Annotated in this window: 116 protein-coding genes, 1 tRNA gene and 1 pseudogene (2 of these 118 cut by a window edge); 63 read left to right on the top strand and 55 right to left on the bottom strand. The window is 71.5% G+C overall.

The genetic code is table 11. From position 1 onward, the window contains the following. The 3 genes in view from E5083_RS09460 to E5083_RS09450 are tightly spaced (at most 37 nt apart) and all read left to right on the top strand, a layout consistent with a single transcriptional unit that may run on beyond the window. On the top strand, window positions 1-15 hold the final stretch of the coding sequence (locus tag E5083_RS09460) for a carbohydrate ABC transporter permease (RefSeq protein WP_135785133.1). 870 nt of this gene lie to the left of the window's left edge; only the last 15 of its 885 coding nucleotides appear in the window; the start codon falls outside the window, past its left edge; its stop codon occupies window positions 13-15. Between the two features lie 27 nt (window positions 16-42). Further along, window positions 43-1242: an ROK family transcriptional regulator gene (locus E5083_RS09455; RefSeq protein ID WP_135785296.1), complete on the top strand. Its 1200-nt coding sequence runs from the start codon at window positions 43-45 to the stop codon at window positions 1240-1242. Between the two features lie 37 nt (window positions 1243-1279). Next, window positions 1280-2170, top strand: coding sequence for a Gfo/Idh/MocA family protein (locus E5083_RS09450; RefSeq protein WP_135785132.1), 891 nt, complete (start codon window positions 1280-1282; stop codon window positions 2168-2170). 14 nt (window positions 2171-2184) lie between these two features. Here the strand turns inward: E5083_RS09450 and E5083_RS09445 are convergent, their stop codons facing one another. From E5083_RS09445 to E5083_RS09435, 3 genes are all read right to left on the bottom strand, one after another. Continuing rightward, entirely contained in the window at window positions 2185-2559 is a 375-nt protein-coding gene (locus E5083_RS09445) for a VOC family protein (protein ID WP_135785131.1), read from the bottom strand. A 55-nt stretch (window positions 2560-2614) separates the two neighbouring features. Next, window positions 2615-2902 (bottom strand): DUF4190 domain-containing protein, encoded by a 288-nt coding sequence (locus tag E5083_RS09440; protein ID WP_135785130.1) that lies wholly within the window; start codon window positions 2900-2902, stop codon window positions 2615-2617. A gap of 116 nt (window positions 2903-3018) precedes the next feature. Beyond that, entirely contained in the window at window positions 3019-3924 is a 906-nt protein-coding gene (locus tag E5083_RS09435; protein WP_135785129.1) for an EamA family transporter, read from the bottom strand. Between the two features lie 103 nt (window positions 3925-4027). Between E5083_RS09435 and E5083_RS09430 the strand changes: the two genes are divergently transcribed. From E5083_RS09430 to E5083_RS09420, 3 genes are all read left to right on the top strand, one after another. Continuing rightward, a complete protein-coding gene (locus tag E5083_RS09430) occupies window positions 4028-4945 on the top strand; it encodes a LysR family transcriptional regulator (protein WP_135785128.1) in 918 nt (305 codons plus the stop codon). A gap of 31 nt (window positions 4946-4976) precedes the next feature. After that, window positions 4977-5840, top strand: a complete 864-nt coding sequence (locus E5083_RS09425) for an alpha/beta fold hydrolase (protein ID WP_135785127.1) — start codon at window positions 4977-4979, stop codon at window positions 5838-5840. A gap of 126 nt (window positions 5841-5966) precedes the next feature. Next, window positions 5967-7676: a RecQ family ATP-dependent DNA helicase gene (locus E5083_RS09420; protein ID WP_135785295.1), complete on the top strand. Its 1710-nt coding sequence runs from the start codon at window positions 5967-5969 to the stop codon at window positions 7674-7676. An 85-nt stretch (window positions 7677-7761) separates the two neighbouring features. Here the strand turns inward: E5083_RS09420 and E5083_RS09415 are convergent, their stop codons facing one another. Both E5083_RS09415 and E5083_RS09410 read right to left on the bottom strand, forming a co-directional pair. Further along, on the bottom strand, window positions 7762-8334 hold the full coding sequence (locus tag E5083_RS09415; RefSeq protein ID WP_135785126.1) for a phosphatase PAP2 family protein: 573 nt from the start codon (window positions 8332-8334) through the stop codon (window positions 7762-7764). Beyond that, complete coding sequence (locus E5083_RS09410) at window positions 8327-9703, bottom strand: diacylglycerol/lipid kinase family protein (protein ID WP_135785294.1); 1377 nt, start codon at window positions 9701-9703, stop codon at window positions 8327-8329. The genes E5083_RS09415 and E5083_RS09410 overlap by 8 nt, the downstream gene beginning before the upstream one ends. Window positions 9704-10345: 642 nt before the next feature. Between E5083_RS09410 and E5083_RS09400 the strand changes: the two genes are divergently transcribed. The 3 genes from E5083_RS09400 to E5083_RS09390 are packed head-to-tail and all read left to right on the top strand — an operon-like array spanning window position 10346 to window position 12358. After that, window positions 10346-11128 (top strand): hypothetical protein, encoded by a 783-nt coding sequence (locus E5083_RS09400; protein WP_244317466.1) that lies wholly within the window; start codon window positions 10346-10348, stop codon window positions 11126-11128. Further along, on the top strand, window positions 11115-11816 hold the full coding sequence (locus tag E5083_RS09395) for a Fic family protein (RefSeq protein WP_135785125.1): 702 nt from the start codon (window positions 11115-11117) through the stop codon (window positions 11814-11816). Before E5083_RS09400 ends, E5083_RS09395 begins: the two co-directional genes overlap by 14 nt. Continuing rightward, complete coding sequence (locus E5083_RS09390) at window positions 11804-12358, top strand: DUF3291 domain-containing protein (protein ID WP_135785124.1); 555 nt, start codon at window positions 11804-11806, stop codon at window positions 12356-12358. The genes E5083_RS09395 and E5083_RS09390 overlap by 13 nt, the downstream gene beginning before the upstream one ends. On the opposite strand, the gene E5083_RS09385 is transcribed toward E5083_RS09390, so the two are convergent. Further along, entirely contained in the window at window positions 12318-14207 is a 1890-nt protein-coding gene (locus E5083_RS09385; RefSeq protein WP_135785123.1) for an alkyl/aryl-sulfatase, read from the bottom strand. The two genes, E5083_RS09390 and E5083_RS09385, sit on opposite strands and share 41 nt — an antisense overlap. Before the next feature lie 178 nt (window positions 14208-14385). On the opposite strand from E5083_RS09385, the gene E5083_RS09380 reads away from it, so the two are divergent. The 4 genes from E5083_RS09380 to E5083_RS09365 all read left to right on the top strand — a co-directional run bounded on the left by E5083_RS09380 (window position 14386) and on the right by E5083_RS09365 (window position 18769). Further along, window positions 14386-14811 carry a GntR family transcriptional regulator gene (locus E5083_RS09380; RefSeq protein WP_135785122.1) on the top strand — a complete coding sequence of 142 codons (426 nt, stop codon included), beginning with the start codon at window positions 14386-14388 and terminating at the stop codon, window positions 14809-14811. Beyond that, entirely contained in the window at window positions 14786-15691 is a 906-nt protein-coding gene (locus E5083_RS09375; protein ID WP_135785121.1) for an ABC transporter ATP-binding protein, read from the top strand. Before E5083_RS09380 ends, E5083_RS09375 begins: the two co-directional genes overlap by 26 nt. Beyond that, window positions 15688-16593 (top strand): hypothetical protein, encoded by a 906-nt coding sequence (locus E5083_RS09370; RefSeq protein WP_135785120.1) that lies wholly within the window; start codon window positions 15688-15690, stop codon window positions 16591-16593. Before E5083_RS09375 ends, E5083_RS09370 begins: the two co-directional genes overlap by 4 nt. Before the next feature lie 103 nt (window positions 16594-16696). After that, window positions 16697-18769, top strand: a complete 2073-nt coding sequence (locus tag E5083_RS09365; RefSeq protein WP_135785119.1) for an ATP-binding SpoIIE family protein phosphatase — start codon at window positions 16697-16699, stop codon at window positions 18767-18769. Window positions 18770-18807: 38 nt separating this feature from the next. On the opposite strand, the gene E5083_RS09360 is transcribed toward E5083_RS09365, so the two are convergent. Next, window positions 18808-19515, bottom strand: a complete 708-nt coding sequence (locus tag E5083_RS09360) for a TIGR03943 family putative permease subunit (protein ID WP_135785118.1) — start codon at window positions 19513-19515, stop codon at window positions 18808-18810. Then, window positions 19512-20513, bottom strand: a complete 1002-nt coding sequence (locus E5083_RS09355; RefSeq protein ID WP_135785117.1) for a permease — start codon at window positions 20511-20513, stop codon at window positions 19512-19514. Before E5083_RS09355 ends, E5083_RS09360 begins: the two co-directional genes overlap by 4 nt. A 110-nt stretch (window positions 20514-20623) precedes the next feature. Here E5083_RS09355 and E5083_RS09350 point away from each other — a divergent pair, with 110 nt between their 5' ends. The 7 genes from E5083_RS09350 (at window position 20624) to E5083_RS09320 (ending at window position 24812) form a co-directional block, all read left to right on the top strand. Continuing rightward, the gene (locus tag E5083_RS09350) at window positions 20624-21826 is read left to right on the top strand and encodes a helix-turn-helix domain-containing protein (RefSeq protein ID WP_135785116.1); all 1203 of its coding nucleotides are present in this window, start codon (window positions 20624-20626) and stop codon (window positions 21824-21826) included. Between the two features lie 124 nt (window positions 21827-21950). Further along, window positions 21951-22367 (top strand): ATP-binding protein, encoded by a 417-nt coding sequence (locus E5083_RS09345; protein ID WP_135785292.1) that lies wholly within the window; start codon window positions 21951-21953, stop codon window positions 22365-22367. Next, entirely contained in the window at window positions 22364-22564 is a 201-nt protein-coding gene (locus E5083_RS09340; RefSeq protein ID WP_135785115.1) for a hypothetical protein, read from the top strand. The genes E5083_RS09345 and E5083_RS09340 overlap by 4 nt, the downstream gene beginning before the upstream one ends. A 133-nt stretch (window positions 22565-22697) precedes the next feature. Continuing rightward, window positions 22698-23057: a PRC-barrel domain containing protein gene (locus E5083_RS09335; RefSeq protein ID WP_135785114.1), complete on the top strand. Its 360-nt coding sequence runs from the start codon at window positions 22698-22700 to the stop codon at window positions 23055-23057. Between the two features lie 173 nt (window positions 23058-23230). Next, on the top strand, window positions 23231-23437 hold the full coding sequence (locus tag E5083_RS09330) for a twin-arginine translocase TatA/TatE family subunit (protein ID WP_135785113.1): 207 nt from the start codon (window positions 23231-23233) through the stop codon (window positions 23435-23437). A 54-nt stretch (window positions 23438-23491) separates the two neighbouring features. Continuing rightward, a complete protein-coding gene (locus E5083_RS09325) occupies window positions 23492-23878 on the top strand; it encodes a BlaI/MecI/CopY family transcriptional regulator (protein WP_135785112.1) in 387 nt (128 codons plus the stop codon). A gap of 7 nt (window positions 23879-23885) precedes the next feature. Then, window positions 23886-24812, top strand: coding sequence for a M56 family metallopeptidase (locus tag E5083_RS09320; RefSeq protein WP_135785111.1), 927 nt, complete (start codon window positions 23886-23888; stop codon window positions 24810-24812). A 29-nt stretch (window positions 24813-24841) separates the two neighbouring features. Here E5083_RS09320 and E5083_RS09315 read toward each other — a convergent pair whose 3' ends face one another. Next, window positions 24842-25297 carry a tellurite resistance TerB family protein gene (locus tag E5083_RS09315; protein WP_031181433.1) on the bottom strand — a complete coding sequence of 152 codons (456 nt, stop codon included), beginning with the start codon at window positions 25295-25297 and terminating at the stop codon, window positions 24842-24844. A gap of 71 nt (window positions 25298-25368) precedes the next feature. After that, window positions 25369-26310: a sporulation protein gene (locus E5083_RS09310; protein WP_135785110.1), complete on the bottom strand. Its 942-nt coding sequence runs from the start codon at window positions 26308-26310 to the stop codon at window positions 25369-25371. A gap of 124 nt (window positions 26311-26434) precedes the next feature. On the opposite strand from E5083_RS09310, the gene E5083_RS09305 reads away from it, so the two are divergent. The 8 genes from E5083_RS09305 (at window position 26435) to E5083_RS09270 (ending at window position 34922) form a co-directional block, all read left to right on the top strand. After that, the gene (locus E5083_RS09305; protein ID WP_135785109.1) at window positions 26435-26785 is read left to right on the top strand and encodes a (2Fe-2S) ferredoxin domain-containing protein; all 351 of its coding nucleotides are present in this window, start codon (window positions 26435-26437) and stop codon (window positions 26783-26785) included. 173 nt (window positions 26786-26958) lie between these two features. Further along, the gene (locus E5083_RS09300) at window positions 26959-28746 is read left to right on the top strand and encodes an FAD-binding dehydrogenase (protein WP_135785108.1); all 1788 of its coding nucleotides are present in this window, start codon (window positions 26959-26961) and stop codon (window positions 28744-28746) included. A 261-nt stretch (window positions 28747-29007) separates the two neighbouring features. Beyond that, window positions 29008-30405: an amino acid permease gene (locus tag E5083_RS09295; protein ID WP_135785107.1), complete on the top strand. Its 1398-nt coding sequence runs from the start codon at window positions 29008-29010 to the stop codon at window positions 30403-30405. A 123-nt stretch (window positions 30406-30528) separates the two neighbouring features. Further along, window positions 30529-31413 carry an alpha/beta hydrolase gene (locus E5083_RS09290; protein WP_135785106.1) on the top strand — a complete coding sequence of 295 codons (885 nt, stop codon included), beginning with the start codon at window positions 30529-30531 and terminating at the stop codon, window positions 31411-31413. Between the two features lie 162 nt (window positions 31414-31575). Next, window positions 31576-32595, top strand: coding sequence for a sugar ABC transporter substrate-binding protein (locus E5083_RS09285; RefSeq protein WP_135785105.1), 1020 nt, complete (start codon window positions 31576-31578; stop codon window positions 32593-32595). Continuing rightward, window positions 32595-33653, top strand: coding sequence for an ABC transporter permease (locus E5083_RS09280; RefSeq protein ID WP_135785104.1), 1059 nt, complete (start codon window positions 32595-32597; stop codon window positions 33651-33653). The genes E5083_RS09285 and E5083_RS09280 overlap by 1 nt, the downstream gene beginning before the upstream one ends. A gap of 5 nt (window positions 33654-33658) precedes the next feature. Continuing rightward, window positions 33659-34474: an ATP-binding cassette domain-containing protein gene (locus tag E5083_RS09275; RefSeq protein ID WP_244317442.1), complete on the top strand. Its 816-nt coding sequence runs from the start codon at window positions 33659-33661 to the stop codon at window positions 34472-34474. A gap of 55 nt (window positions 34475-34529) precedes the next feature. After that, on the top strand, window positions 34530-34922 hold the full coding sequence (locus E5083_RS09270; protein ID WP_135785102.1) for a P-loop NTPase family protein: 393 nt from the start codon (window positions 34530-34532) through the stop codon (window positions 34920-34922). A gap of 4 nt (window positions 34923-34926) precedes the next feature. Here the strand turns inward: E5083_RS09270 and E5083_RS09265 are convergent, their stop codons facing one another. Further along, window positions 34927-35952 (bottom strand): NAD-dependent epimerase/dehydratase family protein, encoded by a 1026-nt coding sequence (locus tag E5083_RS09265; RefSeq protein ID WP_135785101.1) that lies wholly within the window; start codon window positions 35950-35952, stop codon window positions 34927-34929. A 122-nt stretch (window positions 35953-36074) separates the two neighbouring features. On the opposite strand from E5083_RS09265, the gene E5083_RS09260 reads away from it, so the two are divergent. After that, complete coding sequence (locus tag E5083_RS09260) at window positions 36075-36623, top strand: TetR/AcrR family transcriptional regulator (RefSeq protein ID WP_244317441.1); 549 nt, start codon at window positions 36075-36077, stop codon at window positions 36621-36623. Window positions 36624-36627: 4 nt separating this feature from the next. Here E5083_RS09260 and E5083_RS09255 read toward each other — a convergent pair whose 3' ends face one another. Together E5083_RS09255 and E5083_RS09250 are read right to left on the bottom strand one after the other, a co-directional pair. Further along, the gene (locus E5083_RS09255; protein WP_135785099.1) at window positions 36628-37632 is read right to left on the bottom strand and encodes a Gfo/Idh/MocA family protein; all 1005 of its coding nucleotides are present in this window, start codon (window positions 37630-37632) and stop codon (window positions 36628-36630) included. A 43-nt stretch (window positions 37633-37675) separates the two neighbouring features. Next, the gene (locus E5083_RS09250; RefSeq protein WP_135785291.1) at window positions 37676-38836 is read right to left on the bottom strand and encodes a Gfo/Idh/MocA family protein; all 1161 of its coding nucleotides are present in this window, start codon (window positions 38834-38836) and stop codon (window positions 37676-37678) included. Window positions 38837-38976: 140 nt separating this feature from the next. Between E5083_RS09250 and E5083_RS09245 the strand changes: the two genes are divergently transcribed. The 5 genes from E5083_RS09245 to E5083_RS09225 all read left to right on the top strand — a co-directional run bounded on the left by E5083_RS09245 (window position 38977) and on the right by E5083_RS09225 (window position 42486). Further along, the gene (locus E5083_RS09245; RefSeq protein ID WP_135785098.1) at window positions 38977-39495 is read left to right on the top strand and encodes a hypothetical protein; all 519 of its coding nucleotides are present in this window, start codon (window positions 38977-38979) and stop codon (window positions 39493-39495) included. A gap of 68 nt (window positions 39496-39563) precedes the next feature. Next, a tRNA-Pro gene (locus tag E5083_RS09240) sits at window positions 39564-39637 on the top strand. A 372-nt stretch (window positions 39638-40009) separates the two neighbouring features. After that, window positions 40010-40729, top strand: a complete 720-nt coding sequence (locus tag E5083_RS09235; RefSeq protein ID WP_244317440.1) for a Shedu anti-phage system protein SduA domain-containing protein — start codon at window positions 40010-40012, stop codon at window positions 40727-40729. 30 nt (window positions 40730-40759) lie between these two features. Continuing rightward, the gene (locus E5083_RS09230) at window positions 40760-41443 is read left to right on the top strand and encodes a HEAT repeat domain-containing protein (protein WP_425276704.1); all 684 of its coding nucleotides are present in this window, start codon (window positions 40760-40762) and stop codon (window positions 41441-41443) included. 11 nt (window positions 41444-41454) lie between these two features. Beyond that, the gene (locus tag E5083_RS09225; RefSeq protein ID WP_135785097.1) at window positions 41455-42486 is read left to right on the top strand and encodes a MerR family transcriptional regulator; all 1032 of its coding nucleotides are present in this window, start codon (window positions 41455-41457) and stop codon (window positions 42484-42486) included. 21 nt (window positions 42487-42507) lie between these two features. Here E5083_RS09225 and E5083_RS09220 read toward each other — a convergent pair whose 3' ends face one another. From E5083_RS09220 to E5083_RS09210, 3 genes are all read right to left on the bottom strand, one after another. Next, window positions 42508-43428, bottom strand: coding sequence for a CDP-diacylglycerol diphosphatase (locus E5083_RS09220; protein WP_244317439.1), 921 nt, complete (start codon window positions 43426-43428; stop codon window positions 42508-42510). Between the two features lie 122 nt (window positions 43429-43550). Further along, the gene (locus E5083_RS09215) at window positions 43551-45011 is read right to left on the bottom strand and encodes an AMP-binding protein (RefSeq protein WP_135785096.1); all 1461 of its coding nucleotides are present in this window, start codon (window positions 45009-45011) and stop codon (window positions 43551-43553) included. A 43-nt stretch (window positions 45012-45054) separates the two neighbouring features. Further along, window positions 45055-46440 (bottom strand): MFS transporter, encoded by a 1386-nt coding sequence (locus tag E5083_RS09210; RefSeq protein ID WP_135785095.1) that lies wholly within the window; start codon window positions 46438-46440, stop codon window positions 45055-45057. 191 nt (window positions 46441-46631) lie between these two features. Between E5083_RS09210 and E5083_RS09205 the strand changes: the two genes are divergently transcribed. Beyond that, complete coding sequence (locus tag E5083_RS09205; RefSeq protein ID WP_135785094.1) at window positions 46632-48440, top strand: helix-turn-helix domain-containing protein; 1809 nt, start codon at window positions 46632-46634, stop codon at window positions 48438-48440. On the opposite strand, the gene E5083_RS09200 is transcribed toward E5083_RS09205, so the two are convergent. Continuing rightward, window positions 48437-49237, bottom strand: a complete 801-nt coding sequence (locus E5083_RS09200; protein ID WP_135785093.1) for a hypothetical protein — start codon at window positions 49235-49237, stop codon at window positions 48437-48439. The genes E5083_RS09205 and E5083_RS09200 overlap by 4 nt on opposite strands. A gap of 225 nt (window positions 49238-49462) precedes the next feature. Between E5083_RS09200 and E5083_RS09195 the strand changes: the two genes are divergently transcribed. Then, window positions 49463-50680, top strand: a complete 1218-nt coding sequence (locus E5083_RS09195; protein ID WP_244317438.1) for an MFS transporter — start codon at window positions 49463-49465, stop codon at window positions 50678-50680. A 35-nt stretch (window positions 50681-50715) separates the two neighbouring features. Here E5083_RS09195 and E5083_RS09190 read toward each other — a convergent pair whose 3' ends face one another. The 10 genes from E5083_RS09190 to ltnD all read right to left on the bottom strand — a co-directional run bounded on the left by E5083_RS09190 (window position 50716) and on the right by ltnD (window position 61474). Beyond that, a complete protein-coding gene (locus tag E5083_RS09190) occupies window positions 50716-51471 on the bottom strand; it encodes a class I SAM-dependent methyltransferase (protein WP_135785091.1) in 756 nt (251 codons plus the stop codon). Window positions 51472-51593: 122 nt separating this feature from the next. Continuing rightward, entirely contained in the window at window positions 51594-52919 is a 1326-nt protein-coding gene (locus tag E5083_RS09185; protein ID WP_135785090.1) for an aldehyde dehydrogenase family protein, read from the bottom strand. A 147-nt stretch (window positions 52920-53066) separates the two neighbouring features. Next, a complete protein-coding gene (locus E5083_RS09180) occupies window positions 53067-54524 on the bottom strand; it encodes a fascin domain-containing protein (RefSeq protein WP_135785089.1) in 1458 nt (485 codons plus the stop codon). Between the two features lie 130 nt (window positions 54525-54654). Then, complete coding sequence (locus tag E5083_RS09175; RefSeq protein WP_135785088.1) at window positions 54655-55407, bottom strand: FadR/GntR family transcriptional regulator; 753 nt, start codon at window positions 55405-55407, stop codon at window positions 54655-54657. A gap of 10 nt (window positions 55408-55417) precedes the next feature. Further along, window positions 55418-56464 (bottom strand): D-erythronate dehydrogenase, encoded by a 1047-nt coding sequence (denD, locus tag E5083_RS09170; protein ID WP_135785087.1) that lies wholly within the window; start codon window positions 56462-56464, stop codon window positions 55418-55420. Then, window positions 56461-57243 carry a 2-oxo-tetronate isomerase gene (gene otnI, locus E5083_RS09165; protein WP_135785086.1) on the bottom strand — a complete coding sequence of 261 codons (783 nt, stop codon included), beginning with the start codon at window positions 57241-57243 and terminating at the stop codon, window positions 56461-56463. The genes denD and otnI overlap by 4 nt, the downstream gene beginning before the upstream one ends. Before the next feature lie 31 nt (window positions 57244-57274). Beyond that, entirely contained in the window at window positions 57275-58579 is a 1305-nt protein-coding gene (locus tag E5083_RS09160; protein ID WP_135785085.1) for an MFS transporter, read from the bottom strand. Window positions 58580-58630: 51 nt separating this feature from the next. After that, window positions 58631-59293: a class II aldolase/adducin family protein gene (locus tag E5083_RS09155; protein ID WP_135785084.1), complete on the bottom strand. Its 663-nt coding sequence runs from the start codon at window positions 59291-59293 to the stop codon at window positions 58631-58633. Continuing rightward, window positions 59290-60567: a 3-oxo-tetronate kinase gene (gene otnK / locus E5083_RS09150; protein ID WP_135785288.1), complete on the bottom strand. Its 1278-nt coding sequence runs from the start codon at window positions 60565-60567 to the stop codon at window positions 59290-59292. Before otnK ends, E5083_RS09155 begins: the two co-directional genes overlap by 4 nt. A 1-nt stretch (window position 60568) precedes the next feature. Then, window positions 60569-61474: an L-threonate dehydrogenase gene (gene ltnD / locus E5083_RS09145; protein WP_135785083.1), complete on the bottom strand. Its 906-nt coding sequence runs from the start codon at window positions 61472-61474 to the stop codon at window positions 60569-60571. A gap of 225 nt (window positions 61475-61699) precedes the next feature. On the opposite strand from ltnD, the gene E5083_RS09140 reads away from it, so the two are divergent. From E5083_RS09140 to E5083_RS09130, 3 genes are read left to right on the top strand one after another with little or no spacing between them, the layout of a single operon-like run. Next, the gene (locus E5083_RS09140; RefSeq protein WP_167513499.1) at window positions 61700-62908 is read left to right on the top strand and encodes a phospholipase D-like domain-containing protein; all 1209 of its coding nucleotides are present in this window, start codon (window positions 61700-61702) and stop codon (window positions 62906-62908) included. 49 nt (window positions 62909-62957) lie between these two features. After that, a complete protein-coding gene (locus tag E5083_RS09135) occupies window positions 62958-63344 on the top strand; it encodes an STAS domain-containing protein (RefSeq protein ID WP_167513498.1) in 387 nt (128 codons plus the stop codon). Beyond that, complete coding sequence (locus E5083_RS09130; RefSeq protein WP_135785081.1) at window positions 63341-65539, top strand: SpoIIE family protein phosphatase; 2199 nt, start codon at window positions 63341-63343, stop codon at window positions 65537-65539. The genes E5083_RS09135 and E5083_RS09130 overlap by 4 nt, the downstream gene beginning before the upstream one ends. A 113-nt stretch (window positions 65540-65652) precedes the next feature. Here the strand turns inward: E5083_RS09130 and E5083_RS09125 are convergent, their stop codons facing one another. From E5083_RS09125 to rpmB, 6 genes are all read right to left on the bottom strand, one after another. Then, a complete protein-coding gene (locus tag E5083_RS09125) occupies window positions 65653-67020 on the bottom strand; it encodes an MFS transporter (RefSeq protein WP_135785286.1) in 1368 nt (455 codons plus the stop codon). Window positions 67021-67088: 68 nt separating this feature from the next. Further along, complete coding sequence (locus tag E5083_RS09120) at window positions 67089-67544, bottom strand: MarR family winged helix-turn-helix transcriptional regulator (protein ID WP_135785080.1); 456 nt, start codon at window positions 67542-67544, stop codon at window positions 67089-67091. A gap of 72 nt (window positions 67545-67616) precedes the next feature. Continuing rightward, entirely contained in the window at window positions 67617-69155 is a 1539-nt protein-coding gene (locus E5083_RS09115) for an AMP-binding protein (RefSeq protein WP_135785079.1), read from the bottom strand. Window positions 69156-69403: 248 nt separating this feature from the next. After that, window positions 69404-70081 (bottom strand): DUF1345 domain-containing protein, encoded by a 678-nt coding sequence (locus tag E5083_RS09110; protein WP_135785078.1) that lies wholly within the window; start codon window positions 70079-70081, stop codon window positions 69404-69406. 107 nt (window positions 70082-70188) lie between these two features. Beyond that, window positions 70189-70494, bottom strand: coding sequence for a 30S ribosomal protein S14 (rpsN, locus tag E5083_RS09105; RefSeq protein ID WP_135785077.1), 306 nt, complete (start codon window positions 70492-70494; stop codon window positions 70189-70191). After that, complete coding sequence (gene rpmB, locus E5083_RS09100; protein WP_135785076.1) at window positions 70494-70730, bottom strand: 50S ribosomal protein L28; 237 nt, start codon at window positions 70728-70730, stop codon at window positions 70494-70496. Before rpmB ends, rpsN begins: the two co-directional genes overlap by 1 nt. A gap of 76 nt (window positions 70731-70806) precedes the next feature. Here rpmB and rpmG point away from each other — a divergent pair, with 76 nt between their 5' ends. The 5 genes from rpmG to rpmF are packed head-to-tail and all read left to right on the top strand — an operon-like array spanning window position 70807 to window position 72827. Next, complete coding sequence (gene rpmG, locus E5083_RS09095) at window positions 70807-70971, top strand: 50S ribosomal protein L33 (protein WP_135785075.1); 165 nt, start codon at window positions 70807-70809, stop codon at window positions 70969-70971. A 28-nt stretch (window positions 70972-70999) separates the two neighbouring features. Then, on the top strand, window positions 71000-71248 hold the full coding sequence (locus tag E5083_RS09090) for a type B 50S ribosomal protein L31 (RefSeq protein ID WP_135785074.1): 249 nt from the start codon (window positions 71000-71002) through the stop codon (window positions 71246-71248). Then, window positions 71245-72393: a CobW family GTP-binding protein gene (locus tag E5083_RS09085; RefSeq protein ID WP_135785073.1), complete on the top strand. Its 1149-nt coding sequence runs from the start codon at window positions 71245-71247 to the stop codon at window positions 72391-72393. The genes E5083_RS09090 and E5083_RS09085 overlap by 4 nt, the downstream gene beginning before the upstream one ends. Before the next feature lie 20 nt (window positions 72394-72413). Further along, window positions 72414-72635: a 30S ribosomal protein S18 gene (gene rpsR, locus E5083_RS09080; protein ID WP_135785072.1), complete on the top strand. Its 222-nt coding sequence runs from the start codon at window positions 72414-72416 to the stop codon at window positions 72633-72635. Between the two features lie 21 nt (window positions 72636-72656). After that, window positions 72657-72827: a 50S ribosomal protein L32 gene (gene rpmF / locus E5083_RS09075; RefSeq protein WP_135785071.1), complete on the top strand. Its 171-nt coding sequence runs from the start codon at window positions 72657-72659 to the stop codon at window positions 72825-72827. Between the two features lie 36 nt (window positions 72828-72863). Here the strand turns inward: rpmF and E5083_RS09070 are convergent, their stop codons facing one another. Then, window positions 72864-73379, bottom strand: a complete 516-nt coding sequence (locus E5083_RS09070) for a DinB family protein (RefSeq protein ID WP_135785070.1) — start codon at window positions 73377-73379, stop codon at window positions 72864-72866. Between the two features lie 172 nt (window positions 73380-73551). Between E5083_RS09070 and E5083_RS09065 the strand changes: the two genes are divergently transcribed. Continuing rightward, the gene (locus E5083_RS09065) at window positions 73552-74232 is read left to right on the top strand and encodes a Clp protease N-terminal domain-containing protein (RefSeq protein ID WP_135785069.1); all 681 of its coding nucleotides are present in this window, start codon (window positions 73552-73554) and stop codon (window positions 74230-74232) included. A 3-nt stretch (window positions 74233-74235) separates the two neighbouring features. On the opposite strand, the gene E5083_RS09060 is transcribed toward E5083_RS09065, so the two are convergent. Then, a complete protein-coding gene (locus E5083_RS09060) occupies window positions 74236-75069 on the bottom strand; it encodes an alpha/beta fold hydrolase (RefSeq protein ID WP_135785068.1) in 834 nt (277 codons plus the stop codon). 111 nt (window positions 75070-75180) lie between these two features. Here E5083_RS09060 and E5083_RS31170 point away from each other — a divergent pair, with 111 nt between their 5' ends. Both E5083_RS31170 and E5083_RS09055 read left to right on the top strand, forming a co-directional pair. Next, the gene (locus E5083_RS31170) at window positions 75181-75318 is read left to right on the top strand and encodes a putative leader peptide (RefSeq protein ID WP_167513497.1); all 138 of its coding nucleotides are present in this window, start codon (window positions 75181-75183) and stop codon (window positions 75316-75318) included. A 111-nt stretch (window positions 75319-75429) separates the two neighbouring features. Next, complete coding sequence (locus E5083_RS09055; RefSeq protein ID WP_135785067.1) at window positions 75430-76299, top strand: glutathione S-transferase C-terminal domain-containing protein; 870 nt, start codon at window positions 75430-75432, stop codon at window positions 76297-76299. Here E5083_RS09055 and E5083_RS09050 read toward each other — a convergent pair. The 5 genes from E5083_RS09050 to E5083_RS09030 all read right to left on the bottom strand — a co-directional run bounded on the left by E5083_RS09050 (window position 76296) and on the right by E5083_RS09030 (window position 82540). After that, complete coding sequence (locus E5083_RS09050) at window positions 76296-77090, bottom strand: N-formylglutamate amidohydrolase (RefSeq protein ID WP_135785066.1); 795 nt, start codon at window positions 77088-77090, stop codon at window positions 76296-76298. The genes E5083_RS09055 and E5083_RS09050 overlap by 4 nt on opposite strands. 3 nt (window positions 77091-77093) lie before the next feature. Continuing rightward, window positions 77094-78242, bottom strand: a complete 1149-nt coding sequence (gene metX / locus E5083_RS09045) for a homoserine O-acetyltransferase MetX (protein ID WP_135785065.1) — start codon at window positions 78240-78242, stop codon at window positions 77094-77096. Beyond that, window positions 78239-79603 (bottom strand): bifunctional o-acetylhomoserine/o-acetylserine sulfhydrylase, encoded by a 1365-nt coding sequence (locus E5083_RS09040; RefSeq protein WP_135785064.1) that lies wholly within the window; start codon window positions 79601-79603, stop codon window positions 78239-78241. Before E5083_RS09040 ends, metX begins: the two co-directional genes overlap by 4 nt. Window positions 79604-79805: 202 nt before the next feature. Next, window positions 79806-82025, bottom strand: a complete 2220-nt coding sequence (locus E5083_RS09035; RefSeq protein ID WP_135785063.1) for an NADP-dependent isocitrate dehydrogenase — start codon at window positions 82023-82025, stop codon at window positions 79806-79808. 89 nt (window positions 82026-82114) lie between these two features. Next, window positions 82115-82540 (bottom strand): DUF4186 domain-containing protein, encoded by a 426-nt coding sequence (locus E5083_RS09030; RefSeq protein ID WP_135785062.1) that lies wholly within the window; start codon window positions 82538-82540, stop codon window positions 82115-82117. 25 nt (window positions 82541-82565) lie between these two features. Here E5083_RS09030 and E5083_RS32000 point away from each other — a divergent pair. Continuing rightward, window positions 82566-82691, top strand: a pseudogene (locus E5083_RS32000) (HD domain-containing protein); the annotation flags it as partial. Between the two features lie 46 nt (window positions 82692-82737). Here E5083_RS32000 and E5083_RS09020 read toward each other — a convergent pair. Together E5083_RS09020 and E5083_RS09015 are read right to left on the bottom strand one after the other, a co-directional pair. Continuing rightward, window positions 82738-83823 carry a mechanosensitive ion channel family protein gene (locus E5083_RS09020; protein WP_135785061.1) on the bottom strand — a complete coding sequence of 362 codons (1086 nt, stop codon included), beginning with the start codon at window positions 83821-83823 and terminating at the stop codon, window positions 82738-82740. A 231-nt stretch (window positions 83824-84054) separates the two neighbouring features. Beyond that, window positions 84055-84819 carry a crotonase/enoyl-CoA hydratase family protein gene (locus E5083_RS09015; protein WP_135785060.1) on the bottom strand — a complete coding sequence of 255 codons (765 nt, stop codon included), beginning with the start codon at window positions 84817-84819 and terminating at the stop codon, window positions 84055-84057. Window positions 84820-84927: 108 nt separating this feature from the next. Between E5083_RS09015 and E5083_RS09010 the strand changes: the two genes are divergently transcribed. From E5083_RS09010 to E5083_RS08990, 5 genes are all read left to right on the top strand, one after another. After that, window positions 84928-86808: an ABC transporter ATP-binding protein gene (locus E5083_RS09010; protein ID WP_208754017.1), complete on the top strand. Its 1881-nt coding sequence runs from the start codon at window positions 84928-84930 to the stop codon at window positions 86806-86808. A gap of 98 nt (window positions 86809-86906) precedes the next feature. Further along, window positions 86907-87728 (top strand): LytR/AlgR family response regulator transcription factor, encoded by an 822-nt coding sequence (locus tag E5083_RS09005; protein WP_244317436.1) that lies wholly within the window; start codon window positions 86907-86909, stop codon window positions 87726-87728. Window positions 87729-88040: 312 nt separating this feature from the next. Then, the gene (locus E5083_RS31995; RefSeq protein WP_279632448.1) at window positions 88041-88166 is read left to right on the top strand and encodes a hypothetical protein; all 126 of its coding nucleotides are present in this window, start codon (window positions 88041-88043) and stop codon (window positions 88164-88166) included. Then, entirely contained in the window at window positions 88163-89851 is a 1689-nt protein-coding gene (locus E5083_RS08995; RefSeq protein ID WP_135785057.1) for a sodium/solute symporter, read from the top strand. Before E5083_RS31995 ends, E5083_RS08995 begins: the two co-directional genes overlap by 4 nt. Before the next feature lie 288 nt (window positions 89852-90139). Further along, complete coding sequence (locus E5083_RS08990) at window positions 90140-91336, top strand: sensor histidine kinase (protein WP_208754016.1); 1197 nt, start codon at window positions 90140-90142, stop codon at window positions 91334-91336. Window positions 91337-91354: 18 nt separating this feature from the next. Here E5083_RS08990 and E5083_RS31165 read toward each other — a convergent pair whose 3' ends face one another. Continuing rightward, entirely contained in the window at window positions 91355-91528 is a 174-nt protein-coding gene (locus E5083_RS31165) for a hypothetical protein (protein ID WP_167513496.1), read from the bottom strand. 200 nt (window positions 91529-91728) lie between these two features. Between E5083_RS31165 and E5083_RS08985 the strand changes: the two genes are divergently transcribed. Further along, the gene (locus tag E5083_RS08985) at window positions 91729-92913 is read left to right on the top strand and encodes a baeRF3 domain-containing protein (RefSeq protein WP_135785056.1); all 1185 of its coding nucleotides are present in this window, start codon (window positions 91729-91731) and stop codon (window positions 92911-92913) included. Here E5083_RS08985 and E5083_RS08980 read toward each other — a convergent pair. Beyond that, the gene (locus E5083_RS08980; RefSeq protein WP_135785055.1) at window positions 92903-93814 is read right to left on the bottom strand and encodes a LysR substrate-binding domain-containing protein; all 912 of its coding nucleotides are present in this window, start codon (window positions 93812-93814) and stop codon (window positions 92903-92905) included. The two genes, E5083_RS08985 and E5083_RS08980, sit on opposite strands and share 11 nt — an antisense overlap. A gap of 136 nt (window positions 93815-93950) precedes the next feature. Between E5083_RS08980 and E5083_RS08975 the strand changes: the two genes are divergently transcribed. The 3 genes from E5083_RS08975 to E5083_RS08965 are packed head-to-tail and all read left to right on the top strand — an operon-like array spanning window position 93951 to window position 96028. Beyond that, entirely contained in the window at window positions 93951-94961 is a 1011-nt protein-coding gene (locus tag E5083_RS08975; RefSeq protein WP_135785054.1) for an aldo/keto reductase, read from the top strand. A gap of 19 nt (window positions 94962-94980) precedes the next feature. After that, entirely contained in the window at window positions 94981-95403 is a 423-nt protein-coding gene (locus E5083_RS08970; protein WP_135785053.1) for an SRPBCC family protein, read from the top strand. Window positions 95404-95416: 13 nt separating this feature from the next. Further along, window positions 95417-96028, top strand: a complete 612-nt coding sequence (locus tag E5083_RS08965) for a class I SAM-dependent methyltransferase (RefSeq protein WP_135785052.1) — start codon at window positions 95417-95419, stop codon at window positions 96026-96028. Here E5083_RS08965 and E5083_RS08960 read toward each other — a convergent pair. Further along, complete coding sequence (locus E5083_RS08960) at window positions 96018-97019, bottom strand: SDR family NAD(P)-dependent oxidoreductase (RefSeq protein WP_135785051.1); 1002 nt, start codon at window positions 97017-97019, stop codon at window positions 96018-96020. The two genes, E5083_RS08965 and E5083_RS08960, sit on opposite strands and share 11 nt — an antisense overlap. Window positions 97020-97138: 119 nt before the next feature. Here E5083_RS08960 and E5083_RS08955 point away from each other — a divergent pair, with 119 nt between their 5' ends. Then, the gene (locus tag E5083_RS08955) at window positions 97139-97657 is read left to right on the top strand and encodes an SRPBCC family protein (protein ID WP_135785050.1); all 519 of its coding nucleotides are present in this window, start codon (window positions 97139-97141) and stop codon (window positions 97655-97657) included. Window positions 97658-97732: 75 nt separating this feature from the next. Next, a complete protein-coding gene (locus E5083_RS08950) occupies window positions 97733-100057 on the top strand; it encodes an FdhF/YdeP family oxidoreductase (RefSeq protein WP_135785049.1) in 2325 nt (774 codons plus the stop codon). A 21-nt stretch (window positions 100058-100078) separates the two neighbouring features. Here E5083_RS08950 and E5083_RS08945 read toward each other — a convergent pair whose 3' ends face one another. Genes E5083_RS08945 through E5083_RS08910 form a run of 8 tightly spaced genes read right to left on the bottom strand, consistent with a single transcriptional unit; the run spans window position 100079 to window position 103935 of the window. Continuing rightward, on the bottom strand, window positions 100079-100492 hold the full coding sequence (locus tag E5083_RS08945; protein ID WP_135785048.1) for a gas vesicle protein K: 414 nt from the start codon (window positions 100490-100492) through the stop codon (window positions 100079-100081). Next, complete coding sequence (locus E5083_RS08940; protein ID WP_135785047.1) at window positions 100482-100736, bottom strand: gas vesicle protein; 255 nt, start codon at window positions 100734-100736, stop codon at window positions 100482-100484. Before E5083_RS08940 ends, E5083_RS08945 begins: the two co-directional genes overlap by 11 nt. Beyond that, window positions 100733-101539 carry a GvpL/GvpF family gas vesicle protein gene (locus E5083_RS08935; protein ID WP_135785046.1) on the bottom strand — a complete coding sequence of 269 codons (807 nt, stop codon included), beginning with the start codon at window positions 101537-101539 and terminating at the stop codon, window positions 100733-100735. Before E5083_RS08935 ends, E5083_RS08940 begins: the two co-directional genes overlap by 4 nt. Next, complete coding sequence (locus E5083_RS08930) at window positions 101532-102068, bottom strand: gas vesicle protein (protein WP_135785045.1); 537 nt, start codon at window positions 102066-102068, stop codon at window positions 101532-101534. Before E5083_RS08930 ends, E5083_RS08935 begins: the two co-directional genes overlap by 8 nt. Before the next feature lie 46 nt (window positions 102069-102114). Next, a complete protein-coding gene (locus E5083_RS08925; RefSeq protein ID WP_135785044.1) occupies window positions 102115-102363 on the bottom strand; it encodes a gas vesicle protein GvpG in 249 nt (82 codons plus the stop codon). 15 nt (window positions 102364-102378) lie between these two features. Then, window positions 102379-103092 carry a GvpL/GvpF family gas vesicle protein gene (locus E5083_RS08920; protein ID WP_135785043.1) on the bottom strand — a complete coding sequence of 238 codons (714 nt, stop codon included), beginning with the start codon at window positions 103090-103092 and terminating at the stop codon, window positions 102379-102381. A gap of 3 nt (window positions 103093-103095) precedes the next feature. Further along, entirely contained in the window at window positions 103096-103560 is a 465-nt protein-coding gene (locus tag E5083_RS08915) for a gas vesicle structural protein GvpA (protein WP_208754003.1), read from the bottom strand. A 24-nt stretch (window positions 103561-103584) separates the two neighbouring features. Then, window positions 103585-103935 (bottom strand): gas vesicle protein GvpO, encoded by a 351-nt coding sequence (locus tag E5083_RS08910; protein ID WP_135785042.1) that lies wholly within the window; start codon window positions 103933-103935, stop codon window positions 103585-103587. Window positions 103936-104209: 274 nt separating this feature from the next. Between E5083_RS08910 and E5083_RS31160 the strand changes: the two genes are divergently transcribed. Together E5083_RS31160 and E5083_RS08900 are read left to right on the top strand one after the other, a co-directional pair. Further along, window positions 104210-105058: a histone protein gene (locus E5083_RS31160; RefSeq protein ID WP_167513495.1), complete on the top strand. Its 849-nt coding sequence runs from the start codon at window positions 104210-104212 to the stop codon at window positions 105056-105058. A 3-nt stretch (window positions 105059-105061) separates the two neighbouring features. Next, window positions 105062-106072, top strand: a complete 1011-nt coding sequence (locus tag E5083_RS08900) for an SRPBCC family protein (protein WP_135785041.1) — start codon at window positions 105062-105064, stop codon at window positions 106070-106072. 62 nt (window positions 106073-106134) lie between these two features. Here E5083_RS08900 and E5083_RS08895 read toward each other — a convergent pair whose 3' ends face one another. Both E5083_RS08895 and E5083_RS08890 read right to left on the bottom strand, forming a co-directional pair. Further along, window positions 106135-107328: an epoxide hydrolase family protein gene (locus tag E5083_RS08895; protein WP_135785040.1), complete on the bottom strand. Its 1194-nt coding sequence runs from the start codon at window positions 107326-107328 to the stop codon at window positions 106135-106137. Between the two features lie 55 nt (window positions 107329-107383). Continuing rightward, entirely contained in the window at window positions 107384-107578 is a 195-nt protein-coding gene (locus tag E5083_RS08890) for a DUF6480 family protein (protein ID WP_135785039.1), read from the bottom strand. A gap of 116 nt (window positions 107579-107694) precedes the next feature. Here E5083_RS08890 and E5083_RS08885 point away from each other — a divergent pair, with 116 nt between their 5' ends. Together E5083_RS08885 and E5083_RS08880 are read left to right on the top strand one after the other, a co-directional pair. After that, the gene (locus E5083_RS08885; protein ID WP_135785038.1) at window positions 107695-108993 is read left to right on the top strand and encodes a PP2C family protein-serine/threonine phosphatase; all 1299 of its coding nucleotides are present in this window, start codon (window positions 107695-107697) and stop codon (window positions 108991-108993) included. 167 nt (window positions 108994-109160) lie between these two features. Beyond that, window positions 109161-109915: the 5' portion of an aromatic acid exporter family protein gene (locus E5083_RS08880; protein WP_244317435.1), read on the top strand. The gene runs 283 nt beyond the window's last position; 755 of the gene's 1038 nt are visible here — the first part of the coding sequence; the start codon lies at window positions 109161-109163; its stop codon lies off the right edge, out of view.

Raw genomic sequence — 109915 nt, 5'->3', positions numbered from 1 at the left:
GCCGACAAGAGCTGAAGTCCAGTGGTCCAAGGGGAAACCATGATGACGCCCAGTCAGGTCAGTGCGGGAGGGCTGCTCCAGCTCATCCGCGACGGACGCGCCAACACCCGCGCCGATCTCCAGCGCGTCACCGGCCTCTCCCGCTCCACCGTGGGCCAGCGGCTCGACATGCTCAACCGGGCCGGCTGGGTACGGCACACCACCGGCGCCTCGACCGGGGGCCGCCCCTCCGGCCGGATCGTCTTCGACCCGGCGCACGCGGCCGTCCTCGCCGTCGACCTGGAGACCCGGCACGCGCGGGCCGCCGTCCTGGACCTCGGCGGCACCATCCTCGCCGAGCACACCGGGCCGATGGAGATCGCGGACGGCCCCGAGCCGGTGCTCGACCGGCTCGTCGGCTGGTTCCCGGACCTGCTGGCCGCGGCGGGCGTCTCCCCGGACCGGATCTGCGGAATCGGGGTGTCCGTCCCCGGCCCGGTCGACTTCGCGACCGGCCGGGTGGTGGAGCCGCCCATCATGCCCGGCTGGGACCAGTACCCGATCCGGGAACGCCTCCAGGAGACCTACGCCCGGCTCATCGGCGGCTCCATGGAGAACGGACCCGTCCCGGTGTTCGTCGACAACGACGCCAACCTGATGGCACTGGCCGAGCAGCGCGCCGACCACGCCGACTGCGACTCCTTCGTCCTGGTGAAGGCGTCCACCGGGATCGGCGCGGGCGTCGTCATCGGCGACTCCGTGTACCGGGGCATCGACGGCGGTGCCGGCGACATCGGGCACATCCGGCTGCACGACCGCCCCGACGCGCTGTGCATGTGCGGTGCGCACGGCTGCCTCGCCGCCGTGGCCAGCGGCGGGGCGCTCGCCCGGGAACTGGGCGCCCTCGGCCTGGACACCGCCTCCGGCCGCGACGTCCGGCGCCTGCTCGCCGAGGGCCACCCCGAGGCCGTACGGCTCGCGCGGGAAGCGGGACGGCGTACGGGCGAGGTGCTGGTCACCGTCGTCACCCTGCTCAACCCCGGTGTGCTGATGCTCGCGGGCGAGCTGTCCGGGGTGCCGTACCTCACCGGGGTGCGGGAGCTGATCTACCAGCGTGCCATGCCGCGCACCACCGCCCACCTCCAGATCGTCACCTCCCGGCTCGGCGACCACGCCGGGCTGATCGGCGCCGCCGCCATGGTCGTGCAGTTCCTCTACTCGGCCGACCGCGCGGACGCCCGGCTGGAGCGGCTCGCCCGCTGAACCCGCCTTCCCCTCAACCTCGTTCGGACAGGAAGTCATGACCACACCCGCTCCTTGGCCGCACCGTCCCGTGGAGGTCGGACTGGTCGGCGCCGGGCCGTGGGCCCGCGCCATGCACGCCCGTGTGCTGGCCGCCGGGCCCGAGACCCGGCTGTCCGCCGTCTGGGCCCGCCGCCCCGAGGCCGCCGCCGAGACCGCAGCGCCCTACGGCGCCCATGTCGCCGCCGACTTCGAGGAGTTGCTCGACCGCTGCGAGGCGGTCGCCTTCGCCGTACCGCCCGCCGTGCAGGCCGAACTGGCCCCGCTCGCCGCGAAGCGGGGGAAGGCGCTGCTGCTGGAGAAGCCGCTCGGCCCGGACCTGGCCGCGGCTCAGCGGGTGGCCGACGCGGTCGCCGAGGCCGGTGTCGTCTCCCAGCTCGTCCTCACCAAGCGCTATCACCCCGTCACTCGCGATTTCCTGCGGGCCGCGAGCACCCTCGACGTCGTCGGCGCCCGCTCCTGCTACCTCCACGGAGCCTTCCTGGGCGGCGACTTCGCCACGGGCTGGCGGCTGGAACACGGCGCCCTGCTCGACCTGGGCCCGCATCTGCTCGACCTCCTCGACACGGCGATAGCCCCGATCACCGCTATCCGCCGCACCGGAGACCCGCGCCGCTGGACCGAGTTGACCTGTGAGCACGCCAACGGTGCCGTCAGCCAGGCCACCCTCTCCGGCAGCGTGGCCGTGCCCCGGGCGGTCACCACGGTCGAACTCTTCGGCGCCGCCGAGCCGTTGCGGTACGACACGGCCGGGATCGACCACGAGGAGTGCTGGCCCCCGCTGCGCCGGGAGTTCGCCACCGCCGTACGCACGAACACCCCGGCCGAGCTGGACGCCGGCCGGGGGCTGAGGTTGCAGGAGCTGTTGGAGCTGGCGGCACAGGGCTGAGCCGTGCGTGTCGCTCAGGCGCCGGGGAGGAAGAGGCAGAACAGGTGGCCGTGGGGGTCGCGCAGTACGCGGACGTCGTCCTGCGGCTGGTGCTCCTCCACCGTCGCGCCCAGGGCGCGTGCGCGCTCGGTCTCGGCGGCGAGGTCGTCCACCTGGATGTCGAGATGGGCCTGCATCTGCTGCTCGCCGGGGCCGGACGGCCAGGCCGGCGGGCGGTGGTCCTTCTCCAACTGGAAGCTGAGGCCGGGGCGTTCGCGCTCCGGTGCCTTGATCCGGACCCAGTCGGGCTCCCGGTCCACCTCGTCCCAGCCCAGGAGGGCGCGATAGAAATCGGCCAGCGCGGGCGGGTCGGGGGTACCGAGCACAAAGGCTGCGAGCAGTGTCGTCATGGTCCATCACTGCCCGCAGCCCATTTTCGTACGCGTCCGGAAATCAATTCCGGGGTCAGCTTCCGACGTACCAGTGGAATCCGCCGTTGTTCGCCGCCGCGATCATGAGAATGGCGAAGACCACAAGGTCGACGATGCCGAGAATGACGGCCGCCTTCGCCATTCCGCGACCGCCCTTGGCGCCGGCCTGGCGGTTGGCGACCATACCGAAGATGATCGCCAGGGGGCCGAGAATGACATTGAGGAAGAAGAAGCCGACAATGCCGCACACCAGGCCCGCGATGGCGAGACCATTGGTCCGCGAACCGGATCGAGCGGCCGGCTGGCCACCGTAGCTGGTCATGAGAACTCCCGTTCCATGAAATGAGGAATGCCGGTACTTTTTGTCTCTGGGCTCCGTGTGCCCAGGGGGAGTTGCGGCATTCCCCAGGAAACCGGGGATTAAGCGGAACCTCTAATTCACGACTCCTGTATCGAGGTGGGGACCTTGATCGGCTCCAACGCCGGCTGCCGCCGAGGGGCGAAGGACGCCAGGGCCACTCCGCCGATCAGCAGCGCCGCCGCGCACCAGCGCAGGCCGCTCACCGGTTCGCCGAGGAACAGCGCGGCGGAGGACATGCCGAAGAACGGGACGAGCAGGGAGAACGGCGCCACCGTGGACGCCGGGTGGCGGCGCAGCAGCCAGCCCCAGGCGCCGAAGCCGAAGACGGTCGTGATCCAGGCGACGTAGAGGATCGTGCCCGCGCCCGGCCAGTCGAGGGCGGCGAGCGCGTCGAGGTCGCGGGCCGGGCCCTCGGTGAGCAGGGAGAGGGCGAGCAGCGGCAGGACCGGGACCGTACTGACCCACACCATGAAGTTCAGCGGGTCCGGCGGGGCGGCCTTGCGGGTCAGTACGTTGGACGCGCCCCAGCAGGCGGCGGCCAGGACGCACAGCGCGAACGCCCCGAGCGGCCCGGACGCACCCTCGTCCACGGCGGCCACGCCGATCCCGGCCAGCGCGACGGCCATACCGGCGACACCCAGCCGCGACGGGCGTTCCTTGAGTACGGCGAAGGCGAACACGGCCGTGAACACCGCCTGGATCTGCAGCACCAGCGAGGACAGCCCGGCCGGCATGCCCCGGTCCATCGAGACGAACAGCAGCCCGAACTTGGCCACACCCAGCACCAGTCCCACGGCCACGATCCACTTCCACGCCACCTTGGGACGGCCGACCAGGAACACCGCGGGCAGCGCGGCCGCCAGGAAGCGCAGGGCGGAGAAGAGCAGCGGCGGGAAGTGCGCGAGGCCGATCTCGATGACGGTGAAGTTGACACCCCAGACGGCGGCGACGAGAACGGCGAGAGCGAGGTGGGACGGACGCATGGGCCGAGGATCACATCCCGGCTCGATGAAGCACCAGCGACGAGTTCTGCATGATTGGATTAAGCGGCGCTAATGAGTTGAGTGCTCCGAGAGGTGGTTCCGCATGCTCGATCTCCAGCGGCTGCGCGCGCTGCACGCCGTGTCCGTGCACGGCAGTGTGGGCGCCGCCGCCTCCGCGCTGGGCTACACCCCGTCCGCGGTGTCCCAGCAGATCACCAAGCTGGAGCGCGAGACCAGGTCCGTCCTGCTGGAACGGGACGGGCGGGGCGTCCGCCTCACCGCCGAGGCGCGTCAACTGGCATCTGCCGCCCAGGTGATGCTCGCCGTCATGGAACGGGCCGAGACGGAGCTGGAGCAACGGCGTGGGGTGCCCGCCGGGTTGCTCACTCTGGTTGCCTTCGCCTCAGCGGCTCGTGGGCTGTTGCCGGGTGTGCTGGCCGAACTGGCCGTACAGCACCCCGCGTTGGACGTCCGGCTCAGCGAGGTCGACCCGCATCTGTCCGTCGACATGGTCGCCAAGGGGGCCGTCGATCTGGCGGTGGTGCATGACTGGGACATCGCGCCGCTGCCGCTTCCGCCGGGGGTTGAGCAGGCGGTGATCGGGGACGATCCGTGCACTTTGCTGGTGCCCCGGACGCATCCGTTCGCGGGGCGTCCTTCGGTGCGGCGTACGGCACTTGGGGGCCAGCGGTGGGTGTGCCAGCCGCCGGGGCGGGTGTGCCACGACTGGCTGGTCCGTACCCTTCGCGAGGCCGGGCATACGCCGGAGATCGTCCATCAGGCCGATGAGAACCCGACGTTGGTCGCCCTCATCGCGGCGGGGCTCGGCATCGGGCTCGTGCCTCGGCTGGGGCGTGGGCCGCTGCCACCCGGTGCGGTGGAGGTGCCGCTCGATCCGGCTCCGGTGCGCCGGCTGTACGCGCTGTGGCGCACCGGGGCGAGCGGGCGGCCGGCGATCGTGGAGACGGTGCGGGTGCTGCGGGAGGGGTGGGTGGAGTTGCCCGGCGGGCCTGTGGGGTAGGCGGGGAGACACCGCGAGGGAGGGCCACGTCGTGTTCGAGGGCTTTGAGACCAGCCGGGTTCAGGCCGGTGAGGCGTCGATTCTCGTCCGGCACGGAGGGGAGGGACCGCCCGTCGTACTGTTGCACGGCCACCCCAGGACCTCCGCGACCTGGCACCGCGTGGCCCCGCTGCTCGTCCGGCGTGGGTTCACCGTGGTCTGTCCCGACCTCCGGGGATACGGCCGGTCCACCGGGCCGGCGCCCACCGCCGACCACTCCGGGCACTCCAAGCGTGCCGTCGCCGGGGACGTGGTCGAGGTGATGCGCGCCCTCGGGCACGACCGGTTCGCCCTCGCGGGGCATGACCGGGGAGGCGCCGTCGCGCTGCGTCTCGCCCTCGATCATCCCGACGTGGTCACGCGGGTGGCGCTGCTCGACTGCCTGCCCATCACCGAGCATCTGTCGCGCATCAGCACGGAGTTCGCCACGCAGTGGTGGCACTGGTTCTTCTTCGCCCAGCCCGAGATTCCCGAGCGGATCATCAACGCGGACCCGGACGGCTGGTACCACGGCGACCCCGAGCGTATGGGCCAGGAGAACTACGACGAGTGGCGTTCGGCCACGCGGAACCCCGCCGTGGTGCGCGCCATGCTGGAGGACTACCGGGCCGGTCTCACCGTCGACCGGCGGCACGAGGAGGACGACCGTGCCGCTGGGGTGCGTATCCAGTGCCCCGCCTTGGTCCTCTGGTCCCTCAAGGACGACCTCGCGGACCTGCATGGGGACCCGGTGCGGATCTGGCGCGAGTGGGCGCCGGACGTACGGGGTCACGGCATCGACGCGGGGCACCATGTGGCCGAGGGGGCCCCGGAGGCGCTCGCGTCGTCCCTCGGGGACTTCTTCGGGGCTGCGTAAAGCCCGGGCGCGAGGCCGATTCTCCGGCCGCCAGGGCGCTACTTGGGCCTCGCCGGGGTACCGGGTGCTCACCCAGGCGCCGCTTTTCGGTGATCTGAGCAAGGCCCGGAATACAGGGAGAGCATGATGAGTAGCGCGTCGGCGAAGCGGCTGCGGAAGAGCGCGTGGGACGTGTTCGGGTGGGAGGAGCTGCGGCCGGAGCAGTTGGTGGCGATGGAAGCGGTGATGGAGCGGCGGGACACGCTGGTCGTGATGCCCACCGGGGCCGGGAAGTCGGCCGTCTATCAGGTGCCGGGGCTGCTGCTGCCGGGGCCGACCGTCGTGGTGTCGCCGCTCGTCGCCCTCCAACGGGACCAGGTGCGGGGGCTGTTGAGCCGGGAGGGCGCGGAGGCCGCGGCCGTGAACTCGTCCCAGAGCGGCAGCGAGAACGCGGCGGTGTGGGACCGGATCAGCGAGGGTGACGTCGACTTCCTCTTCCTGGCGCCCGAGCAGCTTGCCAAGGACGAGGTGGTCGAGCAGCTCGCCGCCGCCGAGCCGGCGCTGTTCGTCGTGGACGAGGCCCAGTGCGTGTCGTCGTGGGGGCACGACTTCCGCCCCGACTATCTGCGGCTCGGCCAGGTCATCGACCGGCTCGGCCGTCCTCCCGTACTGGCCCTGACCGCGAGCGCAGCCGCACCCGTACGGGCCGACATCGTCAACCAGCTCGGCATGCGGGACGTGCACGAGGTGGTCACCGGCTTCGACCGGCCCAACATCCACCTGGAGGTCGTCCCCTTCCAGGACGCCGCCGTGAAGAAGCGCGCCGTCGTCGAGCGCGCCGCCGCGGAGGCCAAGCCCGGCCTCGTGTACGCGGGCACGCGCCGGGAGGCCGAGGAGTACGCCGAGGAGCTGAGTCTGCTCGGGCTGGACGCGGCCGCGTACCACGCGGGGCTGCCCGCACGCGAGCGGGGCGATGTGCACGACCGGTTCATGGCGGGCGAGCTGGACGTGGTGGTGGCTACCTCCGCCTTCGGGATGGGCATCGACAAGCCGGACGTCCGCTTCGTGCTGCACGCCTCCGTGCCCGGCTCCCTGGACGCCTACTACCAGGAGATCGGCCGCGCCGGACGCGACGGCGAGGAGGCCCGCGCGGTACTCGCCTACCGGCCCCAGGACCTCGGCATGCAGCGCTTCTTCGCGGCGGGGCGGCCGGACCCGGACACCGTCACCCAGGTGGTGAGCGCGCTGGAGGAGCACGACGGGCCCGTTCCGCCGACCGAGCTGCGCGACGAGACCCACCTGACGGCGAGCCGCCTGACGGCCGTCGTGAATCTCCTGGAGCAGGTCGACGCCGTCCACACCACTGAGGACGGTGAACTGGAGGCGACCGGTACGGTCGGCCCGGCCGACGCGGCGCGGCAGGCGATCGAACTGGGCGATGCCCACCAGCAGTTGGAGCGCTCGCGCGTCGACATGATGCGGGGCTACGCGGAGGCCACGGGCTGCCGGCGGCGGTTCCTGCTGGGCTACTTCGGTCAGGGTGGTGATCCGGACGAGTCCTGCGGCGCGTGTGACCGGTGCGAGGCGGCGGAACTGGCGGAGGAGGGCGGCGCGGAGGGCGGGCCCGCTGTGCTGGCCGGTACGGGTGGGCCGATACCCGAGCCGGGCTCTTCCTCGGCTCCGGTGGGGGACGAGCATCCCTTCCCGCCCGGCACTCTCGTCCGGCACGAGCAGTGGGGGCAGGGGTCGGTCATGAGTGAGGAGAATGAGCGGTTGACGGTGCTGTTCGAGACGGTGGGGTATCGCACGCTGTCTCTTGAGGTCATCAACAAGAATCATTTGCTGACTGTGTGTTGAGGGTGTGCGGCGGCCATATGTGGCGTCCCCACATGTGACCTCCCCACACGTGCGCCCCCCACCCATGGCCTCCCCACATGTGGGCTCAAGCCGTCCCCCAGCCCAGCCCCCGCACCACAGCCAGCGACACCGCCGCCGCCGCGAACCCCAGCACCGCGCCCGCCGCGACGTCCCCCGGATAGTGGACCCCGGTATGGACGCGGGAGTACCCGACCGCGACCGCCAGCGAGCCCAGCGGGACGGCGGCCGGGGGCAGGACGACGCCCACGGCCGTGGCGAAGGCGGTGGCCGAGGCCGTGTGTCCGGACGGGAAGGACGCCGACTCGGGCATGCGCACGTGCCGGGCCACCGCCACCTGCGCCTCCTCCCGGTCGGGCCGGTGGCGCCGCACCATCCGCTTGCCGAACAGGTTCGCCGCCGCCGACGCCAGCGTGACCGAGGCGACCCCGGCCAGTGCCGCGCGGCGCGGCCGGCCCGGCAGCAGAGCGAGCCCCGCCGCGACGCCGAAGGAGATCTTCGAGTGGTCGGCCGCGTGCGACAGCAGCCGCAGCGCCCGGTCCAGCGCGGGCGTCGGCGTGGCGGCCACGGCGGCGTACAGCGCGCCGTCGACCGCGCGCAGGTCACCGAGGACGGCGGGGACGGTGTCGCGGTCAGCCATGTCTCTCTCCTGGTGCTGTGTGCTCGGCTGGTGCCGTGCGCTCGGCGGGCCCGAACGCGAGGTCGAGCAGTTTCCGCCAGTCGACGGGCGGCGCGGGCGGCGGCACGCCGGGACGGTCGCGCGGCAGCAGCACCCGGAGCGCGCCCGGCCGTACCGAGCAGGTGACCGGGGTGCGCAGCCACAGTGCCTCGCCGTCCACCGCCACCGGGATCTGCTCCTCCCCGGCCGTCACCTCCACCCGGTGCGCGGTCGTCACGGCGAGCCCCGGCGCCTGCGGACCCCGTACGGCCAGCTCCGCCGCCTGGGCCGCGTTCTCCACCCTGATCCCGATCACGCCCAGCTCCCCGGTGTCGAGCCGGGGCCGACGCCCGCCGCCGCTCAGTTCCTCGGGGGAGACGTACGGGTTGTTGCTGATCAGAAGCGCCTGCTGCGCGGCGAGCCGGTTGCCGTCCACGTTCGCGTCGAGCCGCCGTACGCCCTCCCTGGCCAGCAGGTCCGGCATCAGGTTGAGGGCGGTGCCGGTCTTGTTGTCGCGGTACTCGGGGCTCTGCACGATGTCCGCGTACACGCCGAAGGACACCGTGTTGACGAAGGGGCGGCCGGAGACGTCGCCGAGGTCGACGCGGACCTCCTCGCCGTCGGTCAGGGCGTCGAGGCAGCGGGCGGGGTCGGCGCGGTCGAGGCCGAGGTCCATTGCGAAGTGGTTGCGGGTGCCCGCGGAGATCACGAGGAACGGCAGGTGGTGCTCGGCGGCGACCGCCGCGACCAGCGCCTGCGTGCCGTCGCCGCCCGCCACCCCGAGCAGATCGGCACCCTTGGCCACGGCTTCCTCGGCCAGCTTGGTCACGTCGGCGGGGTGCGAGGGGTCGAGCAGGATCACCCGCGCGCCCAGGTCCTCCGCCCGTTTCACCAGGTCGAAGCGGCCGACCTTGCCGCCGCCGGACTTGGGGTTCATGATCAGGACCGGTCGTTTCGGCCGATGCGCGCGGGTGGGCCGCTGGGGCCGGTGCGGTCGTGCCTTACGCAGCGCCGCGCGGCCGGTGAAGCCCGCGACCGACCAGCACACGGCGGAGATCAGCGCGACCAGCCACAGACCGCTCCGCGTGATGAACACCAGGAAGCCGACCGGCGCGGCGACGGCCACGAGCGCGCCCAGCAGCCGCACCACGCCCCGCCGGGCCACGAACCACCAGATGCCGACGGCGAAGAGCACCAGCCCGATCACGGCTGCCAAGGCCACGAAGAGCCCACCCCCGCCGACCGCGAGCAGCAGCACCACCGCGGCACCGATCGCCGCCACCACGGCGCACCGCGCGAGCAGCCGGGCGACCAGCCCTGGCCGGAACCGCGCCGTTCGTGCCCCGCCCATGACGTCCTCCCGCTGGATCTCGGCCCGCCCCGCACCACCAGCCTGACGCAGGGCCTCGGCCGGGGGGGTGTCCCGGTCGGCTATATGGGTCCACGGGGTCATCCAAAGGGTGCCAGACGTTGCGGTCAGGGTGTGCTCCGGCACCATGTGGGCCGGCACCGTCGCCTCCGTGCTGGAGGTGGTCCGCTCGGCCCCGCCCCGCCGGAGTGGAGCCGAGCCGCTCCGAAAGCCGGTCGGACAGCCAAGCGGCGTACAGCGCGGGCGAGTTGATGACCGGCGACGCCGCGAACCGGGGCCGCCCCCGCCACACCGCGCCGAGATCCTCGTGCAGGGGGTCGCCGGCGATCCGGTCGGCGAGGAGGGTGCCGGGGTAGGGCGTCTGGGCCAGGCCGTGGCCGTTGCAGCCGATGGCGTAGAAGACGTTCTTCGTGGCCTCCCCGGCGACCGGCAGCCAGGAGGGCGTCAGCGCGATCCAGCCGCCCCAGGCGGTCTTCGGGGCGACATCGCGGAGGGACGGGAACTGCGCGCGGAAGCCGCGTACGAGGTCCGCCACCACCGAGGTGCTGTCAATCCCGGACGCTTCGGTGCGGATAAGTGTTCGCCAACTCGATGGCCTTGACCGAGACTGGTCCGTTGACCACCGTGCACAGAGAAAGCGGGCCGACGCTGACGTACAACCGGGACACCCTGCCCTTCCCCGGCAACCTGGTGCCGCCTCGCACGGGCATGCGGAACTGGGCCGACTTCGACCCGGCGCGCCACCCGTTCGTCTGGGACGCGGACGAAGAGGCCCAACTCCGTGCGCTGGTACGGGAATGGGTGCCGCCCGTGCTCTCCGGGATGGCGGGGCACTGGCAGGCGGAGTATTGGTGCGCCGACCAGATCGACGCCATCGTCTGGGATCGTTACGGGAATTGGGCCCAGGGGTGGAACTGGTGCTACCGGTATGGCGGCCCCATCGGTAGCTGGGTCACTGGGACCAGCTCGGTGACGACCCCGGACGAGACCGCGACCCGCGTCGTGAGCGCCCTGCTGGAGTGGCGCCGGTGGCTCGAGGCGCTGGCCCGACGGTTCGCGGAGCTGGCCCCGCCGCCGAACGCATCGCCCGAGGAACGGAGTTGGCACCTGGAGAGGGCGAGCGTCCGGCTGGTGACCATGGCGTTGGACTCGGGGGCGGAGGGCGGCTGGTACGGGCAGGCCGCGCACAGTCTGGGCTGGTTCCTCACCTCCATGGGCATGGACTGGGCCGAGGCCGACCAGGCGGTGGAACGGGCGATCGGGGGGCGGTTCAAGAGCTGGACCGATCCTGGGCAGATGGTGATCGACTCCGTCGGCGAGGACTTGGCCGTCGACCTGACCGGCCATGCGCCCTATCGGGATCACCGGGAGCGGGAGGAGTTGGAGAACTTCCATGACCGGGGCTGACAGTCTGGCGGTGTGGCTACGGGTGCGGGGTGAGGCGGCTTGGGGCCAAGGGCCGCGCCTGCATGCAGAGTTGCCCGTGGTCGACGGCTTCCGGGCGTGGTGCGAAGGGCCGGTTCGGCTACGGGATTCCGGCCGGGCTGAGCGTCTGCTGCGCGCGTATGCCTTGGCCCAGGCCGATGCCGCGCGGGGTGCTCCACTCGACTTCGCGCTGCTTTCGGGTTGGCAGCGTGAAGTCCTGGGCGGGGAGGCGCCGTTCCGCTCGGGGGAGGCGTACGCGAAGGGCGGCCGTGAGCGGTACGCGCTGACGGCGCACACCCAGGGCGACTTCGCGGCTTGCCTGCGCGAGGCGACGTCCTCCGACCTCCCGCTCTCGGCGCGCGCGGCTCGGGCGTACCTCGATGTGGCGTTCTTCCATCCCTTCGTGGACGGCAACGCCCGCGCGGCTCTGCTGACTTTGGTGCACGTCCTGGCCCGCGAGGGTGTTGTCCTCCCGGAGGTGGGGCCACTGCAGGTCGCCCGGTACGCGGACGACGCGGAGGGTGCGGCGGATCTGGCGACCTTGGTCGGAGTGCTGAACGGGCGCCGACAGGAGGCCACTTGGACAGGAAAACGCAACTTCGACAGGGCCCGCAGCGGCCGCTACCTTCACCTGGTCTTCGGCCTAGGGAGAGACGCATGCCCCAGCTAGCCCTGTACACCTTCGGCGTCCTGAAGTCACCTCTCGCCGACCCCACACCCCTGACGCGCGAGTTCTACGAGAGCGGTGCGGCCGTCTACCGGAAGATCAGCCAGTACCCCGGATACCTCGCGCACGCCGAACCGGCAGACGGCGCCCAGGGCGAGCTGTTCGGCGCGGACTGGGGCGCGTGGGGAGAGTTCGCCGTGCCGGCCTGGTACGACAAGGGCCGTACGGCGGAGACCACCGCCCTCGCCGCCACCCTCTCCCTCTGGACCGACCTGCGCCCCGCCTTCGACGCCATTTACGCCGGCCTGCACCGCGAAGCGCTGAACCGGCGTTACGACTGGTTCGAGAGGACAGGGCACCCCAATTACGTCTTCTGGTGGGTCTCCGACGATGTGACACCCACCTGGCAGGACGGGGTCCGCAGACTGGAACATCTCCAGGACCACGGCTCCTCGCCGCACGCCTTCACCTTCCACCACGCGTTCACCGCGGACGGAACTCCGCTCACGGCGTCACGATGGCGAAGTCCGGGTCCGGCGCGCTGAGGTAGCCGAACAGTTCGGCCAGCTTGTCCGGGTCGCCGGTGATCTCGGCGCGGCCCTCGGCGGCGAGGTCGGCCAGGGACGCCGAGCCCAGCAAGAGTGCCCGGAGGTCGGTCTCCGAGAGGGTGATCTCCGTGTCGGGGGTCCGCTCGCCGGGCGTCGGGCCGGCGGTGTGGATGAGGACGCCGTTGCGCAGCCGTAGAGACACCGGATCGCCATCGCTCAGCCGGAACCGGATGGCCAGGTCCGCGTCCCAGCTTCGGGGGCCGTCGACCCGGATCGCGAGGGAGTCGAGGAGCTGGGTCAGGGGGAGGGCGCGCATGATGTCGGGGGAGGCGGCCACCGTGGGGGTGCCGACCGGGCCCTCGCGGAGTTCGAGCGCGCCGGTGAGGTAGAAGTTGCGCCAGGTGCCGTTCTCGCTGCCGTAGCCGAGCTGTTCGAGGGCGTCCGCTTGGAGCGCGCGGGCCTCGGCGTTGTCGGGGTCGGCGAAGAGGACGTGGTTGACGACCTGGGCGACCCAGCGGAAGTCACCCGAGGCGTAGGACTCGCGGGCGCGGCGCAGCACGGTATCGGCTCCGCCCATGAAGTCGACGTAACGGGTGGCGGCCTCGACCGGGGGGTGCTCCCACAGGTGGGCGGGGTTGCCGTCGAACCAGCCGAGATAGTGCTGGTAGACCGCCTTGGTGTTGTGGCTGACCGAGCCGTAGTAGCCATGGGTGTGCCAGGCGCGCTCCAGGGCCGGAGGCACCCGCATGGCCTCGGCGATCTCCAGCGGTGTCATGCCCTCGTTGAGCATGCGCAGGGTCTGGTCGTGCAGGTAGGCGTACAGGTCCCGTTGCTCGGACAGGAACGTGAGGACGCGGTCCCGTCCCCACGTCGGCCAGTGGTGGGAGGCGAAGGCCACGTCCACATGGGGGGCGAACAACTGGATCGCCTCGGTGAGGTAGTGCGCCCACACATGTGGGTTACGCACCTGGGCGCCGCGCAGGGTGAGCAGGTTGTGCAAGGTGCGGGTGGCGTTCTCCGCCATGCACAGTGCCGCGTGGTTGGGGAAGTGGATGTTCAGCTCGGCCGGCGCCTCGGTGCCGGGCGTGAGCTGGAAGACCATGGGGATGCCATCCACCGTTTCCGTCTGCCCGGTGTGCGTGACATACAGGGTGGGCGGGATCAGGGTGGTGGTTCCGGTGGACGTGGTCTGCCCGAGTCCGGCGCCGATCTGTCCGCGCTCGCCGGTGGGCAGGGCGGCCCCGTACATGTAGGCGGCCCGGCGCCCCATGGCCGTACCGGCGTAGACGTTCTCGCTGACCGCGTGTTCCAGGAAGCCCTCGGGGGCGATGACCGGAACCCCGGCGGCCACGTCCTCATCGCTGAGCACACCCCGGACACCGCCGAAGTGGTCGACGTGGCTATGTGTGTACAGCACACCGGTGACCGGACGGTCCCCGCGGTGCCGGCGGTACAGCGCGAGCGCCGCCGCGGCCGTCTCCATGCTGATCAGGGGGTCGATCACCAGCACCCCGCGGTCGCCCTCGACGATCGTCATGTTGGACAGGTCGAAGCCCCGGACCTGGTAGATGCCCTCGGTCACCTCAAAGAGCCCGTGCTGGGCCGCCAGCCGGCTCTGGCGCCACAGGCTGGGGTTGGCGGTGGGCGGGCAGTCGCGGTCGAGGAACCCGTACGCCTCCAGGTCCCACACCTCGCCGTCGTCGCCACGCACCACACGCTCCTCGGCGGTGCCGACGAAACCCCGGCGCGCGTCCTCGAAGTCCTGCGTGTCGTCGAAGGAGAAGCGCTCGCCGATCTCGGCGTTGCCCCTGCTGACAGTGGGTTCTGCGGCGCTGCTCCCGGCCATGCGGCGACTCCCTCGTGGTGACACTCGGCCCCGCCCACCCTTCCGCACCGCCATGGCGCGGGCGAGCGCACCGACCCATTCAGGGGAGCGGCACATCGCCGCCAGGAGGGGCCTTGACGGGCCCGGAATCTTCAATGCATCATTCCATTAGTTCATTGGTTGAAAGCGGGGTTCACTCGTGGCGTTCGCCTTCCGGATCGACCGGGCCAGTGGGGTACCCAGCTACGTCCAGATCGTCCAGCAGGTCCAACAGGCCCTCCGGCTGGGCCAGTTGGAACCCGGTGACCGGCTGCCGACCGCCCGTGCGGTCGTGGAGGCGACCGCACTCAACCCCAACACCGTGCTCAAGGCGTACCGAGAGCTGGAGTCCCAGGGCCTGGTCGAGACCCGGCGCAGGCACGGGACGTTCATCACCGGCACGCTCGGTGCCTCCGCCGGCGACTCGCCCTGGCGGGCGGAACTGGCGGACGTGGCGGCGCGGGCCCGTACGGCGGGGCTGGAGCGCGAGGACCTCTCCGCGCTGTTCACCGCCGTCCTCGAAGACCTCTACTTGTCGAAGCACTCATCGAAGGAACCCGATGTCGTTCCCCACCAGCAGTCCTGAAGCGGCGCTCGCCGCGGACGGCGTCACCAGGAGATACCGGCGCAGTGGTCCGGACGCGCTCGACGGCTGCACCTTCGCCGTCCCCGCCGGGGTCGTCTGCGCGCTCGTCGGACCGAACGGCGCGGGCAAGTCGACCCTGCTGGAGCTGGCGGCCGGGCTGCGGCGTCCCACCTCCGGCACTGTGGAGGTCTTCGGCCGGCCGACCCGCGTAGGCAATCCGCGGGTCGCCTACCTGGCGCAGGACCGGCCGCTGTTCCCCCGGTTCACCGTGGCCGAGACGCTGCGCCTGGGCGCGCGGCTCAACGAGGGCCACTGGGACGCGGAGCTGGCGGAACGGTTCGCCGACCCCTCCCGCTTCGGCAAGGGCGACCGTGTCGGCAGCCTGTCCGGCGGCGAGCGCACCCGGATCGCCCTGGCCCTCGCCCTCGGCAAGCGCGCCGACCTGCTGCTGCTCGACGAGCCGATGGCGGACCTCGACGTCCTCGCCCGCCAGGAGCTGATGGGCCTGCTCATGGCGCACGTCGCCGACACCGGCGCCACGGTGATCATGTCGTCGCACATCCTGTCCGAGCTGACCGACGTCTGCGACCACCTGCTGCTCCTCGACGCGGGGACGGCCCGGCTGTGCGGCGACATGGACGAACTGACCGACGCCCACGCGGTGGTGGCCTTCGCGGGCGGCGCCGAGCGGCTCGCCGGTCATGCCGTCGTCGAGTCCCGCCCCGCCGGGCGCGGCACCACCGCCCTGATCCGCCGCGCGGGTCCGCTCCCCGCCGACTGGGAGGTGCGGCCGCCCTCCGTGGAGGAGCTGGTGCTCGCCCACCTCACCGGCTCGTCCCTTCCCGCCGCCATATCGCCCCGCAAGGACACCGCCGCATGAGCGCCGCCATCGCCGCCGCCCCGACGTCCCCCCGGCCCGGCCGCCTGAGGCCCCTCGCGGGGATCGCCCTGCGCCAGTACTGGGTCCCCGGCGTGATCCTCCTGCTGCTGGCCCTGCGTATCGGCATCCAGATCGTGTACCACTACTACGGCTGGGCCGACGCCGTCGCGCTGCGGAACCGCGTCGGCAGCGAGGCGTACCACTTCGGGCGCTACGCGGATGACGCCCACATGATGACGGCGAAACTCATGGATGACGGCGCCATGCTCGCCTTCCAGCCGGCGCTGTTCGCCGCGCTCCTCACCGGTGTGCTGACCGCACGTGAATGGGAGACCCGGCGTGTGGTCCTCGCCCTCACCCAGACGGTCACCCCCCGGCGCTGGTTCGGCGTCCGCTGGGCCACGCTGGCCGGGATCGTCGTGGCGCTGACCGTTCCGCTGGTGGCGCTGTACCGGGTGAGCGTCGTGCACGCCTTCGGCCTCAACCTGCTCACCTACGGTGCCGAGCGGCAGAACGCGTACTACACGATCGGTCCGGTCACCGTCGCGTACGTCGTCCTCGGCGTCGCGGCCGGCGCCCTGACCGGCACGTACCTGCGCCGGCTGTGGCCCACGCTCATCGCCGCCCCGCTGCTGACCTGGCTGGTGGCCGCCGTGCTCGTCCGGTCCCGCGCGATGCTGCTGCTCGACCTCCCGGTGCTCTCCAAGGTCGACGGATTCCACCCCGGCGGCGTACTCGGCCTGATGTTCTACGACACCCTGCCCCAGGACGCCTACCTCACCAACACCCTGACCCCCGGCGACTACTGGCCGTACCAGCTCGCCTCCACCGCCCTGGTCCTCCTGGCGGCAGCCCTGCTGACCCTCGCCGCCTTCCGCGTCATCCACCGCCGCACGGCCTGACCCGGAACCTGGCTCCGCCCCGGCGAAGGTGATCGCCGGGGCGCAGTCGTGCCCCCGGAATGCGCCCCGCCAGCGTGTTGCGCATGCTGGTTAGGGAGGTGCCATGGAAGGCGACGCCCGACGCGAGCGGACCCTTGAGACCTGCCCGGAGGCCATGCGCGTGGCCTGTGCGGCGCTGGCGGCCTCGCCGCTGGCGATCCTCGTCCTCGACGACGAGCTGCGTGTCACCGAGTGCAACGAGGCCGCGCACCACCTGCTGGCCGGCACCGATCCGACCGGCAAGGTGATCACCGACGTACTCCCGCTGCGCGACCCCGAGACCGAGACGGCCGACGCACGCGACGTACGCAGCAGCGGTGTGGCCTCGCTGAACCGGCTGGTCCGCACCCGCGAGACCTCCCGGCAGGGCCCCCGCACCCTCTGCCTCTCGCTCTTCCCGCTGCCGCCCGGCCAGGAGGGCTCCGGGCTCATCTGCACCATCGCGGACATCACCCCGGAGGAGGCGGACTCCGGTACCGACCCGCTGCGGCGGCTGGCCGCCATCCAGGGCGAGGTCGGGGAGACCCTGGACCACGACACCACCTGCGCCGAACTCGCCGACGCCCTCGTGCCCGGCGCCGCCGACACCGTCGTCATCGCCCTCGCCGAGCACATGACCCAGGGCGAACCCCCGCCGCTGACCCGGCACCACACCGAGCCGCTGTGCCCGATCGCGTGCAGCGGAGCCCCCGAGGGCAGCCATGTGTGGCCCGCCGACCAAAGCCTCTTCGTCCCGCTCCTCGCCGCCCACGTTCCGCGCGCCACGGACATCGAGTCCGACACGGGCTGGCTGGACGCCGAACCCGCGCTGAAACGCCTGCTGCGCGCGGCCGGGGCACACGCGCTGCTGGCGGCGCCGATCATGCGCGAGGGGACGGTGCTCGGCCTGCTGCTGCTCTACCGGGGCGAGACGCCGGCCCCCTTCTCCCGCGAGGACATCGCCCTCGTCGAGAAGGTCTGCGTACACACCGCGCGGTGCCTGGACCACGCCAGCCGCTTCCACCGCGAGCACACCATCGCGCTCGCCATCCAGCACTCCCTGCTGCCGAGACAGCCACCGACCGGGGCCGCGCTCGACATCGCCGACCTGCGGCTGCCCGGCGACGAGAGCGGGGGCGGTTGGTTCGACGTGATGCCGCTGTCGGGGGCGCGCACGGGGCTCGCCGTCGGGCAGGTCACCGGGTTCGGCGTACGGACGGCCACCACGATGGGCGAGCTGCGGACCGCCGGACGTTCCCTCGCCACGCTCGACCTCCAGCCGGGGGAGCTGCTGGCACGGCTGAGCCGTACGACCGCCACGCTGGCGCGGGACCGGAGCGAGGCCCAGCGGGAGTCGGGGCGGTTGCGCGCCGGGTGCACCTACGCGGAGTGGGACCCGCTGTCGTGCGAGGTCACGGTGGCGCGGGCGGGCGGTCCCGAGGTGCTGCTCGTGCGTCCCGACCGCACGATCGACACCATCACCACGCCCGAGGGGCCGTCCCTCGGCGGTCCGGCCGAACCGATCCCGTCCGTCACGGCCGCCGTCCCGCCCGAGTCGCTGCTGATCCTGCACACCCCCGGACTCACCGACGACCCTGCCGAGATACCCGGCGTGCTGCGCCGGGCGCTGGACCGGCTCCCCGACTCCGACGGCGTGGACCCGCGGGCCCTCTGCGACGAACTGTCCGGCCTGCTCACCTCGCACCCGCGCGCGACCGAGGCGCAGGTGCTCGTCTGCCGGGTCATGGCCTTCCCCCGCGATCGCGTCGCCACCCTCGCCCTTCCTGACGGCCCCCAGGCCGCGGAGGCCGCGCGCGCCTGCTGCGAGCAACACCTGCGCGCATGGGGGCTGGACGAGGACATCCGCTTCAACGGCCAGTTGATCGTCAGCGAGTTCGCCGGCAACGCCGTCCGCCACGGCACCCCACCGGCCCGCCTCCGCCTCATCTTCGACCAGGCCCTGACGATCGAGGTCTCCGACACGGGCGGCAACGCCCCCCTGCTGCGGCACGCGCAGGAAGGGGACGAGGGCGGGCGGGGGTTGTTCATCGTCTCCCAGCTCGCGGACCGGTGGGGGACTCGGTACGAGAGCGGGGGTGGGAAGACGATCTGGGCGGAGGTGGACACGCCGGAGAAGCGGGACGAGGAAGATGGCTGATCGGGTAACCCGCCGCGTCTCGGGGTTACTTGGGTAACTCAGCCCAAGGGGAGGGCGTCCGTGTAGCCGTTCGTGGGGCGGTGGATCTTCTTCAAGGTGTGGGCGGTCAGGGCTACTTCGGCCGAGGAGGTGCCGAGGGTGCAGTGGGGGTGCCAGACGCCGGTGACCGTGACCCAGGTGTCGGGCTTCGGGGATGGGGCGCCGTAGACGCGGACCTTCACCGACTGGGCGTCCGCTGCACAGCAGTTGATGATCAGGCGGGTCAGGTACCAGCCGCCGCCGTGGCCTGCTGGGGTTGCGAAGCCTGTCATCTGAACGGTCCTCGTGCGGATCGCCTTGGTGTGGTCCTCGCGCACGCGGTCCGTGAAGTCCCCCAGGGTGAGGGGGATCGGGGACGTCGCGGGGAGGGGGTCGAAGTCCTGGGGCTGGGTGGTGGTGGACTTCGGGGCTTCGCGGGCCGCCGTGTACGCGCCGAGCGCCGGTGGGGCCCAGAGGGCGAGGCTGAGGACGGGGAGGAACAGGAGCCAGGCGGTGCGGGGTGGGAGGTGGTCGCCGTCGTGGCGCGTACGGCGGTACCAGGACCACGCCTCCGCGAGGCCGAGCGTCAGCAGTACGGCGCCGGAGGCGATCAGCAGGGGGCGCATGCCCGCCTTGACGTAGCGCAGATACAGGTCGGAGAACAGCGAAACCCGTAGCAGCGCAAGGCCGCTGAGGACGAGCAGCGCCGCCTGTACGGGACGTCTCACAGCAGTACCCCTCCGATCACCGCACTGCACACGATCGCCACGAGCGCTGTCGCGGCGGAGAACCGTACGGCGAAGGCCCGCCCGAATGTCCCCGCCTGCAAGGCGATCAGCTTCAGGTCGACCATCGGGCCGACCACCATGAACGTCAGCCGTGCCACCGGCGAGAAGCCGGTCAGCGAGGCCGCCACGAAGGCGTCCGCCTCCGAGCACACCGCGAGCAGCACGGCCAGCCCCGCCAGGAACGGCACGGACAGCCAGGCCGAGCCGGCGAACGCGTCGAGTACGGACGGGGGTACGGACACGTTGAAGGTGGCCGCCGCCAGCGCGCCCACCACGAGGAAGCCGCCCGCGTGCAGGAAGTCGTGCTGGAAGCCGCTGCGGAACTCCGCCCAGCGGCTCTGCCCGTGGTGGTGCCCGGTGTGCCGTACGGCCGGCCGCAGCCACTCCGCCTTGCCGCGCCAGAGCCACAGCCAGCCCATCAGGGCCGCCACGATGAGCGAGGCCAGCAGGCGGGCCAGCACCATCATGGGCTGACCCGGGAAGGCCACCGCCGTCGCGGTCAGCACGATCGGGTTCACGGCCGGGGCCGACAGCAGGAACGCGAACGCCGCCGCAGGCTCAACTCCGCGCCCGATCAGGCTGTTGGCCACCGGCACCGACGCACACTCACACCCCGGCAGCACCACTCCGGCGACCCCCGCCACCGGCACGGCCAACGCCGCCCGCTTCGGCAACAGCCGCGTGAACACGGACGCCGGCACGAACGCGTTGATCGCCCCCGACAACGCCGTCCCCAGCAACATGAACGGCACCGCCTGCAAAAACACGGCAAGCGCGACAGTCCGCCACGCCTGCACGGCCGGCGCCTCGGCCCACCGCCCGACGAGAAACACCGCCGCACCTGGAAGAACAGCGGCACCGAGCAGAACCAACGGCCAGTACCGCAGCCACCCCGGCCCGGCGGAAGCCGCCGGCACACGGTCCGCCGTCCCCTGCATCCGCCCACCCCTGCCGCTCGCTACTCGTCTGATCGGATCAACATAGCGACCGCAGTTACCGGGGCTGCCTTGAGGGCTGTCGGCGACGGACGGCGGCGTACGGTGGCGGGGTGGCAAACGATGATCTGGGGCGGAATCTGCGCCGTCTGCGGCGGCTGGCGTCCTTGACGCAGGAGGAGCTTGCCGACCGCTCCGACGTGTCCGTGGACGTGATCCGCCAGTTGGAACAGGGGCGGAAGCACTCCGCCCGTCTTCCCACGCTGCACGCGCTGGTGAACGGCCTCGGTGTGGAGCTGACCACGCTGCTGGGCGATCCGCCCGCCGTCTCCTCCGGAGAGAACGACGGACCGCGTTTCGTGGCGATGCGGCGCGCGGTCATGCCGGTGCTGTGGGGGCCCGAACCCGCCCCGCCGACGGCCGACTTCTCCCCCGCTCGGCTGCGGGAGCAGATCGCGGACGGCTGGACGCAGTACCATTCCGCCGAGTTCGACACGGTGATGAAGGCGCTCCCGGACCTGATTTCGCACGCGCGCACGGCGACGGCCTCGGCGGACGAGGACGACCGTAAGGCCGGTTTCGCCGTCCTGGCCAAGGCACTTCAGCTCGCCGGGCATGTAGCCGTACGCATGGGCAAGACGGACCTCGCCCTGACGAGCCTGGAGCGTGCCATAGGTGCCGCCGGGCAGTCCGGCGACCCCCTGCTGGTCCCGATGATCGTCAACTCCGTGGCGTGGACGTACCAGCGGCAGGGGCGCCTCGACGACGCCCTGAGCATCGCCCTCCGCGCCGCCGCCGAAATGGGCCGTACCAACACCGCCGACGCCCTGAAGGTGTGGGGCGCGCTCACCATGAGCGCGGCCACCTCGGCCGCGAGAAGCGGCGACTACGAGCGTGCGGCGGCGATGATGGAGATGGCGGAGAAGGAGGCCGCGAGGGTCTCCAAGCTTCCCGAGGCCGGCGACAACCGCATGGTCAGCGTCTTCAGCCCCTCCTCGGTCCGCATCGAACGCGTCCGTCTCGCCGTCCAGTACGGCCACCCGCAGGATGCCCTCGCCCTGGCCAAGGGCATGCGACTGAGCAAGGACACCCCACCGTCCTGGCGCACCTGGCTCCTCCTGGACGTGGCCCGAGCCCACACCGACACCGGCGACGCGGCGGGCGCGGTCAAAACCCTGGAGTCCCTACGCCGTGTAGCCCCCACCTGGATGCAGCACCACACCCTGGCCGTAGCCATCGTCCGCGACCTGTGGAACCTCCCCAACCACCCACCGGGTCTGGCCGCGTTGGCGGAGTTCCTGGGGGTCCGCGAATAGCGTGGCGAAAGTGGGACGCAACGTCCCTGTCAGCGCCCTCGGCGTGCCGATTTCATGAACGCACACTGCCTCGGTTGCCGCACGCGCGGCCCGAGGACCGGCCGACCCGAGAGTGCAGACCGACATGCCGCAACCCACAACGCGGGCCCGTTCCACGGGCTTTCCCGGCTACAGCGAGACTCTGCCGCGCCAACCGGAGAGCGCGGCCGTGGCGAGACGCCTGGTACGGGCCGCGCTGGCGGTCTGGGCACTGGACCACCTGGCCGAAGACGGTGTCCTGGTGGTCACCGAGCTGGTGTCGAACGCCGTGCGGCACGCTCGTCGGGCAAGCGTTCGCGTGATCGTCGAGCGCACCGCTCAACGAACGGTCCGGCTCGCTGTCGCCGACCTCTCCCGCACCGGACCCGTCCCATGCTTACCCGGGTTGAACGAGGAAGAAGGGCGCGGACTGCTGCTCGTGGCCGCCTTGGCCACCGGTTGGGGCTGTGATGAGCGGCGCTGGGGAAAAATCGTGTGGGCCGAGCTGGAGGCGCGACGGTGAGCGGCGGCGAGGGCACGGCCTGGGTCGGTGATCTGGTCCACGATGAGGACGCCGGCCGGCGCGGCATCGTCACGGACGTGCGCGGCGGGTTCCTGTGGGTGCTTCGGCCGGAATTCGGGACGGGGCAGTGGACGTCGCTGGCCCCCGAGCGGCTCACCGTGGTGATGCCGCGCGAGGAGATGCGCGAGGAGCCTTAGGCCGAATACCACCCCTATGAGGGACCTCGGGTTTGTTCGCCCCCAGGCCGGACACCTGCTCGTTACGCCCCTGGTGGGAGAACGGATGTGGACCGCATCCACCTCCTGGGGCTGGAGTATGGAGGTGTGGTCTATGACTGCCGAGAACATCTGGAGCTATGGCCCGACCGCTGGGCACACGCCGGACGCTGATCTGAGCGGGTACAAGGTCGAGGCGCTCGACGGGCACATCGGCAAGGTGGACAAGCACTCGAACGATGTGGGGGAGCAGTACATCGTCGTGGACACCGGGGTGTGGATCTTCGGCAAGGAGGTCCTGCTGCCGGCCGGGACGATCACCGGGATCGACCACGAGGAGCGGACGCTGCACGTGGCGCGCACCAAGGACCAGATCAAGGACGCCCCCGAGTTCGACAAGGACAAGCATCTGGGCGACCCGGCGTACCGGGACCAGATCAGCGGCCACTACGGCCAGTACGGCCCGGGGCACTGAGCGGGACGTTCGCGCGTGCAGGAGCAGGGCCCGGTGGTCCGGGGGAGCGACCGCCGGGCCCTGCTGCCGTTCCCAGCCGGACTCTGTACGAGACTTCTACAGCAATGTAGATAATGATGGTGGGCGGGGCCGACCGGTCCCGGCCACCGCCCCGCTGGGAGGAACCGCATCCGATGTTCGGCCTGAGTGAAGTCGCCCTGCTCCTCATCGTGTTGATCGTCCTCCTCGGCGTACGGAAGCTGCCCGGACTCGTCCGCTCGGCCGGCCAGGCCACCCGCATCTTCAAGAGCGAGGCCCGCGCCCTGCGCACCCAGGACGCCCCGCCCGCCCCCGGCCCCGTCGTCGAGGGCACCGTCCTCCCCCGCGACGAACGGAGCTGAGCACGCCCGAAGGCGGCCTACGATCTACCCACGGCGGAAGGGAAAGGAGTGGGCGTGAACGACCAGCGGCGTACCCGGCGACGGGGCCAGGGCGAGTTGGAGGGGCTGGTGCTCTCCGCCCTGCGCGAGGCCCGTACGCCCGCGTCCGCCGGCTGGGTGCAGGAACACCTCGGCGGCGACCTCGCCTACACCACCGTCATCACCATCCTCACCCGCCTCCTCGCCAAGGGCGCCGTCACCCGCGAACGCGCCGGCCGCTCCTTCGTATGGACCCCGGTCTCCGACCAGGCCGGCCTCGCCGCGCACCGCATGCGCAAGGTGCTCGACGGCGAGAGCGACCGCGAGGCCGTGCTGTCCCGCTTCGTCACCTCCCTCGCACCGGACGACGAACGTCTCCTGCGGCACCTGCTGGGCGAGTCGGTCCCGGACGGAGAAGGCTGAGAGATCCATGGGCGTGTTCGTCCTGCTGCCGCTGGTGCTCCCCCTGACGGCATGGCCGGTCGCCCGGCTGGCCGAACAACGGCTGCACCCCCGCGCCGCGACCTGGCTGCTCACCGTGACCGCCTGCGCGCTGGCCCTGTGCAGCACGCTCTGCCTGACCCTGCTCATGGTGGTCGGCACCGCCCAACTCCCCGGCAACCCCTTGCCGGACGCCTGGTCGGACGACGAGGTGCGCGAGGCCGTCCCGTACGACGAGGTCGCGGGCCAGGCCGCCATTCCCGCCCTGCTGGCCGTACTCGCGGGCTGCTCACGCGTGCTCTGGCGGCATGTGCGGGTACGGCGGCGCGCCGAGCGGAGCCTCGCGGGCCTGCCCCGGCGTACGGTCGCCGTGCTGCCCGACCCGGAGCCCTACGCGTACGCCCTTCCGGGCCGGAACCGTGGACGCGTGGTGGTGTCGACCGGCATGCTGGCCCAACTGGCCACACGGGAGCGGCGCGCGCTGTTCGCGCACGAGCGGGCGCATCTGGCGGGCGGCCACCATCGGTTCCTGCTGCTGGTCCAACTGGCCGCGCGGGCCAACCCGTTCCTGCGTCCGCTGCGTACGGCGGTGTCGTACACCGTGGAGCGGTGGGCGGACGAGGAGGCGGCCGGGGTGGTGCGCAGCCGGCAGACGGTGGCCCACGCCATCGGCAAGGCGGCGCTGGTCTCGCGGCCGCACCCTGTGCTGGCCGGATTCGCCGCGCCGGGACCGGTACCGCGCCGGGTGGCCGCGCTGTTGGGGCCTGCACCCGCCGTACACGTCTGGCCCTCGCTGTTCACCGCCGTGGGAGTGGCGGCCTGGACAGCCGCCGCCGGAACGATGATCTCGGCGCTGTCCTCGGCCAATTCGGCGGTGACACTCTTCCTCGTACTGAAGGCGGCCACCCCGCTGTAGAGGCGGCCGCCCCCGTCAACTCGTATGGCTCAGAGGTCGAACTCGTGCGGCGGCAGGTCGAGGGCGAAGCACGCCTCGCGGACCACGCCCTGCTCGTCCTTGTCGAAGTCGCCGTCCGCGCCGCCGATCACGATGCCGATCTGGATGACGGCACGCGCCTCGGCGGGCTTCTTCTTCGCCTTGGCGATCTCCTGGAGCACACTGACCTTGCCGAAGTCGAAGTCGGCGGTCAGCTTGCCGAGGTTGTCCTCGAACCGGCGCTGGAGGTCCATGGCGTCGAAGTTCTGCAACACCTCATTGCTCGCGATGAGTTGGGCGACCCGGCGCCGCTCGGACGGGTCCACCGTGCCGTCGGCGGCGGCCACCAGCGCACACATCGCCATCGACGCGTCACGGAAGGCGCCGCTCTTGAGGTCGTTCTTCCGCGCCACCAACTGCGTCTGCATGGTGGCGGCGGAATCCTTGATGCGGTCCCACAGGGCCATGAGTACTCCAGATCTCGAAATGGAAGGAGCCGTGCCCGACTCCCAAGTGTCCCTTGTAATAGGGAAGTTCCTCAGTCCTCTTCTTCGTCGCCCTCGAAGAAGTCGCCCACCTCGTCGACGACTTCGGCCGCGACCATCCCGCCGACCACGCCGACGGCCAGCCCGGCCGCACCCGCCGCGACGGCGGTGCCCATGCCCATGCCGGGCCGGGATTGGTGGTGCGGCTCGGCGTACACCGCCGCCGGACGGCTCTCCAGCAGTTGCCGGAACCAGCCGTCGACCAGCGTGTTCCAGTCCCCCCCGGTCACATCGTGGGACACGGTGAACCGGCCGAGCGCGTCATGCCCGCCGCCCAGGAATCCACCCCGCTTGTCGGCCTCCACCACGACCTCCATGCCACCGGGATGCGCGAGGAAGGTCAGCTCGAACTCGCTCGCCCCGTACGCGTACTGCGGAGCCGGGGTCAGCTCGATCTCCTGGTAGAAGGGGAGTTGCTGACCCGTACCGCCGATACGGCCGTACTCCAGGTCGGCCGACCGGAAGCCGAAGCCCAGTTGACCGAGCGCCTCCAGGACGGCCTCCTGAACCGGCAGCGGCCGTACGGCCAGTGGGTCCAGGTCGCCCTTGTCCCGCGCCCCGCTGACCGCCAACTCGGTCCGCACGCCCAGCACGATGCCGAGCGGCTGTCCGTACAGCTCGGTGACCGGGGTCTCCCAGGGCAGCGGCACGTCGAACCGCACCGCGCGCCGCTCGCCCTCGCCGAGCCTGAACCCGCCGCCCACGGTGAACCGTTCGAAGACGACCGAGCCCTCGCTCTCGCCGTCCTCGTGCTCGGCCTCCACCCGGGCGACCAGCTCCAGCGTGATGTGGTCGACGTCGACCGCGGCCGACCCGCCCGCCAGGCGGACCTCTCCCGACAGCGTGCCGCCGGGCAGCACGGCACCGGGGTCCAGCACGGTGTCCACCGTGGGCCCTCCCACACCGAGCGAGCCGAGCAGCCTCTTGAACACCATGCGGCGTCCACTCCCTTTCTTGCTTCTACAAGTCTGTAGAAGCATAAGTGGCCACAAGGGCCCGGTCCACCAACGAGCCGGGGTGGCACTGACGTTCCACCGTCCCGGATGAAACGATCACGGCATGCCCGAGATGAAGCCCGCCCCCTGCCGGATCGTGGTGTGCCGGGACTGCTGCTGCGGCAGTCCCAAGGTGACCGGGGTCGACCATGCCGCGCAGACCGCCCGGCTCGCCGAGAGTGCGCCCGTGCGGATCTCCGACTGTCTCGATGTGTGCGACCAGGCCAATGTGATCGTCGTCCAGCCCTCCGCCGCCGGACGCGCGGCCGGGGGCCGTCCGGTCTGGCTCGGCCTCGTCAACGACCCCGACGCCACCGAGGACATCCTCGGCTGGGTGCACGCCGGCGGACCGGGCGTCGCGCCGCTGCCCGACATCCTCGATCTGTACGCCTTCAACCCGCCAGGCAGGCCGTAACTCGCCTACGTCACAACAGAGTTGGAGCACGACTCTGGTCGCCCCGCACCCCCTGGGCTACCGTCGGTAACACCTGCCGACGGCGACCGTCAGCACTTCCTCCCTGCCTCGGCAGCCTTCGTTCGTCACCCCGCACCGACGAATCTCCGGTGAAACTCCGACGAAAGGCAGCCATGGACAACCCCATCGCTCCCGCAGGGATCACCCGTCGCCGTGCCCTCACCGTCACCGGTGGAATGCTCGCCGGGACTGCGCTGGCCGCCCATGCCTTCCCGGCCTTCGCCGGGGAGTCGCAGGACGCGGACGCGATCGTCGTCGGACACGGCCTCGCGGGACTGGTCGCCACGGCCGAACTCGCCGCAGCCGGACGGAAGGTGCTGCTGCTGGACCAGGAGCCGGAGGCGAGTCTCGGCGGGCAGGCGTTCTGGTCGTTCGGCGGGCTGTTCTTCGTCAACTCCGAGGAACAGCGGCTGATGGGCGTCAAGGACACCCACGACCTCGCCTGGCAGGACTGGCTGGGCAGCGCCGGGTTCGACCGGGGCGTGGCCGATCCGGCGGGCCAGGACCACTGGGCGTACAAGTGGGCCGAGGCGTACGTCGACTTCGCGTCCGGGGAGAAACGGTCCTGGCTCGCCGGGCTGGGTGTGCAGTGGTTCCCGATCGTCGGCTGGGCCGAGCGCGGCGGGGGCCTCGCGGACGGGCACGGCAACTCGGTGCCGCGCTTCCATGTCACCTGGGGCACGGGGCCGGCCGTGGTCGAGCCGTTCGAGAAGAAGGTGCGGGCGGCGGTGGCGGCCGGGAAGGCCGGCTTCAGATTCCGGCATCGCGTCGACGGCATCGTCACCACGGGCGGCGCCGTGACCGGCGTGCGCGGAGCCGTCCTGGAGCCCAGCAGCGCGGCCCGCGGCAAGCCCAGCTCCCGTACCGTGATCGGCGAGTTCGAGCTGCGGGCGCCGGTGGTGGTCGTCACCTCCGGAGGCATCGGCGCCAACCACGACCTCGTACGCCAGAACTGGCCCGCGCGGCTCGGGACGCCGCCCAAGACCATGGTCACCGGGGTGCCCGCGCACGTCGACGGGCGGATGCTCGCCATCACCGAGCGGGCCGGCGGCCGCATCGTCAACCCGGACCGGATGTGGCACTACACCGAGGGGCTGCGCAACTACGACCCCATATGGCCCGGCCACGGCATCCGCATCCTGCCCGGCCCGTCCTCCATGTGGTTCGACGCCACAGGCAAGCGCTTCGGCACCCCCGACCTCCCCGGCTACGACACCCTGCACACCCTCGGCTCGATCACCGCCTCCGGCTACGACTACTCATGGTTCGTGACCACACAGAAGATCATCGCCAAGGAGTTCGCGCTCTCCGGCTCGGAGCAGAATCCGGACCTCACCAACAAGAACGTCTGGCAGCTCCTGTCCCGGATCTGGCAGACGCCCGAGCCGATCGAGAAGTTCAAGAAGAACGGCGCGGACTTCGTGGTCGCCACCACACTGTCCGAGCTGGTGGCCGGCATGAACAAGCTGACCGGCGACAACCTGATCGACCTGGCCCGGCTGAAGGGGCAGATCGAGGCGCGCGACCGGGAGATGGACAACCCGTACACCAAGGACGTGCAGGTCATGGGCATCCGCAACGCCCTCTCCTACATCGGGGACTCGCTCAGCCGGACCGCCCCCGCGCACAAGATCCTCGACCCGTCGGCCGGCCCGCTGATCGCCGTACGGCTCAACGTGCTCACCCGCAAGACCCTCGGCGGGCTCCAGACCGACCTCTCCGGGCGCGTGCTCGGCGCCTCCGGCGAACCGGTGCCGGGGCTGTACGCGGCCGGGGAGGTCGCGGGCTTCGGCGGCGGGGGAGTGCACGGCTACCGCTCGCTGGAGGGCACCTTCCTCGGCGGCTGCCTCTTCTCCGGACGCCAGGCGGGCCGGGCGGCGGCCGCGGCGACGGCGACCTGAGGCGGGTCCCTGGAGTGGCCTGCCGGAATGGGTGAACATCTGCCGGTGTCAAGCCCCCGTAAGCGCGGTTTTTGCGTGATCATGTGGACGGGACGGGACAAGAAGCGGTGATTTGGCGGCGAGTCGGGGCATCACCGACCATTGGGCCTGGCCCGGTGCTCCGGGAGGGCCGTTCACCTGGCCTTTTCCCGTGAGCCAGGTCACCGCCCGTCCCCCCTCTGTGCCGGTCACGGCCAGTTCCGCGAGAGGTAATCCCCACTCATGCAGGTCACCGGGACCGTTCCGCCGCCGGCTCCGGCGACGGACCCCCTCGGCGCCCCGGCCGAGGAACCGGGCTCCACCGCGACCAAGCACGCCCGCCGCTTCGGGCTGCCCGTCGCCACCGCCTTGGTCATGGGCAACATCATCGGCGGAGGCATCTTCCTGCTCCCCGCCTCCGTCGCCCCCTACGGCACGGTCAGTCTGGTCGCCCTCGGCGTCCTCACGGTCGGCGCCATCGCGCTCGCCCTGGTCTTCGGCCGCCTCGCCCAGCGCGACCCGCGCACCGGCGGGCCGTACGTCTACGCCCGCGAGGCGTTCGGCGACTTCGCCGGCTTCCTCGCGGCCTGGGCGTACTGGATCACCACCTGGGTGTCCAACGCCGCGCTCGCCGTCGCCGCCGTGGGCTACCTGGACGTACTGATCCCGGTCAGCCACCACCGCTGGACCGCCTGCCTCGCAGCCCTGGTCATCCAGTGGCTCCCGGCGCTCGCCAACTTCGCCGGCACCCGCTGGGTGGGCGCCGTGCAGTTGGTCTCCACGGTGCTGAAGTTCGTACCGCTGCTGCTCGTGGCGGTCGGCGGGCTGTTCTTCTTCGACCCGGACAAGCTGGGCCCGTTCAACGCGGGCGGGGGCAGCCCGGTCGGCGCGATCTCCGCGTCCGCCGCGCTGCTGCTCTACTCCTACCTCGGCGTGGAGTCCGCCGCCGTCAGCGCGGGCGAGGTCCGCGACGCCCGCCGCAACGTCGGCCGGGCCACCGTGATCGGCACCGCCGGCGCCGCGCTGGTCTACCTGCTCGGCACGGTCGCGGTCTTCGGCACCGTCGCCCACAACAGCCTGGTCAAGTCGACCGCGCCCTTCTCCGACGCGGTGAACGCCATGTTCGGCGGCACCTGGGGCGGCTGGGCGGTGGCGCTGGCCGCGCTGGTCTCGATGACCGGCTGCCTCAACGGCTGGACCCTGCTCAGCGCCCAGACCCCGTACGCCGCCGCACGCGACGGGCTCTTCCCGGCCGCCTTCACCCGGCGCCGGCGCGGGGTGCCGACCGTGGGCGTCGGCGTGACGGTCGTCCTGTCCTCGCTGCTGACCGTCTACAACTTCATGGCGGGCTCGGCGCACGTCTTCGAGGTGCTGGTGCTGGTCACCACCTTCACCGCGACCGTGCCGTATCTGCTGGCCACGGCCGCGCAGCTCCACCACCTCGCCTCCGGCCGCCGCGACGAGGTCGACGGACGGCGGCTGGTGCGCGACGCGGTGATCGCCGCCGTCGCCGCGGGCTTCTCCATCTGGCTGGTCGCGGGCGCGGGTTACGCGGCGGTCTACCAGGGCGTGCTGTTCCTGTTCGTCGGCATCCTGGTCTACGCCGTGATGGCCGGACGACGGCGCCGCGTCGAAGGCTGATCCACCCGGAGCCCGGCGGCCTCATCGGAGACCGCCGGGCTTCGGCGTACCCGCCACCCGCACAAGCGGAGCGCCTCCTACCGCTGGTGCCGGTGATCTTCGGCCGCTTACGGTGGCCGACCGATGACCGGTCCAGCGGGGAGTGATCAGACGGTGCAGCCGACGTTCGTACTGGTGCATGGAGCCTTCGCCAATTCCTTCTCCTTCGCGCCCCTCCAGGCCGAGCTGGGCCTGCTCGGGCACCGCTCGGTCGCCGTCGACCTGCCCGGCCACGGCTTCGCCGCCACCTACACGCACGCCTACCAGGCACCACAGGACCCCGATGCGCTCGCCGCCGCGCCCGGCGCGATCAGGGGCGTCACGCTCGCCGACAACGTGGCGCACCTGATCGGGGTGCTGGAGCGGGCCAAGCAGAACGGTCCCGTCATCCTCGTCGCGCACAGCCGCGGCGGCATCACGGCCACCGTCGTCGCCAACGCCCGGCCGGACCTGATCGACCGGCTGGTGTACGTCTCGGCCTGGGCGCCGGTGGAGCTGGAGGCGGGGCAGTACTACGCCGAGCCGGAGATGGCGACCGCCGACCCCGCCTCGCTCGCCCTCGCCCTGGTCGGCAACCCGGCCGAACTGGGCCTGCTCCGCGTCAACTTCCGCACCGCGGACCCGGAGGCCCTCGCCGCGCTCAAGGCCGCCTTCCTCGCGGACGGCACCGACGACGAGTTCCTCGTCTTCCTCAACACCTTCCAGCCCGACGAGAACCTCGACACGGGCACCCCGGCCGACCGCGCCCGGGCGGACACCTGGGGCCGTGTCCCGAAGACCTACGTCCGCCTCGCCGACGACGCGAGCATGCCGCTCGCCCTCCAGGACCGGCTCATCCGCGAGGGCGACGCACTGACCCCGGACAACCCCTACGACGTACGCACGCTTCCCGGCAGCCATCTGAAGTGGCTGGTCGACCCGGCGCCGGCGGCGCGTGTCCTCGGTGAACTCGCCGCACTCACCGGCTGACCGGCTCATCGGTGACAGGGGAAATACCCCTTTGTGCCGACGCCCTGGCCTGCCCCTGCTGTCATGTCTGGACAAACCATTGACACCGGACCCGGCAGGGACTTGTATCCCGTCCCGACGCAACAGCGCTCACCCTCCCCAGCACAGTGAGGTGCAGGACAGATGGACCGCTCTTCTCGCTCGCGCTCGCGCCGACTGGCCCCCGTCGTCGCGGTGGCCGCCGCCGCGGCCCTCACCCTCGCCGGCTGCTCCAGCGACTCCGGCGGGAAGAAGGCGGCGGAGGGCGGATCGGGAGCACCGGCCGGCAAGGCCGACACCCCCCGGATGACGGTCGCCCTGGTCACCCACCAGTCGCCCGGCGACACCTTCTGGGACATCGTCCGCAAGGGCGCCGAGGCGGCCGCCGCCAAGGACAACATCAAGCTCGTCTACTCCGCCGACCCCAGCGCGGGCACCCAGGCGAACCTGGTGCAGAACGCCGTCGACCAGAAGGTGGACGGCATCGCGCTCACCCTCGCCAAGCCCGGCGCGATGAAGGACGTCATCGCCAAGGCGAACGGGGCGAAGATACCTGTGGTCGGCCTCAACTCCGGGCTCACCGACTGGAAGAAGCTCGGACTGCTCCAGTTCTTCGGGCAGGACGAGAGCGTCGCCGGCGAGGCGCTCGGCAAGAAGCTGAACGAGGTCGGGGCGAAGAAGATCGTGTGTGTGATCCACGAGCAGGGCAACGTCGGCCTCACCCAGCGCTGCGACGGCGTGAAGAAGACCTTCTCCGGCAAGACCGAGACGCTGTACGTCAACGGCACCGACCGGCCCTCCGTGCAGTCCACCATCACCGCCAAGCTGAAGCAGGACAGTTCCCTCGACCATGTCGTCACCCTCGGCGCCCCGTTCGCGCTGACCGCCGTGCAGTCCGTCGCCGACGCGGGCGGCAAGGCCGAGGTCGCCACCTTCGACCTCAACAAGGACCTCACCGGCGCGATCAAGAAGGGCACCATCGAGTTCGCCGTCGACCAGCAGCCTTACCTCCAGGGCTACTTGGCCGTTGACTCGCTGTGGCTGTACAAGAACAACGGCAACTACAGCGGGGGCGGCGAGCAGCCGGTGCTCACCGGTCCGGCCTTCGTGGACAAGTCCAACGTGGACCGGGTCGCCGAGTTCGCGGCGAAGGGCACCCGCTGATGAGCACCGCCCAGCAGACGGAACCGGCGTCCGGCCCTGTGTCCGGCCCGGCACCGGGCGCCGGGCGACCGCTCGCCCTGCGGCTGATCGCCCGGCCGGAAGTGGGCGTGTTCCTGGGCGCGTTGGCCGTGATGGTGTTCTTCCTCGTCGCCGCGCCCAGCCTGCGCCAGGGCGACTCGATGGCCACCGTGCTCTACCAGTGCTCCACCATCGGGCTGATGGCGCTGCCGGTCGCCCTGCTGATGATCGGCGGGGAGTTCGACCTGTCCTCCGGCGTCGCGGTCATCACCTCGGCGCTCACCGCGAGCATGCTCAGCTACCAACTGACGGTGAACGTCTGGACCGGCGTCCTCGTCTCGCTCGTACTCTCCCTGGCCATCGGCGCGTTCAACGGCTGGATGGTGGTGCGTACCGGGCTGCCCAGCTTCCTGGTCACCCTCGGCACCTTCCTGATCCTCCAGGGCGTCAACCTCGCCGTCACCAAGCTGGTCACCGGCAATGTCGCCACCGACGACATCAGCGACATGGACGGCTTCGGCCAGGCCAAGGCGGTCTTCGCGTCCTCGGTCGGCATCGGGGGCGTCCAGGTGAAGATCACCGTCTTCTACTGGCTGGCCTTCGCCGCGCTCGCCACCTGGGTGCTGCTGCGTACCAGGTACGGCAACTGGATCTTCGCGGTCGGCGGCAGCAAGGAGAGCGCCCGCGCGGTGGGTGTCCGGGTGGACTTCACCAAGATCACGCTGTTCATGCTGGTCAGCTTCGGCGCGTGGTTCGTCGGGATGCACAACCTGTTCGCGTTCAACACCGTGCAGTCCGGCGAGGGCGTGGGCCAGGAGCTGATCTACATCGCGGCCGCGGTGATCGGCGGCTGTCTGCTCACCGGCGGCGCGGGGTCCGCGATCGGGCCGGTCTTCGGTGCGTTCATGTTCGGCATGGTCAACCAGGGCATCGTCTTCGCGGGCTGGAACCCCGACTGGTTCAAGGCATTCCTCGGCGTGATGCTGCTCGGCGCCGTCCTGATCAATCTGTGGGTCCAGCGCACCGCGACCCGGAGGTGAGTGAGATGACCGACCAAAACACCGCCCCACTGGTGGAGTTGCGCGACGCGGGCAAGTCGTACGGCAATGTACGCGCCCTGCATGGCGTCGACCTGACCGTGCACGCGGGCCGGGTCACCTGTGTGCTCGGGGACAACGGTGCGGGCAAGTCCACGCTGATCAAAATCATTTCGGGCCTGCACCGGCACACCGAGGGCGAATTCCTCGTGGACGGTGAGCCGGTGCGCTTCGACAGCCCGCGCGGCGCCCTCGCCAAGGGTATCGCCGCCGTCTACCAGGACCTCGCCACCATCCCGCTGATGCCGGTCTGGCGGAACTTCTTCCTCGGCTCCGAACTCACCAAGGGGCCCTGGCCGTTGCGCCGCCTGGACATCGCCCGGATGAAGGAGACCGCCGACCGCGAACTCCGCGAGATGGGCATCGCCCTGGACGACCTGGAACAGCCCATCGGCACCCTCTCCGGCGGCCAGCGCCAGTGCGTGGCCATCGCCCGCGCCGTCCACTTCGGCGCCCGCGTACTGATCCTGGACGAGCCGACCGCCGCGCTCGGCGTCAAGCAGTCCGGGGTGGTCCTCAAGTACATCGCCGCCGCCCGCGACCGGGGCCTCGGCGTCATCTTCATCACCCACAACCCCCACCACGCCTACATGGTCGGCGACCACTTCACCGTCCTACGTCTCGGCACGCTCGAACTCAGCGCGGCGCGGGGGGACATCACACTGGAGGACCTGACCAACCACATGTCGGGCGGCGCGGAACTCGCGGCGCTCAAGCATGAGTTGGCTCAGGTGCGGGGGGTGGATGTGGCGGAGCTGCCGTGATGCCGGCCTCCGGGCGGACGGGTGCCTTGCATACCCGCGTGGCTGGGCCAGACTGATGACAGTCGGCACCGAGGAGACCCGGCTGATCGTCGTCCGGGGCAACAGCGCCTCGGGCAAGTCCTCGGTCGCGGCCGGGCTGCGCGCACGGTTCGGCCGCAACCACTACGGCACGATGCTGGCGGACCTCGTGCGCGAGCACCGGGGCGTCTCCCGCTGCTACTACCTGGACGTGCCGCTGACCGAGACCCTCGTCCGGCACGCCACGAAGGGTGACGCGGCCTACTTGTCCCACGTCACTGACGACCACCTGCGCGACTGGTACCGGGAACGCGGCCTGCTCCCCGGCGGACTCGAGACCGTCATCGACGCGAGCAGCGCCCTGGCGGACACGGTGACCCGGATCATGCGGGAGTCGAGGCTGGACGGGATAGCGGCCATCGACCGCTGAGGCTTCAACTCGGCTGCTGCACCAGCCCCTTGTCGATCAGGCTCCGCGCGCAGTCCAGTACCGCCTCCTCCGCCGGTCGGGGCTGCCAGTCCAGGAGGCGGTGGGCCTTCTCTGTGCTGTGGCGGTTGCGGCGGCCGAGGGCGGGGAGGATTTCGCGGAGGGTGGGGTCGCCGAAGCGGGCTGCCAAGCGGACGACGAAGTCGGGGAGTTGGCGGGTCGGGACGCGGTGGCCGAGGTCGCCCAGGCCGTCCCGGAGTACGCGGGCCATGTCCGCCATCCAGAGGAACTCGCCCGTACCCAGGAAGCGTTGATCCGCCGCCGCAGGCTCGGTCATCGCTCGCAGGTGGAGGTCCACGAGATCGCGGACGTCCACGATCTCCAGGCCGATCCGGGGGACACCGCGCATCGCCCCGGTGAGCATCCGGGCGACGATCCCGACCGAGCCCTCGGTGCTCGCGGTGAGGACGGGACCGAACACCGCGCCGGGCAGCACGGTCGTCAGCTCGGTCGGGCCGTCGTACCGTGCCATGAAGTCCCAGGCGGCACGCTCGGCGAGGGTCTTCGCGCGGCGGTACGGGATCAGCGTCGGGTCGTCCGGGTCCGTCCACAGGGTCTCGTCGGTGACGCCCTCGCTGGCGTACGACGAGGGGCTGGCCGTGTTGGCGGCGGAGGTCAGCACCACGCGCCGCACCCCGGCCGCCGTGGCCGCGCGCAGCACGCGCAGGGTGCCGTCCCGCGCGGGCGTGACGAGGTCGCCGGAGTCCGTCGTACCGAGCGGGGAGGCCACGTGCAGGACGCGGTCGACGCCGCGTACGGCCTCGTCCCAGCCCGCGTCGGCGGTGAGGTCGGCGACGGCGAACTCCAGCCGGCCGCCGGGGTCGGTGACCGTCGACACGGCGTCGAGCACGGCCTGTTCGCGGCCGGGAGCACGCACGGTGGTGCGGACGGTGTGGCCACGGCGCAGCAGTTCGGCGACGCACCAGCCGCCGATGTAGCCGGTACCGCCGGTGACCAGGACTGTTTCGGGCATGGCTGTCCTTGGGTGCGGAGGGGTGGGGTATGTCAGAATGAAGAAACGGAGGGGGCTCCGGTATGCCGACCAACGTACCGGAGGGCCCTCCGCTTAGCAATCCGAGACGGAACGGAACACCGGTGAGCGCGAAACCCACCCGGAAGGACGCCCGCGACAACCGCGAGCGCATCCTCACCGTCGCCCGCGAGGAACTCGCCGCGTCGAGCAACGCCTCGCTCACGGCCATCGCCAAGCGCGCCGGCGTCGGCATCGGCACGCTCTACCGGCACTTCCCGACCCGCGAAGCCCTCGTCATGGAGCTGTACCGGCACGACCTCCAGCACCTCATCGACCTGGCACCTCAACTGCGCGACACGCAGCCCCCATTGACCGCCCTGCGGATGTGGTTCGACGAGGTGGCCCGGTACGGCAGGCTGAAGTTCGGCGTGGCCGAGGTCATCCACGCCGCGACCGGAAACGGTCAAGAGGACGAGTTCTACGGCCCGTTCGTCCAGGCCATCGGCACCCTGCTCGACGCCGGCGCGGCCGAGGGCACGTTGAAGGCGGGGGTCGACCCGGAGGACGTACTCCTCCAGCTCAGCGTGTTGTGGCGGATCGACCCCAGCCGTGACGGCGAGGCCCGCGCCGAACGCATCCTGAACCTGATCGTGGACGGCCTGCGCGCCTGAACCCTCAGCCGGTACGGACCTCCGCCAGGGTCACCGGCCGGTGCTCGCGCAGCGAGAGCGTGCACGCCTCCGCGATCCAGCCCGCCTCCAGCGCCTCCTCGACCGTGCAGGGGGAGGGTCGCGTACCGGCCACCACCTCGGTGAACGCGGCGAGTTCGGCGCGGTAGGCGTCGGTGAAGCGGTCCATGAAGAACTCGTGCGGGGTGCCCGAGGGGAAGGCGACGCCGGGCTCGGCCGAGCGGATCGGCAGCCGGTCGTCCAGGCCGACCGCGAGGGAGTCCGCGAACCCGAGCAGCTCCATGCGCACGTCGTGACCCCGTGCGTTGTGGCGGGAGTTGGAGACCACCGCGATCGTGCCGTCGTCCAGCGTGAGGACCGCGCTCGTGGTGTCGGCGTCGCCCGCCTCCCCGATGTACGCGGCACCCCGGTTGCCGCCGACCGCGTACACCTCGGTCACCTCGCGGCCGGTCACCCAGCGGATCATGTCGAAGTCGTGCACGGAGCAGTCCCGGAAGATGCCCCCGGACGCGGCCACGTACGCGGCGGGCGGCGGCGCCGGGTCCAGGGTGGTGGAGCGCACCGTGTGCAGCTTGCCCAGCTCGCCGGAGCGGACGGCGGCGCGGGCGGCCAGGAAACCGGCGTCGAAACGGCGGTTGAAACCGATCTGGATCGGCACCCCGCTCTCCCGCACGGCGCCCAGCACCGCCACGCCCTCCGCGATCGTCCGGGCCACCGGCTTCTCGCAGAACACCGGCACGCCCGCCGCGACCCCGGCCCGGATCAGCGCCGGGTGGGCGTCGGTGGCGGCCGCGATCACCAGGCCGTCGACCCCGGCCGCGAGCAGCGCCTCGGGGGAGTCCGCGACCTGGGCCCCGTATCGTTCGGCGGCCGCCTTCGCCGCGTCCGCGACCGGGTCGGCGACGACGAGGGAGGTGACGGCGTCCAGCGCGGACAGGGTCTCGGCGTGGAAGACGCCGATGCGGCCGAGGCCGAGAATTCCGATACGCATGTGCTCGAGTGCTCCTCGCGTGTGCTGGGACAGGGGCCGCGCTTCAGCTCACCGGCAGGTCGACCCACCCCCGGCTCCCGGCCGACACCGCCATCGCGTCCAGCACACCGGCCGCGCGCACCGCGTCCGCGAGTGTGGCACCGTAGGGCTTGCCCTCGGCGACCGAGCGGAGGAAGCGGTACGCCTCGATGACCTTGAGGTCGTCGTACCCCATCGCGTTGGCCGCGCCGGGCTGGAACGCGGCGAACTCGCCGTCACCCGGGCCGACGTACACCGTGCTCACCGGCTGGTCCTGGAACAACCCGCCCCGGCTGACGCGGAGTTCGTTCATCCGGCGGAAGTCCCAGGACACCGCGCCCTCGGTGCCGTGCACCTCGAAGCCGTAGTTGTTCTGCTCGCCGACCGACACCCGGCACGCCTCCAGCACACCACGGGCGCCGGAGGCGAAGCGCAGCAGACAGCTCACGTAGTCCTCGTTCTCCACCGGTCCGCGCTCGCCGCCCGCCGCGAGGGTGTGGCCGGCGGTGGCGCCGGTGGGGCGAGCGCGCTCGGGTACGAACACCGCCGTGTCGGCGGCCAGCGACGCGATGTCACCGAGCAGGAAGTACGCGAGGTCGGCGCCGTGCGAGGCCAGGTCGCCCAGCACCCCGCTGCCGCCCCGGCTCCGCTCGTACCGCCAGGTCAGGGCACCGTCCGGGTGGGCGGCGTAGTCGCTGAGCAGGCGCACGTGGGCGTGGGTGATCCGGCCGATCCCGCCGGAGGCGATCAGCTCGCGGGCGGACTCCACGGCGGGCGCGTTGCGGTAGTTGAAGCCGACCGCGCTCTGTACACCGGCCGCGGCGACTGCGTCCGCTACCGCGCGGGCGTCCGCGCCGCTGAGCCCGACCGGCTTCTCGATCCAGAGGTGCTTGCCCGCCCGGGCCATCGCGACGCCGATCTCGCGGTGCAGGAAGTTCGGCGCGGTGATGCTGACGGCGCGCACGCGGGGGTCGGCGGCGACCTCGCGCCAGTCGCGGGTGGCGGTGGCGAAGCCGTACTGCGCCGCCGCCTCCTCCGCGAGGCCCGGTACCTCCTCGGCGACCGTCACCAGCTCGGGGCGCAGCGGGAGCCGGGGGTAGTGGTGCGGGAGGCGGGCGTACGCCCGGGTGTGCACCCGGCCCATCCAGCCGAAACCGACGACGGCGACACCCAGCGCATCCACGATGACAGCCCTTCTTCGGACCAGCTCCACATCTGCCGGGCCCACCTTTGTGCGGACAAATACCGGGTGTCAACCCTGGTGCGCGCCCCCGACCGGTGCACACCGGCGTGCGGGGTCGCGGGGGCCGGGTGATCGTGGGAGGCATGGCTGCTGACCCGACGGCGGAGACCGGCGCACCCCGGCCGCGGCGCGACACCCGCGAGTCCGTCCTGTTCGGCGGGGTGTACGGCGCCGTCCTGGCCAGCTCCCTGGTCGCCGCGCTCACCCAGCACGGGCACGGCTCGGCGGCCAGCCGGCGCTACGACGCGCTGTGGGTGCTGGTCACCGCGTTCGCCTCCGCCTTCGCCCACGGCTACGCCCACCACATCGCCGAACGCGGCCCCCGGCGCCGGGGCGAGGTGCTGCGCGCCCTCCGCGACGAGTGGCCGCTGGTCGCGGCCGTCCTGCCGACCGTGTTCCTGCTGGCCGGGGCGGGGTGGGGGTGGTGGCCGCCCGGTGACGTCGAGTACCCCGCCCTCTATCTCAACATCGCCATCCTCTTCACCCTCGGCGTGATCACCGCCCGCTGGGCCTCCCGCCGCTGGCCCTCCGCCCTCCTCATCGGCCTCGCCGACGCCCTCCTCGGCTTCGTCGTCGTCATCGCCAACGCCCTCATCAAGTGACCGGGCACCGCCGCGCGTGCGGTAGGGTTGACCTGCGTGATCACGCGGAACACTCCGCCGGATCACCTCGGGACGTGGCGCAGCTTGGTAGCGCACTTGACTGGGGGTCAAGGGGTCGCAGGTTCAAATCCTGTCGTCCCGACTTTATGGAGTCGCGGGTTAAGGCCGGGCACGGAGAAATTCCGTGACCGGCCTTTCGTCGTTTCGAGTGGCAGGTCGTACGGCTCCTGCCGGACTCGCTGGACTACGCCGAGGGCCGGATTCTCCAGCACGACTTCGCGGAACGTTACCGCCTCTTTCACGAGGGGAGGCGCAGGGAACGGAACCGCAACTTCCTTGCGAGTTCCATGCGCGCGGTGCACGAATGGCTTGTCGCGGAGTGCGAGGCATATCTAAGGAATCATCCCGGTGCCAGCGCGGAGGAAGCAGTGGAGCATTTCCGGTCCCAGGGGCGCGACGCCGCGTTCTCCGCGCTCCCGAGGACCGGCCCGGCCGCTACGTCATTACGCGCGGGATGTCCGAGACCTCGCTGTGGCTGGAGCGGCTGCTACGCAGCGACCGTATTGAGGTGGCGGACCCCGCCGAGGCGGCCCGGAAGATCGTCAGCTCACCCGAGGCTCTGGCGCTGCTCGCGGCCGATGATGAGGGACAACTCGTTCTGCGGGCCGCCGAACTGCGGCGGCGCTCGGCCGGGCTCGACTTGCTGCGTGCCGTCGTCGAGGACCCAAAGGCGCTGGAAAGAGACCTCCAACGGGCACTGGAGGGGCAGCACTGGATCTTCGGCGGCCGGTTCGTCGGCGAGGCCGCTCACCGTCGGCTGGTGCCGGGGGACGAGGTGGACATCCCGCTGATCCGGGGCGACGGGGCGCTGCACATCGCGGAACTCAAACGGGCCATGAGCCTCAAGGCGCCCCTGGTCAAGCGGCACCGCAACGCCTTGGTGCCCGCCGCATCGGTCCACGAGGCCGTCGGCCAGGCCGTCAACTATCTCACCGGGCTGGACGAACACCGCGACCGCATACGCGAGGAACTCGGCATCGAGGTCCGCCGGGCCAGCGCGCTGGTCCTGGTCGGCCACCCCGGCCTGCACCCCGACATACCGGAGACGGAGATCAACGAGGCGCTGCGGACGTTCAACTCGCATCTCACGCGTGTCGAGGTACTCACGTACAAGGAGCTGCTGGACAACGCGGAGCGGTCTCTCGCCGGCGAGCTTTTGTCCGCAGGTGCTTGACCCTGACATCGTGGCAAGGTTTTCAGTGGGGTGCTGGAGGTGGTCCCGATCGACATGACCGCTCAGCACACTCGTTTGGTCAAGGCTATGGGTGCCGACGACACTTCGGTTCGGCTTCAGGCGGCCATGACGGTCGGGGCGAATGCCGACCCTGCTTTTCTGGAGGCCCTGGTCGAGCGGTGTGCCGTCGAGCCCGATTTCTTTGTGCGGGACATGTTGTCCTGGGCGTTGACCCGACTCGCGCCGGAGGTCACTCTGCCTCGGCTCCGGCAGGAGTTGGGCTCCGAGTGCCGGCAGGCTCGTAGTCAGGCGTTGCACACGCTCTCCAAGATCAAGGACGGGAGCACATGGGGCTGGATCACCCGTGACCTTCTGCGCGATGCCGATGACGAAGTCGCGCGGACCGCTTGGCGCGCGGCCGTCGTACTCGTGCCCGAGGGGCAGGGGAAGGAGCTGGCCGAGGAATTGGTGCGGCAGCTCGGGCGTGGGGGTCGTGATGTGCGGTTGAGTCTCAGTCGGGCTCTGGTCGACCTCGGTGAAGAGAGTCGGCCCGCGCTGGAGGAGGCCGTCGGGCATCCGGACCCGGACGTGGCGGCGCACGCGCGGGCCACCGAATTGCTCCGGCGGGACCCCGAGGCCGGGTTCGACGTGGCGGTTGAGGAGGCGAAGCGTACGGTCGTGCTCGGGCCGGAGCGCAGGGCCGGACAGGCGTAGGAGGACGGGCGTTGCTCATTGGGGAGGTGGCCCGGCGGTCCGGGGTGAGTGCGCGGATGCTGCGGCACTATGACGCTTTGGGGCTGGTGCGGCCGACCGGGCGGACCGTCGGCGGGTATCGCGAGTACTCGGCCGATGATGTGCGCCGGATGTTCCATGTGGAGAGCCTGCGCTCCCTCGGGCTGTCGCTCAAGCAGATCGGGCGTGCGCTGGAGGACCCGGCCTTCACGCCGTCCGCCCTGGTCGGCGACCTCATCCAGTGGACGGAGGACCGCCTGGCGCGCGAGCGGGAGCTGCTCGAACGGCTCCGGGTGATCGACGCGTCCGCCCCCGCCGGCTGGCAGGACGTCCTCCGTGTCGTCGAACTCATGCGGGAACTCGACTCGTCCAGCGCCGCCCGCAGACAGCAGGCCGTCCTCACCCGGCCGGAGGGCATGCCGGTGCCGGCTGAGCTGCTGGCCGGGGCCGTACTGAGCGAGTCGGACCCTCACGTCGCAGGCGCGTTGCGCTGGGCGCTGGCCCGTACGGGCGATGACGGTGTGGCGGCGCTGGCAGCCGCCGCGGGTTCCGAGGACGTCGAGATCCGGCGGCGCGCGGTGCTTGCGATTGCCGGGATGGCGGACGTACCGGGTGCGATCCCGGTGCTCACGGGCCGGCTGGAGGACCCGGATGCCCTCGTGCGCAGACAAGCCGCACTGGCCCTGGGCGCACACGGAGTGTCGGCGGCCGTGCCCACGCTCGTCCGCATGATCGTGGACGGCACCAACGACGTGGACGCGGCCGAAGCCCTGGGAACCCTCTCCCAGGACCCTGCCTCCGCGACCCGGATCACGACCCTCCTGGCGGACCAACTGGCCGCCCCCACCGCCGACTCCGCGACCCGCATCCGCCTGATCCAGGCCCTCGTCGAGCTGGAGGGAATCGCCCCGCTGGAGATCCTGCGCCAACTCGCCCACGACGAGGACCACACGGTCGCCCTCGTCGCATCGGCCTTGGCGGGCGTCCTGGAAGAACGAGCCGGCGAGGTGCTGGACAACTCGTAGTGGTCGCCCAGCACATGTGCGTCAGCTATACACCAGCAGGTAATCGCATGTGCTCGTGCCATCGTGGATCGACGTGTCGCTGTTGAGGACGTAGAAGGCGCCGGCGAACCCGGTGGCGGTCATCTTCGGGACCACGATCATCGTCTGGTCGGCCATGTTCAGCGAGTTGGGCCGGACGACGTTCGTGTAGAGCAGGCCGAAGAGGTTGTCCCGCAGGTTGGGGAGCCGGAGGATGCGGTACACGCGGTCGCCCGCCGAGCCCGTGACGGCGGCCTGGTTGGCCGGGTTCGCCCACTGCGAGGGGGAGGTGGCCATACGGCCCTGCGACTCGAGTTCCTGGAGGCGCCGCTGGGTGCTCGCCCGGACGCCGGCCATGTGGATGTGGAGCTGGTCGAAGCGCCGGGCGCCCTGCGAATTGATGCCCAGGCCGATGTTCGGATACTGCACGGGGACGTCGCCGCCGCTGCGGGCGTTCTCCCACGCCTCGTGCCAGTAGTTCGCGGGCCCGCTGGTCACGAGGAACGGGCATTCGATACCCGTGACGCGGCACGTCGGCAGCAGGAGATAGTTGTGCGTCGTCTCCGGCTTCCCGTGCAGCACGATGTAATTCGGCGTCATCTTCAGGCAGTCCGGCTTGGTCTGCGGCGGCGGGGGGACGATCCCGCTGGTGCAGTACTGGACGTCGTGCCACAGCGGGTCGTTGTCCGTGGGCCGGCCGCAGATGCCCTGGAGGCTGGCGGGCGGACACGAGTTGCTGCCGCCCGGGGGAGGCGTGGTGGGGCACGAGTCGGGGGTCGGACCGGCGTCGGCACCGCTCGCCGCCGCAGCGGTACCGCCGCTCATCGCGGCCGCGCCCGCCAGGACCGTCGCGGCACCGACGACACCGGAGAGCGCGACGAATTGCCGCCGGGGGACTTCCTGCGCATTCTGCGGGTCATTCATTTCTGATCTCCGAGGGAGTGGGCGCTGTAGGGGGTTTTCGCAGAGTAAGTCCCGGAAATTGATTTACGGCGATTCCACGCATCGGCTGAATGAGTGAGCGTCCGGAATGGCGCTACGACCAACTAGTTCAGGCGCTCCGCCCGCAGCGCCGAGCGCCTCAGTTTCCCCGCCGCGCTGCGCAGTGGTTCCGTCACCAGCTCGACGGACCGGGGTCGCTTGTGGGGCGACAGCCGGGTGGCCAGGAAGTCGGTGATCTCCTCGGGGGTGGTCGTACGCCCCTCCTCGATCTGCACGATGGCGTGGACGCGGTTGCCCCGGTCCGCGTCCGGCAGGCCGATGACCGCGCTGGACACGACGTGCGGGTGCTCGGTGAGGGCGCCCTCGATCTCGGCGGGGTACACGTTCACCCCGCCGACCAGAAGCATGTCGGAGCGGCGGTCGTGGAGGTACAGATAGCCGTCCGAGTCGAACTCGCCGATGTCGCCGAGGGTCGACCAGCCGTCGGTCTCCTGGACCTCGGCTCCCAGGTACCGGAAGGCGGGCGGCTTGCCCTCCGCGACCCGCATGAAGATCTCACCGGGGACTCCGGGCTCGGTGACCGGTGTGCCGTCCAGGCCCACGATCTTGATCTCGCCCCAGGTGGGACGGCCCACCGAGCCCCGGTGCGCCAGCCACTCCGTGCCGGAGATCGTGCAGCCGGCCTGGGCCTCGGTGCCCGCGTACAGCTCCCAGATCCGGTCCGCGCCGAGCCAGTCGATCCACGCCTGCTTGGTCGCGGGCGGGCAGGGTTCCGCGCAGTGCCAGACCGAGACGAGGGAGGAGAGGTCGTAGCGGTCGCGCACCGGCTCCGGGAGGGCCAGGATGCGGCGCATCATGGTCGGCACCAGGTACACCCAGGTGATCGCGCGCCGTTCGACCTCGGCCAGGACCCGCTCGGCGTCGAACCGCTCCAGGAGAGTGACCGTGCCGCCGTTGAACAGCGTCGTCATGGCCGTGGAGAAGGGGGCGTTGTGGTGGACGGGGGCGGTGACGAGGGACTGCTCGCCGGGCCGCAGTCCCCACGCCTCCATGTCGAAGGGGTTGAACGCCCCTTCCGCCCCCGACAGGATGATCTTAGGTCGACCGGTCGATCCGCCCGAGGTGGGAGCCTTCCATGAGGGGCCGATCTCGGTGGTCAACTCGCCCGCACCGGTGCCCAGTCGACGCAACTCGGCCACCGTCGTGGACCGGTCGAGCGCGCCCTCTTTGAGCCCGACGACGACCGGTGGTTCGGACAGTGCGAGGATCGCCCGCTCCTCGGCCGGTGCCAGCCTGGTCGACAACGGCTGGGGAACCGCGCCGAGTTTGAGGCAGGCGAAGGCCGCCACCACGACGTCCACGCCGTTCGGCAGCATGAGGGGGACGATGTGTCCGCGCTCGACGCCGGAGAGCTTCAGACCGCGTGCGACGGCGTCGCTCGCCCGGTACAGCTCCTCCCAGGTCAGTTCCGTGTCGCCGGCGCGAACCGCTACGGCGTCGGGGCGTTCGGCCGCGTGGGCGGCGGGGATGTCACCGAGCGGGAAGCCCGGTTCGGGGGTGAACATGGCTGTGGCTCCTCGTCGTTGGGGAGTTGGGGATTCCGGCCGGTCAGGGGTAGAGCTGCGCTCCGGGCAGCGCCTCGGGATCGCGGCGCACCTCGGCCGGGTTCGTCTCGGGCAGGAACCACGCGCCGGCGAAGGTGATCAGGCCCATCAGGGCGATGTACGCGGCGACCAGCGTGGTCGACCCGGTCTTCGCGATGACGGCGGTCATCAGGACCGGCGTACCGCCGCTGACCACGATGGCGGAGAGCTGGTAGGCCAAAGAGGCACTGGAATAGCGGACGTTGGGTGCGAACAGCTCCCCGAGGAAGGCCGCCATCGGGCCGTACGTGAGCCCCTGGAAGAGGAAGCCGACGGTGATCGCGACGAAGACCAGCGGCGCCGAGGCCGTATCCACCAGGGCGAAGTACGGGAACGCCCAGGCGGCCACGCCGAGTCCGCCGACCAGGACCAGTTTGCGGCGGCCGAAGCGGTCGGAGAGGTGGCCCGCATAGGGGAGTATCCCGGCCATCAGGGCCGAGCTGAGCAGGGTGACCGTGAGGAGGGAGTCGCGGTCCATGTGCAGGGTCGTCGTGCCGTAGCTGAGCAGGCCGGTGATGCTGACGTAGAAGAGGCTGTTGGTGGCGGACAGGGTGGCGCAACCGAGCAGGATGGTGCGCCAGTTGCGGCGTACGGCCTCGGTCAGCGGGGCCCGGACCACGCGCGCCTCCGGCCTGCGGGCGGCTGCTTCCTGGAGTTCGCGGAAGTCCGGGGTGTCCTCGACCTTGTTCTGGATGTGCAGGACGACCGGGAACATGACCGCGCTGAGCAGGAACGGGACGCGCCAGCCCCAGTCGAGGAACGCGTCGCTCGAGATGACCGAGCCGGTCGTGGTGAAGATGAGGTTCACGATGATGACCGCGACCGGGACGCTGGTCTGGCCGAACGTGCCCGCGAAACCACGGCGTTTGGGGTGCGCGGACTCCGTGAGCAGCAGCGCGATGCCGCCCCACTGGCCGCCCGCCGCCGCACCCTGGATGAAGCGCAGCAGCACCAGCAGCACCGGCGCGAGCACGCCCACGCTCGCCGCGCTCGGCAGACAGCCGATGAGGAACGTCGCGGCGGCCATGCCGATCAGACACGCCACGACCGTGGGCTTGCGGCCGTGCTTGTCACCGAAGTGACCGGCGAGCAGCCCGCCCAGCGGCCGGGCGACGAACCCCGCCCAGAAGGTGCTGAAGGACAGCAGCGTGCCCATGAACGCGGACGAGTGCGGAAAGAAGACGTGCGGGAAGACCAGTGCCGCCGCCGTGCCGTAGAGGAAGAAGTCGTACCACTCGATCGAGCTGCCGATCAGCCCGGCCGCCAGCAGCTTCCAGTTGGTACGGCGTACGGGCGCGGTGGCGGGATCGGAGCCGTTGCCCTGGACGTGGGCCTGCGCGGATGAGGCCATGGGAGGCATCCCTCCGGTTCTGGTCAGGGGTATGTGCGGGGACGCCCGCCGGCCGGTCGGGACATGTGTCACAGCTCTGTGTGGGGCGAGAGTAGGGCTGAGCAAGCGCTTTGGGAGATGGGGATTCGCTACACTCCTCGCACCCCAGAGGTGGGTGAATCCACCACCTCCCTTCCCGTTGAAGGCGAGCGATGGCAGACAGCGATTCCGGGTCGGCGGGCGAGGGCGGTCAGGGCGAACTCGCCGCCTACCGGCTGCGCCGCGAACGCGAGCTGAGCAGCCTGTATGCCACGGCCCGCTCGCTGACCGTGCTGGGCAAGGTCGACGAGGTGCTGCCGTCGATCGTCCGGGAGGCGCACGAGCTGATCGGCAGCGACTTCGTCTATCTCTCGCTCCGCGACACTGGCGGCGCGCTCGCGCTCAGCGCGGCGGCCGGCACCATCTCGTCGGAGTTCTCCTCCGCGCGCATGCCCGCCGGGGCCGGGCTCGGCGGCTGGGTGATCGAGACCCGGGCGCCCGTCTGGGTCAGCGACTACCGCCACGCCGACGGCTTCCACCGCGACCCCGTCTTCGACCGGCTCGTCTCCGACGAGGGGCTCGTGGCACTGCTCGGCGTACCCCTCCTGGTCGGTGACCGCGTGATCGGCGTCCTCTTCGCCGCCGACCGCACCGAGCGCCCCTTCGAGAAGGACGAGGTCGCCCTCCTCAGCGCCTTCGCCGACCATGCCGCGATCGCGCTCAACAATGCCCGGCTGTACGACGAGAGCCGGGTGGCACTCCAGCGGCTCCAGGACGCCTACCGCGTCATTGAGGACCAGGTCGCCACGATGGAACGGGCCGCCGCCGTGCACGAAGCGCTGACCCATGTGGTGCTGACCGGGGGCGGGCCGGGGGACATCGCGCAGTCGTTGGTCGACCACCTGGAGGGCGTGGTCACCATCCGGAACCGGGACGACGAGGTCGTGGCCACGCGATCCTGCGGGGCGGCGGCGGTAGGTGAAGACGCGCGCCTGGAAGGGGAGTTGCTGGCGGAAGCGCGCCGGACCGGCCGGTGCGTCCACGGCGAGGGTGCCGACGGCACGGTCCTCAGCGTGGCCGCCATCCAGGCCGGGGGCAGCCACCTCGGCTCCCTGTCGCTGAGGCGGCGGGCGGCCACGGAATCGGCGGACGTCCGGATGCTGGAGCGGTCGGCCCAGATCACGGGCCTGCTCGCGCTGCTGCGGGACGCCCGAGTGGAGGCCGAGGAGCGGGTACGGGGCGAGCTGCTCATGGAACTGCTGTCCCACCCGCCGCTCCAGCCCGTCCACCCGGCACTGCGTGACCGGGCGCTCGCGCGGGGCGTCGACGTGGACCGGCTCGACGTACTGGTCACGGCCGACTGCCCCGACCGGTCCACCGCCGACGTCGTCCGCGAACTCCACGCCTCATCAGCGGAGTTGTCCGGCCTCGCGGGCGAATACCTGGGCCGGGCGACGATGCTGCTCCGCGCCGACGACCCCGAGGCCGCGGTACGCACGCTGCACCAACGGCTGCGCCGCAGGCTCGGTACGCCGGTGCTCGTGGTCGCCGACCGGATCACCGGGCACGACCCCGCCCACTCCTACACGCTGGCCGTCCGCTGCCTGGACGTCATGCGCAGCCTCGGCGAGACCGACCGGGGCGCCACGACACGGCGGTACGCGATGTACGGGCTCGTCTTCGACCCCCGGCGCGCACAGGAGTTGGAGGGGTTCGTCACCGACTCCCTCGGCCCCCTTCTCGACTACGACCAGCGCCGCTCGACCGATCTCGTGAGTACCGTCGCCGCCTACTTCGCCCACTCCGGGAATCTCAGCCGGACCGCCCACGCCCTCCATGTGCACACCAACACCCTCCTGAAGCGCCTGGACCGCATCACGGCCCTCCTCGGCGACGACTGGCGCTCGGCGGACTCCGCGCTGTGGCTCCATCTGGCGGTGCGACTGCACCAGTTGAGGGCGGTGCTGGACGGGCCGGGTTAGGTCAGGGCATCGCGGTCGCGCAGGGCCAGCAGGGTCCAGCCGTGGCCGGACGGGTCGAGGGGCCTGGTCGCGGCGGTGAAGAGTTCCGCCGCCCGGCGGTAGGAAAGGCGGCCACGGCCGGTCACCGGGCAGCGGTCGGCCGGGGGCGTGGTGGCGGGGGCCCGGCGGGCGGTGACGAACACCGGGCCCGCGGTGCGGCCGGCGAGGAGGAGGGGGAGGAGTCGGGCTGTGCCCTCGCCCCAGCTCAGGCGGGTTGTCGTGCTGGGTCTGGTGCGGCGGGCTGCGAGGTCCAAGTGGTCGATGTTGAGGGCGAGTACGTGTTCCACGGGGGCTCGGGACTCGTGGAGGAAGTACCAGAGGGTCAGCTCCCGGAGGGGAGCTTGTAGGGCCAGGGCGGCTCGGGCGCAGTTCGGGGGCCGGGGTGGGGCTGGTGCGGGTGGCTGGGCCAGGTCGAGGGCCGGGTCTGTGGTGATCCAGCCCTGGGCCAGCCACCATGCTGTGGCTGCGCGGAGGCAGGCCAACTCGCGGATGAGTGTGCTCGGTTGTGCGGTCGTGGAGCGGTCGGTCAGTCCTCGGCGCAGGCGTTCCGGGGTGTCCGGGTCGGCCAGGGCGGCGAGGGGGACGGCCGGAGGGTGGGCGCCTCTGCGGTCGCGGCCGGTGGGAGTGCGCCGGTCGACCAGGGGCCAGGCCCAGCCGAGCAGGGAGATGCGGTAGATGCGGCGGGATGCGGGGCCGAGGCCCGCGGCGGCCAGGTAGCGGTCGACGGCGGCGCCGTATTCGACTGGGGCCGTACTCATATTGCTCACCCGCAGTAAATAAGTGCTATGGGGACCTTCAAGGGTTTCGGTGACTGACCATACCATCAGGCGTGTTGCAGTAAACGGTGCCTATTTACTGCGTCAATTCGCTTCGACAGAAGCTTTTTCAGAAAGCGGCGGCATTTCTTCGCGAAATCCCTTGCGGTGAATTGTTCGGCGGAGGCAAAGTGCGGATTCATGACACTCGGTACTCACCGGCTGCGTGTGCTGCGGCATGCCCGGTTCCGGCGCTTCCTGCTGGGGCAGACCACCTCGCTGCTCGGCTCGGGGATGAACACGATCGCCACGACTTTCGCCGTGCTGCGGCTTCCCGATGGAGGGGTGAATGCCGTCGGCGGGGTGATGGCGGCGCGGATTCTCGCGGTACTGGTCGTGCTGCTGCTCGGGGGTGTGTTCACCGACCGCCTTGGGGCCCGTACGGTCATGCTGGCGGCGGACGCGCTCCGGTTCGGATCGCAGGCTGTGCTGGCTCTGCTGTTGCTCACCGGCAGTGCGCGCATCTGGGAAGTCGTTGCGCTGGCGGTGCTCCTCGGGGTGGGCGAGGGAGGGTTCATGCCGGGGCTGTCGGCGCTGGTTCCCGGTCTTGTCCCGGAGGGGGAACTCGCCTCTGCAAACGCCCTGTTGGGGATGGCTCGGCCGGTGGCCACGATCGTGGGGCCGGGGCTCGCCGGACTGCTGGTCGCCGCCTTCGATGCGGGGACGGTGGTGGCGGTCGATGCGGTGAGCTACGGCGTGAGTGTCGTGGCGCTGGTGGGGTTGCCGGTGGTGCGGGCCCAGGCTCCGGGGCTGGGGTTGTTCAGTGAACTCGGTCGGGGCTGGCGGGAGTTCACCTCACGCACCTGGCTGTGGGTCACGACTCTCCACATCGGCCTCTTCAACTTCCTTCTCTGGGCGCCGTTCCTGGTGCTCGGGCCGTCCATCGCCGAGCAGCGGCTCGGTGGGGCGAGGGCGTGGGGGTTGGTGCTGGCGTTGGAGGGCATCGGGGCGATCGTCGGCGGGGTGCTGTTGCTCGGCCGGAATCCCAGGCGGGGGCTGACCTGGTCCGTTGCCGCGTCTGTGGGATGGGCGGTTCCCGTGGCCGCGCTGGCCATGGGGTTGCCGCTCGCGTGGGTGGCGGGCGCCGCCTTCTTCGCGGGGATCGGTGCGGCCGTGTGCACCACCCTCGCGGCGACCGTCATCCAGCGGGACATCCCGGCCGAGGTGCGGGGACGTATCAGCGCGTTCGACAGTCTGGGTGCCTTCGCCCTGGGACCCCTCGGGCTGGCGCTCGCCGGGCCGGTGTCGGGAGTCGTCGGCGCCGAGCGGCTGTTGGGGTTCGGGGTGCTGTGGCAGGTGACGGCGGTGGGGGTGGTGCTGGCGGTGCCGTCGGTACGGAGGCATGGGGCAACTCCGCAGGTGGCGGCACGAGTTGCGGTCCACTGACCGTCCGCCGACAGCAACGCCTACCTGTCGGCCGGCTATAGCCTGTCCGACGACGGTTTGTGGGTCACCCAGAGGAGTTCCGCGGGCCAGCGGTGTGCCCAGTCGGGTGGGTCGGTCTTGTTGTAGCCGTTGAGGGTCTCGGGGTCGGGGCGCGGCTCTATGAGGTCATCGATGACGAGGCTCGCGCCGCGCAGGACCCTGACCCAGTCGCCGTAGGTGAGTTGGTAGCTGGTCGCGCCGTCGCCCTCGGCGATGGTGTCCAGCGCGAAGTAGTCCTGCTGGAGCGTCGTGGTCACGCGGGCGGCGGCTTCGTCGTAGCAGGCTTCGAACCATGGGCTGGCGACGTTGAACACCAGGCGGCCGCCCCGGCGCAGGACGCGTGCGGCCTGTGGGACGGCCAGGTGCGGGGGCGCCCAACTGAGTCCGCCGAAGTCGCAGAACACCAGGTCGAAGGTGTCGGCGGCGAAGGGGAGTTGTTCGGCGGTGCCTTGGACCAGCGGGTAGCGGTCCGCTCCCATCGCGCGGGCAGCCGCGCCGAGTTGAGCCTCGGACAGGTCAAGCCCGACCACGTCCGCGCCCTCGGCGGCGAGTGCCCTGGACCACTGGCCGGCGCCGCAGCCGAGTTCGAGGACGCGTTTGCCGGTGACGTCGCCCAAGGCTCGCAGGTGTGCGTCGGGGATGGAGTACATGCCCCACAGCCGGGGTGCGGCGCCGATCTGCGGGTCGTGCTCGTGCTGGTAGGCGCCGCTGATCCGGTTCCAGAGCCGCCGGTTGGCGGGGATGCTGTCCACGGGCCGACTCCAGCACTGCCCGCCGGGGGCGGTCAACACGATTAGGGCACTGGCCGCCACCCCGGCCCATGAAGCACCGCACCAAGTGGACCCGTGCTGGGCCCACTTGGCGCGGGACAGAACTACTCGCCCAGCGGCTTGTTCAGTACCGCCTTGCGGTGGCTGAAGGTGTCGAGGGAGTAGCGGCCGTGATAATTGCCCATGCCGCTCTCGCCGACGCCGCCGAAGGGGAGGTCGGAGACGGTGAGGTGGGCGAGGGGGAGACCGTTGCCGAGGCCGCCGGAGGAGGTCTCGGCGGCGATGCGGTCGCGGGTGGTGTCGGAGTCGGTGAAGACGTACAGCGCGAGGGGCTTGTCGCGGTCGTTGATGAAGTCCACCGCCGCGTCCAGGTCCGGCACGGTGACGATCGGGAGGATGGGCCCGAAGATCTCCTCCTGCATCACCGGCGCGTCCGGCATGACGTCGGCCAGTACGGTCGGCGCGATGTACTTGTCCGTACGGTCGCTGCCCCCGCCGACCGCCACCCGGCCGGAGTCCAGCAGGCCGGAAAGCCGGTCGAAGTGGCGCTCGTTGATGATGCGGCCGTACTCCGGGGAGGCCGCCGGGTCGGTGCCGTAGATGCCCTCGACCGCGCGGACGAGCGCCGCCTCCAGCGCGGGGGCGGTCGCCGGGTCGGTGAGGACGTAGTCGGGGGCGACGCAGGTCTGCCCCGCGTTGAGGAACTTGCCGCGCGCCAGCCGGTCGGCGACCACGTCGAGGTCGGTGTCCCGGTCGACGAACGCCGGTGACTTGCCGCCGAGTTCGAGCGTGACCGGGGTGAGGTGCTCGGCCGCTGCGCGCATGACGACACGCCCCACCGTGCCGTTGCCGGTGTAGAAGATGTGGTCGAAGCGCTGGGCCAGCAGGGCCGTCGTCTCCGGGATGCCGCCCTCGACCACGGCGACCGCGTCGGTGTCGAGGTAGGCCGGGATCAGCTCGGCCAGCGCGGCCGAGGTCGCCGGAGCCAGCTCGCTCGGCTTCGCCACGACCGCGTTGCCCGACGCGAGGGCGCCGACCACGGGGGCGAGGAGGAGCTGGGCCGGGTAGTTCCAGGGGGCGATGACCAGGACGACGCCGAGCGGGTCGTACTGCGTCCAGGCCGTGGCGTCGGCGCCGAGGTAGGCGGGGACCGGGGCCGGCTCGGGGCGCAGCCACTCGTCCAGGTGCTCCAGGGTGTGGTCGATCTCCCGGATGGTGAAGTCGATCTCCGTACGGTGCGCCTCGGTGGCGCTCTTGCCCAGGTCGGCGTGGAGGGCGGCGGCGAGGTCGTCCCCATGCTCGGTCAGCATCGCGCGCAGCCGGCGCAACTGCTCCTTGCGCCACTCGACGGACTTGGTCCGCCCGGTACGGAACGTGCCGCGCAGCCGGGCCACGGTGTCGGCGGCCTGCTCGGTGGGGGAGTGGTTCACGGGTGCCTCGCATCGTCGACGATCAGATGTAAACACCAACCTTTCAGAGGGTGGAACAAATTCCGTGGATTGCCCGGAATGACGTAGATCACGGCGTGTACGCGAAAGGGCCGCCCCGGACTGCTCCGGGACGGCCCCACGAGTGACTCAGGAAGTGGTCAGGTTGATCACGCGGTGGTCGGACAGCGTGCCGTCCACGACCCGGCACGTGTACGTGGGCCCCTGCGGACCGAAGATGTAGTCGATCTTGTTGTTGCCGTCCGTGGGCGCGCCGGTGTGCGGCGAGGACGGGGTCGGCTGCCCGCACTCCTGGTGACCGGGGTAGAGGGCGCTGAGGTAATCGACGTCGTTCTGGGTGGTGTTGAGGTCACCGCCGTAGTAGGTGGTGTAGCCCTTCTCCGCCAGACCGTCGACGGTCGTGCGCATCGCCTGGGCCTGCTTCGGCCGGACGAGGTTATTCGGGTCGGTGTCGTCGCCCTGAGGCTTGCCGTTCGCATCCGTGTACGGGCCGCTGCTGAAGTGCGCGTTGCAGTACGCGGAGCCCTCGGCCGGCATGATCGCGCAGAGCATCGGTCGCTGCTCCTTGCGAGGCTTGGCCGGGTCGACCGGCGACGGAAGCACGGTGCCCTGGTACCACGTGTTGCTGTCGGGGACGGCCAGGGCGATGCCGAAGGAACCCCGGCCGGCACCGCCTTCGGTGTTGTCGCATTCCTTCTGTGCCTGGACGGTCGTGTCCGCGACGTTGTAGTACGTCGGCATGAAGCGCACGTCCATCGGACCGGCCCAGCTCTCGAGCGCCAGCTCCAGGGGTTTGGCCGCCTTCTCGCAGATCTCCTGGAAGAAGATCGCGTCGGGGCGCCGGGTGCCCATGGCCTGGTGGAGCGCGTTCGACACGTTGGTGGCCACGGTCGTGGGCGTGGCCTTGTCGAGGGAGCAGCCCCCGTTGTTGTTGGCGCAGACGTTCCACGAGACGACGTCACGCGCGACCGGCGCCTGGGCGGTGGGCGCGGGGACGGGACCGGTGGAACCCTGCCCGCCTACCTTCTCCAGGGTGAAGCGCTCCCAGGATCCGAGGTCGTCGGGGCTGGCGGGCTGCGCGGTACGGGCCCGCAGCAGGCCCTTGTCCGGGTAGGTGCCCAGCTCTGCCGCGACATACTTGCCGTTGGAAGCCAGCAGGCCGAATGCGCCTTTGGACAGGGGCTTCAGGGTGAAGCGCTCCCAGGCCCCGATCGTCGTCGCCCGAGTCCGGAGCAGGGAGGCGCTGGCGTCGTCCTCGGTCGTGACGTAGTTGCCGGTCGCCTCGGAGCGGAAGCTCACCTTGCTGCCGAAGCCCTCGTCACTCCCCTCCCTGATCCAGTCGGTGTGCAGCGTGAACTGCTCAGCGGTGCCGGGTGTGGTGGCGGTCAGGTTGGCCCTGAGCTTGGTGTCGCCGTTGGCCCCGGCGGAGACGGTCACGTAGTGATCGGCCACCTTCAGTGCCCACCTCTGGCCCGCCGACGACGGAGGTACCGGGGGGTCGGCCGCGGCGGACGGCGCGGCCAGTGCCACGACGGTGCCGAGCGCGGTGAGAACCGCCGCCGACAGGAGCCGTATTCGTTTCAGCATGGGTGATCCCTCGTGAAGACACCGCGCCGGTGCGCGGATGTGAACGCGAGGTGAAGTGAACCATGATCCAGACCGGCAGGGCATGGACATGCCTTACCGGCCGTTTCCCGGTCTAACCGGCCCTGGCGGGTCAGGTGTCCGACCCCAGCCCCACGTCCAGCCCGTCCGTCTCCGTCCAGAACCGTTCGTCCGCGTCCTGGAGGCGGGAGGCGGCGTGGTGGAGGTGGAGGCGGGCCGCGGACTGGGCGGCTTGGGGGTCGTGGGACTCGATGGCGGAGAGGATGGCGTGGTGTTCCTGGCGGACGGCTTCGAGGAAGTCGGTGCGGCGGGCCTCGTTGGCGCGGGTGACGCGGATGCCGCCGCGGGCTACCTCGCCGAGGTAGTGGACCGTCTGGAGGAGGACCGGGTTGCCGGTGGACTCGGCGATGGTGCGGTGGAAGGCGAGGTCCTCGTCCACGCCGTCGCCGTCGGCGGCGACCGCCGTGTCCAGCGCGGCCAGCGCGCGGCGCATCCGGGCGATGTCGTCCGGCGTGGCACGGGTCGCGGCCAGGGCCGCCGCCTCGCCCTCCAGGGCCGCGCGGACCTCGACGATCTGGAGCACCTTGGACTTGGTGCCGGGGGACTCGCCCTCCAGGTCGAGCGGCCGGGTGCGCCGGGGCAGGACGAAGACGCCGAGGCCCTGGCGCGGCTCGACCAGGCCCGCGTTGCGCAGCCGGGACACCGCCTCGCGGACGACCGTACGGCTCACGCCGAGCTGCTTGACCAGCGCGACCTCGGTCGGCAGTCTGTCGCCCTCGGCGAGCCGCCCGGACTCGATCTCCTCCGCGAGTATCGCGGCGACCCGGTCCGCGAGCCGTATCGGACCGCTCACCTTGGAAAACATGCTTTTCAGTCTATCGACCGGCGTTCTGCGGCCCCGCCCCGAGCGCGGTGACGGCGGTCACCGCGTCGGCATGGTCGGCCAGGTACTCCCGGAGCACCGACTCGAAGTCCGGGTCGGCGGCCAGTCCGAGCGTGGCGGCGCGCGCGTTGTCGAAGTCGGCCGGCCAGGACCCCACGATGGCCTCGACGGCGGGGTCGGGCGCGACGGTCACGAGGTTCGCCACGGCGTCTCCGGCCACCCGGCGAAGGGTGTGGAGCATGTCCGAGACCGAGACCGTCAGCGCGGGCAGGTTGACCGGGAGCCGGCCGTCGAGCTGACCGGGCCCCTCGCCCCGCTCCAGCTCCGCGACCCGGAGGATGCCCGTGACCGTGCGCCGGGGCGAGGCCAGGGCCACCCGCAGGCCGGGGTCGACGGGGGAGACGGCCGGCAACCCCGCCAGTGGCTCCCGGACGACACCGGACAGGAACCCGGACGCGGCGGCATTCGGCCGCCCCGGCCGCACCGACACGGTCATCAGCCGGGCCACCCGCCCGTCCACGAACCCCTTTCGCGTGTACTCGGCGACGAGCTGCTCGCAGACGAACTTCTGCACCCCGTAACTGGACCGAGGGGTCGGCAGCGTGGCCTCGCTGACCACCTCGGGCAGCGGCAGCGCCGGGTCCGAGCCGTACACCGCGACACTGCTGGAGAACAGCAGCCGTACGACCGGGCCTCCGGCGGCCGCCTGGGCACGGGCCGCTTCGAGCAGGGCGCGGGTGGTGTCCACGTTGGTCGCCATGCCGAGGTCGAAGTCGGCCTCGCACTCGGCCGACACCGCGGACGCCAGATGGATCACCGCGTCCACCGGCTCGGCGAACAACTCGCCCAGCCGGTCGGTGAGATCACCCCGGACCACCTCCACCAGCGGGTCGGCGGCGAGCGGCGACGCATCCGGTACGAACAGGTCGGCCAGCACCAGCCGGTCCACGCGTACGCCGTCGAACGTCCGTGTCTCCAGCAGCCGTTCGGCCACCTGGCGGCCCAGAAAGCCGAAGCCACCGGTGATGACGATCCTCATGCGTGTGCTCCTCGGTAGTCGCGCAGCCAGCCGAGCCCCTCGCTCGTCCCGGCACGGGGGCGGTACTCGCAGCCGACCCACCCCTCGAAGGCCAACTCGTCGATCACGTCGAAGAGATGGCCGATGTTCAGCTCGCCCGCGTCGGGCTCCTGCCGGTCGGGCACGCCCGCGATCTGGAGATGTCCGACCCGGCCGGTCGGCAGGTCCCGGCGCAGGGCCGTGGTGAGGTCGCCCTCGGTGATCTGGCAGTGGTAGAGGTCCAGTTGGACTTTGAGGTTGTCGGCGCCCAACTCCCGTACGACAGCGTGTGCTTCGGCCTGCCGGTTCAGGAAGTACCCCGGCGTGTCACGGTGGTTGATCGGCTCGATCAGCAGGTCCACCCCGGCCGCCCCGGCCCGCTCGGCGGCCCACGCGAGGTTGCCGAGATAGGTCTCGCGGGCCGCGCCGGACGGCAGCAGCCCCGCCATCACATGCACCCGCGGACAGTCCAGCGCGGCCGCGTACTCCAGCGCCCGCTCGATCCCGGCCCGCGTCTCCGCCTCCCGGCCCGGCAGCGCGGCCGTACCGCGCTCACCCGCGTCCCAGTCGCCGGGCGGAGCGTTGAACAGCACCTGCCGCAGGCCGTGTTCGTCCAGCAGGCGGCGCAGTTCGGCGGGGTCGTACGCGTACGGGAAGAGGTACTCGACGGCCTCGAAGCCGTCCGCGGCGGCCGCGGCGAAGCGGGCCGGGAAGGGATGCTCGGTGTACATCATGGACAGGTTCGCTGCGAACCTCGGCATGGTCACTCCCATGACGCCGGTGCGGCGCCGGTCAGCGGTTGACGACGTCCTTCTTGGTGGTCAGTACGGCGGCGGCACCCACGACGAGGCTGAACGCCAGCACGTACATCGGTATGGACGCCGAACCGGTGCTGTCCTTCAGCGCGCCGATCATGTACGGGCTGGCGAAACCGGCCAGGTTGCCGACCGAGTTGATCAGGGCGAGCCCGGCCGCGGCCGCCGTACCGCCCAGGAAGGCGGTGGGCAGGGACCAGAACAGCGGGGCGCAGGTCAATACGCCGGCCGCCGCGAAGGACAGGGCGATCAGGGACAGCACGGTCGAGCCGGACCAGGAGGCGGCCAGCGTGAAGCCGACGGCGCCCATGAGGCTCGGGACCACCAGATGCCAGCGGCGCTCCCGGCGCCGGTCGGCCGAGCGGCCGAACAGGTTCATCGCGACCAGCGCGGCCAGGAACGGCACCGAACTCAGCACACCGATGGCCAGGTTGCCCTTGATGCCGGTCGACTCCACGAAGGTCGGCATCCAGAACGTCAGCGCGTACTGGCCCATGATGAAGCAGAAGTAGATGAGGCTCATCAGCCACACCTTGGGGTCGCGGAAGCCGTCCCAGACCTTGCCGTGCACGGTCCGGTGTGCCGCGTCCTCGGCGAGCGCCCGCTCCACGACGGCCTTCTCCTCGTCGCTGAGCCACTTCGCATCCCGCACCCCGTTGTCCAGGTAGAACAGCGTGGCCACTCCGACCGCGAGGGCCGGCAGCGCCTCCAGCGCGAACATCCACTGCCACCCCTGCCAGCCGCCCGTGCCGTGGAAGGTGTCCAGAATCCAGCCGGAGAGCGGGTTGCCGAAGATGCCCGCCACGGGGATCGCCGACATGAACATCGCGATGACGCGGGCCCGGCGGTGGGACGGGAACCAGTAGGTGCAGTACAGGATGACACCGGGGTAGAACCCGGCCTCGGCCGCGCCGAGCAGGAAGCGGAGCACGTAGAACGTCGTCTCGTCGGTGACGAAGACGAACGCCGCCGAGACCACGCCCCAACTGATCATGATCCGGGCTATCCAGGTGCGGGCGCCCACCCGCTGGAGCAGCAGGTTCGACGGGACCTCGAAGAGGAAGTACCCGATGAAGAACAGCCCGGCGCCGAGGCCGTACGACGCCTCGCTGAACCCCAGGTCGGCGGACATCTGGAGCTTGGCGAAACCCACGTTGACGCGGTCGAGGTAGGAGACGACATAACAGAGGACGAGGAAGGGGACGATGCGCCGGACGACCTTGCGGAAGACGGCGTTCTCGCGGGTGAGGTCGGCTTCGGCGGCGACCGTGGGGAGGGACATGGCGAATCCTTTGAGCGGCTCAGGGGGATTCTCGGGACGGGGGATCGGGGTTCACCAGCGGGCGCCGAACACGGAGCGCAGTTCGGCGAGTTCGGGTTCCGCGAGCGGTGCGGGCCTGCGCTCGGTGAGCAGCCACAGGCGTGCCGTCTCCTCGAGTTCTTCGAGGACGGCGAGGGCGGAGGCCGCGTCGGGCCCCCAGACGACCGGGCCCAGCCGGTCGAGCAGCACGGCCCGGATCGGCGTACCGCGCGCGGCGCGTTCGGCGATGCGGGCGGTCACCAGCTCGGCCACGCGCGGGTCGCCGGGCCGGTGGTAGGGGACGAGCGGGACGTGCCCGACCTTCATCACGTAGTACGGGGTGATCGGCGGGAGCACGTCGTCCGCGCGCCACACCCCGGCCAGGGTCAGCCCGACCAGGTGCGTGGAGTGGGTGTGGACGATGAAGCGGGCGGTGGGGTCGGCGGCGTAGATACGGCGGTGCAGGGTGAGGGTCTTGCTGGCCCGGTCGCCGGTGACTCGCACGCCCTCGGCGTCGACGAGGGCCAGCCGGTCGGGTTCGAGGAAGCCCAGGGCCGCGTCGGTCGGGGTGATCAGGTGGGAGTCACCGATCCGGGCGCTGATGTTGCCCGCGCTGGCATGGACGTAGCCCCGCGCGAACAGGCTCGTGCCCACCCGGACGATCTCGCGCCGGGCCTCCTCCACCAGCTCACTCATGCCGGCTCCAGCAGGGTGAACGCGGCGGAGAAGAAGCCGGGACCGCCGAAGTTGCCGGATTTCAGGGCCAGATGGACTGGCGATCCGTCGGGCAAAGTCGCCGCGCACCACGGCACACCGGGGTCGATCTGCGGGCCGATGCGGAGCCCGGTGATGCCGAGCGCCTGCACGACCGCGCCCGAGGTCTCGCCCCCGGCGACGACGAGCTGCCGCACCCCGCGCGCCACGAGCCCCCGCGCCACCTCGGCCAGAGTCCGTTCCACCAGCTCACCGGCCTCGGCGGCACCGATCCTGCGCTGCACTCCGCGCACTGCCTCGGGGGCTTCCGTGGAGTAGATCAGCACCGGCCCGTCGGTCAGGTGGGCCTCGGCGAAGGCCAGCGCCGACCCGGCCACGTCCTCACCGGCCGCGATGCGCAGGGGGTCCACGCTGAACGCGGGGCGCCCGGTGTCGAGGAAGGCGCGGACCTGGCGGTTCGTGGCCGTGGAGACCGAGCCGGAGACGATGGCCCGGTGTCCGAAGGGGGTCGGCAACTCGGCTGCCGAGGAGGAGGGTTGCAGACCCCAGTTCGCCGGAAGCCCGATGGCCAGCCCCGAACCGGCCGTCACCAGCGGCAGATCCCGCACCGCCTCGCCCAGTCGCACCAGGTCGTCGTTGGAGACCGCGTCCACGATCGCGAACGCGACTCCCTGGGAACGGAGTTCAGCGATGCGGGACCGCACCGCGTCCGCACCCGATGCGACAACCGTGTGGTCGACGAGCCCCACAGGCCGCGTCGTCTGCGCGCCCAGCACCTCGACCAGGTTGGAGTCGGTCATCGGCGTCAGCGGATGGTCCCGCATGCCGCTCTCGCTCAACAGCACGTCCTCCACGAAGAGATGACCCTTGAACACGGTGCGCCCGTTGTCCGGGAACGCCGGGGTGGCCACCGTGAAGTCGGTGCCCAGCGCGTCCATCAGGGCCTCGGCGACGGGCCCGATGTTCCCGGCCGGGGTCGAGTCAAAGGTCGAGCAGTACTTGAAGTAGACCTGCTCGGCCCCCGCGCCCCGGAGCCACGCCAGCGCGCGCAGAGAGGCGTCGATCGCCTCCGCGACGGGCACGGTACGGGACTTGAGCGCGATCACCACCGCATCCGCGTCCCCCACGAGGCCGTACCCGCCGTCCTCGGGGACGTCGATGAGCTGGACCACGCGCATCCCCGCGCGTACGAGGTTGTTCGCCAGGTCCGTGGCGCCGGTGAAGTCGTCGGCGATGGCGCCGAGCCGGATTCCCATGTCAGCCATCCTCCGGCTTCGGCAGGTCGATCCCCGGGAAGATCTTGATCACCGCGCTGTCGTCCTCCCCGCCCAGCCCCGAGGCCGCCGCCTGGAGGAACATCTGGTGGGCGGTGGCGGCCAGCGGCAGCGGAAAGCGCTCCGGGCGGGCGGAGTCGAGCACGATCCCGAGATCCTTGACGAAGATGTCGACGGCCGACAGGGGCGTGTAGTCACCGGCCAGCACATGCGCCATGCGGTTCTCGAACATCCAGGAGTTGCCCGCGCTGTGCGTGATCACCTCGTACAGCGTCCCGGCCGGGACGCCGGCCTTGATGCCCAGCGCCATCGCCTCGGCGGCCGCGGCGATGTGGACGCCGGCGAGCAACTGGTTGATCACCTTGACCTTGGAGCCGAGCCCGGCCTCGTCGCCCAGCCGGTGCACGGTCGCGCTCATCGCCTCCAGTACCGGCCCGGCGAGCGCGTACGCCTCCGGGGCGCCCGAGGTCATCATGGTCAGCTCACCGGCCGCCGCGCGCAGGGCACCGCCGGAGACCGGGGCGTCCAGGTAGCGGACGCCCAACTCGGCCAATCGCGCACCCAGTTCCGCCGACCAGGCGGGATCGACCGTGGAGCACATCACGAACACGGCCCCCCGACGCAGCCGTTCGGCGGCACCTTCCGTTCCGAACAACACCTGCTCGGTCTGGGCGGAGTTGACGACCACGCCGACCAGGACGTCGACGGTGGCGGCGAGTTCACCGGGGGAGGGGAAGGCGGTGCCGCCCTCGCGGGCGAACTCGGCGGCCACCTCGGGCCGTAGATCGTGGACCCCGACGTCGTATCCCGCCGTCCGCAGGCTGCGGGCCATTCCGAGGCCCATGGCCCCGAGTCCCACCACGCCCACGCGGGGCTTCTGGTCCTTCACGCGCAACATCCTTGTCTCGCAGTGGCCGCCCGGACGCCCTCAATGCCGTCGGCGGACAGGTCATATGATGACCTGATGACAGCGATCAACGCACTGTGATGCCGGTCACGTGTGGGGTGGTTCACCGGCGCGGGATGATGGGGCGCGTGCCGGGCATGAGGGTCCTCGGGGGTCCACCGGCCGTCCCGATCCGATCCGCGCAACGGCACAACTGGAGAATTCGCTGTGACCCTCGACGGCATACCGGTAGCTCTCGCACCCGGCGGTGTCCCGGACGCCGTCGCCCGCAAGCAGCGTCTGCGCCGCCGCCTGGAGCGGCTGATCGGGGTGGCCGCCACCGAGGGGAACGAGCTGATCCCGCTGCGCAACGGCAGCGCCATCTTCCCGGCCATGCTCAAGGCCATCGGCTCGGCCCGGCACACCATCGACATGATGACCTTCGTGTACTGGCGCGGCCAGATCGCCCACGACTTCGCCGCCGCCCTGGCCGACCGGGCGCGGGAGGGTGTGCGGGTACGGCTGCTGCTCGACGGGTTCGGCGCCAAGCAGATCGAGCCGGGACTGCTGGACCTCATGGACGAGGCCGGGGTCCAGGTCGCCTGGTTCCGCAAGCCGGTCTGGCTCTCGCCCTTCAAGCAGAACCACCGCTGCCACCGCAAGGCCCTGATCGTGGACGAGGACACCGCCTTCACCGGCGGCGTCGGCATCGCGGAGGAGTGGTGCGGCGACGCCCGCAACCCCGGTGAGTGGCGCGACACCCACGTGCAGGTGCGCGGACCGGCGGTCGATGGCATCGCCGCCGCCTTCGCCCAGAACTGGGCCGAGTGCCACGACGAGCTGTTCGACGACCGCGACCGCTTCACCGGGCACGAGCAGATCGGCGACTCGATCGTCCAGGTCGTGCGCGGCTCGGCCAGCATCGGCTGGCAGGACATGCAGACCCTGATCCGGGTCATGCTCACCTCGGCGGAGGAACGGTTCCGCCTGGCCACGGCCTATTTCGCGCCCGACGACTACTTCATCGACCTGCTGTGCCGCACCGCCCGCCGGGGCGTGAAGGTGGAGATCCTGCTGCCCGGCCCGTACACCGACCAGCGGGCCTGCCAGCTCGCCGGACAGCACCACTACACCAAGCTGCTGCGCGCGGGCGTGGAGATCCGCCAGTACCAGCCGACGATGATGCACGCCAAGATCATCACCGTGGACTCGGTGGCCGCCCTGATCGGCTCCACCAACTTCAACCGCCGCTCCATGGACCACGACGAGGAGGTCATGCTCGCCGTGCTGGACGAGGAGTTCACCGCGTCCCTCGACCGCGACTACGACGCCGACCTCGAACGCAGCGTCGCCATCGACCTCGCCAGATGGCGGCGAAGAGCCGCTTTCCAGCGGCTGAAGGAAGCCGCGGTCAGGCCCGTGAGACGCTTCCTGTGACGAAAGGCAGGCGGCGGTAGCCGAGTGGAAGGCAACGAGGGTGTTCTCGGTGGATGTGAGGCAGCACGCGCTGGGCGTGCTGTTCGTGCTGTGCGGTGAACTGGACTTCGACAGCGTGGTGCAACTGCACGAGGCTGCCGACGACGAACTGAACGGATCGACGGGGACGCTGCCGGTCGTGGTCGACTGCGCCGCCCTGACCTTCTGCGACTCCTCCGGGATCAGCGCCCTGCTCCGCCTCTACCAGCGGCTCATCGCCGAGCAGCGGGCCCTGCGCCTGGCGGCCGTACCCGCCTCGGTGTCACGTCTGTTCACCCTGACAGGTTTGGACCAGCTCTTCTCCGTGCACAAGGACGCTGCTGAGGCGCTTGCCGCAGGCTCGGACGGACGTGGCGTCGTCTCGGCGGTCCAACAGAACGAGGAGCGGAGCGCATGACGCGCGTATCAGGGCTGAACCAGCCCGAGCCAGGCCCGTCGGGAGGCGGCCAGGACGACGATCTGCGCGCGCTCTTCGGGCACTCGACGGCCGTCTTCGCCTCCCTCGCCGGACCGGCGCACATGCTGGAGTCCGCGAACCCGGCGTTCTTCGCCGCGATCGGCGGCACCGAGCGCGCCCGCACCGGCCTGCCGCTCGCGGAACTGCTGCCGGAACTCGCCGACCAGGGCCTCATCGGCCTGCTGGACCGGGTCTACCGCACCGGCCAGTCCGTCACCGGCCGGGACCGCCGGGTGCTGCTCGGCTCCGGCCCCGACGCCCGCGAGACCTTCTTCGACTTCACCTACGAGCCCCGGCTCGACGCCGGCGGCAACGTCACCGGCGTACGCGTCCTCGGCATCGAGACCACGCAGGTCAGACAGGCCCAGCGGCTCACGGCCGAGCAGGCGGCGCTGCTGGAGCAGATCGCCCGCCAGGCCCCGCTGGCCGATGTGCTGCACGGCATGGCGCGGGTCATCGAGGACCTGGCGCCCGAGGAGGTGCTGGTGTCGGTGCTGCTCGCCGACGCCGACGGCCGCCACCTGCGCCACGGCGCCGCCCCCAGCCTGCCCGACTTCTACAACCAGGCCATCGACGGCATCGCCGCCGGTGAGGGCGTGGGCTCCTGCGGCACGGCCGCCCACCGCCGGCAGAGCGTGATCGTCTCCGACATCGCCACGCACGCGTACTGGGACGACTTCCGGGAGCTGGCCGAGAAGGCCGGGCTCGCCGCCTGCTGGTCCACCCCGGTGCTGGCCCGCGACGGATCGCTGCTCGGCACCTTCGCCATGTACCACCGCACGCCCCGCTCGCCCCAGGACAACGACCTCGCGCTCGCCCGGATCTTCGCGGGCACCGCCGCGCTGGCCATCGAACGCCACCAGGCCGAGCAGGCCCGGCAGGCCGCCGAGGCCCGCGAGAGGGCCGCCCGCGCCGACCTCGCCTTCCTGCTGGACGCCAGCACCTCCCTGGCCTACGACCTGGACGCGGCCCAGACCCTCCAGCGCCTCGCCGAGGCGTGCACCCCCACCCTGGCCCCGCTGTGCGCGGTCGACATCGTGGAGTCCGGCCGCGTACGCCGTATCGCGACCGCCGCCCCGGACGCCGAGCGCGGCGCGCTGCTCGCCTCCCACATCCCGGTCTACGACGCCGCCGACGACGCGGTGGCCCGGGTGCTGGCCTCCGGGGTCAGCGAGGTCGCCCGCCGCACGCCGACCGGGCCGGGGCCCTGGCACGACCTGGGCGTCACCGGCTACCTGTGCGTCCCGCTGCTCGACCGGGGTCACACCTTCGGCACCATGACCCTGCTGAGCGTCGGCGACCACACCTTCGACGGGCACACCGTCGCGCTGGCCGAGGAACTCGCCCGCCGGGCGTCCTCCGCCGCCCGCAACGCCCGCCAGTACACGCACCGGGTCACCCTCGCCCGCGACCTCCAGGCCGGCCTGCTGCTGCCCGGCGTCCCCGACGTGCCGGGCGCCGACGTGGGCACGTACTACCACCCGGCCGGCGAGGGACTCGACATCGGCGGCGACTTCTACGACGTCTTCCCGCTGCGGGACGGCCGGTGGGCGTTCATGCTCGGCGACGTGTGCGGCCGCGGCGCGACCGCCGCGACCACCACCGCCCTGGTACGGCACACCGCCCGGGCGGTCGCCCCGCTGCTGCCCGGCCCGCAGGCCGTGGTCGAGGCCGTCAACCGCGCGCTGTGCGACCGCCCCGGCAGCCACGGCACGGGCTTCGTCACGCTCGTCTACGGGCAGCTCACCCCGACCCCGGCGGGCCTGGACATCGAGCTGATCCGGGCCGGTCACACCGCACCCCTTGTCATCGACGCCGGGAACACCGTGCGCGCGGTGGACGCCTCCGGGCTCCTCCTGGGCGTGGCACCCGACCCGCACGTGAGCCCGCGTCGGCTCCAACTGCGCCCGAACGAGAGCCTGTTGCTCTACACCGACGGCCTCACCGAGGCCCGCGCCCCGGACGGCGAGCAGTTCGGCGACGTACGCGTGGCCCAGGCCCTCGCCGGCTCGCCCCGCCCGCCCGCCGCAGGGCGCCTGATCGACTCGCTGACCGAGGCCGTACGCGTCTTCACGGGCGGCCACGACATCGACGACGACCAGGCGGTGCTGGTCCTCACGGCGACGGGCGAGTAGTCAGGACGGGCCCGGATTGCCGATGCCGCCGCCGCGAGCCCACGATGAACCCGGGTCGGGTACGCGCTCGGTGATGGCCTGCTGGATGTCCATCACGAGCAGGGCGGACTTGGTCACGTCTGGTCCTCACGGGTTCGTTCGGGTACGGGTTCGCCCTGGCCGGCGCCGAGGCCGCGCAGGGAGCGGTCGGCGACGGTCACGGCGAGGAAGAGGGCGCTGACGGCGAGCATCAGCCAGGAGAGGTGGTGCAGTCCGCCGGTGTCGGCGCGCTGTCCGAAGAGGGCGCCGCTCGCGGCGGAGGCGACGATCGCGCCGAGGTAGCCGAAGGTGCGCAGCAGCCCGGCGGAGGAGCCCATCCGCTCGGGGTCCGCCTGGTGGAACACGGAGTTCTGCAGGGCGAGGCCGTTCAGGCCCTGCGGCACGCCGAGCACGAACACGACGGCCAGCAGCATCCACACCGGGCTCGCGTCGGTCAGCGTCAGCAGCAGCGCGCACGCGGCGAGCTGGCCGACCGAGCCCACCAGGAGCTTGGCGCGGATGGCCTGCCGGCGCCCGGTGAGCGTCGAGACCACCAACGCGGTGGCGAACAGCGGGAGTTGGACCAGTCCCGCCTGGGAGGCCGACAGTCCCCGGCCCTCTTCCAGCCACTGGGTGTACCCGTACAGGAAGGCGTAGCTGACGATGTAGGCGAGCAGCGAGCGGGCGTAGGTGGCCAGCAGGGGGAGGTTGCCGCTCAGGACGCGCAGGTCGATGAAGGGCTGCGGGGTCCGCAGCTCCCGTCGGGCGAAGGCCGCCGACGCGAGAACGGTCAGGACCGGCAGGTACCACTGGGCGGCGCCGGGTTCCATGAGGAAGAGGAGCAGGCAGACCAGGGCCGCGGCGAAGAGGCCCATGCCGGGCAGGTCCAGTGCGGCGAGCGGGTGCCGGTCCTCGGTACGGGGTGCCGGTGGGGTGACGGGGAGGCGGCGGGCGCCGAGGTACAGGCCGACCAGGGCGAGCGGGATGTTGACGGCGAGGGTGGCGCGCCAGCCGCCGACACCGATCAGCAGTCCGCCGAGGCTGGGGCCGATCACGGCGACGGTCTGGGTGGTGACGGCGAGCGCGGTGAGTACGCCCGTCGGGCTCTCCTGGCCGGTGCGCCGGGCCTCGCTGCGGATCAGGTACATGGCGGCCGGATAGCCGGAACAGGTACCGAAGCCGAGCAGGACGCGGGCGGCGATGAGCACGCCGAGGTTCGGGGCGAGCATCCCCACGACACCCGCGACACCGGTGAGCGCGGTGCCCACCAGGAACAGCCGGCGCGGCCCGAAGAGGTCGATCAGCCGGCCCACGACCGGCTGGCCGATGGACGTGGCCAGATACAGGGCGGAGACCAGCCAGGCGGTCTGCGCGGGCGGTGCCCCGAAGGCGGCGCCGATCGGCACCAGGGAGACCGAGAGGACGGAGGAGTTGACCGGGTTGAGTACGGAGCCCAGCATCATGGGGGCGAGCAGGCGCCGGTCGAAGCCGTCGCTCTTCTTCGCCCGCCGGGGCAGCAGTTGGCGCAGGGTCACGAGCGGACGACCCGGTCCAGTATGGCCGCCGCCTCCAGCAGGGTCCGCCGCTCGTCCTCCGTGCACTGGTCCTCCAGCGCGCGGGTCAGCCAGCCCTCCCCGGCCCGCCTGCGGTCCTCCAGGAAGGCGTGCCCGCTGTCGGTGACGAACACCAACTGGCGCCGCCCGTCGGAGGGGTCCGGCCGCCGGGACACCAGCGCGCGCTCCTCCAGTACGGCCACGGTGGCGGCCACCGACTGGTGCCGCACCCGCTCGGCGGCGGCCAGGTCACTGACCGACGCCTCCCCGTCCTTGTCCAGCCGGCTCAGCACGGACGTCTGGGACGGGGTCAGGTCTCCGGGGTCGTAGCTCTCCCGCATCCGCCGGCGCAGCCGGCTGAACACCACGCGGAACTCGTGCGCGGCGTGTACGGCGGATTCGGACACACCGGTGGTGTCAGCGATCTCGGTCATATGTACAGGCTAACTTGCGCAGCCCAGGCTGTGCAATATCGGGCCGCCCCCAGGGAGCGGCCCGCTGAAGGGTCAGACCGTCGCGAGGCGGCGCAGCTCCTTCTTGTCGGGCTTGCCGACGTCCGTCAGGGGCAGCGCGGACGGGAAGGTGATCCGGGCCGGCTCGTACATCGCGCCGCGCTCCGCCCGTACCAGCGCGCGGAGGTCGTCGGCGGTCGTGGTGGCGCCTGGGGCGAGGAGTACGGCGGCGTGGACGCGCTCCATGCGGTCCTCGTCGCGGACGCCGAAGACCGCGCTCTGCAGGACGTCCGGGTGGGTGTTGAGGAGGTCCTCCAGCTCGGTGGTGTACACATGGCCGCCGACCACGACGATCATGTCCTTGAGGCGGTCGACCACGGTGAGATAGCCCGCGTCGTCGCGGAAACCGACGTCACCGGTGTGCAGCCAGCCGTCCTGGAGCACCTCGGCGGTGAGCTGCGGCTGCTTCCAGTAGCCCTGCATGACCATGGCGGAGCGGACGCAGATCTCGCCGTGCTCGCCGTCCGGGAGGACGTTGCCGTCGGCGTCCCGGATCTCCACGTCGACGCCCGGCAGGATCTTTCCGGCGGTACGCAGCAGCGCGGGGTCGTCCGGGTCGTGGTCCTTAGGGGGCAGCACGCTGATGAGCCCGCCCTCGTTCTGCCCGTACCCCTGCATCAGCACCGGGCCGAGACGGCGTACGGCGTCGGCGATGCGGGCGGGGGAGGACTGGCAGCCGCCGTAGAGGACCTGGCGCAGGCCCGAGGTGTCGGTGTGCGCCATGTCGGGGTGGTCGAGCAACTGGTAGAGCAGCGGCGGCAGGAGCCACATGTGGGTGATGCGCTCGCGCTCGACGGTACGCAGCACCTCGCCCGGCTCGAAGTCGTCCAGCAGGACCACTGTGCCGCCGGTCTCCAGTACCGCGTCGGCGAGCATCCCGGCCGCGTGGGCGATGGTCGTGGCGACCAACTGCCGGTGTTCGCCGGTCTCTTCACCGGTGACCGGACGCGCGGAGCGGGTCTCCTGGACCTGACGGAAGGTCGTGCAGATGCCCTTGGGGTGGCCGGTGGTGCCGCCGGTGTGGCGGATGCCGCAGATGTCGTCCGGTTCCGCCCGGCTCGGGAACGGCTCGGCGGACTGCGCTGCGGCCAGCGCCAGCAGGTCGTCCGCGCTGTCGCAACGGCCCAGCGTCAGCACCGACTTGACCGGCACCGAAGCGGTGATCTCCGCGGCCCGGTCGGCCAGCCGGGGGTCGACCACGAGGGCCCGTGTCTCCACGTCGGCGACGATCGCGGTCTGCACCTCGGCGGAGAGCTTGCTGTACAGGTGGTTGACCTGAGCGCCGATCAGGTTGGCGGCGTAACGCACCGCGATCGCCTCGGGGAGGTTGCCGCTGAGCAGGGTGACGGTCTGGCCGCGCTCGATCCCCTGAGCCTGCATGGCCCACGCCATCCGATGCACCAGATCGCGCAACTCCCCTGCGGACAGCCGGTGTTCACCGTGAACGAGGGCCTCGCGTCCGGGGTTCTCCGCCAGGGCGTCGAGGATGTCCTCCACGGGGTTGCGGAAGCGTGGGGCGGCGACGTCGGGCATGGGGGTCCTCCTGGGCCGGGGCGTGCGGGGGCCCGGCCGGTTGTTGCTGTTGTGCTGTGGGGGGACGGGAAGGTTCCCGAATAAGGTTGCCTAGACCAACCAAGTCGACTCTAGGACGCCCGTGGGGACAGCGCCAACTTCGCGGCCGCGAACGTCGACAATCGGCCGATTCGGCTAGGTCAATCGGCCAATCTCGATCCCCTACGCCCCCGCTGACCAGCAGCGACAGCGGTCCGGCACAGGGGTGTTCAGCCTGCCGTCAGCGCGGAGACCAGGCTCGCCACCGTCACGGTGTTGAACACGAACGCGATGACCGAGTTTGCCGACACGGTGCGCCGCATCGGCCGCGAGGTCACGCTCACGTCGGTGGCGCCGAAGGTCGTCATGACCGACAGCGCGAAGTACATGTAGTCGCCCCAGAGCGGGGAATCGGGGCCGGGGAAGTCCAGCGCGCTGTCGCCCTCCACGATGTCGTCGGCCTGGAAGGTGACCGCGAAGGACACGGCCACGCAGACCCAGGCGACGGCGACGAGGGCGAGGGCGACCAGGACGCGGGGGACCGCGGGGAACGTCGTACCGAGGTGGCCGGGCAGCCACACCACCGCGACCGCCAGCGCGGCCGCCGCGATGAACAGCGACACCCCCGGACCGGGCGCGGTGCCGATGACGTACCGCTGGAGCACCGTGCCCCGGCTGTCCCGCTCGGCCCAGGAGCGGATGCGCTCCGGGGAGGCGGTGGAGAACGCGCCGAGGGTGAGCGCGAGATAGGGCAACAGGTAGGCGAACAGCGACAGTACGCCGATGTCCCCGGCGGACAGCTCCACCGCGTGGCCGGTGAGGACGAGCAGCGAGAGGACCGCCGCGGTGCAGGCCGCGACGAGCACGCTCGCCGAGGAGCGGCGCCGTTCGGAGAGCCAGCGATGCACCGGGAGCCCCTCTGTTCGCGGTCGGCATGGTCACCTCGGGTGACGATAGGCGCTCGGGGTGCCTCGGCCGTGGAGCCGCGACGGGGGTCCGTCGCGGCTCCTCCTCGTCACCAGGACGACTTGCGCACCCCCGGCAGGAATCCGGCGTGCGCCTGCTGCCGGACGTTCACCCGGGAGAGGCCGAACTTCCGGAGGTGGCCGCGCGGACGGCCGTCCACGCTGTCGCGGTTGCGTACGCGGGTCGCGCTGGCGTCCCGTGGCTGACGGCTCAACTCCCGCTGTGCTGCTTCGCGTTCGGTCGGTGTGGAGGACGGCCTGCGGATGATCTCCTTCAGCTCGGCCCGGCGTGCCGCGTACCGCTCGACGGTGCGCCGGCGGTCGTCGTTCTTGGCGATCTTGCTCTTCTTCGCCATCAGACATTTCCTCCTCGGGCCCGGATGCGTGCCACGGCGGCTTCGACGCCGATGGCGTCCACCGTCCTGACCGCCCGTGCGCTGAGGGTCAGCCGGATGTGGCGGCCCTCGATGGGCAGCCAGTACCGCTTGCGCTGGATGTTGGGGTCGAAGCGGCGCGGGGTGCGGCGGTGCGAGTGGGAGATGCGGTTGCCGAAGCCTGGTTTGGCGCCGGTGAGTTGGCAGTGGGCGGACATGGTGGGGCTGCTCCGTTCCAGGATCGCCGTTGACGGCCCTTGTCGGTAATGAAAATCGTTGTCGTATGCTACCCCTATGGCTCGCAACGAGATCCGCCCGATCATCAAGCTCCGCTCCACCGCCGGCACCGGCTACACGTACGTGACCCGGAAGAACCGGCGGAACGACCCCGACCGCATGACCCTGCGCAAGTACGACCCGGCCGTGCGCCGGCACGTCGACTTCCGCGAAGAGCGCTGAACCGCCCCCACCAGGAGAGGAATCCGCCATGAAAACCGGTATCCACCCGCCGTACGCACCCGTCGTCTTCCGTGACCGCGCGGCCGGGTTCGCCTTTCTCACCCGGTCCACCATGACCAGCGAGCGCAGCGTGGAGTGGGAGGACGGCAACGTCTACCCGGTGGTCGACGTCGAGGTCTCCTCGGCGAGCCACCCCTTCTACACCGGCACCGCCCGTGTGCTGGACACCGCCGGCCGCGTCGAGCGCTTCGAGCGCCGGTACGGGGGCGGCCGATGAGCGGGGAACTCGCGGTCGTCATCGTGGCCGGGCTGCATGCCGAGGCCCGGCGCCGTACCGTCGACCGGCTGCTGCGTGACGTACCCGGCAGCGCTGCCCTCCACCACGACCTGTCGACGGCCGCCACGGGCATGGTGCGCCGGAGTGTGCGGGACGCGTCGGGGTTCTGGTCCAGCGGTGAGACTCCGCTGGTCAACGACTGCGCGTGCTGTGCGCTGCGGGAGGATCTGCTGCCCGAGCTGCGGCGGCTGGCCGAGGACGGGACGACCCGGCTGGCGGTGGTCGAGCTGTGGGACTCCGTCGAGCCGCGTGGGATGGCCGAGCTGGTGGCGGCGCACGGGGAGGGGTTCCTGCGACTGACCAACGTCATGACGGCTGTCGATCCCGCGCTGCTGCTCGCCTGCCTCGGCAACGGGGACGACCTCGCGGAGGCGGGGCTCGCGGCGGCGGCGACCGATCAGCGGACCGTCGGGGACACGTTCGCCCGGCAGTTGGAGTACTCGGCGGTTCATGTCCTCGCCGACCCCGGCGAGGCCGAGGCGGCCGACCTCGCGCTGCTGGAGCAGCTCCATCCGACGGCCCTGCGTGTCGCCCTCGACTCGCCGGAGCCCGCGCGGCTGGCCTTCGCCGGGTTCGACGTAGAGTCCGCGGCGGCGGCCCAGCATCCCGCGTGCGCGCTGCTGCCGCAGGACGCGGAGTCGGCCGGGGTCGCCACGCTGGTCTACCGGCACCGGCGGCCTTTCCATCCCGGGCGGCTCTACTCCGCGCTGGAGGAGCTGTGCTGCGCGGCCGCCCGCAGCCGGGGCCGCTTCTGGCTCGCGGACCGCCCGGACACGCTGCTCTCCTGGGACGCGGCGGGGGGTGCCCTCTGCGTCGAGAGCGCGGGGCCCTGGCTCGCCGCACTGCCCGACGCGGCCTGGGAGTTGGTTCCCCCGGTACGGCGTGCCGCCGCCGCGCTGGACTGGCACCCGGTGCACGGCGACCGCTGCCAGCACCTCGTCTTCACCTCACCCGACCTCGACCGCGACGGCCTCGCCACGGTCCTGGACTCCTGCCTCCTCACGGACGCGGAGATGGCGGGCGGTACGGAGTCCTGGAAACGCTTCCCGGCCGCCTTCGACCAGTTCCTCGACCCTGCTGTCTGACTTACGCAAGGAGCGATTTCATGTCCCGCCATCCCACTCGCCCCCGCCCCAACCCCCTGGAGGCCGCCGGCATCACCTACATCGACTACAAGGACACCGACCTCCTGCGGAAGTTCCTCTCCGACCGAGGCAAGATCCGCAGCCGCCGGGTCACCCGCGTCACCGCCCAGCAGCAACGCCAGGTGGCCACCGCCATCAAGAACGCCCGCGAAATGGCCCTGTTGCCCTACACCGGGCGCTGAACCTCAAGAAAGGAAACCGACATGGCCGTACCCAAGCGAAAGCTGTCCCGCAGCAACACCCGCCACCGCAGGTCCCATTGGAAAGCGAACGCGACCCAACTGGTACCGGTGACGATCGACGGCACCACCCACCTGATCCCACAACACCTGGTCCCGGCTTACCGGCGGGGGCTGTTGCGTCCGGAGCCGTAAGTGATGGGGGCGTGGGGCCGGCGACGTCCCGCGCCCCTACATGCCGGTTCGTCCGTCGAGCAGCTCGCGTACGACGTCCAAGTGGCCGTTGTGGCGGGAGGTTTCCTCGATGAGGTGGAGGAGGACCCAGCGGAGGTCGACGTGGCCGCCGGTGCTGATGGGGCGTTTGGCGGGGGTGTTCAGGTCGTGGGCGGAGACGAGGTGGCGGTAGCGGGTGCTCTGGGACTCGTAGTCGGCGAGGAGTTGGGGCAACGGGGTGTCTACCGCTGTGCGCATCTCGGGGTCGGGGTCTTCGTCGGTGGCCTCGGTGAGGGGGCCTGCCGGGTCCTCGCCGAGGAACATCACCTCGAACCAGTAGTGCTCGACCCAGCGGAGGTGGCTGATCAGGCCGCACAGGGTCATCAGCGGGGAGTGGGGGAGCGGGGCCCGGCGGGCGTCTTCGGGGGAGACTCCCTCGCACTTGGCTCGGGCGGTGTCGCGGGCGTAGTCGAGGAACGTGGTGAGCTGCGTGCGCTCGTCCCAGGTGGGAGGCGTGTCGGTCTGTCGAGTCATCGCGGGGAGTCTCCCGTAGCCGGGAAGCGGTGTCGACCGAATTGCCGCCGGGGTACAGCGGCGCTCAGGGTGAGGTGGGCGTACTTCTGGCTGATCTCGTCCAGCCCCGCCCCGGAGCAGCAGGCGTCAATTTCTTCTTGACGGTTGGCTATCGTCAACTTAATCTTGACGCATGAGTCCACTCGACATCAATCTCGCCGACCTGATCGCCCGACTCGACGAAGAACTCCCCGACGGCAGCGACCTCGCGCACATCAGTGAGGCGCGGCTGCGGGCGCAGACGTTGTCGGATCTCGGGGATCAGCTCATCGACCACTACGTGAGCAAGGCCAAGCGGTCCGGGGCGTCCTGGACCGAGATCGGGGATGCCATCGGGGTGTCCAAGCAGGCGGCGCAGCAGCGCCACGCGCCGACGCCGTTCGAGCGGTTCACCCACCTCAACCGGCACGGCATCGTGCTGGCGCAGGAGGCCGCGCGGACGCACAAGCACGACTCGATCGGCACCGAGCACCTGCTCCTCGGCCTGCTCGGGGAACCGCAGGGCCGGGCGTACGAGACGCTGGTGGCGCAGGCGGGGTCGGAGCAGCGCGTCCGGGACGCGGTCGCGGAGGTGCTGCCCCCGGCCGGGACCAAGGCGCTGCGGGGCCACATCGCGTTCCGCGAGGAGAGCAAGGCGGCCATCGAGCAGGCGCGGGACGCGGCGGCCGAACTGGGTCACGACTGGGTCGGCACCGAGCACATGCTGCTGGGCCTGATCCGGGTCGAGGACAGCCCGGCCGCCCAGATCCTGCGTGAACTCGGGTTCACTCCGGAGGAGTTGCGGGAGACGGTCGCCGCCCGGGGTGAACGCTAGGCGTCACGCCTCCCAGAACGACGTCAACGCCTCGATCACCGCCTCCGGTTCGTACACGTTCGGGGAGTGCCCGCCGCCCATGATCTCCGTGTAGCGGGCGCCCAACTCCCGTGCCATCGCGGCCGCTTCACGCTCCGGCCAGGTGTCCTCCGGGGTGCCGAAGACCACCGACAGAGGGATGCCGGAGTCGCGCAGCGCCCCGCTGCGGTCCGGCTCGCCGATCATCTGCTCGGCGGCCAGCCGCAGCGCCTCCGGGGCGTTGCGGGCCCAGCGGTCCGAGAGGAAGGCGAGCACCTCCTCGGAGACCCCGCCGTCCTCCGGGCGGAGGAAGGGCCACAGGTCCGGGACCGGAGTCGTGCGCAGGGCGTCCAGCAGGAGTCGCAGACGCTCCCGCGTCGACTCCGAGACGGCCGCCGGGCCGAAGTTCAGCAGGGTCAATGAGGCCCAAGTGTCGGCAGGAGAGGGGGAGTTCAGCACGGCCAGGCGCGACACCAGCCCCCCGTACGAGTGCCCCACCAGATGCACCGGGCCCAGCACCCCCGCCAGTGCGATCACGTCCGACGCCAGATCCTCGGGCGCGTACGACGGGGCCTGAGACGCCGGGCCGGTCTCGTACTGGCCCCGCTGGTCGATGGCGACGACCCGGTAGCCGGCCTCGGCCAGGCCGGGCAGCAGCGGCAGGAAGTCCTCCTTGCTGCCGTTGAAGCCCGGCACCAGCAGGGCCGTACCGCGCGGGACCGGGGGAGCGGCCGTGAACGCGGCGAAGGTTCCCCGGTCGGTGTCCAGGCGCACGCTCCGGACGCTGTCGGGGCGGGCGATCGAGAGGATCTGGCTCATGAGGGTGATGGTACGTAAGGCCCTGTCCCAGGAATGGACCCCCTCTTGACGTGGCGTCCGGCGCGGGCCGACACTCCAAGTCGGGGAAGTCCAGCGAACAGGTGGGGACGCATGACGCGCCTGGAGACGGTGACCGGCCGCAGCGGCCGCACGCCGTCGCGCGCCCCCCTCCTCAGGGTCCCCCTCCTCACCTCCCGCCTGCACATCGACCTCCTGCGCGTGTGCAGCGCCATCGGACCGCGCCACTGATCCGGGCCCTCGCCCGTCCACGCGCCCTTCTCGTCACTCCTCTCTCACGTCAGCCGCCGCTGTTCCCGCAGGCGCGCGCCCGCGCGCCCTCGCCCCTGGGGAGACGTACGTATGCCCATCACCGCGCCGACCGCCCTTCCGACCGTCCGGCACAGCTCCGCCTTCCGGGGCCGGCTCGGCCAGGACGCCCGCAGCGGCCACTACGCCGTGCCGCACCGCTACCGGCTGCACCTCTCCACCGCCGACCCCGACGGACTGCGCCTCGCCATCGGCCACAGCCTGCTCGGTCTCGACGCGAGCTGTCCGGTCACCCTGCTCCCCGCCGTCCCCGACGCCCCGGACGGCAGCCACACCGCGCTCCGCCCGCTCTACGAGGCCAGCGCGCACCGCTACTCCGGCCCGGCGCCCGCCCCCGTGCTCAGCGACGCCTGGTCCGGACGCATCGTCAGCACCCACGCGCCGGACATCCTGCGCGACCTGGACCTCTTCCCGCGCGCCGGCGGCGACCCGCTGCGGCCCTGCGGCTGGGAGTCCACCATCGACGCGGTGGAACGGCTCTGCGCCGAGGGCATCGAACAGGCCGCGCAGCGGGCGGGCCGCGCCGACGAGGACCCGGCAGGCCGGGCCGCCGCGCTGGAGGTGCTCCTCGACACCCTGTCCCGGCTGGAGCGCTGGCTGACCGAAGAGGAGTACCTGGCCGGGGGCCGGCTGACCGCCGCCGACATCGACCTCTGGGTCTCCCTGGTCCAGCTCGACACCGTGCACCGCTGCCACCTCGACGCCTCCGCCGTGCACCGGATCACCGGCTTCACCGCGCTGTGGTCCTACGCCCGCCGCCTCGCCGCCCACCCCGCCTTCGGCACCCACCTCGACCTCGACGGCATCGCCCGCCGCCACCACGGCCACTGCCAGGGCCTCGAAGCCGCGGGCGCCGCCGTACAGATCCTCGACTGGGCGGCCCACGCCAACAGGAAGAACTAACCCACCGCGTCCACCAACACGGCCAAGGCGCCCGCCACTTGCTCCAGGCCCGGTCCGGCCGGCCCGCCGGGCTCGGTCATGTACGTGTCGCGGCGGATCTCCACCATCAGCGCGCTCACCCGCCGGTCCCGGCCGTAGTGCGCGAGGGGTACGTAGGTCCCGCTGAACGGGCTGTCCAGGCCCGTCTTCCCGTACGGGGAGAACGCCGACCGGGCCGCCGCCGTCAGCCCCGGCGGGGTGTGGAAGGCGTCCGTGCCCAGGCACACCGCCGGGCGCGGGCCCTCGCCGTGCAGCTCGTACGGCAGCGGGCGGGACGGGTAGGAGTGGACGTCGATCACCACCGCCCGCCCGGTCGCGGCCAGCCGCTCCGACACCGCCTCGGTGATCGCGCGGGCGTACGGCTCGAAGTACCGCTCGATCAGCGGCTTTTGGTCGGTGTCCTCGGCCCGCAGCGGCTCCCGGTGCGTGGTGCGGGTGTACACCGCGCCCATGCCCACCGCGCGCATCTCCTCCCGCTCGTCCGGGAACCGCTCCGGGTCCACCACCAGCCGGGACAGCCGGTTCACGAACCGCCACGGCCGCACTCCCGCCAACTCGGCCACCCGAGAGGCAAGTTCAGCGGTGTGCGCATCCGTGATGTGGTCCAACTCCCGCTCCAGCGCGGCGTCGTCGAGCAGCAGCCCCGCCCGCACCTCCGCCGGGACCGCCCGCGCGGAATGCGGTACGTGCAGCAGCACCGGCGACGCCGGGTCGCCCGGCAGCAGTTCGAACGAAGGCACATCGGCTCCCAGGGATCAGCGCAGCAACTCGGCGGCCAGTCTGCCAACCTGCTCCGTCTCGATCAGGAACCCGTCGTGCCCGTACGGCGATTCCACCACCCGCGCCCCGTCCGCCGACGGGATCAGCGCGGCCAACTCCCGCTGCTGGGACAGCGGATAGAGCCGGTCGGAATCCACCCCGGCCACCAGGGTCGGCGCCCGCACCCCCGCCAGCGCCGAGCGGATACCGCCCCGCCCGCGCCCCACGTCATGCGCGTTCATCGCCTCGGTCAGCACCACATAACTCCCCGCGTCGAAGCGCCGGACGAGCTTCTCGGCATGGTGGTCCAAGTACGAGCCCACCTGGTAGCGGCCCCCGTGCCACGGGTCCTCCCCGCCCTGCGGCGACCGGCCGAACCGGGTCTGGAGTTCCGCCTCCGCGCGGTAGGTCACGTGGGCCAGACGCCGGGCCAGACCGAGTCCGTCCACCGGGCCGCGCCCGGCGGAGTGGTAGTCGCCGCCCCGCCAGTGCGGATCGGCACGGATGGCCCCCAACTGGATCTCCGCCCAGGCGATTTGCTCGGCGCTCGCCGAGGCGGCCGTGGCCAGCAGCAGGAGCGCCCCGACCCGCTCCGGGTACGACACCGCCCACTCCACCGCCCGCATCCCGCCCATCGAGCCGCCGACGACCAGCGCCCACCGCTCGATCCCGAGGGCGTCCGCGAGTCCCGCCTCCGCCGCCACCTGGTCCCGCTGGGTCAGGAAGGGGAACGCCCCGCCCCAGGCCCGGTCGGTGCCCGGCCGGGGAGAGGCCGGGCCGGTGCTGCCCTGGCAGCCGCCCAGCGCGTTCGGCGCCACGACGAACCAGCGGTCGGTGTCCACCGCCCGGCCCGGACCGACCAGCGCGTCCCACCAGCCGGGCGTGGGATGCCCCGGCCCGGCCGGACCGGCCACATGGCTGTCACCGGTCAGCGCGTGCAGCACCAGCACCGCGTTGGACCGGTCCGGCGCGAGCCGGCCCCAGGTCTCGAACGCCAGCCGCACGCCCGGCAGTTCACCGCCCACCTCCAGCGGCAGCGGCGTACCGGCCGTGTGCCACCGGCGGCGCCCGGCGGGGTCCCCGTCCCGCCAGGCGCCGGTGACCGGCGGGAGCGGGGCGGGGCGGGCGCGCGGAACGGTGCTCAGGAGGCGCCCTTGGCCGCGCGGAACCCGGCCTCCAGGTCCGCCTTCAGATCGGCCAGGTTCTCGATGCCGACCGACAGCCGGACCAGACCCGGCGCGGTACCGGTCGCCGTCAACTGCTCCTCGTCGAGCTGGCTGTGGGTGGTGGACGCGGGGTGGATGATCAGACTGCGTACGTCACCGATGTTGGCGAGGTGGCTGAACAGCTCCACCGCGTCCACGAACCGCTTGCCCGCCTCCACACCGTCCCGCAGCTCGAAGGAGACGACCGCGCCGGAGCCGCGCGGGAGATACTTCTGCCCGGCCTCGTACCACCGGCTGGACTCCAGGCCCGGATAGTGGACGGCGGCCACCTCGTCGCGGCCCTCCAGCCACTCGGCCAGGGCCAGCGCGTTGGCGGAGTGCCGTTCCAGGCGCAGGCTCAGCGTCTCCACGCCCTGGAGCAGCAGGAACGCCGAGTGCGGGGAGAGCGCCGGGCCCAGGTCGCGCAGCAACTGCACCCGCAGCTTGACCGCGAAGGCGCCCGGACCGAGCGCCGGCCAGTACCGCAGGCCGTGGTAGCTGGGGTCGGGCTCGGAGAAGTCCGGGAAGCGCTCGGGGTGGGCGCCGAAGTCGAAGGTGCCGCCGTCCACCACCACACCGGCGATGGCGGTGCCGTGCCCGCCGAGGAACTTGGTCGCGGAGTGCACCACGATGTCCGCGCCGTGCTCGATGGGCCGGAGCAGATACGGGGTCGGCACCGTGTTGTCCACGATCAGGGGCACGCCCGCGTCGTGCGCCACGTCCGCGACCGCCCGTACGTCGAGCACGTTGCCGCGCGGGTTGCCCAGGGTCTCCGCGAACAGCGCCTTGGTGTTCGGCCGGATCGCGGCCCGCCAGGCGTCCACGTCGTCCGGGTCGTCCACGAAGGACACCTCGATGCCCAGCCTGGGCAGGGTGTGCCGGAACAGGTTGTACGTGCCGCCGTACAGGGAGGCGCTGGAGACGATGTGGTCGCCCGCGCCCGCCAGGGTCAGCAGGGCGAGCGTCTCGGCGGCCTGCCCGGAGGCCAGCGCGACGGCGGCGACCCCGCCCTCCAGCGCGGCGATCCGCTGCTCGAACACGTCCTGCGTCGGGTTGTGGATGCGGGTGTAGATGTTGCCGGGCTCGGCGAGCGAGAACAGGTCGGCGGCGTGCTGGGTGTCCTGGAAGACGAAGGACGTGGTCTGGTAGATCGGCGTGGCCCGCGCCCCCGTGGTCGGGTCGGGCACCGCGCCGGCGTGGATCTGCCGGGTCTCGAAGGACCAGGCCGAGGTGTCGGGTCCGGCGGGCGGCTCGTCCGGGGTGTGTCCTGCGGTGACCGAGTCGATGGGCTGGCTGCTCATGGTGCTCCTCGTGCGGTGCGGGCGCGGGTTCGGGCACGAGACAAGCACGGCAGGACAGCTCCGGACAGCCCGGCACGAACCCCGACACGAGGACTTCATGTACGCCACATCCCCGCAACACGGCCGCAGCACAGCCCGGTTACGACCGTGCCCCGGCCGGAGGAGTTCCGGCCGGGGCACGCGCGTACAGCTACCGCAGACGTCAGCTCAGCGAGCCGAGCGCCGCGTTCCAGGTGGCCGACGGGCGCATGACCGCGTCCGCCTTGGCCTTCTCCGGCTGGTAGTAGCCGCCGATGTCGGCCGGGGAGCCCTGGACCGCGAGGAGTTCCTCGACGATCTTCTGCTCGTCGGCGGCGAGGGACTCGGCGAACGGGGCGAACGCCTTCGCCAGGTCGGCGTCGTCGGTCTGCTTGGCCAGCTCCTGCGCCCAGTACAGGGACAGGTAGAAGTGGCTGCCGCGGTTGTCGATGCCGCCGACGCGACGGGTCGGGGACTTGTCCTCGTTGAGGAAGGTCGCCGTGGCGCGGTCCAGGGTGTCGGCGAGGACCTTGGCGCGGGTGTTGCCGGTGGTCTCGGCGTACTGCTCGAAGGCGGGGACCAGGGCGAAGAACTCACCGAGGGAGTCCCAGCGCAGGTAGTTCTCCTTGACGAGCTGCTGGACGTGCTTCGGGGCGGAGCCGCCGGCGCCGGTCTCGAACAGGCCGCCGCCCGCCATCAGCGGGACGACCGACAGCATCTTGGCGCTGGTGCCCAGCTCCAGGATCGGGAAGAGGTCGGTCAGGTAGTCGCGCAGCACGTTGCCGGTCACCGAGATGGTGTTCTCGCCGCGGCGGATGCGCTCCACCGACAGCTTGGCGGCCTCGACCGGCGGCAGGATACGGATGTCCAGGCCCTCGGTGTCGTGCTCGGTGAGGTACTGGTTGACCTTGGCGATCAGGTTGGCGTCGTGCGCGCGGGTCTCGTCCAGCCAGAAGATGGCCGGGTCGCCGGTGGCGCGGGCGCGGGTGACGGCCAGCTTGACCCAGTCGCGGATCGGGTCGTCCTTGGTCTGGCAGGCGCGGAAGATGTCGCCCTCGGCGACCGGCTGCTCGATGAGCACGTTGCCGTCGGCGTCGACCACGCGGACGGTGCCCGCGGCGGCGACCTCGAAGGTCTTGTCGTGCGAGCCGTACTCCTCGGCCTTCTGCGCCATCAGGCCGACGTTGGGGACCGTGCCCATGGTGGACGGGTCGTAGGCGCCGTTGGCGCGGCAGTCCTCGATGACGGCCTGGTAGACACCGGCGTAGGAGGAGTCCGGGATCACCGCGAGGGTGTCGTGCTCCTCGCCGTCCGGGCCCCACATGTGGCCGGAGGTGCGGATCATGGCGGGCATGGAGGCGTCCACGATGACGTCCGAGGGGACGTGCAGGTTGGAGATGCCCTTGTCGGAGTCGACCATGGCGAGCGCGGGGCCCTCGGCCAGCTCGGCGTCGAAGGACGCCTTGATCTCGGCGCCCTCCGGCAGGCTCTCCAGGCCCTTGTAGATGCCGCCGAGGCCGTCGTTGGGGGACAGGCCGGCCGACTTCAGGGTCTGGCCGTACTTGGCGAACGTCTTCGGGAAGAAGGCGCGCACCACGTGGCCGAAGACGATCGGGTCGGAGACCTTCATCATCGTCGCCTTCAGGTGCACGGAGAACAGGACGCCCTCCTCCTTCGCGCGGGCGACCTGCGCGGCGAGGAACTGCTCCAGCTCGGCGACGTGCATGACGGAGGCGTCGACGACCTCGTCCTTGCGGACCGGTACCGACTCGCGCAGCACGGTGGTGGTGCCGTCCTCGGCGACCAGCTCGATACGGAGCGTGCCGTCCTCGGCGATCACCGTGGACTTCTCGGTGGAGCGGAAGTCGTTCTCACCCATGGTGGCCACGTTCGTCTTGGACTCGGGGGTCCAGGCGCCCATGCGGTGCGGGTGGGTCTTGGCGTAGTTCTTCACCGAGGCGGGGGCGCGGCGGTCGGAGTTGCCCTCACGCAGGACCGGGTTCACGGCGGAACCCTTGATCTTGTCGTAGCGGGCGCGGACCTCGCGCTCCTCGTCGGTCTTCGGGTCCTCGGGGTAGTCCGGCAGCGCGTAGCCCTTGGCCTGCAGCTCGGCGACGGCGGCCTTGAGCTGCGGGATGGACGCCGAGATGTTCGGCAGCTTGACGATGTTCGCGGCCGGCGTCTTGGCCAGGTCGCCCAGCTCGGCGAGCGCGTCCGGGATGCGCTGGTCCTCGGTCAGGTACTCCGGGAAGACGGCGATGATGCGCCCGGCCAGCGAGATGTCGCGGGTCTCCACGGGGACCCCGGCCTGCGCGGCGTACGCCTGGATCACCGGCAGGAACGAATGGGTCGCCAGGGCCGGCGCTTCGTCCGTGTAGGTGTAGATGATGGTCGAGTCAGTCACCGGGTGCTCCGCTCCACGTCTGCAACATTGCTCGACATCAAGATATCTCGTGACCGGGTCCGGTTCGACAGGGGTCCGCGCCCGACCGCTCAGCGCGCGCCGCCGGTCATCTCCCGCTCGATCCAGCGGCAGATCACCTCCACCACGTACACATGCTCGGCGCGGGTCAGGTCCCGGCCCTTGGGGATGCCGTGGTTGCGCAGCAGACAGGTGCGGCAGCAGGTCCCGGTGGCGTGCTGGGCGACGAAGACGGGATGGCCCCGGTACGGGGTCTGCTTGCCGTCCTTGTACGGCCGGGCCGGGGCGAGCCGCCCGGCGATCAGGTCGTACGCGTGCCAGCGGATGGTGGCCGGGCCCTTCAGCTCGGCGGTGACCCGGTCGCGTCCGCGCAGGTGGAACCTGGCCCGGAACGGCTGCCGGGTGATCGAGTCGAGCCGGGCGTCCAGCTCGGCGGGGGAGGGCGGCGTGAAGGGCTCGGGGTCGGGCGCCGGCTCGGGATCGCGGGAAGAAGTCATACTATTTCGAGCTTAGCCCGGTGGCGTGAGCCCCGGCCGCGCGTGCCACGACGCCGAGCACTCCGACGAACCCGTCGACGTGGGCCGTACCGTCGAGCTGGTGCTGCTGCACGACCTGGTGGAGACCTACGCCGGTGACACCCCGCTGCACGACAGCGCGGGCGGCGCCCCCGGCCGGGAGGGCGCCGCCACAGCGCTCACTGCTCGGACGGTGCCGGGACGTCGTCGGCCGTGCGCTGGTGCGGTATCAGCACCGAGCCCTGCTGGAGCGCGACCGTACGGGTGGGGGCCGGGATGCGGATGCCCTCCTCGCGGTAGCGGCGGTGCAGCCGCTTGATGAACTCGTGCTTGATCCGGAACTGGTCGCTGAACTCCCCGACGCCCAGGATGATCGTGAACCCGATCCGGGAGTCCCCGAAGGTGTGGAAGCGGATCGCGGCCTCGTGCTCCGGGACGGCACCGGTGATCTCGGTCATCACCTCGTTCACGACTTCCGCCGTGACCTTCTCCACGTGCTCCAGGTCCGAGTCGTAGCTCACCCCCGCCTGCACCAGCACCGTCAGCTCCTGCTCGGGGCGGGTGAAGTTGGTCATGTTGGTCTTGGCGAGCTGGCCGTTGGGGATGACCACCAGGTTGTTGGAGAGCTGGCGCACGGTCGTCTGACGCCAGTTGATGTCGACGACGTACCCCTCCTCGCCGCTGCTCAGCCGGATGTAGTCGCCGGGCTGCACGGTCTTGGAGGCGAGGATGTGGATGCCGGCGAACAGGTTGGCCAGCGTGTCCTGGAGCGCCAGCGCGACCGCCAGACCGCCGACGCCCAGCGCGGTGAGCAGCGGGGCGATCGAGATGCCGAGGGTCTGCAGCACCACCAGGAAGCCGATGGCCAGCACCAGGACGCGGGTGATGTTGACGAAGATGGTCGCCGAGCCCGCCACCCCCGAGCGGGACTGGGTGACGCTCTGCACCAGGCCCGCGATCACCCGCGCCGCCGACAGGGTCACCACGAAGATCAGCCAGACCTGGAGGGACTGGTTGACGTGGTGCTGCACGGTACGGGTCAGCGGCAGCACGGCCGCGCCCACCGCGATGCCGCCCGCTATCGCCGCCCACGGCACGACCGACCGCAGCGCGTCCACGATGACGTCGTCACCGCTCCAGCGGGTCCGCTTGGCGTGCTTGGCCAGCCAGCGCAGGACCGTGCGGGACAGGAAGGCCAGCACCAGGCCGGCGGCCAGCGCGATACCGGCGAGGACCAGGTCGTCCAGGGTCGGCGTGCGGTTCACCGGGCGCCTCCGGTAGCCGAAACGGCGGTGTGGAGCCTGCTGTGAAGTCTCGTCACGTTGTCACCTGCTCGAAGTCCGGGATGTGCCGTGGCGCGCCGCACACCGGTCACCGGCGGGCGCGGTTGATCGTCATCCTGCCGTATCCCGGCGGGTGTTCCCGACCGGAACGGCGGTGCTGCGACGTGCCGTCCACCACGTCCGTCGGGCGTACTCGGGGTAACACCCGCCGGTTCAGAGGCCGGTGTACGAGCCGTGCCGTCCGGCGCCCTCGGCGAACCGGCGCGCGCCGTGCAGGGACTCGTCCAACACGGCTGTTCCGTGCCGGAGTTCGCGCTGGAGGGCGTCCTCCTCGGAAAGGCCCTCCTGGTCGAGTACCGAGGCGCGGTCGGAGCGCAGGCAGTCCTGGGGGAAGCGGGCGATGGCCGCCGCCAGCTCCTCGGCCTCGGCGCGGGCGCGTCCCGGCGGGACGACACGGTCCGCGAGGCCGATGGCGTGCGCCTCGGCGGCCGGGACCGGGCGGCCGGTGAGGATCATGTCCATGGCCCGGCCATTGCCGATCAGCCGGGGCAGCCGTACCGTGCCGCCGTCGATCAGGGGGACGCCCCAGCGGCGGCAGAAGACGCCGAACACCGCGTCCTCCTCCGCCACCCGCAGGTCGCACCACAGGGCCAGCTCCAGACCGCCCGCCACGGCGTGCCCGGCCACGGCCGCGATCACCGGCTTGGACAGCCGCATCCGGGTCGGGCCCATCGGGCCGTCGCCGTCCGGCGCGACCCGGTTGCCGCGCCCGGTGCCGATCGCCTTCAAATCGGCGCCCGCGCAGAACGTACCGCCCTCGCCCCACAGCACCGCCACGCGCGCATGCTCGTCCGCCTCGAACGCCTGGAAGGCGGCGGCCAGTTCGGCCGCCGTCGGGCCGTCGACCGCGTTGCGCGCCGCCGGGCGCGACAGGACGACCGTCGTCACATGACCGTGCGTCTCCACCCGAACCGGCACCGGGCTCCTCCTCGCCTCGCCGAGCTGCTGGAGGGGCCACTGTGCCGCACTTTGACCCCGAACGGTTGACCTCAAGCAAACTTGAGGTCCTACGTTGGACGCATGAGCATGGAAACCACCGCCTGGACGCAACTGCACAGCGTGATGACCGCGCAGCAGCAGCGCCGGCCCCTCGCCCGCGCCACGCTGCGCCGCATCGCCGCCTTCGCCCGACCGCGCCGCGCGGGCATCACCCGGTTCGTCCTGCTCGGCATCGTCACCGCCCTGCTCGCGGTCGCCACCCCGGTGCTCGCCGGACGCGTGGTCGACGCCATCGTGGCGGGCCACGACTCCGGCCGGGTGGTCCGGCTCTCGCTGCTCATCGCGGCGGTCGCGCTCGCCGAGGCCGGGCTCGGCATCCTGGTCCGGCGGCTGTCGGCGACGCTGGGGGAGGGGCTCATCCTCGACCTGCGCACCGCCGTCTTCGACCACGTCCAGCGGATGCCCGTCGCCTTCTTCACCCGCACCCGCACCGGCGCCCTGGTCAGCCGCCTCAACAACGACGTGATCGGCGCCCAGCGGGCCTTCGCCTCCACCCTGTCCGGCGTGGTCACCAACGTGGTCACGCTGCTGCTCACCCTCGCCGTCATGCTCGCCCTGTCCTGGCAGATCACCCTCCTCGCCCTGGTCCTGCTGCCGGTGTTCGTGCTGCCCGCCCGCCGGATGGGCACCCGCATGGCCCGGATGCAGCGCGAGGCGGCCGAGCTGAACGCGGCCATGGGCACCCGGATGACGGAACGCTTCTCCGCGCCCGGCGCCACCCTCGTCAAGCTGTTCGGCCGCCCCGAGGAGGAGTCGGCCCAGTTCGCCGCCCGCGCCGGCCAGGTCCGGGACATCGGTGTGCGCACCGCCACCGCCCAGTCGGTGTTCATCACCGCCCTCACCCTGGTCTCCGCCCTCGCGCTCGCCCTCGTCTACGGCCTCGGCGGCTGGTTCGCGCTGCGCGGCACCCTGGAGGCCGGCGCCGTCGTCTCCCTCGCCCTGCTGCTCACCCGGCTCTACGCCCCGCTCACCTCGCTCGCCGGGGCGCGGGTGGAGGTGATGAGCGCGCTGGTCAGCTTCGAGCGGGTCTTCGAGGTGCTGGACCTGGAGCCGCTCATCGCGGAGAAACCCGGCGCGGTCGCGGTGCCGGACGGCCCGGTCGCCATCGAGTTCGACGACGTGCGCTTCGCCTATCCGGCCGCCGACAAGGTCTCCCTGGCCTCGCTGGAGGAGGTCGCCGCACTCGACGTACGCGGCGGCGCCGAGGTGCTGCACGGTGTCTCCTTCCGCGCCGCCCCCGGCGAGACCGTCGCCCTGGTCGGCTCCTCCGGCGCCGGGAAGTCCACCATCGCAGCGCTCCTGCCCCGGCTGTACGACACCGACGGCGGCGCCGTACGGGTCGGCGGTGTCGACGTACGCGACCTCAGCGCGGCGTCGCTGCGGGCGACCGTCGGCATGGTCACCCAGGACGGCCACCTCTTCCACGACACCGTCCGCGCCAACCTGCTCCTCGCCCGCCCCGACGCCGGGGACGACGCACTGTGGGACGCGCTCGGCCGGGCCCGGCTGGACGGGGTCGTACGGTCCCTGCCGGACGGGCTCGACACGGTCGTCGGCGAGCGCGGCTACCGGCTCTCCGGCGGCGAACGTCAGCGCATGACCATCGCCCGGCTGCTGCTCGCCCGCCAGCGCGTCGTCATTCTCGACGAGGCCACCGCCCACCTCGACAACACCTCCGAGGCGGCCGTGCAGGAGGCCCTCACCGAGGCGCTCCACGACCGCACCGCCGTGGTCATCGCCCACCGGCTCTCCACCGTCCGCGCCGCCGACCAGATCCTCGTCGTGGAGGCCGGCCGGATCGTGGAACGCGGCACCCACGACCAGCTCCTCGCCGCCGGGGGCCGGTACGCCGAGCTGTACCGCACCCAGTTCGCCCGGAAGGACGGCGAGACAGTGCCGGTGGCCTGATCCCGGCCCCGGTGAATCGCCGCGTCGCCGTGCTGGACGCCACCCGCGCGAGGGCCCACCATTCCTCCCACGGACACGGGAGAGAGGGACCGGCGGGGATGAGCGGGACGCGGCAGGCCGAGGCACAAGGCGGCCACGGCGAGGGCCTGTTGCGGGTCCTCGCCGTGGACGACGAGGAACCCGCGCTCTCGGAGCTGCTGTACCTGCTCGACCAGGACCCCCGCGTCGGCAGCGTGCTGCCCGCGCTGGAGGCGACCGAGGCACTGCGCACCCTCAGCCGGGCCGTGGAGGGTGGCGCGGACGCGGTCGACGTGGTCTTCCTCGACATCAACATGCCGGGGCTCAACGGGCTCGAACTGGCCCGGCTGCTGGGCGGGTTCGCCGCGCCGCCGCTCATCGTCTTCGTCACCGCCCACGAGGACTTCGCCGTCCGCGCCTTCGACCTCAAGGCCGTCGACTATCTCCTCAAGCCGCTGCGCAAGGAGCGGTTCGCGGAGGCCGTGCGCCGGGTGGCCGAGCTGACCCACGCCGGCCAGGGCCCCCGCGCCCAGCCGGCCGCACCGCCCGGCGGGGGCCAAGTCCCGGTGGAACTGGGCGGGGTGACCCGGTTCGTGCCCGTCGCCGACATCGCCTACGCCGAGGCACACGGCGACTACGCCCGGCTGCACACCCGGCGCGGCAGCCACCTGGTCCGCGTACCGCTGTCCACGCTGGAGGAGCAGTGGCGCACGAACGGGTTCGTGCGCATCCACCGCAGCCATCTGGTCGCGGTCGACCGGATCGAGGAACTCCGGCTGGACGGCGGCAACTTGACCGTCCGGGTCGGGGACCGCATCCTTCCCGTCAGCCGTCGCAACGCCCGCGAACTGCGCGATCTGCTGGCCCGCCGCGCCACCGGCACCGCCGCCCGGGCCCGCTGAGTCCGGCGCGCTGTGGCGACCCTGTGCCGAACCCGCCAGGACCCTGTCTCACCCCGGACGTGCTGCGTACACTCGCCGCAACAAGGTGATCACCGGGGTCTCGGGGGGTGCGTCATGGGGGCGGAACCCACCCCGCGCCGGGAGGTGGTCACCGGGGCTCCGGCCGGGCGTACACGGGCCGCGTACTCGGACTCCTCCGCGCATGATGACGTCACTGTGCGGAAGTTGATGCGGCGTCAGGTTCGTGTCGGTCTCATCGCGTGCTCCCTGCTCGCCCTGCCGCTGGGGCTGTTTCCTTTGGTATTCCGGTTGTTGCCGACGGGTCAAGGTGCCGTCTGGCTGCTGCTGGGTGTCGCGCCGTACCCCGTCCTGGTCGCCACCGGCGCCTGGTACGTCCGCCGCGCCGAGCGCAACGAGGTTGACGTGAGCGGGCGTTGAACCAGACCTACGGAATCGCCGGGGTGTCCGCCGTGGTGCTGGCCACGGCACTGGTCGGCGCGCTCGGGCTGCGGATCTCCCGGACCACCTCCGACTTCTACGTGGCCTCCCGTACCGTCGCGCCCCGGCTCAACGCCTTCGCGGTGAGCGGGGAGTACCTGTCCGCCGCCTCCTTCCTCGGGATCGCCGGGCTGCTGCTCGCGCAGGGCGTCGACATGCTCTGGTTCCCCATCGGGTACACCGCCGGGTTCCTCGTCCTGCTGGCCTTCGTCGCCGCCCCGCTGCGCCGGTCCGGCGCCTACACGCTGCCCGACTTCGCGGAGGCCCGGCTGGAGTCGCGGGCGGTGCGGCGGATCGCCGGGGTGCTGGTGGTGGGCGTGGGCTGGCTGTACCTGCTGCCCCAACTGCGGGGCGCGGGGCTGACCTTGCGGCTGCTCACCGGTGCGCCGGGCTGGCTCGGGGGGCTGGTCGTCGCCGTCGTGGTGACCGCCGCGGTCGCGGCCGGGGGGATGCGCAGCATCACCTTCGTCCAGGCGTTCCAGTACTGGCTCAAGCTCACCGCGCTGCTGGTGCCCGTGGTCTTCCTGCTCGCCGCCTGGCACGCCGACCGCGCCCCGCTGCCCGCCTGGGACGAGCGGCCCGTCTTCCACCGGTCCACCGAGGTCCGCGTCGACCACCCGGTGACCGTCACCGTCCAGGAAGCCGTACGGGTCACCGCCACCGGCAGCATCGACGGGCACCCCCTGCGCGGGGCCGCGCTCAACCTCACCGAGGGCCGCCACCACATCGGCGCGCACACCGACCTCCACTTTCCCGTAGGCGCCCAAGTGCCGCTGCCCGACCGGGCGACGGGCTCCGCCTCGCTCGCCCCGAGCGGCGCCGAACACGGGCTGTACGCCACCTACGGGCTGATCCTCGCCACCTTCCTCGGCACGATGGGCCTGCCCCACGTGGTCGTCCGCTTCTACACCAACCCCGACGGGCGCGCCGCCCGCCGCACCACCGTCATCGTGCTCGGCCTGCTCGGCGCGTTCTATCTGCTGATGCCGCTGTACGGCTCGCTGGCCCGGCTGTACGCGCCCGACCTGCTGCTCACCGGCGACACCGACGCCGCCGTGCTCGTGCTGCCGCAACGGCTGATCGGCGGGGTCGGCGGCGACCTCCTCGGCGCGCTGGTCGCGGGCGGGGCCTGCGCGGCCTTCCTCTCCACCGCCTCCGGGCTCACCATGTCCGTCGCCGGGGTGCTCGCGCAGGACGTGCTCCCGGCGCTGGGCCTGAGGCACTTCCGGCTCGCCGTCGTCCCCGCCATCGCCGTCCCCACCGCCGCCGGGACGGTGGTCGGCGGGCTGCCGGTGGCCGATGCGGTCGGGCTGGCCTTCGCCGTCTCCGCCTCTTCCTTCTGCCCCCTGCTCGTCCTCGGCATCTGGTGGCGCGGGCTCACCCCACCCGGTGCCATCGCCGGCCTCCTCCTCGGCGGCGGCTCGGCCCTCACCGCCGTCACGACGACCATCACGGGCAGCACGTCCTCCGGCTGGACGCACACGCTGCTGGCCTGGCCCGCCGTCTGGTCGGTCCCGGTCGGCTTCACGGCGATGATCCTGGTCTCCCTGGCCACCAGGCGCCGGGTCCCGGCGGGAACGGCGGCCACGATGGCACGGCTGCATCTGCCGGAGGGGCGGGTGTGAGGTGGGCGTAGAAAGCGTGGTCGGAATCGGCTTTGGCCTTGCCGGGCGGGGCCGTGCTCGCTGGTCCCGCCGGCCGTCCGGCGCCGGTCGGCGCGCGTGGGTGCGCGGCGGGCAGCCGCCGCCGTGGCGCGGCTGTATCTGCCGGAGGGGCGGGGTGGGGAAGGAGCCGGCGGTGGCTTCGCCGGGCGGGGCCGTGCTTGCCGGCCACCTGGCGTTGGCGAGCGCGCGGCGGGCAGCCGCCGCCGTGGCGCGGCTGTGGGCCCCCGGAGGGTGGGTGAAGTGGCGGACCTGAGTGTGCTCGCGGTCTTGCTGCTGGCTGTCGCGGGGCTCGCGTTGTTCGTGCTGGGGGCCGCGTTGGGGCATGTCGCGCTTCGGCGGCAGCAGGCGAACCCGGCGGGGCCCGGTACGCCCGTCGAGCAGGCCACCTTCCACACCCTGCACACCGCCTCGCTCGCCGCGCCCCCGCTGCGGGCCGGGCTCACCCCGGACACCGCTCGGAAGGCGGCTCGGCGGTTGCGGCCGTTGCTCGGTGCCGGGGCGCTCGCGCTCGCGGACGAGGAGAACGTACTGGCGTGGGACGGGGCGGGGGAACACCACCGCGCCGAGGTCACCGAGCGGCTGGCCTCCGTGGTGCGGGCGGGGCGTACCCAGCGGGTCGAACTGGACTGTGCGCACCCCGACTGCCCCGTACGGCAGGGCGTGCTCGCGCCGTTGACCGTGGACGGGCGGGTCACCGGGGTGCTCGCCGCGTTCGGGGACGGGGAGTCCGGGGGACTGCGCCGCGCCGCCGAGGAGGTCGCCCGCTGGGTCTCCGTACAGCTCGAACTCGTCGACCTGGACCGGGCCCGCTCCAGCGTGATCGAGGCCGAGATCCGTGCCCTGCGCGCGCAGATCTCCCCCCACTTCATCTACAACTCCCTGGCGAGCATCGCCTCGTTCGTGCGCACCGACCCCGAGCGGGCCCGTGAACTCCTGCTGGAGTTCGCGGACTTCACCCGCTACTCGTTCCGCAGAGGCGGCGACTTCACCACGCTCGCCGAGGAGTTGCGCTCCATCGAGCAGTACCTCGAACTCGCCCGCGCCCGCTTCGGCCGCCGTCTCGCCGTCACCCTGCGCATCGCGCCCGAGGTGCTGCCGGTGACCCTGCCGTTCCTGTGCCTGCAACCGCTCGTGGAGAACGCGCTCAAACACGGTCTTGAGGAGTCCGCCGAGCGCGGCCGCATCACGATCATCGCGGAGGACGAGGGCACCGAGGCCCGCGTGGTCATCGAGGACAACGGCGTCGGCATGGAACCGGACCGCCTGCGCGCCCTGCTGCGCGGCACCGCAGGACCGGACACCGGCATCGGCCTGAGCAACGTCGACCGCAGGCTGCGCCAGGTGTACGGAGACCCGTACGGTCTGGTCATCGAGACCGGCGTGGGTGCCGGCACGAAGATCACCGTACGGGTCCCGAAGTTCCGCCCCGGCTCGCGCCAGGGGTGAGACGCCAGGGGTGGACGGTCAGGTCCAGCGGCCGTTGGACTGCTTGCGCTCCTGCTGCTGGCGCTGGTAATGCTGCTGGTCCTTCGCCTGGCGGGCCGCTGCCTCGGGGATCTGGGTGTGGTAGTAGAGCAACTTGCCCTGTCCCCGCGCGCCCAGGCCGTGATGCCCCTTCACGGGAGAGTTCTTACGCATGACTCGACTCCTCGCTCGCATCAGGTCTGCGTGTCCCGGGAGATGTGTCTTGGGAGATATGTCCAGAAAAGATCCGGTCACCGGCGTACGACGGCGCCCGTTTCGTTACGGAATATGGTATTCCCGCTCCGCCATTCGGGCGACCTGGCCGGACCCCGTTTCGAGGTGCGGGCGCGGGGGCGCGGTGCGACGCTGACTTGGTGCATACCTCTGAGCTGACTCCTGAGATCCGTGCCGCTCTGAGCGAGCCGAGGCCGTACCCCGCCATCACCCTGGTGATGCCGACCGACCCGGACTTCCCCTTCAGCGAGAAGGACCGCATCATGCTGCGCGACCTCGTCACCGAGGCCAAGCGCCGCCTTGCTGAGGACCCCGACGTCTCGCGGGAGACCCGGCTGGAGCTGCGGAACCACATGCTGGACACCACGGTGATCGAGCAGGTGGCCGACCCCTTCCACCCGGACGACGCCATGGTGGTCTACGTGGCCGCCGACGAGCCGGTCCAGGTCTGGCAGATGACGTCCCTCGCGCCGGTGCGCCCGCGTGTGGAGTTCGCCGACCAGTTCCTGACGCGGTATCTGGAGGCCGCCGAGCAGCGGTCCCGGCCGTTCCTGGTGCTCGTGCTGGACCAGGAGCTGTGCCGCCTGTACCACGGCTCGGTCAAGCGCCTGGACGAGGTCGAGCACCACGGCTTCCCGTGCGAGCCGGAGATCCCGTCGCCGGAGGACGCGCTGCCCGGCCCGATCCCGCACGCCCCGCCGTACGAGGGGCACAGGGAGCGGCTCGAGCAGTACCTCCGCAGGGTCGACAAGCGGCTCGGCGACGCGATCGAGGAGCACGACGGCGATCTGCCGCTGTTCGTCATCGGCGGCGACAAGACCCTCTCGGCGTTCAGGGACGTCACCACGCACGGCGACATGATCGCGGGCACGCTGCCGCTGACCGGGATGGACAAGGACCGGGCCGCCGACCTGATGAAGCGGCTGGAGCCGGTCCTCACCGAGTTCCGTGAGAAGCAGGTCGCGGAGGCCGTCGACGCGCTGGGCGAGGCGCGCGGGCTCGGCAAGTACGCGGGCGGGCCGCAGGAGGTCTGGACGGCCGTAGCGGACAAGCGGGTGGCACGGCTGATCGTGGAGGAGGGGCTCGACCTCGCGGGCCGGATCACCGGGGACGGCCGGGTGCTGGAACTGGTCGAGGTGCCCGAGCCGGTCACGCTGCCCGAACCCAGGCCGGACGTCGAACCGCCCCCGCACACCATGGGCGTGGCCACCGACATCATCGAGCAGTTGGTCGACCGCGCCGTCGACGCCGACTCCCAGGTCCTGTTCGTCCCCGACGGCACCCTCGCCGAGGCGGGGGGAGTGGCGGCGCTGCTCAGGTACTGACCTTGTGCTGGTCGGGGGTGTCCAGCACGGTCGTACGGAACGAGGCGACCACGGGCCGCAGATCGATCTGGTGCCAGGCCGCCCAGAGCCGAACGGACATGTCCAGCCAGGGCAGTTCGCGTACCGTCACCCCCGCGACCGGGCCGCGCAGCATGCTCCGCTGGATCAGCGCCACCCCGAGGCCGGAGGCGACGAGGCCGAGCGCGGTCAGCGGCTCGGACGCCTCCAGCCGGATGTCGGGGGTGAACCCGGCGGCGGCGCAGGCGGCGATGAACTCGTCGCGCCAGGCCGGGCGTCGGCTGTTCTCCACCGCGATCCACGGCTGCGCCTCCAGGTCGGCCGGGGCGACCTCGGCCGACTCCGCGAGCGGGTGGCCGGTGGGGACGGCCAGCAGCAGCGGGTCGTCCAGCAGCAGCGCGGCCTTCAGATCCGGGTCGTCCTCGGCGGGCGGTTCCGGGACCAGGGCGATGTCGAGGCTGCGCCTCCGCAGGCCCTCGAACTGCTCGGCGGCGGGGACGTTGTAGAGGGCTACGTGGATGCCGGGGCGTTCGTCCTGGAGTTCCCGGAGTGCGCGGGGGAGCACGCCGGTGTGCATGGCGTCGACCGTGTACCCGATGCACAGCCCGCCCTCCTCGCCCCGGCCGAGCCGGCGGCCCAGGTTCTCCAGGCGGTCGGCGTGCCGGAGCAGTGCCTTCGCCTCGGAGAGGAAGACCCGCCCGTCGGCGGTGAGCCGGATACGCTGCTGGCCGCGCTCGAACAGGGTCAGGCCGAGGTTCTTCTCGAGCTGGGCGATCTGGCGGCTGAGCGGGGACTGCGAGATGTGCAGGCGCTCGGCCGCGCGGCCCACGTGCTCCTCCTCGGCGACGACCACGAAATAGCGGAGCTGGCGCAGATCCAGCATGTGAGACCTCCAGGGACTCAAGTGTGTCCAAGCAAGTCTTGGACAGTCTCAAGCTTCGATCCTAGCCTCGACAGGGCAAGCAGCGTGGACCATCGCAAAGGCCGCGAAACCCCGTAAAGGCAAGGATCACGCTCACATGGGCATCAAGTCCCTCCTCCCCGGTCCCCTGGGCTTCGGCACCGCCCCGCTCGGCAACATGTTCCGGGCCATCCCCGAGGAAGAGGCCGCCGCGACCGTCGCCGCCGCCTGGGACCAGGGCATCCGCTACTTCGACACCGCGCCCTTCTACGGCGCCGGGCTGTCGGAGATACGCCTCGGCGAGGCGCTCGCCGGGCGCCCGCGCGAGGAGTACGTCCTCAGCACCAAGGTCGGCCGCGTCATCCACGACGACGTCGAGGACCCGGCCGCCCGTGAGCTGGGTGAGAAGGGCGGGCTCTTCGAGCACGGGCGCCCGAACCGGATGACCGACGACTACACCGCCGACGCCACCCTGCGCTCCGTCGAGGACAGCCTGAAGCGGCTGGGCACCGACCGGCTGGACATCGTCTGGGTCCACGACATCGCCCAGGACTTCCACGGCGACCAGTGGCTGGCGCGGTACGAGAGTGCGCGCACCGGTGCGTTCCGGGTGCTGCAGAAGCTGCGCGACGAGGGCGTCATCAAGGCGTGGGGGCTCGGGGTCAACAAGGTCGAGCCGATCGAGCTGACCCTCGATCTCGACGAGCCCCGGCCGGACGCCTTCCTGCTGGCCGGCCGCTACACCCTGCTCGACCACGACCGCGCGCTCCAGCGGCTGCTGCCGGCCGCCGCCGAGCAGGGGGTCGACATGGTCGTCGGCGGTCCCTACAGCTCCGGTGTGCTCGCGGGTGGGCGGCACTTCGAGTACCAGGAGGCCCCGAAGGCCATCCTCGACAAGGTCGACCGGATCAAGGCGCTGGCCGAGCGGCACGGCGTCTCCATCAAGGCGGCGGCCCTCCAGTTCGCCCTGGCCCACCCTGCCACCGCCGCCGTCGTCCCCGGCGCGACCCGGCCCAGCCGTATCGCCGAGGACGTGGCCGCACTGCACGAGACCGTCCCGGCCGCGTTCTGGGCGGACCTGCGCGCGGAGAACCTGATCTCCGCCGCCGCCCCTGTTTCCACCGTCTGACCCCTACGGGAGAAACCCCATGGCAAGCACGAGCACCCACATCGACGTCCCCCACACCCCCGACCACGTCTGGCACCTCATCGGCGGCTTCGGCTCCCTGCCCGACTGGCTCCCCTATATCCCGGCCAGCACCCTCAGCGAGGGCGGCCGCGTCCGCACCCTCACCAACGCCGAGGGCGACACCATCCTGGAACGCCTGACCGCCTTCGACGAGGCCGCACGCACCTACACGTACACCATCCTCAAGGCCCCCTTCCCGGTCACCGACTACCTCTCCACCCTCACCGTCCACCCCCTCCCCGACACGGGCACCGCCCGCATCGAGTGGTCCGGCACCTTCACCCCGGCAGGCGCCACGGACGAGGAGGCGGTCGCCCTGTTCCACGGCATCTACACCGAGGGGCTGGCAGCCCTGGAGCGCACGCTGCGCGAGCAGGCGTAGCTACGATGCCGGCATGCGGACCCCGGACCCGTACTGGAACACCAACGTCGCCCGCCACCCCGGCATCCTGCGCCAGGTGCCGCCCGGCTGCGGGGACGCGCTGGACGTCGGCTGCGGGGACGGGCTGCTGGCGCGCAAGCTCGCGGCCCGCGTGCCGCGTGTCACCGGGGTCGACCTGTCACCGGAGATGATCGCCCGCGCCCGCGACCTCGCGGGCGACCGGCCGGGCCTGCGGTTCCTGCGGGGCGACTTCCTGACCGCCGACCTCCCCGCCGAGGGGTACGACTTCATCTGCTCGGTGACCACCGTCCACCACATGGACTTCACCGGCGCCCTGCTCCGGATGCGGCAACTGCTGCGTCCGGGGGGCACCTTGGTGATCGTGGGGCTCGCGCGGGAGAAGAGCGCCGGCGAGTGGGCGGCGTTCCTCGCGGCGGCTCCCGTCATGCGGGTCACCAAGGCCGTACGCCGGGCGACCACGCCCGAGGGGATGCCGGTGGCCGACGCGGAGATGAGCTACGGGGAAGTGCGCGGCGTCGCGCGGGAGTTGCTGCCCGGTGTGCGGTATCGGCGGCATGTGCTGCGCCGGTACTCGCTCACCTGGCGCAAACCCCTCACGCGCTAGTCGGCGGTCCCGGTGTGCGTTGGTTGTAGCGGTGGGACGCGCGGTCGTTCAGGGCTCGGCCTGCTTTGTTGAGGGCTCGGCGCCAGGGGGTTCGGGGGGAGCTGAGGGCGTGGCCCTGGCGTAGGGGGTGGGGGTTGTCGTCCCTCGGGGGATGGGGGAGGGTGCGGGCGGCGAGGCCGGTGGCCCGGGTGGTGGCCGCGGGGGCCACGCCGTGGGCCACCGAGGCCAGGCGGGCCGCCGGGGTGAGGACCGCGCGGGTGCGGCGGCGTTCCACCGCCTGGACGACCTTCTCCGCGGCGCGCTCCGCGTCCATGGACAGCACCGGTGTGCCGGAGAGGGTGGAGAACCAGGCGTACTCCTCCTCCGCCTGCCCGCCGAACTCCGCCTGGAGATGCGAGCCGGTGCGCATCAGGCCCGGATGGACCGTCGTCACGCTCACCGCGCTGCCGGCCGTCTCCGCCTGGAGCCCCTCGCCCAGCGCCCGTACCGCCGCCTTCGCGCAGGAATAGGGGACGAGGTGCGGCGGGGAGACCAGCGCGCCGACCGAGCCGATCAGGCCGAGGCGGCCGCCGTGCGGGCTGCGGCGCAGATGGGGGAGGGCGGCCAGGCAGGTGTACAGGGTGCCGTCGAAGATCGTCGCCATGGCGTCGTGGAAGGCGCGGCTGCCCGCCGTCTCGGCCGGGGCGACCTGGATGACACCCGCGTTGGCGATCACCACGTCAAGACCGCCGTACGCCGCCGCGGCCTCGTCGACGGCCGCCGTCACCGCCCCCTCGTCCCGTACGTCGCACACCACCGCGCGGACCGTACGGCCGGTGCGGCGGCGTATCCAGCCCATCGCACGGGCCAATTCCTCGGAATCCCTGGCGAGTATCGTCACCTCGCATCCGCGACCCGCGAGTTCCCCGGCGATCAGCAGCCCGAGCCCCCGGGAACCCCCGGTGACCAGCGCGGACATCCCCGGCGACAGGGTGTCTTCGCTACGCGTCATGTCCTCACCTCTCGCTGAAAAGCTCGCAGATGCGGCTCGGAGGGCGCCCTTCCGCGCTGTGGCGACGGGTGCGCGGTCCGGCAAGACTGAATGCATCCGTGCCTGGAAGCAGGTGGACCATGAGCAGCATCGAAGTGTCGGTCGAGGTCCGAGTACCCGTCCGCACCGCGTACGACCAGTGGACCCAGTTCAAGAGCTTTCCCCGGATCATGAACGCAGTGCAGCGCGTGGACCAGGTCGGCCCCGCGATGACCCGGTGGAAGGTGAAGACGGGACTCCTCACCAAGGAGTTCATGGCCGAGATCGTGGAGCAGGAACCGGATTCGCACATCGCCTGGCGCAGTGTGGGACGCCACCCCTGGCTGTGGGGCGAGGTGTCCTTCCGCGCGGCCGCCCCGGACCGCACCGTGATCACGGTGAACATGCACATCGAGCCGCACGGGCTCAGCGGCCGGCTGCCGGACTCGGCGAACCGGGCCCGCAAGCTCGTCCGCGAGTCCCTGGAGAACTTCAAGGAGTTCATCGAGGGTCTCGGCGACGCCAGCGGCGCCTGGCGGGGCTCCATCCACAACGGCCGGGTCTCGCCCTCCGAGCCGGACCCGCCCAGGAGCCGCGTCCCCAAGTGGCCGGTGGGCTGACGCCGGCCCGAACCGCCACCCCGGACGACCGAGCGGCCTCCTGCGTGCCGCAGGACAGAGCGAGAGGCATTTCCCATGAAGAAGGCGCCGAAGCACGAGCCGGACGAGCCGCTGACCGTCAGCCCGCCCAAGAAGTGGGCGGCGGGCGTCCCGGCGGTGACGCACGCCCTGGAGTACTCCCTCGACGAGGCGTCGCTGAAGACCACGGCGACGACGCTGCTGACCATGAACCAGGTCGGCGGCATCGACTGTCCCGGCTGCGCCTGGGCCGACCCGGCACCGGGCCACCGGCACATGAACGAGTACTGCGAGAACGGTGCCAAGCACATCAACGACGAGGCCACCGGGCGCCGCATCACCCGCGAGTTCTTCCGCGCCCACCCCGTCTCCTGGCTCAACGAGCAGTCCGACCTCTGGCTCAACCAGCAGGGCCGCCTCACCGAGCCCATGATCAAGCGGGCCGACTCGGACTACTACGAGCCCATCAGTTGGGCCGACGCGCTGGACCTGCTCGCGAACGAGCTGAAGTCCCTGGACTCGCCGGACGAAGCCTGCTTCTACACCTCGGGCCGGGCCAGCAACGAGTCGGCGTTCGTGCTCCAGCTCTTCGCCCGCGCCTTCGGCACCAACAACCTGCCCGACTGCAGCAACCTGTGCCACGAGACCAGCGGCTTCGGCCTGCACGAGACCCTCGGCACCGGCAAGGGCACCGTCTCGCTGGACGACATCTACCAGTCCGACCTGATCTTCCTCGTCGGCCAGAACCCGGCGACGAACCACCCGCGCCAGCTCTCCGCGCTCGAGGAGTGCAAGGACAACGGCGGCAAGATCATCTCGGTGAACACCCTGCCCGAGGCCGGCCTGATGCGGTTCAAGAACCCGCAGCAGGTCCGGGGCGTGATCGGCGACGGCGTCCAGATCTCCGACCAGTTCCTGCACATCCGCAGCGGCGGCGACCTGGCCCTCTTCCAGGGCCTCAACAAGCTGCTGCTGGAGGCGGAGGACGCCAACCCCGGCACGGTCCTCGACCACGACTTCATCGCCAAGCACACCTCGGGCTTCGAGGAGTTCGCCCGGCACGCCCGCAGCATTTCGTGGGACGACATCCTCACCGCCACCCAGCTCACCCGGGAGGAGATCGAGGAGGCCCACGACTACGTCATGCACGCGGGCCGCGTGATCGTCTGCTGGGCCATGGGCGTCACCCAGCAGCGGCAGGGCGTGCCCACCGTCCGCGAGATCATCAACTTCCTGATGCTGCGCGGCAATCTGGGCCGGGTCGGCTGCGGCGCGAGCCCGGTGCGCGGCCACAGCAACGTCCAGGGCGACCGCACCATGGGCGTCTGGGAGCAGATGCCCGACGAGTTCCTGGACGCCCTGAAGTCCGAGTTCCGCTTCGAGCCGCCCCGCCACCACGGCTATGACGCGGTGAAGGCCGTCAAGGCGATGGCCGAGGGCAAGGTCAAGGTGTTCCTGTCGCTGGCCGGCAACTTCGTACGCGCCGCCCCCGACACCGAGGTCACCGACGCGGCCATGCGCCGCTGCAAGGTCACCGCGCAGATCTCCACCAAGCTCAGCAAGGCGCACACCGTCACCGGTGAGACCGCGCTGATCCTGCCCTGCCTCGGCCGCACCGAGATCGACATCCAGGCGGGCGGCGTCCAGTTCGTCACGGTGGAGAACACCTCCAGCGAGGTGCACACCTCGTTCGGCAAGCTCCGCCCCGCCTCCCGGCTGCTGCTCAGCGAGGTCGCCATCCTGTGCCGGCTGGCCGAGCGCACCCTCGGCGACAAGGTCGACATCCCCTGGCTGGAGTTCGAGGCGGACTACGGCAACATCCGCGACCGGGTGGCCCAGATCATTCCGGGCTTCTACGACTTCAACCGCCGGGTCGCCCGGCCGGGCGGCATCAAGCTGCCGAACCCGGTCAACGAGGGCGTGTACGCCACCGCCACCGGCAAGGCCATGTTCACCGTCAACGACTGGGACATGTCCGCGGCGCCCCCCGGCCACCTGGTCCTGCAGAGCACGCGCTCGCACGACCAGTGGAACACCATCCCGTACACCAACAACGACCGCTACCGCGGTATCCACGGCCGCCGCAACATCATCATGATCAACCCGGAGGACATGGTCGATCTCGGGCTGGTCCGGGGGCAGTTCGTGGACATCGTCGGCGTCTGGCACGACGACGTGGACCGCCGGGTGAAGGGCTTCGAGGTCATCCCCTACCCGACCAGCCGGGGATGCGCGGCCGCGTACTACCCGGAGGTGCAGCCGCTGGTGCCGCTCGACAGCACGGCCGCGATCAGCAACCAGCCCACCTCCAAGGGGATCGTGGTCCGGCTCGAACCGGGCACCCCGCCTCCCGGCACCAAGCCCACCCACTGGCACGACTGACGTCCGCCGCCGCTGCCGCCCTCACTCCGGGGGCGGCAGCAGTGTGCCCAGCGGCCCCAGGTCCAGGTTGAGATCGTCCATCGTCAGCCCGTACCGCGCGCACAGCCCGGTCATCCGGTCGTGCAGGAGCATGAGCGTCGCGCCGAGGCGCTCTTCCTCCTCCTCGGTCAGGTCGCCCTCGTCGACCCGGTTGAGGGCCTGCCGCTCCATGAGCTGACGCAGCAGCTCGACCAGGGTGAGGACCAGTTTCATCAAATCCCGCTCCACCGTGTCCGGATCGGCGGTGATCCGGCGCGCCGGTGCGGACGCCCGCCCGTCGGAGGCGGGCAGGTCGCCGGGGGCCGCGGGCAGCAGCCGGAACGCCCGCTCGGCCGCCGCCGCGACCTCCGCCCGGCGCCGGTCCGGCCCGCCGCCGCGCTCCTCGTCAGCCGTCATCGCCCTGCTCCTCGCCCCGCCCCTCGATCCGCCTCGGCTCCGCGAACGGTGACGGCACCTCCGAGCTGATGGACACGATCAGCGCCCGCAGCGAGACCCGTACTAGGTCGATGCCGGCGATGGAGAGCACCACGTCGCCGGTGAGGACCACCCCGCCGCTCAGCAGGCGGTCCAGCAGGTCGATGAGCGCGACCTGCCGCTGCGCCAACGGCTCGGTCGCGGCCCGGCGTTCGGGCGTGGTCACGGCCCGGCCCCCGCCGCCTCGCCGGTCTCCTCGGGTCCCATGGCGAACGAGTACGGCGCCCACGGCCCGGTGATCTCGACCCGTACGCCCGCCAACCCGTCTGCCGCCCGCCGCACTTCGGCCTGGAACGCCTCGCCCTGCTCCAGCGGCACCAGATACGCGTCGTTGACCACGTTCTCGCCCGCCGCCTCGGCGAGCGCCCCCTGCTGCACCCGGTGCCGGGCCCGCTCGCTGGCGTACGCGCGCCCCGCCGCCTCGATGCCCTCCGCCGCCCGCTGGGCCGCCTGGTGGGCGGTGTCCCGATGGCGCTGCTGCTGCCGGCGGCCGCGCAGGTACGAGCGTCCGGGGCTCAACTGCGCGTCGGCGGGGGCGGGAGGGGGCGTGGGCGCGGCCGAGGGGTCCACGTAGACCTTCACGCCCCACTCGACGTGCCCCGACAGCCGCGCCAGCCGGTCCGTGAACAACTCGCGCCCCTGGTCCAGCACTTCGCGCGCCCGGGTGTCGTCCAGATACACGGTGGCCAGCCGCAGCGGCAGCACGGTGGTGTACGCGGCGACCGCCTCCACTACCCCGTGGTGGGCGCGGGCCACCGCGCTCAGCCAGTCCAAATCCTCCAGCCGACGGCGCAGCACCTCCTCCCGGAAGTCCTCCGCCGGCACCGAACTCGCCACCAGGGCCAGGCCGTTGCCGTCGGGGACCAGATGGACAGGGGCGCCGACCACGCCCTCCAGCGCGGTCAGCCGCTCCGCCAGGGCGTCGTCGGCGCGGGTCACGCCGTAGACGTACGTCATGAGGTCACTCATCGCGGCTCCGCTTCCGGCGGCGGGCGGGGCGCGGGGCGGGCTCGGGTTCGGGCTCCGGTTCCTCCTCCTCGGCCTCTTCCTCGGGCTCCTCTTCCTCCCACTCGGCCTCTTCCACTTCCTCCTCGGGCTCGGCTTCCGCCTCGTCTTCCTCCTCCTCGTCGAGCAGCTCCGGTTCGGCCTCGAGAAGCTCCTCCGGCTCTCTGAGCGCGGCGAGTTCGGCCCGCAGGCGGCGGTTCTCCTCGGCCAGCGAGTGCTCGTCGCCCCGAGCGCGCGAGGAGAGTGAGGGGTCGTGCTCCCACCAGTCGATGCCCATCTCCTTCGCCTTGTCGACGGAGGCGACGAGCAGCCGGAGTTTGATGGTCAGCAGTTCGATGTCGAGCAGGTTGATCTGAATGTCGCCCGCGATCACGATGCCCTTGTCCAGGACGCGTTCGAGGATGTCGGCGAGGTTGGCGGACGAGCCCTGCCCGTAGGGCTGCGCCGCCCGCGAGGGGGTCGGACCGAGCCGGTTGCCCAGTGGTTCACTCACGATGGTGGCCTCGTGTTCCCTAGTGCCGGATCAGGACAGTGCCGGATCAGGACTGCTGTCCGCGGAAGTTGCGTATCTCCTCCAGCCGGTCGAGCAGTTCGTCCTCACGCCGGTCGAACGTCTCCTCGTCGATCTCCCCGGCGAGCAATCGCTTCTCCAGCGCGGCGAGTTCGGCCTGGATGGGAGCGGGGTCGTAGTACTCGTCCTCGGCCGCCTCCAGGACGCGCTCCACCACCCAGCCGACGCCGCGCACCGGCGCCAGCGGGAGGGTGAGGATCTGGGTGAACAGGCCCATGGAACCCCTCGGTTCTCAGACGAAGCTGTACGGCGGGAGCGGGCCGTTCAACCGGAAGTCGAGCCCCTCGCCGAGCTGATGGGCGACGCTCAACTCCGTGGTGAGGAAAGCCTCTTCCTGATCGTCGGCCACCAGGAAGGACACGCTGAGGAAGTCCGACCCGGTCGGCTGCGAGGAGTCCACGTCACGCGCGAAGGGACGCAGCGCCTCGACCACCCCGGCGGCCAGCGCCTCCTGACGGGCCTGCACCTCCTGGGCCACCAGCTCACCGAGCCGCATCGCCGCCGACGGGTCGGCCGTACCGCCCCGGATGTCGTCGTTGAGCTGCCGGGCCGGGGCCGACTCGGCGAGGATCTGGCGCAGCAGGGAGTCCTCGTCCTGCGCCACCTTCAGGTGGTACTCGGTGCAGCCGGCCAGCTCCAGGAGGCGGTCGGTGTACTCCTCGGCCCGCTCCTCCAGCGCCGACCGCACCTCGTCGTCGCTCGCCGCCACCAGGCCGAACCGCAGGGGCAGTACGGTGCCGTCGGCCATGAGCCGCTCCTGCACCTCCTGGTGCGCGCCGACGTCCCGCCGCTTGGGGCGCAGGTCCTCGGGCGCGTCGCTGACCACCGCGCACAGCGACCCGGCGGTCACCGCCCGCAGCGGGCCGGGGGATTCGCCGACGCCGCGCAGGCCGTCGAGGCGCAGCGGGTGCTGTTTGTCGGTGACGGAGTAGACGTAGACGCCCATCGCTCATTCCCTCTCACGGGTCGAGGTCCGCTTGGAGGCGCGCTTGGCCGGCCGCCGCTTCCGCGCGGGCTCCCGCTCCTCTTCTTCGTCCTCGTCGTCACTGTCACCACCGGTGACCGCCTTGAGCGAGTCGGTGACCGCCTCGGCGGCCCCGCTCAACGCGCCCTTGGACTTGCCCTTGGCGCCGCTCTCCACGGTGTCGCCCACGATGTCGGTGAGCTGGGCCGGAGCCTTGCGCCCGGCCTCCAGATCCAGCCGGTTGCACGCCTCAGCGAAGCGCAGATACGTGTCCACGCTGGCGACGACGACTCGGGCGTCGATCTTCAGTATCTCGATGCCCACCAGGGACACGCGGACGAAGATGTCGATCACCAGGCCGCGGTCCAGGATGAGTTCCAAGACGTCGTAGAGGCTGCCGCTGCCACCGCCGCGGGTGACATTGCCTCCGCCTTGCGGCACCACGGTCATGGTGCCTCCCTTCACCGGCGGGCCTCAGCCGCGCCGGTCGATCTGCCCTCGGGTGTAGCGGCGCGTGCGCTCGTAGGCCACGAGGTCGCCCTCCTTGTCGAGGGAGACGCGGTAGGTCGCCATCACGCTGGTCGTGTCGGGCACTCGCTCCAGTTCGAGCACCTCTACGTCGGCCTCCCAACCGTCGTTCGTCGGTTTCAGCGCCGAGACGGAATCCGGGGCCCGGCCGATCAGCTCCGTGAGCTGCTCGGCCGCGGTCCGCATCGCCCAGGCAGGGCCCTTGGACGGGCGGTGGCGCGGCTCACCGGCCGGTCGCCGGCCGGTGGCCCGACTGCTGCCGGTCCGCCGCTTGGCGGGCTCTTCGCTTGCGGCCATGGTCTCTCCGGTGGTCGAAGCCGTCTCTCCGGTGAGACCGGAGCGGGCGCCAGATTCCACGCATGAACATACAATTTCAGCATATAGGGTTATAAGTCGCAGCAGCGTCGGCCGGCTCCCGAGGGCCGCCGGGACAGCGTGCGCGGGCTCTCCCCGCAGGGCCCTGTCGCGCGGCGCGGTGTGTGCGATCCCTTCTTCACCGACAGCGGGCCGGGTCGGGGTGCCGGCCGGAAACCCCGTTTCTTTCCTGACCCTTTCCGAAGGGAACCGGTTCATGGATGACACGACCAAGGTCGCTCTCGCCGCCGCAGTCGCGGGCGGCTATGTGCTCGGACGTACGAAGAAGGGCCGCCTCGCCTTCGGGCTGGCGACCTACCTCGCCGGTCGCCGTACCGGCCTCAACCCCCAGGCGCTCCTGGGTGAGGGCCTGGGCAAGCTCGGCGAGGTGCCGGGCGTCAAGGAACTCAACGAGCAGGTGCGCGGCGAACTGCTGAACGCGGGCCGCAAGGCGCTGACCTCCGCCGCCGACCGCCGCCTCGGCGACCTCGCGGAGTCCCTCCGCGAGCGCACCCAGCGCATCGGCCAGCAGAAGGAGGAGAAGCCGGAGGAGGCCGAGGACTCGGAGGAGTCCGAAGAGCCCGAGGAGGACGAAGAGAACGGCGAGAACGGCGAGGAAGAGGGCGAGGAGTACGAGGACGAGGCCGAGGAGCCCGAGGAGGAAGAGGACTTCGAGGCCGAGGAGTCGGAGGAGTCCGAGGGTGACGAGGGGCCCGAGGACGAGGAGGAGGACTTCGAGGAGGAAGAAGAAGAGGAGGAGGAACCCGAGGAGGAGCCCGAGGACGAGGAGGAGCCGGAGCCCGAGAAGCCGGCCCGCCGCAGGCCCGCTCCGAAGAAGGAGCCCGCCAAGAAGTCCGCGCCCGCCAAGAAGCAGGCCGCGAAGAAGGCTCCCGCCAAGAAGGCCCCGGCGAAGAAGTCCGCCCCGCCGGCCAAGAAGCAGGCCGCCAAGAAGGCCCCCGCCAAGAAGTCCGCGCCCGCGAAGAAGCAGGCGGTGAAGAAGGCTCCCGCGAAGAAGGCCCCGGCCAAGAAGCAGGCGGCCAAGAAGAGCACCGGGCGCCGGAGGTAGGCCATGGCAGACACCAAGACCGACACCGACAAGGGTGACGCCAAGGAGCAGGCGGGCTCCGGCCTCGAAGCGCTGCGCGAGGAACTCGTCGACTTCCTCGGCGCCCAGGCGGAACACCTGGTGGAGAAGACGGGCGAGCGGCTCACCGACCTCACCCAGCAGCTCCTCGACTCGGCCGAGAACGGCGGTGGCTTCCTCACCGGCGTCGGCAGCCGCATCCTCAAGGGCGAGTCACCGCTGAAGGCACTCGTGTCCCAGAAGGCCGGGGACGTCAAGGACAAGGTGGTCGAGGGGGCCAAGAGCTTGTTCGGCAAGAGCAAGGGCAAGTCCGGCCAGGCCAAGGTGACCAACATCATCGAGGTGCTGGACATCGGCGTACCGCTTCGCGACGCCTACAACCACTGGACCCAGTACGACGAGTTCAGCGGCTTCACCAAGGGCGTGCAGAGCGTCTCCCAGGGCGACGAGGTCACCAGCGACTGGAAGCTGAAGGTCGGCCCGTCCAAGCGCAGTTACAAGGCGACCACGCAGACCCAGATCCCGGACGACCGGATCGTCTGGACCTCCGAGGGCGCCAAGGGCACCACGAGCGGCTGTGTGACCTTCCACGAGATCGCCCCCAGCCTGACCCGCATCGTGCTCGTCGTCGTGTACTCCCCGGCCGGCTTCTTCGAGAAGACCGGCAACATCTGGCGCGCCCAGGGCCGCCGACTGCGCCTGGACTTCAAGAACTTCCAGCGCTACGTCAGCTTCGCCGACCCGGACGTGGAGGGCTGGCGCGGCGAGATCCGCGACGGCGAGGTCGTCCGCACCCACGAGGAGGTCGTGGAGGAGGAGCAGCAGGAAGAAGGAGAAGAGGGCGAAGAAGGCGAGGGCGACGAGGAGGAGTACGAGGACGAGTACGACGACGAGGAAGAGGACGACGAAGCCCCCGACGAAGAAGGCGAATACGAGGACGAAGGGGACGAAGGGGACGAAGAGGAAGAGGACGAGGAGGACGAGGAAGAGAGGTGACTCCCGTACCGCTCACCGGGCGCGGCCGCCCCCGCCACGGCGGCCGCGCCCGGCGAGCATGATCAGCGCCCGTCCAACTCCCGGAAGAACGCCCGGACATCACCCACCAGCAGCTCCGGCTGCTCCATCGCCGCGAAGTGCCCGCCCCGCTCGAACTCCGTCCAGCGCACGATGTTGTCGTGCCGCTCCGCGAGGTGCCGCAGCGCGATGAAGTTCTCGCGCGGGAACGCGGCGAACGCGGTCGGCGTACGGGACGGCTCGGGCGGTTGGCCCCAACGGCCCGTGTGGGCACGCTCGTAGTAGATGCGCGCGGACGAACCCGCCGTACCGGTCAGCCAGTACAGCATCACGTCGGTCAGCAGATGGTCGCGGTCGACGGCGTCCTCGGGGCGGTCCGCCGAGTCCGTCCACTCCTTGAACTTCTCCGCGATCCAGGCCAGTTGGCCCACGGGGGAGTCGGTGAGGGCGTAGGAGAGGGTCTGCGGGCGGGTGGACTGGATGTCGGCGTAGCCCTGCTGCTCGCGGCTCCACTCCTTCATCCGCTCCCAGGAGGCGAGGGTGCGGGCGCGTTCGGCCGGGCTCAGCGCGGCGAGTTCCTCGCCGGTCGGCTCGGCGGTCGCACCGGCGCCCGGGATCAGGTTCAGATGGACGCCGATGACGTGCTCGGGGCGGATGCGGCCCAGCTCGCGGGAGACGGCCGCGCCCCAGTCGCCGCCCTGGGTGCCGTACCGCTCGTAGCCCAGGCGGTCCATCAGCTCCGCGAAGGCGGCCGCCGTCCTGCGGTGCTCCCAGTTGGGCTCGCGGGTCGGGCCGGAGAAACCGAAGCCGGGGATGCTCGGCAGCACCAGATGGAAGGCGTCGGCCGGATCGCCGCCGTGTGCGCGGGGGTCGGTCAGCGGGCCCACGATCCGCTCGAACTCGGCGAAGGAGCCGGGCCAGCCGTGCGTGACGATCAGCGGGGTGGCGTCCGGCTCGGGGGAGCGGATGTGCGCGAAGTGGAGGTCCGCGCCGTCGATCACCGTCTTGAACTGCGGCCACTCGTTCAGCCGGGCCTCCGCCGCCCGCCAGTCGTACGTGTGCCGCCAGTACTCCGCCAGCTCGCGCAGATAGTCGCGCGGCACGCCGTAGTCCCAGCCCACCCCCGGCAGTTCGTCCGGCCAGCGGGTGCGGTCGAGGCGGTGGCGCAGGTCGGCCAGCTCGCTCTCCGGGACGTCGATGCGGAAGGGGCGGATACCGGGGTCCGGTGCGGTGGTCATGTCGGCGCACCTTAGGCGCCCTGATCGACTCGGGCGAGATCATTTCCGGCGGGTCCTAGATCATCAGTGCTATCGCCATGGCCAGCAGGCCGACCGCGACCAGGGCCACCACCAGCATGATCAGGGTGAGCGGTACCGGCCCCCAGGCCCGGCGCGGCTCGGCGTGGGAGATGCCGGCCGAGGTGCTGCCCTCGGCGGGTGGGGTCTCGTTGGGCGGTACCCGGGGGCGCTCCGGGTCGGGGCTGGTCATGACGGCCACTCCTCTCCTGGGCCGGGCCGTGACACCCGCCGAGTACCCATGGGCCGAACGGCTCTCGCCGGGCGCCGCCCGTTGTTCCGGCCGGGCGGGCCGGGTACGTGCCCTGCATGGACGGCTTCGACGTGGACCCCGCGTTGCGGGACGCACTGGACCGGCTCACCCTGCTGGACCAGACCGCCGGCGTACTGGCGAGCACGCTCGACGCGGCGGAGGGGGTCAGCCGGGTGTGCCGGGTGCTCGTGCCCGCGCTGGCCGACTGGAGCGTGGGCGACCTGATGGACGAGGCGGGCCGGCTGGAGCGCGTCTGCGTCACCCGCCGGGAGCCCGGCGCCCCGATGGTCGGCACGACCGGTGTGCTGCCCGGCGTGGGGGAGGACTCCGACGACCCGTGGTCACGGGTGCTGCGCGGGGCGGGCGCGCTGCTGCTGTCCGCCGAGCAGTTCGCGCCGGACCGGGAGATCCCCGACCCGCTGCACGCGCTGAACAGCGAGCTGTTCCGGCGGCTGGAGGGCGCCTCGGGCATCGTCGCGCCGCTGCGCGCCCGGCGCCGGGTGCTCGGCGCGCTGACCCTGGTCCGCGAGCCCGGCCGGACCCCGTTCGGGGAGGCGGACCTGGCGCTGGTGGAGGGGCTGGCGCACCGGGTGGCGCTCGCCGTGGACAACGCCCGGCTGCACGCCGAGGTGCAGACCATCGCCGAGCGCATGCAGCGCTCGCTGCTGCCCCGGCTGCCCGTCATCGACGGCCTGCGCATCGCCGCCCGCTACGTCCCCGCCGCCTCGTCCGCGCAGGTGGGCGGCGACTGGTACGACAGCTTCGTACTGCCCCAGGGCGACATCTCACTGATCATCGGCGACGTCACCGGCCATGACCTCCAGGCGGCGGTGGCCATGAGCCAGATCCGCAACATGCTGCGCGGCATCGCCTGCGACCGCCAGGAGCCGCCCGGCCGCATCCTGCACCGGCTGGACCTGGCGATGGCCGTTCTCTACCCGCACCAGACCGCCACCTGCGTCTACGCCCTGCTCAAGGACGACGGGGCCGGCCGGTACCGGCTGAACTGGGCGTCCGCCGGGCACTTGCCACCGCTGCTGGTCACCCCGGCCGGGGACACCACGTACCTGGACGCCGCGCGCGGCATCGTGCTCGGTGTGGCCCCCGAGGCGGAGCGGGCCGGCGCCAGTACCCCGCTGCCGCCCGCGAGCACCCTGCTGCTCTACACCGACGGCCTGGTCGAACGCCGGGGCGAGTCCCTCGACCACGGCCTCATCCGGCTGCGCCAGCACGCGGCCACCCTGGTCGACCAGGACCTGGACGTGATGTGCGAGGAACTGCTCACCGGCCTCGCCCCGGACGCCGAGGACGACGTGGCCCTGATCGCCCTGCGCCTGCCCGCCTCCCCCCTCTGACGCGGGCCGGGACGAAGGAGGCGGGCATGACAGGGGGGTCCGCGTGGCACCCGCCCTGTGTGCGAGGGATACATGCAGCATGGCAAGGACTTACGGCGGACCTCTCCGCGGCGGGGGCCGCCGCGCGACGGGCCTGGTCGGGGCCGAGCCGTGACCGCGACCTCGTCGTGCAGGTGCTCAAGGCCGCGCTGGCCGCCTGGGTGGCCTGGGCGGTGGCGGGCTGGTGGCTTCAGGCGCCGGTGGCGTTCGTCGCCCCCTGGGTGGCGGTGGTGCTGGTCGAGTCCACCGTCTACCGCTCCCTCACCCATGGCCTCCAGCAGCTCGCGGCGATCGCGGTGGGCACCGTCGTGGCCACCGTCGTAGGGCTGCTGCTCCCGCACACCGAGGCCGCGATGGCCGTCGTCCTCCCGCTGGTGCTGCTGCTCGGCCAGTGGCACCGGCTCGGCAGCCAGGGCATCTACGCGGCCACCGGCGCCCTGTTCACCCTGACCGCCGGACCCGTCTCCGTCGTCACCTCCGCCGCCCGGCTCGGCGAGGCGCTGTTCGGCGCGCTGGTCGGCCTCGCCGTCAACGCCCTGATCCGGCCGCCCGTCTACCTGCGCGACGCCCGCGCCCTGCTCCAGGACGCGGCCGACGAGACCCATGACATCCTTCAGCAGGTCGCCGAGGGCCTCGCCGACGGCCGCCTCGACCCCGACGACGTGAAGGGCTGGCACGACCGCGCCGTACGGCTCTACCCGCTGGTCGAGCAGGCCAAGGCCGCCGTCGGCTGGAACCGGGAGAGCCTGCGCATCAACCTCCGCCACCGGCCCAAGACCGTACCGGGGGCCGGCCGGGGCTACGACGACGCGGTCACCGTGCTGGAGTACGCGGCCGTGCACACCGCGGGCGTCACCCGCACCGTGCTGGAGACCGTCTCCGA

This window comes from Streptomyces bauhiniae (assembly GCF_004784475.1).
GTDB classification, from domain to species: Bacteria; Actinomycetota; Actinomycetes; order Streptomycetales; family Streptomycetaceae; genus Streptomyces; species Streptomyces seoulensis.
This window is presented reverse-complemented; position numbering and strand designations above follow the sequence as displayed.

What these genes read in the sequence shown, in the direction of transcription:
- E5083_RS31170 (WP_167513497.1), top strand. Translation starts at nt 75,181, where the DNA reads ATGACGCGCCTGGAGACGGTGACCGGCCGCAGCGGCCGCACGCCGTCG.
- E5083_RS09375 (WP_135785121.1), top strand. Translation starts at nt 14,786, where the DNA reads ATGTCGTTCCCCACCAGCAGTCCTGAAGCGGCGCTCGCCGCGGACGGC.
- E5083_RS09210 (WP_135785095.1), bottom strand. Translation starts at nt 46,440, where the DNA reads ATGGCCTCATCCGCGCAGGCCCACGTCCAGGGCAACGGCTCCGATCCC.
- E5083_RS08945 (WP_135785048.1), bottom strand. Translation starts at nt 100,492, where the DNA reads ATGACGGCTGACGAGGAGCGCGGCGGCGGGCCGGACCGGCGCCGGGCG.
- E5083_RS09255 (WP_135785099.1), bottom strand. Translation starts at nt 37,632, where the DNA reads ATGCGTATCGGAATTCTCGGCCTCGGCCGCATCGGCGTCTTCCACGCC.
- E5083_RS09265 (WP_135785101.1), bottom strand. Translation starts at nt 35,952, where the DNA reads ATGCCCGAAACAGTCCTGGTCACCGGCGGTACCGGCTACATCGGCGGC.
- E5083_RS09155 (WP_135785084.1), bottom strand. Translation starts at nt 59,293, where the DNA reads ATGAGTGAGCTGGTGGAGGAGGCCCGGCGCGAGATCGTCCGGGTGGGC.
- E5083_RS08925 (WP_135785044.1), bottom strand. Translation starts at nt 102,363, where the DNA reads ATGGGCCTGTTCACCCAGATCCTCACCCTCCCGCTGGCGCCGGTGCGC.
- E5083_RS09060 (WP_135785068.1), bottom strand. Translation starts at nt 75,069, where the DNA reads ATGAGCCAGATCCTCTCGATCGCCCGCCCCGACAGCGTCCGGAGCGTG.
- E5083_RS09295 (WP_135785107.1), top strand. Translation starts at nt 29,008, where the DNA reads ATGCAGGTCACCGGGACCGTTCCGCCGCCGGCTCCGGCGACGGACCCC.
- E5083_RS09395 (WP_135785125.1), top strand. Translation starts at nt 11,115, where the DNA reads ATGACCGGGGCTGACAGTCTGGCGGTGTGGCTACGGGTGCGGGGTGAG.
- E5083_RS09455 (WP_135785296.1), top strand. Translation starts at nt 43, where the DNA reads ATGACGCCCAGTCAGGTCAGTGCGGGAGGGCTGCTCCAGCTCATCCGC.
- E5083_RS09310 (WP_135785110.1), bottom strand. Translation starts at nt 26,310, where the DNA reads ATGGTGTTCAAGAGGCTGCTCGGCTCGCTCGGTGTGGGAGGGCCCACG.
- E5083_RS08915 (WP_208754003.1), bottom strand. Translation starts at nt 103,560, where the DNA reads ATGACCGTGGTGCCGCAAGGCGGAGGCAATGTCACCCGCGGCGGTGGC.
- E5083_RS09065 (WP_135785069.1), top strand. Translation starts at nt 73,552, where the DNA reads ATGAGTCCACTCGACATCAATCTCGCCGACCTGATCGCCCGACTCGAC.
- E5083_RS31160 (WP_167513495.1), top strand. Translation starts at nt 104,210, where the DNA reads ATGGATGACACGACCAAGGTCGCTCTCGCCGCCGCAGTCGCGGGCGGC.
- E5083_RS08970 (WP_135785053.1), top strand. Translation starts at nt 94,981, where the DNA reads ATGGCAAGCACGAGCACCCACATCGACGTCCCCCACACCCCCGACCAC.
- rpsN (WP_135785077.1), bottom strand. Translation starts at nt 70,494, where the DNA reads ATGGCGAAGAAGAGCAAGATCGCCAAGAACGACGACCGCCGGCGCACC.
- E5083_RS09440 (WP_135785130.1), bottom strand. Translation starts at nt 2,902, where the DNA reads ATGACCAGCTACGGTGGCCAGCCGGCCGCTCGATCCGGTTCGCGGACC.
- E5083_RS09125 (WP_135785286.1), bottom strand. Translation starts at nt 67,020, where the DNA reads ATGATGCTGGGCTCCGTACTCAACCCGGTCAACTCCTCCGTCCTCTCG.
- E5083_RS08960 (WP_135785051.1), bottom strand. Translation starts at nt 97,019, where the DNA reads ATGACGCGTAGCGAAGACACCCTGTCGCCGGGGATGTCCGCGCTGGTC.
- rpmF (WP_135785071.1), top strand. Translation starts at nt 72,657, where the DNA reads ATGGCCGTACCCAAGCGAAAGCTGTCCCGCAGCAACACCCGCCACCGC.
- E5083_RS09445 (WP_135785131.1), bottom strand. Translation starts at nt 2,559, where the DNA reads ATGACGACACTGCTCGCAGCCTTTGTGCTCGGTACCCCCGACCCGCCC.
- E5083_RS08920 (WP_135785043.1), bottom strand. Translation starts at nt 103,092, where the DNA reads ATGGGCGTCTACGTCTACTCCGTCACCGACAAACAGCACCCGCTGCGC.
- E5083_RS09205 (WP_135785094.1), top strand. Translation starts at nt 46,632, where the DNA reads ATGGCAGACAGCGATTCCGGGTCGGCGGGCGAGGGCGGTCAGGGCGAA.
- E5083_RS08965 (WP_135785052.1), top strand. Translation starts at nt 95,417, where the DNA reads ATGCGGACCCCGGACCCGTACTGGAACACCAACGTCGCCCGCCACCCC.
- E5083_RS09115 (WP_135785079.1), bottom strand. Translation starts at nt 69,155, where the DNA reads ATGCCCGACGTCGCCGCCCCACGCTTCCGCAACCCCGTGGAGGACATC.
- E5083_RS09390 (WP_135785124.1), top strand. Translation starts at nt 11,804, where the DNA reads ATGCCCCAGCTAGCCCTGTACACCTTCGGCGTCCTGAAGTCACCTCTC.
- E5083_RS09290 (WP_135785106.1), top strand. Translation starts at nt 30,529, where the DNA reads ATGACCGGTCCAGCGGGGAGTGATCAGACGGTGCAGCCGACGTTCGTA.
- E5083_RS08935 (WP_135785046.1), bottom strand. Translation starts at nt 101,539, where the DNA reads ATGAGTGACCTCATGACGTACGTCTACGGCGTGACCCGCGCCGACGAC.
- E5083_RS09040 (WP_135785064.1), bottom strand. Translation starts at nt 79,603, where the DNA reads ATGAGCAGCCAGCCCATCGACTCGGTCACCGCAGGACACACCCCGGAC.
- E5083_RS09430 (WP_135785128.1), top strand. Translation starts at nt 4,028, where the DNA reads ATGCTCGATCTCCAGCGGCTGCGCGCGCTGCACGCCGTGTCCGTGCAC.
- E5083_RS09010 (WP_208754017.1), top strand. Translation starts at nt 84,928, where the DNA reads ATGGAAACCACCGCCTGGACGCAACTGCACAGCGTGATGACCGCGCAG.
- E5083_RS09320 (WP_135785111.1), top strand. Translation starts at nt 23,886, where the DNA reads ATGGGCGTGTTCGTCCTGCTGCCGCTGGTGCTCCCCCTGACGGCATGG.
- E5083_RS09215 (WP_135785096.1), bottom strand. Translation starts at nt 45,011, where the DNA reads ATGTTCACCCCCGAACCGGGCTTCCCGCTCGGTGACATCCCCGCCGCC.
- E5083_RS08885 (WP_135785038.1), top strand. Translation starts at nt 107,695, where the DNA reads ATGGACGGCTTCGACGTGGACCCCGCGTTGCGGGACGCACTGGACCGG.
- E5083_RS08910 (WP_135785042.1), bottom strand. Translation starts at nt 103,935, where the DNA reads ATGGCCGCAAGCGAAGAGCCCGCCAAGCGGCGGACCGGCAGCAGTCGG.
- E5083_RS09055 (WP_135785067.1), top strand. Translation starts at nt 75,430, where the DNA reads ATGCCCATCACCGCGCCGACCGCCCTTCCGACCGTCCGGCACAGCTCC.
- otnK (WP_135785288.1), bottom strand. Translation starts at nt 60,567, where the DNA reads ATGGGAATCCGGCTCGGCGCCATCGCCGACGACTTCACCGGCGCCACG.
- E5083_RS09420 (WP_135785295.1), top strand. Translation starts at nt 5,967, where the DNA reads ATGAGTAGCGCGTCGGCGAAGCGGCTGCGGAAGAGCGCGTGGGACGTG.
- E5083_RS09120 (WP_135785080.1), bottom strand. Translation starts at nt 67,544, where the DNA reads ATGACCGAGATCGCTGACACCACCGGTGTGTCCGAATCCGCCGTACAC.
- E5083_RS09270 (WP_135785102.1), top strand. Translation starts at nt 34,530, where the DNA reads ATGACAGTCGGCACCGAGGAGACCCGGCTGATCGTCGTCCGGGGCAAC.
- E5083_RS08980 (WP_135785055.1), bottom strand. Translation starts at nt 93,814, where the DNA reads ATGCTGGATCTGCGCCAGCTCCGCTATTTCGTGGTCGTCGCCGAGGAG.
- rpmG (WP_135785075.1), top strand. Translation starts at nt 70,807, where the DNA reads ATGGCTCGCAACGAGATCCGCCCGATCATCAAGCTCCGCTCCACCGCC.
- E5083_RS09160 (WP_135785085.1), bottom strand. Translation starts at nt 58,579, where the DNA reads ATGTCCCTCCCCACGGTCGCCGCCGAAGCCGACCTCACCCGCGAGAAC.
- denD (WP_135785087.1), bottom strand. Translation starts at nt 56,464, where the DNA reads ATGAGGATCGTCATCACCGGTGGCTTCGGCTTTCTGGGCCGCCAGGTG.
- E5083_RS31165 (WP_167513496.1), bottom strand. Translation starts at nt 91,528, where the DNA reads ATGCGTAAGAACTCTCCCGTGAAGGGGCATCACGGCCTGGGCGCGCGG.
- rpmB (WP_135785076.1), bottom strand. Translation starts at nt 70,730, where the DNA reads ATGTCCGCCCACTGCCAACTCACCGGCGCCAAACCAGGCTTCGGCAAC.
- E5083_RS09415 (WP_135785126.1), bottom strand. Translation starts at nt 8,334, where the DNA reads ATGGCTGACCGCGACACCGTCCCCGCCGTCCTCGGTGACCTGCGCGCG.
- E5083_RS09180 (WP_135785089.1), bottom strand. Translation starts at nt 54,524, where the DNA reads ATGCTGAAACGAATACGGCTCCTGTCGGCGGCGGTTCTCACCGCGCTC.
- E5083_RS09130 (WP_135785081.1), top strand. Translation starts at nt 63,341, where the DNA reads ATGACGCGCGTATCAGGGCTGAACCAGCCCGAGCCAGGCCCGTCGGGA.
- E5083_RS09085 (WP_135785073.1), top strand. Translation starts at nt 71,245, where the DNA reads ATGAGCGGGGAACTCGCGGTCGTCATCGTGGCCGGGCTGCATGCCGAG.
- E5083_RS09090 (WP_135785074.1), top strand. Translation starts at nt 71,000, where the DNA reads ATGAAAACCGGTATCCACCCGCCGTACGCACCCGTCGTCTTCCGTGAC.
- E5083_RS09245 (WP_135785098.1), top strand. Translation starts at nt 38,977, where the DNA reads ATGGCTGCTGACCCGACGGCGGAGACCGGCGCACCCCGGCCGCGGCGC.
- E5083_RS09235 (WP_244317440.1), top strand. Translation starts at nt 40,010, where the DNA reads ATGTCCGAGACCTCGCTGTGGCTGGAGCGGCTGCTACGCAGCGACCGT.
- E5083_RS09285 (WP_135785105.1), top strand. Translation starts at nt 31,576, where the DNA reads ATGGACCGCTCTTCTCGCTCGCGCTCGCGCCGACTGGCCCCCGTCGTC.
- E5083_RS09315 (WP_031181433.1), bottom strand. Translation starts at nt 25,297, where the DNA reads ATGGCCCTGTGGGACCGCATCAAGGATTCCGCCGCCACCATGCAGACG.
- E5083_RS09175 (WP_135785088.1), bottom strand. Translation starts at nt 55,407, where the DNA reads ATGTTTTCCAAGGTGAGCGGTCCGATACGGCTCGCGGACCGGGTCGCC.
- E5083_RS09030 (WP_135785062.1), bottom strand. Translation starts at nt 82,540, where the DNA reads ATGACTTCTTCCCGCGATCCCGAGCCGGCGCCCGACCCCGAGCCCTTC.
- E5083_RS09365 (WP_135785119.1), top strand. Translation starts at nt 16,697, where the DNA reads ATGGAAGGCGACGCCCGACGCGAGCGGACCCTTGAGACCTGCCCGGAG.
- E5083_RS09435 (WP_135785129.1), bottom strand. Translation starts at nt 3,924, where the DNA reads ATGCGTCCGTCCCACCTCGCTCTCGCCGTTCTCGTCGCCGCCGTCTGG.
- otnI (WP_135785086.1), bottom strand. Translation starts at nt 57,243, where the DNA reads ATGCCGAGGTTCGCAGCGAACCTGTCCATGATGTACACCGAGCATCCC.
- E5083_RS09345 (WP_135785292.1), top strand. Translation starts at nt 21,951, where the DNA reads ATGCCGCAACCCACAACGCGGGCCCGTTCCACGGGCTTTCCCGGCTAC.
- E5083_RS08975 (WP_135785054.1), top strand. Translation starts at nt 93,951, where the DNA reads ATGGGCATCAAGTCCCTCCTCCCCGGTCCCCTGGGCTTCGGCACCGCC.
- E5083_RS09450 (WP_135785132.1), top strand. Translation starts at nt 1,280, where the DNA reads ATGACCACACCCGCTCCTTGGCCGCACCGTCCCGTGGAGGTCGGACTG.
- E5083_RS09370 (WP_135785120.1), top strand. Translation starts at nt 15,688, where the DNA reads ATGAGCGCCGCCATCGCCGCCGCCCCGACGTCCCCCCGGCCCGGCCGC.
- E5083_RS09200 (WP_135785093.1), bottom strand. Translation starts at nt 49,237, where the DNA reads ATGAGTACGGCCCCAGTCGAATACGGCGCCGCCGTCGACCGCTACCTG.
- E5083_RS08955 (WP_135785050.1), top strand. Translation starts at nt 97,139, where the DNA reads ATGAGCAGCATCGAAGTGTCGGTCGAGGTCCGAGTACCCGTCCGCACC.
- E5083_RS08895 (WP_135785040.1), bottom strand. Translation starts at nt 107,328, where the DNA reads ATGACCACCGCACCGGACCCCGGTATCCGCCCCTTCCGCATCGACGTC.
- E5083_RS09385 (WP_135785123.1), bottom strand. Translation starts at nt 14,207, where the DNA reads ATGGCCGGGAGCAGCGCCGCAGAACCCACTGTCAGCAGGGGCAACGCC.
- E5083_RS09275 (WP_244317442.1), top strand. Translation starts at nt 33,659, where the DNA reads ATGACCGACCAAAACACCGCCCCACTGGTGGAGTTGCGCGACGCGGGC.
- E5083_RS09410 (WP_135785294.1), bottom strand. Translation starts at nt 9,703, where the DNA reads ATGGGCGGGGCACGAACGGCGCGGTTCCGGCCAGGGCTGGTCGCCCGG.
- rpsR (WP_135785072.1), top strand. Translation starts at nt 72,414, where the DNA reads ATGTCCCGCCATCCCACTCGCCCCCGCCCCAACCCCCTGGAGGCCGCC.
- E5083_RS08900 (WP_135785041.1), top strand. Translation starts at nt 105,062, where the DNA reads ATGGCAGACACCAAGACCGACACCGACAAGGGTGACGCCAAGGAGCAG.
- E5083_RS09305 (WP_135785109.1), top strand. Translation starts at nt 26,435, where the DNA reads ATGCCCGAGATGAAGCCCGCCCCCTGCCGGATCGTGGTGTGCCGGGAC.
- E5083_RS09330 (WP_135785113.1), top strand. Translation starts at nt 23,231, where the DNA reads ATGTTCGGCCTGAGTGAAGTCGCCCTGCTCCTCATCGTGTTGATCGTC.
- E5083_RS09300 (WP_135785108.1), top strand. Translation starts at nt 26,959, where the DNA reads ATGGACAACCCCATCGCTCCCGCAGGGATCACCCGTCGCCGTGCCCTC.
- E5083_RS08950 (WP_135785049.1), top strand. Translation starts at nt 97,733, where the DNA reads ATGAAGAAGGCGCCGAAGCACGAGCCGGACGAGCCGCTGACCGTCAGC.
- E5083_RS09220 (WP_244317439.1), bottom strand. Translation starts at nt 43,428, where the DNA reads ATGAATGACCCGCAGAATGCGCAGGAAGTCCCCCGGCGGCAATTCGTC.
- E5083_RS09280 (WP_135785104.1), top strand. Translation starts at nt 32,595, where the DNA reads ATGAGCACCGCCCAGCAGACGGAACCGGCGTCCGGCCCTGTGTCCGGC.
- E5083_RS09335 (WP_135785114.1), top strand. Translation starts at nt 22,698, where the DNA reads ATGACTGCCGAGAACATCTGGAGCTATGGCCCGACCGCTGGGCACACG.
- E5083_RS09005 (WP_244317436.1), top strand. Translation starts at nt 86,907, where the DNA reads ATGAGCGGGACGCGGCAGGCCGAGGCACAAGGCGGCCACGGCGAGGGC.
- E5083_RS08890 (WP_135785039.1), bottom strand. Translation starts at nt 107,578, where the DNA reads ATGACCAGCCCCGACCCGGAGCGCCCCCGGGTACCGCCCAACGAGACC.
- E5083_RS09070 (WP_135785070.1), bottom strand. Translation starts at nt 73,379, where the DNA reads ATGACTCGACAGACCGACACGCCTCCCACCTGGGACGAGCGCACGCAG.
- E5083_RS09355 (WP_135785117.1), bottom strand. Translation starts at nt 20,513, where the DNA reads ATGCAGGGGACGGCGGACCGTGTGCCGGCGGCTTCCGCCGGGCCGGGG.